A 100,870-nucleotide genomic window follows, 5' to 3' on the forward strand; every position below is an offset into this window, starting at 1 on the left:
ACCCAGCCAATTCTAAATCCGGGAACGAATATTTTAGAGAAGGTTCCAAGTGCAATTACATGTCCCGAATTATCAAGCTCGAACATCATTTTCTGATCTTTTCCTTCGAATCGTAGTTCTCTGTAGGGACTATCTTCGATTATAAGAACATTGTATTTTTTAGCTATTGCAATGATTTCAAGTCTTCTGAATTCAGGCATTGTGATTCCTGCAGGGTTTTGAAAATCAGGAATTACATATATAAATTTTGGTAGTTCACCTTCTTTGAGCATTTTTGCCAGAGTTTTCTCTAATAAATCGGAACGCATTCCAAATTCATCGAATTTGATTCCGACGGGAGTGGCTCCGTAGCTCGAAAAGGCACCCAGTCCACCCAGATAGCTGGGTAATCCGCAAATAAAATGATCTCCTCGGTTCAGAAAAATTTTACCTGCCAAGTCGAGTCCTTGCTGCGAAGAGGTAAGAATCACCAGATTATCTGAAGAGATAGTTAATCCTTGCTTCTGATATCTTTCAGTTAAAATTTCACGAAGTTTTGTATCTCCTTCGGTAGCTCCATACTGCAGGGCCGCATCTCCATCTTCTTCTAAAACTTCATTGCTTATTTGTTTTAATTCTTCGATAGGAAAGGTGTTGGGAGCAGGAAGTCCTCCGGCAAAAGAGATAATTTCCGGTTTCTGTGTCAACTTTAACAACTCTCTGATAACAGATCGTTTCATGCTTTTCGCACTATCAGAAAGAATGTCTTCAAGATTTGTAATCATTATTTCCCCCTTTTTAAAATGGTTTTATTTGATGAAATACTCAAGTAGTATCGCACTATTAAATTTACGTTTTTTAAGGGGAAAGGCAATTAAATCGAAAACAAAAAAGGCTACTTTGATTGTAATTTATAATCAATATGTCTGAAAAGAAGAAAATTAATTAAATCAATTCCCGAAGTTTATCGAGTTGTCGTATTTTATTTACATCTCTCATGTTGCGGGCTGTTTCGGTAAAATATTGATGATTTTCAATAAATTTTATCTGAAGACGGTTCCAGTCATCAATGCTTTTAATTTTACCATGCTCTTTTAGCTCCCGATACAGGTTACCCGAAACAGGAATAAAGTCAGTACGACCCAGATAATCCAAATCAGCGTCGCAAATAATCATTTCCAGATTTGTTTTTGGCTGTGGCGGAAATTTGGTGTGCATGATCAGATTGGAAATTTCATTGATTTGCTGCTCAGAATAGAAATATTTTGGAAGTATGTGCCGTGCCATTTTTACACTGCACTCTTCATGTTCATTATAGGAAAGAATAAAACCGGTGTCATGAAACAATGCGGCAGTCTTTATAATTAGCATTTCAGCATCGGAAAGGCCCTCTTTCCGGCCAATTATTTCAACTTCGGTAATAACATCAATGGTATGTTTTAAATTGTGATAGTAAAGGTTTTTGGGCAGCTCATTTTCCAGTTTGGTAAGAATAGCTTCTTCCAAATCATCATAGCGAAGCATTTGAAACTGAGTCTGGAAATGCTGGTTAGGAACCAATCCTTTTAAATCGCTTGACATGTTGGGCTTAAATCCTTTAACAAAGTACATATCAATATTTCCTTTATACTTCACAGGCATCCTACCTCTGTATTCACAGATAAAGAAATCTTTAATGAGCATATAGGTCATGCCCGAAATATTTATTTCGCTAACCGATCCTGACGACTCCATTCTGCTGGCCGTATTTACAGTGTCGCCCCAAATATCGTAACTTACTTTTTTAGTGCCAACAACCCCTGCAATTACAGGACCTGTATGAACTCCAATCCGCAATCCCCAGATGGCTTTTTTACCTGCTTTAGAGTTTATTTTCATACTTTTCATGTATTGCTGAATCTCCATAGCAGCCAAAATTACCTCAATAGGGTTTGTTCTGTTTTTATTGGGAATACCGCCGGCACACATGTAGGCATCACCAACTGTTTTTATTTTTTCGATATTAAATTTCTCTACGATTGTATCGAAGTGCATAAAAAACTTGTCTAACTCATCAATCAGATCTTCCGGATTCATTTGTTCAACAATTTTTGTGAATCCATGAATATCCGAGAACAAAACAGTAACCATCCGGAATCTTCTGGAGCTTACTTTTCCGGTTGATTGTAATTCTTCTGCTGTTTGTTGAGGCAATAGGTTGGAAAGAAGTTTTTCCGCTTTGTCTTTTTGCAGAATTATCTCTTGATTTTTATCGTAAAATTCATTTTCAATCTCTTCTTTCTGTTTTTTAAGTTTCCTTCTGTACCATAAATACATCAAAGCAAGAAGAAACAGCTGTAAAACAGCTAATACAATCATGTTCTCAGAAATAAAATTCAACGCATTTTCTCTTAAAGTTATCAGTAATCCTGATGTGTAATCAGCTGAATGTGAAAATATTATATTAAGAGGGGCCTGAATCATTAGCTGCAAATTAAAATACATGGTAAACAATGGTAATAAAAATAGCCAAGAATTTTTAAATAATCGTCTTAAGCTTAAATTTATACGAATAATATCAGACTCCGTTAAAATTTGCTAGTTTAGTAGAAAATAGCTAAATTGTAACACGGTTATGTTAAAACTATTTACGACTGTCCTCTTTTACTTTAAACTATGGAAAACACTAAGAGATCAATACTTGTGGCCTGGGATTTTTCGACTGTCGCAGAGTACGCATTGGAACACGCTTTGATATTTGCTGAAAATGTTGATGCAACGGTTACTTTACTTCACATTGTCAAAAAAGGTTCTCAGATTGATGAAGCCAATGCAAAAATGGCCGAAGCAGCTATGCAAATCGAAAAAGAGAGGGGAGTTCGCCCTGAGGTGATTGTTCGCGAGGGTAGTATTTTTACATCGATTAATGATATTGCTAAAGAAATGAATTCCATGTTGGTGCTTATGGGTACTCATGGTATTAAAGGAATGCAAAAGCTTACCGGTAGTTGGGCGCTGAAGGTTATTGTCGGGTCACGCGTACCTTTTGTTGTGGTGCAGGCTCCTCCTGTTCAAAAGAAATATTCATCGGTAGTATTGCCTGTCGACTTTAAAAAGGAAAATAAGGAGAAATTAAGCTGGGCTGAATTTTTAGGCAAATTCTTTAAAGCGAAAATGCGAATTATTACGCCTAAGATTCCTGAAGGTCAAATGCTTCAGAGAACAAAGGCAAATCTTGTTTTTGCGAAAAAGTATTTAGAAAACAGAGGTATCGATTATGAAATTGATACAGCTGATGGTGGCAATGATTTTGCAATGGAGACAGTCGATTTTGCGAAAAAAATTGATGCAGATATCATTTTAATCATGACTACCAAGAACATATCGTTTCAGGACTATATGTTGGGAGCACATGAGCAGTTTGTGATCGCCAATTCGGCTCATATTCCTGTAATGTGTGTGAATCCGAGAACTGATCTGGCTAAATACGGCAGTTTTTATTAAAGCATGAATTTGAAATTTATATATTTGAACAACGGTTGTATGACCGTTGTTTTTTTATATGCTTAAATTGATAAAAAAGTAAATATGAAGCTTGTTTTTGCAACCAATAACCTAAACAAACTAAAAGAACTGCAAAATCTTTTAGGAGAAGAAATAGAACTGTTAAGTTTGGCAGATATTAATTGTAACGATGAGATTCCGGAAGATCATGAAACTCTCGAAGAAAATGCAAGTCAAAAAGCCCGTTATATCTTCAATAAATTTAATGTGAATTGCTTTGCCGATGATACGGGATTGGAAATAGAATCATTAGATAATGAACCTGGTGTTTATTCTGCCCGGTATGCAGGTGAAGAACGGGATGCCAAATCCAACATGAAGAAGGTTCTTGAGAACCTAAAAGGGGTCGAAAATAGAAAATCAAGATTTAGAACGGTAATTTCTTTATTAATTGATGGTAATGAGATTCAGTTTGAAGGTATAGTTGAAGGAAATATCCTTGAAAAAGAGCGCGGAATTGATGGTTTTGGTTACGATCCAATTTTTGAACCAATAGGATATGATATTTCATTTGCCGAGATGGATATGACAGAGAAAAACAAAATCAGCCACAGAGGTTTGGCTGTACGTAAACTGGTAGATTATCTGTTGAGCCATAAGAGATAAAGTCTGCTCTTTTAATTAAAAATTTAAAGTATACTTTCTTGCTAATAAAAGTATTGTATGAAGCTGCGAATCCGATATGTTTTCTCTTTTTTACTCGTCATATTTGCTTTGAGTGCTCAAAGCCAGATAAAGATTGGTGAATGGAGGGAACATTTGCCGTATCAAAAAGCGAAAAGCCTGCTTACTGGTGGTGAAAATTTGTATTGCCTGACTGAGTCCGGTTTGTTTTCTTATTCCTTAAGCGATAATGAAATAGCAGCTTACAGTAAAACAAAAGGCTTGTCGGAATCGGAAATTTCAGCAATCGCGTGGGTAGAAAGTTCACAAAGTCTTTTGATTGGATATGAAAGCGGAAATTTGGATGTAATTTCAGATGGAAACATTCATAATATTTCGGCTATCAAAAATTTCAATCTGGTGGAGAACAAGTCCATCAACTCAATGACTGCAAACGGTAATTTTGTCTATTTGGGAACTGATTTTGGAATAGTGGTCATTAATTTGGATAAAATGGAAGTCGCTGATACCTATTTTATTGGTGCAGGAGGTGAAAAGTTAGTTGTTAATGACATCAAAATAAATTCATCTGCAATATGGGCGGCAACCGATCAAGGCATTTTTAAAGCAGATTTATCTTCGGGTAATTTGGCCGATTTTAATAATTGGCAGCAAGAGCAAGGGATTTCTGAATATCAAAGAAAATGTGAACATCTGCAATTTATTGATGGAGATGTTATTGTAAGTCGTTTTGTGTTCGAAACAGCAAGTGAGTTGTATCGGTACCGCAATGGCAGTTGGTCTAACTTTTCCGGAAGTTTTGATCGTATTTATTCCATTCGAAATATTAACAATAGCCTATGGGTAATTCAAGCCGGCAAAATCCGGATTTTTAATTCGAACGGGATTGAAAACGAAGTTTTGGAGTACTCGGGCATTACTGAAATGCACGATGCTTTGGTTGTTGATGGACGAACGTTTGCTGCTGATTATCAGAAATCATTACAGGAGATAATTGGGAGTAGTGCGAATCAAATTAAACCGGATGGTCCGCTGAGCCACAATATATCCAATATTTTTTCGGTAGCAGAACAAACGTGGGCAGTGGCCGGAGGTGTAACAGCTTCTTATGATGGTTCAGGAGAGAAAGCCGAACTGTTTTTGTTTGAAAATCAGGAATGGACTAATTATTCAAAAGAAAATACCCCTTCGTTCAGCAATAAGTCTGATTTATTGAGACTCACAAACAATAAAAGAGATCGATCGCTAATTTATGCAGCCAGCTGGGGCGACGGAATATTTGTATTTAAAGACAATGAATATCAAGTCAATTGGAATTTTGAAAATTCGCCTCTTGGTACGAAAGGAATTAGTGGAATGGATTCAGATTCGGATGGCAATCTTTGGATTTTAGATGCCAATTCATCTGCGCCGGTAAAAATTCTTTCACCTGCCGGAGAATGGACTTCATTAAGTTATTCAACCTTAGCCAATCGGGTAGATATGCAAAAGATTGTGTGTCTTAAGAATGGCGATAAATGGGTTTTAAATTCGCCTGGACAAGCTCTTTTCGCATTTAATGAGAATGGGACACTTTCCAATACGGATGATGATGCGCTGGCTTCTTTCTTTGTTAGGGATGAAAATAACTCAAGCATAGGTTCGAAGGTTTATGATTTAATTGAAGATGAGAAAGGGGATGTTTGGTTGGGAACTTCAAGTGGAGTGGCTGTTTATTCGAATCCGGGGAATATTTTCAGGACGGGGAACTTTTTTGCTTATCAGCCTATAATTACCATTGATGGTTCCACTCAGTTTTTGTTGGGAACGGAAAGTGTGAATGCAATTGCTTTGAACGGAGCCGATCAAAAATGGTTGGGAACAGCGAATTCCGGCGTTTTCCTGATTTCAGAGAACGGAGATGAACAATTGGTACATTTTACAAATGAAAACAGCCCTTTGCCTTCGAATACAATTCAGAGAATATCGGTAAACCCAGGAACAGGAGAAGTCTTTTTTGTGACTGATAAGGGAATGGTTTCTTATAAAGGTGCAGTGACTGCAGGAACAGAATCGTATAACAATCTCTATGTTTATCCGAATCCTGTTCGGGAAACCTATCACGGAGATGTTGTGGTAAGCGGTTTAATTGCAGAATCGACTGTAAAAATTACCGATATTAGCGGTAATTTGGTGATGGAAGGAAAATCGGGCGGAGGACAGTTCATTTGGGATGGGAAAAACTTCAATGGATCGCGCGTTCATACAGGCGTATATCTTATTTTCTGTTCTAATTCCGATGGATCTAAATCGAAGGTGATTAAATTACTATTCATTCATTAAATTAAATTCTGATGATTCATAAGACCAAAGGAATTGTTCTGAATCAGATTAAGTATGGCGAAACCAGCTTGATTGTTCAGGTGTATACCGAAAAGTTTGGTCGTCAGTCATACATGGTGAAAGGTGGAAGATCCAAAAAATCAAGTATGAAAAGTAATTTGTTTCGTCCGTTTTTTCTTTTGGAAATGGAAGTTTATCATCGTGAAGGAAAGAATATTCAGTCGTTAAAAGAGGTTCGGCTTTGTGAGAATCTAAACAATTTGGTTTTTGATGTTTACAAAAGCACAATGGTTCTGTTTCTTACCGAAGTGTGTTCCAAAGTGCTTCGGGAGGAAGAACAGAATCAGGAACTGTTTGCTTTCCTGTACAATAGTATACGTTACCTTGATCTTACTGAAGAATCTATTGGACGATTTCATTTGTATTTTTTAAGTAAGCTGACACGTTTCCTTGGTTTTTACCCTCAGCTCAATTGGTCCGATCGAAAAGCTTTTTTTGATATGGATAACGGCTTTTTTGTGGAGGAAGACAGGATACATGCACATTGTCTTGAAAAATGCTTAAGTCGAAAGCTTTATTCTTTATTTTCTACTTCAATTGATCTTGTTAAATATTTAAAAATGAGTAAAGAAGATGTGAATGTTCTTTTGCGAGCGATTTTGAACTTTTACGCCCTTCAAATCGATGGTTTTAGCAATCTAAAATCCTTATCGGTGCTTCATGAGCTGTTTCAGGAAGAGGAATAATCTGTACCTATTTTTTATTTATTTAAAAGCTTTCTGCAATTGTTTTGTTGATTAGCAAGATTTGAATATTTTTGCATGTCTTTTGGCCCCATAGTTCAAGGGATAGAACAAGTGTTTCCTAAACACTAGATACAGGTTCGAGTCCTGTTGGGGCTACTAAAACACTTATAATCATACGGTTATAAGTGTTTTTGTTTTAATGCTGTTTCAGTTCCATTCTTAACAAGTAAATTCCTCGAAAAAATATGACTTCCTTAGAAAGCAATTTAGGCATGTTACACCTAGTTGACGGCTTAAATATGCCAAATCCCTACAATTTATAGATTCATCCTGAAAGTTCTTTAGAATTGCATAAATCCCGCTTAATTTTCATTCCGTTACCTAGTCATAAATTTATTTTCCATTCCGTTTTCTTTTGTTGGAATAGTAAGCATCATACCAACTTGCTAGGTGCAATCCGAAGATGTGTAATTGCCTGGTTATTTATATTTGTAATTGAGCCAACTGATATTTTAAACTTCTGGAAATTGAGACCTGAATCACTAAAATATTAATTGGCTTTTTTTATATCCTGCGAAACGGATAAGCGATCTGGATAAAAACTAGATAAGACCTAGATAAACACCCCTTAAAACCGCTTTATCATAGCTCTATTTGTAGGCTTTATTCTCTGTAAGTGCTTATTTTACTGGAAAAATAGAAATTTCCACCAAATTGATTTGTTTTGCTATCAGAAAGATCGTTTAAGTAGGATAAACGATCGAGATAGGAACTAGATAAGATCTGGATAAATAACCCTTAAGAACCCTTTAGAATAGCTCTATTTGTAGGTTTCATTCTCTGTAAGGGCTTATTGTACTAGAGAAATAGAATTTTACACCAAATTAATTTGTTTTGCTATCAGAAAGATCGTTTAAGTAGGATAAACGAGCGGGATAGAAGCTGGATAACGACATATTTAAGGTATGATTTGTTTGTATTGAAAAGATGACAGGTTTGACAGTATGAATCTTAGTTAAGATTTAATACTTTAGTAAAAGTAATTAATATCGTTTTATAGATGACATTTAAAGAGTATCATCACAATAGGTGCACAATACATGCCATATTGGTATGTATTGTGCACCTTTTTACTTGATATATTAAAAATAAGTGCACCAGTGCACATATAAACAAGTTGGCAATAATTTAAAACGAGACAAATGACACGATATAGTTTACTTTTATTATTTTTCTTTATCGGAGAATTATGTTATTCACAACAATATAACACTCTTGAGATAGAAAAAGTAAATACAGATTTAAATAATAATATTTACAAAATTGGGAATGCTTTCACTTTCGACTATGAAATTATTATTGACGGAAATAAATACAGATTGAATCAGAATGGCAGATTTCCAGGAGATAAATTTACATTAGTTAAAGAGGAAAATGATACGCTTGGATTAAAAATACAACTCATAGTTCCAAAGGTTGACAAATCACAAAGGACGAATAAAAAACAGACAGAAATTTACTATTTATTTGAGCCTGATTTTTCATCTTTGAGTGGGACGGGAGTTGTTGAAAATGAAAATAATATTTGGTTACATCCACCTCGTTCTGGATTCTTTTCTGCATTAGAAACGTGTCCTTTCCCTTATGTAAAGTATCCAATTGAAATAGGCAAAAATTGGCAAGATAAAATGAAAATAGGAGACCATTGGTGTGATGAGAAATGGGGAGTTTGGAAAAAAAAGCTTTTATTATTGTATGACTACAAAATCAAAGAAAAGACAAATATCAATACAAAAGTTGGAGCATTAGAATGCTATGTAATTGAGAGTAATGCAAAATCGGAAATTGGGGAATCAAAATTAAAAAGTTACTTCTCTGAAAAATATGGATTTATTAGATTAGAATATGAAATGGCGACTGGACTAAGAGTAAATTTATGGATAGACCATTTTAGTGAAAATAACAATTTTAATGATTTTGAAAATATAGGAAAATATATTACCGAACAGAAAAAAACTATTGCCAACATTTTGTATAAGTAATGGCAGGCGATTTGTTAAATATCAAAGTTTGCAGCCCGCTCAAATTGCGTAGCGGTTTGACAGATAAGAATCCCGCAATCTGCCACTACTCATACAATTTACCGTTGTAGCCAATTTTAAGAAAAACTAACTAATCGTATAATGATTATGAAAAGACTATTTTATCTAAGTTTTATGGCTTTTGTACTTATTAGTTCATGTAACAAAGAAGACAAAAATGATAACGAGAATCAAACAAAGGATGAATTAACAATTTATGACAAGAATGGGGACGCAGTTGCATATTGTAATTATTCCCATGAAAATGAAACGATAATATATCTTTGGAATGGGAAACCTACGTCCTATTTTTCTTCTGAAAATGATGATTTGATATATGGATTCAATGGCAAGTTTCTTGGATGGAGGGAATCTGGCATCTATTACGATTTAGATGGAAAAAGAATTGGATTTGAAAAAGATGCTTACAATATGGTCACCTCAGTAGAACCAATTAAAAACATAAAGGAAATTCTTCCAATAAAATCGATTAAAGAAATTCAACCTATTAGACCTATTAATAGTTTGGATTGGTCAACCACAAAACTGGATACATTTTTATTAAAGGGAAGCGAATAAAAACTGGCTACAACACGCGGTAATAAGTAATTTGGCGGCAAGTGATTTGCGAAGGCTGGAGCTTTTAATTAGGTTTGGAGGTATTAATATAGGCTGGTGTGGTAAAGTGCCAAACTACTCATACCGCCAACGTCAGACTGTCTAAAAAGGTAAAACTTGATAGCAATTTATTTAGATTAATTAGAGAGATTGCCGTAAAACCCAATATTCAATGAATATTTATAAGGGGGACAAATTGTTATTTCAAAGATTAAAATGTCTGTTTAGTTGATTATTATAGGTTTGTTAAATTGGAATTTGAGGATCGATGATAAAGATACTCCCGCTTGTGCGCGATTGTATCGGTTTCATAAAATTTGCTGGCAAACTGTCATCATGCAAATTGGAAACTGGAATTTCTGTTGGCAAAACTACTCTCAGTGATTAAAACTGGCTGAAACCATGCGGCAAAATGCTCCCGACGAGCAGACTTGGGTAAAACCAAGTGGCAAAATGCTCCCGACGATCAAATTTGAACAAAACCATGCGGCAATGTCCTCTCGATCACCAATAGGTAATGTTTTCCGTTGGCAAACTGCTCTCGACGACCAAACTTGAGTAAAACCACGTGGTAAACACTTCAAACTGAAGGTCAATTGCTCCAAACTCCTAAAGGGGCTTACCTGCAGGAATTTTAGGAAGAGGTTAGAGGCAGCTGTTTTTTTTGAAGTTCCCTTTAAGGGATTTAGGGGTAGAAGAGAATCAAAGCGCTGAATGCTAATTGTTAATTGCTTCAAGTCCCTTCAGGGATTTAGGTTTTATCCTCTTGCTTATGAAATTTCATACAGGAGAGCAGGTCATTTAAATCGATAGTTGCAATGCCCGATGATATATCAGACATGGCATAAGGAATAATTAATTTATGATTTCGTAATAAACCTCCGCACGAGTAGATAACATTCGGTACATAGCCTTCACGTTCCTCTTCGTTGGGTGTGAGTAATGGTTCTTCAAGTTGTGCAATTACTTTTGTAGGATCATCCAGATCAAGCAGGATAGCGCCTATGGAATATTGACGCATAGGTCCCACGCCATGAGTAAGTACCAGCCAGCCTTCTTTAGTTTCAATGGGCGATCCACAATTTCCTATTTGTATAAATTCCCATGGTTTTGTAGGTTCTTGTATAATTTTAGACTCCTGCCAAAAATGCAGATGATCCGAGAACATGATGTGATTGTTTTCTCCGTCCTGGCGGGATAGCATAACATACCGACCTTTTATTTTACGGGGAAATAATGCCATGCCTTTGTTCTGAACAGCTTTACCATTTAAAGTGATAACATTAAAATTGAGAAAATCTTTTGTCTCTATTAGCTGCGGAAGAATACTAACCCCATTGTAAGCCGTGTAGGTTGCATAGTATATGCTTTCGTCGGTGTCATTAAGAAATTGAACAAATCTGGCATCCTCAATACCCCGGTTTTCATTTTCCGAATAGGGAAATATCACACGTTCCGAAACCCCGCAGCTTTTATCGAACTGTATGTTGTAGTTCGAGTTAGCCAACCAAAATAAAGTGTTAATTACGTCATCGTTACAGCTAAAGTCCGGATCCATGTGAACTACACCAATACTTACTTTTAGCTCCTGAAAAGTAAACCGGTCAGGTATTTGTTCCATTACGCGGATACTTGTTTCGTCCCAGGCATTTAAATCTTCTAATTTCAGCCGAAACAAGTGACTGTCATAAAACGGGTTGTGACGCATTTTTGATGTCTCAACAAACTCGCTTATTGGATCGAAAAGAATTGAATCGTCTTTGTTGATGATACCACTGCGAAAAACGATGGATGAAATATGTCCTTCGCCAGTTGCACGCAGGCTCATTATAAAACGCAGACAGCCTTCGGGTAAATTACTTTGATCAGGATGAGGAATCATCGAAGGATTGAAAAGCGCAGCCGACTCAATAGAGTATTCCATTGTAAAATAAGCTCCAATGAGCTCTTTTTTCATTTTACTGATTGTGATGTCGTGCGGTAAAAATTCCGAAACATTATCAAAGTGTTCAGTTATTTGCCGCTCAATATCTTTATGTCTGTCATTAAATTTATCGCAAATAGTATGCATTAATTTCTCAGTTTCCTCTTCGCTAAGCTTCAAAACCCGATCAATTATATGATCGATACGCGATAAGCCGCCTGGTATATGTGCACGGGTAATTACCCGCGATGAATCGCGCATTAATTTTATTGTTTTTCGACTAATAAGTTTGCTGATTTCCATTGCCTTTTCCATCTGTGTATTCCTTATTGGTTAGTGTTCTTACTAAAATGCGACTACTTTTTTAAAATTTTTCGATAAACATTTAAATAAGCTTCTATCATTTTTTCCTGAGTGAATTTCGATTCTGCCCATTCCTTGCAATACGCTCTGCTTACCAAATTAATCGAATCAACAGCAAGTACTGCTTCTTCAATTGAATTCACTAAAAAGCCTGATTTTTTGTCCTGTATTAATTCCGGCATCGATCCTCTGTTAAATGCGATTACCGGTGTTCCGCACAACATCGATTCGGCAACACTTAATCCGAATGGCTCGTTAAAACTAATTGGATGCAGCAGTGCAAAAGCTTCACCCAAGAGTTTATTTCTTTCATTTGGATTTGAATTGCCAACATACACAACAGCATCATTATCAATGAAAGGTTTTACCTTCTTGTTAAAATATTCCTGATCTTGTATTAATCCCGAAATAATCAGTTTTCTTCCTGCTTTCTTAGCTATCTGAATGGATTCAGATGTGCCTTTTTCAGGATGTATTCGGCCAAAAAACAGTAAATATTCCTTCGGATTTGGATTAAAAGTAAAGTCAGAAGATTTTATTCCGTTGTAAACAGTTGCGATGTAATCGAGCTCAGAACTGCGGTCGGAATTGCTGATAGAGACGTAAAAATTATTCTTGTTGTATTTTTTATAGACAGGAATAATTTTCGGTGACGAAAACCCATGAATTGTTGTAAGCATGGGTGTTTTAATTAGTTTGGAATAACTAAGGGGTAAAAAATCATAGTTGTTGTGTATCAGATCAAACTTGTCCGCCTGCTCCATCAAATTACTAATGTGCAGACATTCCCACACTTTTGGTTCAATACTGCTGTTTTCGGCATAAGCAGTCTCCGATATGTATTCCAATTTCCCTTTTGTACTCGAGTTTCCTGTTGCAAACAGTGTCACATCAATTCCTTTTTCAACAAGCCCTTCGGCGATATTTGAAGCTACTTGTTCCCACGGACCATATTTTATGGGTGGCGTTCTCCATGCAATAGGCGATAAAACAGCTATTTTCATGAGTTTGTAAAGGTTTGGGTGGAACGTATAAACAATGATTCACAAGTTTGTTTAAAACAGGTACCTGCACATATAAGTTTATCAGCACCGCTTTAATTAATTACATTTTGTGAAATTTTTTTGGCTAATCTTTTTTTTGCAAATATTTCTCTGTTAAAATCTTTATGTGCTTTTAGAACTGTGAGGTGCGAAATCACATATGCCAGTGTGCTTTCGGCACCTTGATTGCGGTTAACACCATAACTTTCCAATCCATCGCAGCAACCATTTGTTTCAGAATCATACAAGCTTATTCTCAAGTCATTTTCACCCAAAAACCACATGTACGATTTGAATAATTTATTCAGATATTCTTCGTTTTTAGTCAATTTAAAAGCTTGCTGAAAAAGTAAGATCATTGCCATAACATCAAGGGGTTGTTGAGCAAAAGTGGCGCGTTTCTCATCTTTTTCGTACCAGCCATCATTTCCAATTATCGATAAATACCCATTGGTAAAGGTTTTACTGATTAGAAATTCCATTGACCTGAAGGCTGTCGCACGAATTTTATCGTCGTTATGTATTTCTGTAGAATGCAACAGCGCAAGAGGCAACATGGCATTGTCATAGGTTAAGAATGGTTCAAACCATCTCCAGGTATCCGAGCTGTTTTCTTCATAACTTGTAACCAGCTTTTTTGATAAACGGCTTAGTAGTTCTGTCATCGAATCGTCGGTCGGATTTCTTTGCAGATAGTAGCTGATTCCTACTATTGTATTGGCAATGCTTCTTATTGATTTTAGTTTTTCGAAAACAGGAACTGCTTTTAAAAAGATAGATTGACCCGACTGATAATATGAATAATTTGGGGGATTGCCAAGTAAGTAACCAAGAGCCCAAATGGTTCTTCCAAAAGAGTCTTCCGATCCAACTTCATCAAGAAAACTACGATCAAAGCCAAGGAAATTCCTAAATGTTCCATCATCGTTTTGCATATATTGGATATAACTCAAATAGATCGGGCACAATTCGAGAGCCTTATAATTATTTTTTTCGGTATAGGCTAGTAAAGCCATTAACAATGCTCTGGCGTTATCATCTAAACAGTAACCGTCTTGTAAACTTGGGATGCTAAATTTAGCGTGTTGCCTAATTCCGGTATCATCAGTTAATCGGTGTATGTGTTTAAGCGAAAATTGGGGCATAATCAAAATATCAAAAGACTGCCCTTTTGTTTCTATCTCGTCTTGTAGTATATTGAATACATGGTTGTTGTATTTGGCTCCTATTTTTGGCCATGTTAGATTTCTTCCATACTCGTATGCATTTTTTCTTAGTGCATTTAAAGTATTCGGATTATCCAGTAACTCAATCAGAATATCCGCTAGTTGGTTCGAGTTGTGAAAATCAAATAAGCGACCTCTTCCGTTGGCTAATAATTCAGTAGCATGCCAATAGGGGGTTGAAATAACGGCTGCCCCAGCACCAATTGCATAGGATAGTGTGCCACTTGTAATTTGAGCTTCGTTATTGTACGGCGTTATGTAAATATCCGAAGCATATAAATATTTAAATAAATCATCTTGCGGAATATACGAGTTGGGTATTACTACATGATCTTCAAGCTTAAGTTTTTTAACAAGTTGCTTTAGATATATCAAATACTCATCGCCCGAGCAGCGCATAACACTTGGATGAATTTTTCCTAATACCAGATAGATAACATTTGGATGCTTTTTAACGAGCTTTGGCAATGCTTTTATGGCTACCTCAATGCCCTTGTTTCGGCTCAAAAAACCAAATGTTAACAGGATTTTCTTCTCTTCGAGTTTGAACTCTTTCTTTACTTTTTTCTGATCAAAATGAAAGTCCGGCACTCCATGTTCAATGAATGCAACTTTTTCTTTGGGAACATCATATATATCAATCAGAAAATCAATTGCTTTTAGATTCATTACAACAACCAGATTAGCCATTTTGCATATTTCTTTTAGAATGGCTTTTTCGGTATTCGAAGGCGTATTACTAATGGTGTGAAGCGTAACCACCAAATGTATTTTGAGGTGGTGCAGCAATGAAAGGATGTATATACCACTTTGTCCGCCAAAAATTCCATATTCATGCTGAAGAATACAAACATCAGCTCCGCTGTTGTTAATGTGTTTTGCAGCGGCGATATACTCATTTCTGTTTTCCTGCTGAATAGTTAATTTTACTTCTTTCGGATACGAGTATTCTTCATCCGAATTTTTCATGGCAATAATAAATCCTTCGTTCTCATTCTGATTAATATCGCCCAGCATGGAATGATACAGGTCGCTTGTGAAGCTACCAATTCCACATTCCCGTGGGGGATATGTTCCTATGCAGGCAAATTTCATAATTCGTAATTTTTAAGAATATTAAAACAGCTTTACTATTTCAAGAGGTTGTCCTGTTTTTACAGGAGTTTTAAGAGTAAGAGAGGATACTACTAAAGATAGTGAAATATCATGAATTTTAAGGTGTTTAGAGGGCGTAAAAGGATTTGTAATAAGGGGTTTTATGCTATGTTAAACATGCTTTTTTTGCATTGCAGCAGCTTGCTAATGATATAAATTAGTCTCACTGTTCTATATCTTATAAAAATGGTTTCTATAATTTTTGCTTAGCATTCTGTTTGCTATATTGCTTGTGTAAAATGATAAAATAGTTCGGACTGGGTTTTGAACCACATCAGTAATAGGAAGATATACATGACCAAAATAACAGAAACACTTTCCATTCAAGAAGCCAGAAAACTGGTATTATTATCACAAAAGCTGCCTCCGGTAAAGCAGAAGGGTACAACACTTGAAGCTACCCTGTCGGCCATTGAGCATCTTGGTTATATTCAAATTGACACCATTTCGGTGATTCAGCGGGCTCATCATCATACATTATGGAATCGGAATCCCGGTTATGAAACTTCCCACCTGGAGAAACTGATTGCTGACAAAAAAGTTTTTGAATATTGGTCTCATGCAGCCGCTTATTTACCTATGTGTGATTACCGTTTCAGTTTGGTTCGTAAACAGGAAATTGCAAGCGGCAAGCAGAAGCATTGGTACGATCGCGATGAGAAGATGATGAAATTGGTGTTGCATCGCATTACCAACGAAGGTCCCTTAATGGCGAAGGATTTTGAGCATACCGGTAAAAAGAAAATGGATTGGGCAAGTAAACCTGCCAAACGTGCTTTGGAATATCTGTTTATGCAGGGCGATCTGATGATTCCTTACCGGCAAAATTTCCACAAAGTTTATGATCTTATTGAAAGAGTACTGCCTGAGGATATTGATACCTCAGCGCCTTTGCAGGATGAGTATGCACGTTTTCTAATCACACGCTACCTGCAGGCCAACGGATTGGGACAAGCCTCTGAAATGGTCTATTTACTGAAAAACACCAAGGCACTTATTTCTTCCGCTTTGCAGGAAATGCATTCGAATGGTGAATTGGTGCAAGTTGCTGTTGGTGAAAATAACTACTACGCTTTGCAGGATTCGCTTGAATTGTTGAAAAAGCCTTTGTCCCGCAGCAAACTAAAAATACTGTCACCATTTGATAATTTGTTGATTCAACGTAAGCGCATGCAAACAATTTTTGATTTTAATTATCAGATTGAGTGTTATGTGCCCGAGCCAAAACGCCGGTATGGTTATTTTTCACTTCCCATTTTGTGGGATGGAAGTTTAATTGCTCGAATGGATTGTAAAGCGGATCGAAAAGAATCACTCTTTCATATTCAGCATCTTGCATTGGAGTCTGGATTGGTGAAAACCGAAGCTTTCACACTTGCGCTTTGTAAAGAACTTGAATCTTTTATGCAATTTAATAATTGCAGTAATCTTAAGTTACACAAAACCACGCCAAGCAACTTTAAACCTGTATTTCAAGCTGTAATTAACAGTTTAATCAGGTGACAAATACGGAAAACAAATTTCTGCAGTACAAAGTAATAGAATGCAATTACTCCCGTTCACTTCCTATTTTAGAAACGACACTCATTTTGCTCATCATATATTCATGTGAGTTTTTGGTATGTGGTATGGTACAATCAGAGCAATTTTTAAACCCGTTTGTATATTTAAAATTACCTCCACACTTATCTTTTAGCATGTATAATGGGCAATAGCAAAACAAACAATTAAATTCTTCTTCGTTTTCTACTTTGTGACAAGGGAAATACTCACACTTTTTATTCTGGAAAAACTTGTAATTTTCTGACATATCTCTACTGCTTTTTTCTCTGAATTCTTGATCCATTGGATCAATTTCATACAAAGCTAACCACTGGAATTATTTATTCCAATCAAATATATTTTTTATTGGAATTATTGGTCTTCATAAAGATTGTTTTTGATCAATTTGATATTTGTTTGTGGAAGTATTTAATTGGCTTTAAAGGTGAATTCTCATAGAATTGCATATTGGTAAAACTGTTTAAAGTGCCTAAATAGGTTCTACACAACAAATATGTATGACATTCAACTAATTTACAAAATTGGAGAAAAACACCTTTTTTTATAGTCTTATAAAAATCAATCAATGAGTGTGTTGTTGCTGTGTGAATAGTGATAGTGGGTGCTTTTATTGGCTTTTTGTATTTATTAAACTACTTTTGTGGTGTAGAAACAATTTAAGACTTAAGAATGTTTTAAGCTTTATGCTTTGAAGACAGCATACTTAAATTGTTGTAAAACGGGATTCAATCCTAACAATTAATATAAACACAGTTTTTATGGTAAATTATAAAACGTACACTTCAATTTCAAAACCTGATAGTATAGAAAGAGAAGCTATTGTGAGCTTTTTGTATACTCATTTAGATGAATACGGAGATGCTAAGGAAGATATCGAAAAGGCAATTATTTATGCAGTTAAGGATGAACCGGCAGGTGGCGGTTTTGTTTTAGTTGCTAAGGAAAATGATGAAATAGTTGGTGCTGTTGTGATTAACCGAACTGGAATGGAAGGTTATATTCCTGAGAATATTTTAGTGTACATAGCTGTACATGAATCTCAAAGAGGAAAAGGTTTAGGTAAAGGCTTAATGAAAGAGGTGATTAAAATTAGTAATGGTGATATTGCTTTGCATGTTGAGCCCGAAAACCCAGCCAGATTTTTATACGAAAAAGTAGGTTTTAGCAGTAAGTATGTAGAAATGCGCTTGAAAAAATAAAGGCATGCCTATTTGTGCAATTGATATTTTTAATTGAACAGCATTCTATAATATCTGGTACATGAACAAGAAAATTATTGCACTTCGACGAGAATTACATAAATATCCCGAAGTTTCAAATGGAGAATATCAGACCACTGACCGGATTGTAAACTTCATAAATGAGTACAAGCCCGATGAGGTGATCAGACTCGGAGATAAAGGCGTATTATTTGTTTTTCAGGGAGCAGAACAGGGGAAAACCGTGATGTTTAGATGTGAGTTGGATGCTCTTCCAATTCAGGAAATTTCAGGACTTGAATATGCTTCTGTAAACAAGGGAATCTCTCATGTATGTGGACACGATGGACATATGGCCATAGTAGCTGGTTTGGCTCAGAAAATATCGAATGACAGGCCGGTCAAAGGGAAAGTTATTTTACTTTTTCAACCAGCCGAAGAGGTGGAGCAGGGTGCATGTGATGTATTGGAAAATGTGAATTTCAAAAACAATGAGCCCGATTACCTGTTTGCACTGCACAATATACCTGGACTTAAGAAGCATAAAATAGTTCTTAAAAAGGGAAGTTTTGCTTCCGGATCAAAAGGTATGATTGTTAAACTTACCGGTAAAACATCTCATGCGGCAGAACCCCAGGATGGAGTTAGTCCTGCTGGTGCAATTTCTCAAATAATAAGCAAACTGCATAGGTTGAGAGCAGATAAAAGCCTTTTTAGCGATTTTATTTTACTAACTATCATCCACATTCAATTGGGTGAAATATCTTTTGGTACTTCTCCGGGTTATGCCGAAATGAGAATTACATTGCGTGCTTTTGAAAACGAAGACTTAAGATTGCTTACTTCCTTGTGTGAGAAGATAGTAAAGGAAATAGCGGAACTGGAAGGATTGGCTTGTGAAATAAACTATACCGAAGTATTTCCTGCAACCATGAATAGTAATGGTTGTGTTGATATTGTAGAACAAGCGGCAAAACAGAATGGTTTGGATGTAGAGCATATCAAGACTCCTTATAAGTGGTCTGAAGACTTTGGCTACTATACCGAAAAGTTCAATGCCTGTTATTTTGGATTGGGTTCTGGAAATGAACAGCCTCAACTTCATAATCCCGATTTCGATTTTCCTGATGATATTATGGAAACAGGAATAAATCTATTTTATACTATCTATAAAAGTACTTTTAGTCATGATTGATAATTCCATAATATCACTAAGTGAAAAATCAATCGAAAATAACATTTCATTTCTGCGATCGAAACTTGGTGATACAGTAAAAATTTCAGCAGTAGTAAAAGCCAATGCTTATGGACATGGGATCGAACAAATTGTTCCCGTATTCGAGAAGTATGGCATTGATCATTATTCAGTGTTCTATTACAGCGAAGCTATCCGTGTTTACAATTGCCTTCACAAATCATCTTCAATAATGGTTATGGGATGGTTGAGCGAAAAGGATATTAAAGATGCAATCGAAAAAGAAATAGAATTCTTTGTATTTAATATAGAGCGCTTGCAGTTGGCTGTAAAATATGCCAAAGAACTTGGTGTAAAAGCCAAAATTCATCTCGAAACAGAAACAGGCATGAATCGTTCAGGATTAAATATGAATGAATTAAATACTGCCATTGCTGTTATCAAAGAGAATACTGACCATATCGAGCTAACGGGATTCTGTACGCATCTGGCTGGAGCAGAAAGTGTTTCAAACCATTTCAGAATACAGAATCAGTTGCAAAAGTATCAGGAAATGGCGACAGAATTGGATGCAAACAATTTGAAACCAAAGTATAAACATGTTGCTAATTCTGCTGCAAGTTTTGTTTATCCCGATACAAGAATGGATTTGGTAAGAGTTGGGATCATGCTTTATGGGTTTTGGTCGAGTACCGAAGTCTTCATTCAGTATATTAATCATCAGGAGGATAGGATTGATCCGTTAAAAAGAATACTTGGATGGAAAAGTCAGATAATGGCTGTTAAAGAAATTAAAAGCGGCGAATTTGTAGGATATGGAATTTCATATCTCGCTCAATCCAACATTAAAACAGCATTGGTTCCAGTTGGGTATTCTTTTGGTTATAGTCGTTCATTGAGTAACAAAGGTCGTGTTCTCATTCATGGTCACCAATGCAGTGTGATTGGTGTTGTAAACATGAATATGATGATAATTGATGTGACTCATGTGGAAAATGTGAAAGTAGGAGATGAAGTTGTTTTGATTGGAAAGCAGGACAAATTAGAAATAAAGGTGAGTGCTTTTAGTGAAATCAGTGATGAGCTCAATTATGAAATATTAGCGCATCTATCAGAAAGTATAACTCGTAGAGTAATCAATTAAAACATAGAAGTAATGGCTTTTGTAACTTTAGATATTAAGAAATTAAAATCAAACTTTGATTATCTTGATTCTCTTTTTAAAAAAAATGGAATTGAATGGTCAATTGTGTCGAAAATGTTGTGTGGTAATAAAGAATTTTTAACCGAATTGTTAAAGTTCGATTTTACTCAGATATGTGATTCCCGGGTTTCCAACTTAAAAGTGATCAAATCGATCAATCCCAACATTGAAACCATTTACATTAAGCCTCCGGCAAAACGCTCAATTTCGAGTGTGGTGAAGTATGCCGATATTAGTGTAAATACAGAGTTTGAGACCATTAAGCTTTTGTCAGAAGAAGCCAAAAAGCAGAAAAAAACTCACAAAATCATCATAATGATTGAGTTGGGAGAACTTCGAGAAGGAGTTTTGGGCGAAGATTTCATTGCTTTTTACGAAAGTGTTTTTAGGCTGGATAATATTCAGGTGATTGGAATTGGTGCAAATCTGTCTTGTTTGTACGGTGTTTTACCAAATCACGACAAATTAATTCAGTTGAGCCTGTACGAACAGTTGATTGAAGCAAAATTCAATAAGCAAATTCCTTATGTATCAGGAGGTTCCTCGGTAACTATTCCACTTATCTTTCAAAATTTACTGCCGAAAGGAATTAATCATTTTAGGGTTGGAGAAACTTTATTTTTAGGAACAGATGTTTACAACAATACAAAATTCGAAAAAATGCATTCTGATGTATTTCGTCTGTACTCAGAAATAATAGAATTGATTGAAAAGCCGACTGTCCCAATGGGTGAATTTGGGACAAATTTAGAAGGGGACAGTTATGAAATTGATAAAACGAATATTGGAGAAACCTCGTACAGGGCAATAGTTGATTTAGGATTGCTTGATGTTGAGGTGAGTCATCTCGAATTGGTTGATAAGAGCTTAAAAATTTCAGGAGCAAGTTCCGATATGATTGTAATTGATCTGGACGATAACAAAAATAAATACAAAGAGGGTGATTTGATTGAGTTTGACATGGATTACATGGGAATACTTAGGATTCTAAACTCAAGATATATCGAAAAAAGAGTGAAGACTGTCGCGAACAAAAAAGCCTGTGTACTATAAGGTTTTCTCAAGTCTTGGGCCATTTCGTGAGTTTACAGTTCGTTGATTATTAATTGGAGATACTCGCTTCAATAAGCTTGCATTAAATGCAAATTAGTTATTTTTGTCCTGAAAATGAGTTTTGTCGATTAGATTTACAATGAATGGATTATAAAAATATTATTGTTAAGATTAGAAGGATTATTCGATCTATTAATTTAGAATCAAAGAAAACCCAAAAGGATCACGGAGTAAGTATTCCGCAGATACTATGTTTGGAATGTCTTAAGAATTCTCCTAACTATCAGGCAACTCAAAAATCGATAAGAGATCAGCTGAATCTTAATTCCAGCACCATTACAGGTATAATAAGTCGATTGGAAAAGAAGGGAATGCTGGCCCGCCTTCCGAAAGCTGGAGATCGAAGAACTACTTTGATTGCACTAACCTCTACGGGTGATAATCTTTTAAAGGCAACTCCGGATTTACTGCAGCAACGTCTGGCTTTAAAACTAAAAAAAATATCCGATGAGGAGCTGGAACTAATCGGTAAATCGTTGGATATATTGGTTAATATGCTCGAAATAGAAGACTTGGAAGCTTCTCCCTTGCTAACTGCAGAGGATGTCATTCAGGAAGAGGTTAAATTGGAGAATTTAGATGATGAAATATTATAAAATTAGTATCTGCTAAAGAATAAAAAGGACTTTTCGAAATGGAAAGTCTTTTTTGATTAAGCGTTGCACCTGCTTAGTCGATATTCATCAATTTTTTGGAGCATTAAATCCCGGAAAGTTTCCAAATCTGTTTTTCGTTTGTGAAGAAAGGAAAAACGGAAAGGAGCATGTTTTTCTATTTTCAGAATAAAATCGTCGCTGAAATCTTCCTGATTTTCGAAAATTGAGACTAAAAACAACAAAGCAAAACTCTTTTTAATCAAACTTTGAAAAGATATTTCATCAGGATATAAATTGCTTACGCTTTGCTGAAATGTTTTGCCTAGAAAATAAGTTTTACAAATTAACTTGTCCAAATTTCCGTAAGGTAGCTTTCTTGAAAAACAAGTCATAACTCCATCCAGATAATCTTGTCGGGCATCCTGTAAATCGTCTAAAATCTGAAGAAAAGCGCCGTATTCATATAAAAAATGCAATTGCTTTTCGTCTAAATTGCCTAGCACCAAATAACCATCAGCAATTACCGAGCTGGCACCTTTGCTGATACAGATCTTAAAGGTTTCTTCTTCAGAAAGCATAGGTTTATCGCTTACCAATGCAAGACTTTGAGTTTGGGCATCGTGAATGGCAAGCAGACTATGATAGACTTCAGGGTAATTTTCCCGATCGAACTCAGATTCAATCATTTCTACTAAATCGTAAATTTGCTGTTCTGTGCCGGATTCCGATTTTACAGATTCTCCTTCCAACCGCAAAGCAAATCGTTGGCAAAAATTGATTTTTTCTTCCTTATTAATGCTTGCATCATCAATTAGATTGTCGGTGTATGGATACAAAAGGCTGTAGGCCAAAAGCGAAGGTGTAATTTTGATTTCTTTTCCAAAAAATGATTGCAGGCCAAGCATGATCCACACATTTCGTAATGCCTGAAAAATTTCAGTATTGCCCAAATTCGGATCGAAAAGCCATGCTTTTTGAATAAAATCTTTCGTGGCATCGAGCATTTCATCGGAAAATATAAGTTCAAGTTGATCAGAGGAGTACGATAAAGCTTCTTTGAAAAATATTTGTGTTTTTCGCAGTATTTCCAATTTGTTGGGCTGTTCAAAACTTGCTTCATTTTGCACAAACTTTATAAAGCGATCGAATTTTGATTCCCATATTCGTTTTTCTAAATAGGAAAATCGTTTTCCTGTTGCAGGAAAATGCTCCGGACAATTCTTCCAGATGCTAATGAATTGGTCTTGGATCTTGTTATAAAGTTCTGATTGATTGATCATGATGAAAGAGAATAATCAGTTGTTGTGAATAGTAGTTCGTTATTTTTTTAATGGCTGATAACCAGAGTAATTTAGCTGGTAGATATCTCAATGTAAAAGTTTAAAAATTAAGCATATTGTAAATCAATCTAATACTTTACACCTAAAATCTAACGATCTATTGTGAATACAAGTTGAAAAAAATACCTGAGATTGTAAATTAAAATCGTTTAATCGGACTTATTACCCGTCAAAACAGACTTTTGTATTGATGTTGTAGAATAGATGTTATTGCATTGATAGTGATGTATGTTTTTTTTACTTTGCTTAACTCAAATCATATTCGGTTTGAAGCAACTTAAAAACAAATTATAAACGGATGAAATTTTCTATACTGGAACCAATTGGAATAACGGCTTGTAAATACGAACAGTTAAAGCAGGAGTTTGCAGTGCTTGGGCACGAATTGATCTTTTTTACCGATCGGAATGAAAATGAGCAGGAGTTAATAAAGCGTGCCGAAGGTGCCGATGCTGTTGTTGTCAGCAATATTCCAATTACAAAAGCTTTTTTAGATGCCTGTCCTAATCTTTCAATGATTTCGGTTGCTTTTACCGGTGTCGATCATATCGATATGGAAATATGCCGGGAGAGAAATATTCTGGTGAGCAACGCCGCCGGCTTTTCAACCGAATCGGTTGCAGAATTAGTCATTGGTATGATTTTATCGGTGTACAGAAAGATTGTTTCCGGCGATTCGATTACCCGCTTTGGTGGAGACCGGGCCGGCTTTTTAGGAACGGAACTGAATGGCAAGACTATTGGTATTGTAGGAGCCGGCGCAATTGGCCTTAGGGTGGCCGAGATTGCAAAAGTTTTTAACTGCAGACTAATTGCATACAATCGAAGTAAAAAGACCGTAGAAGGCGTTGAATTTGTTGATATGCCTACTTTATTAAAAGAATCGGATGTTGTTTCACTTCATGTTCCGCTAACAAATGCAACCAAAGGACTTATTGGCAAAGAAGAATTCAAGCAAATGAAGCCTACAGCCATTTTAATTAATACAGCCCGCGGGCCGGTTGTCGACAGTGATGCTCTTTGTGAAGCATTGGAAAATGGTGAAATTGCAGGAGCTGCTGTGGATGTTTACGAAAAAGAGCCGCCTTTGGATAAAGAACATATTCTGTTTACAGCTCCCAACTTAATCATGTTGCCTCATTTGGCATTCGCCACCAATGAATCGTTTAGTAAGCGGGTTGATATTGTGATGGAAAACATCCGTTTGTGGTTACAAGGAAAACCAAGAAACATTATGAATTAGATAAGCTAAATACATAAAGGTGAAAAGAGAAAGTGTCCGGTTTTTTGGGGCTTTCTCCTTTTTAATTTCTACCTATTTTATCGAATAATTTTTATCAATTCCGTAGTACTGTTCAGTTTTCCTTTTTTGTTGTAGGATTCACTGCGGATGGTTCCAATGTCTTTTACGATCCAGGCAATGTTGTGCAATTGTACATTTACAAAGCCAACTTTACTTTTCACATCTTCCGATACTTTGTAGCATGTAAATGTACCGGCAGGAGTTGTTACGTCTTCAAGAGCCTCAACTTTTCGATTCACAATATTGGTGGTCATGTTCATATTCATCATCCCTGCTCCAATTTCAAGCGATATTGAGCCATCGTTTAGTTCCAAACCAGGATAAAGCTTAGGAGGATAAATCAAATCGTCCGTAGTAATTTTAACCTCCATATCTTTAAAGCCTTCCATTTGTTTCTGATTCAGGTATTTTTCCATATCGATGTAAAAAACATTGTCTTTACATCGGAAACTAATTGTGTCTTGTGTAATTATTTTGTTTGAATCTTTAGGATCCATATAGGTTTGCAGCAATTCGAATGTTGTTTCTCCACCGCGTTCCTTTACTGATAGCATTTTTTGCGTGTAAATGCCATCTACTTTGCCTTTTGCATTGGTGATCTGGTAATGAAGTTCGGTACCTACTTGGTTGGGAATGTACAGGGTGCATTCTTGCGAGAAAGCAAGCATACTTGTAAGACCGATAAGGAATATCAAGCTAATTAATTTTTTCATGGAATAATTGTCTCGACTATTCATGTGGTTTGAATAGTCATGGTTTTAAAGTGCTTAGGCAAGAATTGTCTGTCAGACAATTAAAAAAGAGAGTAAGGTTTCGAATACATATCATACGCTTGTAAAAATAATGAATAAAGTAGATTCAATTTAGTAATTCTACTAGGAACGAAAAAATATAATTTATTGTTGAAGTGTTGGGGGATGGAATCGAATTAGAAATCAGATGAATTTAATTTTTTGATGCTGTGATGATTCAACTTTCTATCCTTAACAAGTAGGGGAGTAACCAGAGCTTTCGATTTGGCATTAAAAATCATATCATGCCCAAGGCATAAGCCCATCATAATATTTAGTTCAGTGTTTTTTTCTTCTAAATAGTGCGCTTGTCCTGCCGGATTGCAAGTTATTCCTTTGTAATTAGGCACTAAATCTGAGAAAGGTATTTTTCCTAGTTTGCAATTCACTTGTTCAACGGTAAAGCCTTCTATCTCAAGAAGAGTTCGTAGTTGCTTGGCTTCTTTGTTAAATGTGGTACAATGTGCAATTCCAATTGTTTTAATATTGGATATTTTGGCATATTCTATAATTTCCTGAATCCGATCGTTATTCCGATTTAAGGTATCTGCCGCACTTTTCATGATCGAAATATCTTTGCGGGAATATAAATCTTTATCATCCATTTTTAGCTGTTATTTAAGGAATTGCACATTGCTTTTAAGAAGTCTTGGTTTATTTATGCTGGGAGCTTTACCATTAAAATAAGCTATATTTTAAATGGATAAAACGCATCATGTCTTCCACTTCTAATGATACTTCTTCAATGATATTTTCAATTTCTCCTCCAAATATTTTTCCCATTATTGCACCATTCATGGTCGATATAAATACTTGGCCGTCGGCTTTTTCGTAAACAGCAAATGATTTTGGCATCATATTTCCAATTTTTTTCCGATTGTCTTCCTTTAGCATTCTCTCCGAAAATTTTGCATGGCAATATTTTATAATAGCATACTTGCCAATTCCTTTTCCGCCATTGTCGATTATTTCTTTGTTCTGATCAATAGTATTGGTTACATGCCAGCCTTCCTTTGCGTTTATTCTGTTTGTTATTACTTCTACAGATTTTTCAAAGTTGTATGGACTTTTAAATTCTTTGATCATCATTTCTCCAGAAGAGATACTTAGAGTGATTCCTGTAAATAGGATTCCAAGCGTGAAGCCTAGTAGAATGGATGCGATTATCGTTATATTTTTCATTCGTGTAATTATTAAAATAAAATATTATTCTTCGTTGATGCATATTTCACCTTGTCTGATTTTTTCACCTGTTTTATAGGCAACAAAACTAATTGTGAGAATCGCTATTGTGATAAAAAAGAAGGACAAGTATTTAAAAACAGCTTGATGTGAAATTTGAAAAGCAACCACCGAAGCTATGGTAATGGCCATTAGTGGAAAAGTGAAAGCCCACCACGATATAAAAAATTCAAGTTTCTTAAAGCTTTTGTGTAACACGAGGAGCAATACGGCAAAGAAATAAGAAATCAGCAACAAAAAAATTGCAAATGCGTCCCAACTTTGTGCTATTCGGATGTATGCAATAAAACCAATTGCTGGTGGTGCAATAAGAATGAACAAGGTAGGAACAAATTTTTGTGGAAGCTGATGGTGAAAAATGGCACGGTTTAAGAAAATCGTAAATAAGATGATCCAAAAGAAAAATCCAACTCCAAAGTAGAAGAAGGAGAATAGTTTTGGCAGGTACTCAACACCAGCAATTGGAATCAGCATATTACCAACTATTGGGATAAACCAAGCTGGATTCATAAATTGTATTTCAAAATTATTTTGTATCCAATAGGCTACAGTGTGAAGCATTAATATCGTATGCACAATGGTTCCAATCCACCAAAAACTCATGGATAAAAAGGGCCAAAAACTCATAAATGCAATGGATAACAAAAGAATAGAAATAGAGAAGGCTGAAAAAAAATTAATCCGAATACGATGATTAAAATCTATTCGTACTTCTTCGAAATGCCTAACCGCTTTTAATGCATACAGTATGGATATTCCTAAAAAAATAAACAGCGTACAAAACAGTAGAATTTCATAGAATATTTTGGGCAACCATTGCATGTGGTGAAATTTGCCAAATACAATACTTAGTCCAGCAAGTCCCATAACAATAGCATAGGCTGTTATTGGGAAATATTTTAATTTCTCTTTCATGCGGTATCAGTAAATATTTGTTGCTAACAGCACTAGCGTGCAGGACTCTTCTGTTTTTATTCCTCGAGAATTTAGCTGTGTTGCGAAGGCAGTATTTTCAGTACCTGGATTAAAAATTACTCTACGTGGATGTAACGAGATGATATATTCGTAATAGGAAACTTGATTTTTTGCCGCTACATACATAGTAACTGTATCAACATCAGTATAAGGAGTTTGCTCCTTTACAATTTTACGATGGAATAGCATTCCTGCTTTATTTCCAATCATATAAATATCGTGTCCGTTCTCTAATAATTTATCTGCGGCTTTATAGGAGTAACGCTCTGGATTTAAGCTGGCTCCAATTATTAAGGTTTTGTTTTTCATTGGTAATTATTAATTATTATTGCGTTATTTTATAGTAGTTTTTAAGGCTCCCGGATTGATGGAAAAAAGTCTGTATTCTGGAGGATTAATCTCTAGCTCGTCGGCTATCCATTTAATATGTTTCGATAGAATTTCAAAAACATTTTCCGAATTACAATTATGAATAGCTACAGGAATAAAATGTTTATTAATTAGGGTAATATTTCGTCCAAATTGTAGGGATACCAATATTTGAACATGATTCTTTTCTAGGAGTTTAATAATTGCATCTCCTTTTTTTATGGAGCCATGAATTTGTTTCTCATCCATGTCTTTATACTTATTTATTTGATGAGAAACCAAACTAAAGGATTCGTTAGAATATTCATAGATTAGATATTTATCTACATCACCAAAATGTTTTGCTTCAAATTTATTGGTTTGGCTAACCGCAAAGGCAAATATTATTTTGTAATTATTCATAGTGTATAGAGATTGTTATCCTTATTTATTCTTGATAAATTTACCAAGGCAAAAATAGTAGGAGTCTCAAGCGAAAACAAGTAACAGGAAATGGAGTATTCTGGATTTAGAATTGAAATTTGATAACTTTTTTGCAACGAGATAATAATTCTCTTTTCATTCGTGATATTCTTTTTTTAACGATTAGGTACATTTATAGCGAATAAACACTAAAACATAATGACTTTTAATTCGATTGATAATAACAAAGAAAATAACGAGATAAATATCGATTGTTTTCAAAATCTGGGACTTACAGATTTAAAAATCATTAATGAAAAGAAAAAACAAGTTAAGTTTTTTAAGGATGAAACTGTATTTAAGCAAGGAGCATTTGCCCCACATGTGTTGTTTGTAAATCAAGGATTAGTGCGAGTTTACCTTCAGACAAATAAGAACAAGCAAATAAATATTCGTTTGGCTAAAAAGGGTGATTTAATTGCTTTTTCTTCCATTTTTGGGAAAGACACATATCTTTATTCTGCAATTGCTTTAAAAGATTCGAATATTTGTATCATAGATAAGCAGGCTTTAAAAGAGTTATTATTGAGAAATCCTGAATTTGCAATGGAAATAAATTCTAAGAATTGCCATAATGAAAATAGGTATATTGATATTATTCAAAACATCTCCTACAAACAGATGAGAGGGAAATTAGCTTCTGCTTTGTTATATTTATCTTCGGAGATATTTATTAATGAAAATGTTTATGAATATTTAACTCGCCAAAATATTGCTGATTTTGCATCCATAAGTGTGGAAAGTGCAGTTAAATTTATTAAAGAGTTTGAGAAAGAAGGCATAATTTCCTTAGATGGGAAAAAAATTGTAATCACCAATAAAAAAGTACTGGAAGAAATTAATAGGAGAGGTTAATTTTATGGTTAAATAGGGGGTAAAGTATTCTTATTTAATCGTTTAGCTTATTTAAATTTATAAAAACGAATCATTTTATCTGATAAAGAGTAAAGAGATGGAATTAAAAATTAATGATTATCCTTTTGGGGCAAGACCAGAAGTAACTAAGCCTAATAAGGATCTTTTAAAGTATTTGGGGGAAAGTGGAATTCGAAACTTAGTCGACGATCATTATGAAATGTTGAGAGAAAGTAAGTTTAGTCCTTTGTTTCCTCAGGATAAAGATGAGTTTGAAGCGGCAAAACTTCGTTCATCCGATTTTTTTATTCAGGTTTTAGGCGGACCAGAGTATTTTAATCAGAACAGGGGAGCTCCCATGTTGGTTAAAAGGCATGCAAATTTTAAAATAACAAGAGAAGCACGTCAGGTTTGGATGCAGTGCTACCAAAAGCTTTTGCCCGAGCTGGATGTACCTGAAGAATTAATCCTTTCTTACTGGAATTATCTGGATGTATTTTCGAGCTGGATGGTGAATTCGGAGGAATAAGGATCAGGAACCAAGGAAAAAAGTTTTAATGTGTCGTTTAGAGATAAAAAAAGCTGTTGAAATTGAATTCAACAGCTTTTTTTTTGGATATATATTTTGATCTTAGATAATCAACATTGCGTCACCATAAGTTCCAAAACGATATTTTTCTTTGATTGCTTCCTGATAAGCAGCCATTACTTTATCGTATCCTCCAAATGCACAAACCATCATCAGTAAGGTTGAAAGCGGCAAATGGAAATTGGTAACCATGCTGTCAGGAACACTGAAATCGTAAGGAGGAAAAATAAATTTATTGGTCCACCCTTCGAATGGCTTTAATGTTCCCTGAGTTGATACTGAGGTTTCTAAAGTACGAACAACAGTTGTACCAACAGCACAAATATTTTTCTTCTTTTTCTTTCCACTGTTTACCTTTTTCACGGCCAAATCGTTAATTTCGATTTGTTCCGAATCCATTTTGTGTTTGGTTAAATCTTCAACATCCACAGTTCTGAAGTTACCCAAACCAACATGTAAAGTAACCTCTGCAAAATCAACTCCTTTAATTTCTAAACGCTTCATTAGCTCACGGCTAAAGTGCATACCTGCAGTAGGTGCGGCAACAGCTCCTTCATGTTTTGCAAAAATTGTTTGGTAACGTTCTGCATCTTCAGGTTCTACTGCACGGTCTATAAATTTAGGAAGAGGAGTTTCTCCTAATCCGTAAAGTGCCTTTTTAAAATCTTCGTAAGGGCCATCGTATAAGAAACGAAGAGTTCTTCCCCTTGAAGTTGTATTGTCGATTACCTCAGCAACCAATAAATCATCATCGCCAAAATACAATTTGTTACCGATTCTGATTTTACGGGCAGGATCAACTAAAACATCCCATAATCTTTGCTCGCGATTTAATTCTCTTAGCAAAAATACTTCGATTTCAGCGCCTGTTTTTTCTTTGTTGCCATACAAACGAGCAGGAAAAACTTTTGTATTGTTGAAAACCATAACATCTTCATTATCAAAATAATCAATAAGATCTTTGAAGATTTTATGCTCGATTTTACCTGTATCTTTGTGAAGCACCAATAAGCGAGATTCATCTCTATTGTAGGCTGGATGTAAAGCAATAAGTTCGGTTGGTAATTTGTACTTAAACTTCGATAACTTCATAATGCTGAATGACTTTTATATTGGATTTTTGTTGATAGGCGATAGCAAAGCTTTCCCTTTTACGAAAAGACCGCAAGATAGTTATAAATTTTCTAAGAATTTTATAAAATCTTCAATTTCAAGGGCATCGTTGATATGAAAATCGCCGATTCTAGTTCTTTCAAGAGCAGTTAAATGTGCGCCGCTATTTAGTTTTTGGCCAATATCTCGGGCAAGAGCTCTAATGTAGGTTCCTTTACTGCAAATAACTCTTATTTTTAAGATGTCCTTTTCAAACTCAAGAACTTCTATTTCATCAATTGCCAGCGTTTTCTTTTTTATCTCAATTTCCTGTCCTTTTCGGGCATATTCGTAAGCTCTTTTCCCGTTTACTTTTACTGCAGAATAGTCAGGTGGTCTTTGTTGTATTTCGCCAATAAAACTTTTTAAGATGTCATCAATCAGATCTTTAGTGATGTGTTCGGTAGGGTAAATCTGATCAATTTCTGTCTCCAAATCAAAAGAAGGAGTGGTTTCTCCTAATTTTAGTGTGGCAATGTACTCTTTAACCTGCGATTGATAGCTGTCTATTTTTTTTGTGTATTTCCCAACGCAAACAATCAACAATCCTGTGGCTAAAGGATCAAGTGTTCCTGCATGTCCGACTTTTACTTTTTTGTAATGAAACTTGTGCTTGATTTTATGCTTTATCTTGTTTACTAAATCAAACGAAGTCCATTCGTAAGGCTTATTAAAAAGAAGTAAAGCGCCTTCTTGAAAATCATTATCGGTTTCAAATTGAATCATTTAGAATCGGATTTAACGGGAATGCCTTATTTTGTAATTAGGCTGCAAAAATAGCAATTAGTCCGATAATCAGGCAATAAATTGCAAAATAGATTAATTTCCCTCTTTTCACCAATTTAATCATCCAGCTGCAAGCCAGTAATCCCGAAAGGAAAGCGGCAATAAAACCGACTAGTAACGGCATTAATTCAACCGATCCTTGTGAAGTATATGTTCCTTTAAAAACACTTAGAATGTTTTCCCCAATTATGGGAACTAAAACCATTAAAAACGAGAATTTGGCTACTTCAGCTTTTTTGTTTTTTAAAAGCAGTCCGGTTGCAATGGTTGCTCCCGATCTCGAAATTCCGGGAAGTACAGCAACTGTTTGAGCAATACCTATAATAAAGGCATCTTTGAATGAAATTTCTTTTTCTTTTTGTTTTGCATAGTATGTAAATGCAAGAAACGCAGCCGTTACTAAAAGCATAAACCCTACCATCAGCAAGATTTTATCAGTATTGAAAATTTCTTCCACCTGATCTTTAAAAAACACGCCTACAATTCCGATTGGAATCATAGAGACTGCAATTTTAGCAATATACTGTGTCGATTCATTCCACTGAAAACTAAAAAGACCTTTTAAAAGTTCAAGAATATCTTTTCGAAATACAATTATGGTACTTAAAACTGTTGCACCGTGCACAACCACTGTAAATACTAAATTATTTTCGGCATGAATACCTAATAAGGCCTTGCCGATTTCTAAATGACCACTGCTGCTTACCGGCAAAAATTCAGTTAATCCTTGCAGTAAGCCTAAAAGTAAGGCTTCAATCCAGTTCATATTATTAAAAAGAAATATTTTCGGTTAGTTAACCGAAAAAATACATAAAAGGAGATATTTATTGTTCTTTCGGCTTTTTCATGATGGCGTAGATTTCGAAAGCAAAACCAAATAACACCACCATTGGAGCTAAAGTAATTCTTCGAAAACTAAAGATACTTTCATCGAATACGTTTGGATCATCCGATCCACCGCCCATCATTAGTAAGAATCCTACTATAATAATAACAAACCCAATAACGATAAGTTTGTAGTTTTCTTTTGAAAGAGCAAAATCCAGTTTTTTATCTTGTTTGTTCATGTTCTCAAATTTTGTCGGTTTTGACAATTAGATGCCAAATTTACAATAAACTAATTAAAGTGCCTAGAGGTAAACGTGCCTAAAGTTCCTGAAGTGTCTCGTGTCATGATTTTTTAACACGTTAACGGTTTTCTTAATACAACGAACGCGACTCAAGCCTTAAGTATTTGTTTACAGCAAATAAGGTTGATATCCAGGTAATGAAAAGTCCGATTAATAGAATCAGTAAGAACAAGACACCAATCATTTCAACATGACTAAAATTGATTACCTGACTTAATTCTTTTTGCGACAAGTAAATGACACCCGAAAGCATTGCGTTGGCGATTAGTGCTCCTATTACGCCATGCAGTAAGGTTTTAGCCATAAATGGCCGGCGTATAAACCCTCTTGTAGCACCAACCAATTGCATTGTGTTAATTATAAAGCGTTGAGAGTAAATGGATAAGCGTATAGTGTTGTTGATTAGAGTAAATGATATTGTGAAAAGCAGAGCACTAAACGCTAATATAATTAAGCTGATTCTTTTCACATTTTCGTTTACCAAATGCACCAATGACTTTTGATAATCAACCTCCTGAACCTGCGATTGCTTTAATAAATGCTTTTCAATTACCGCAATACTATCTGTATTTGCATATCCAGCATATAATTTTACATCTATCGAGGCACGAAGTGGGTTGTAGCCTAAAAATGAGATAAAATCTTCGCCTAACTCTTTCTCGAATTCTTTGGCAGCAGTTTCTTTATCTACATATTTTGTAGCTTTCACATAATCACTGGCATCCAATATTTTTTGCAAACGACGAATTTCAACTTCTTTGATATTGTCTTTTAAAACCACTGTGACTCCAATATTTTCTTTTACGTAATTGGAAATCTGATTGGCATTTAAAATTAGTAAGCCCATTAATCCTAACATGAATAGAACCAATGAAATGCTAATTACTGAAGTAATGTAAGAGGAGCGAAGTCTTCGTTTTGTACCTTTTTCTTTGTATGCCATTTGAAATGAAATTAAAGAATTCTACCCGATATATTTAATCAGATGTTAATCCGGATTTGACCGGATGACATGCGAAAATACAATTTTTCAATCAAAATGTATCATACTTATATGAATTTGAAATGCTTTCACAAGAAATCAATTTTGTTAAATTTGTGATTAAATCAGAACCTAACACAAAAAAGCAAGGTGGGAATCATTCGTCAACAAACCATTAAAGGAACTGTGGTTTCCTATTTTGGAGCCATTTTAGGATTTATAAATACTGGGATTTTGTTTCCGAGGATTTTGGGAGCAGACCAAATAGGTTTGTTGAATTGGTTGGTAGCAATTGCAACAATTGCAACGCAGTTTTCTTCTTTCGGGTTCAATAATGTTACAGCAAGATTGTTCCCTTATTTTCGAAATGAAAATCGAAATCATAATGGATATTTGTTCATTCTGTTTTGGGTTGGGATGATTGGCTTCATTCTTTCTTTGATTGCTTATTTTCTTTTGCATCCTGTTGCTGTCAGTTTATATTCAAACGAATCACCACTTTATTTAAATTACCTGATTTATTTGATTCCTTTGGTATTTTTCACACTCTTTTTTAATTTATTCGAAGGATACAATAGAGTGATGTATGATGCAGTTTCGGGAACAATTTATCGGGATATTGTATTTAAGCTTATCAACTTTTGTATCATTCTCCTTTTCTGGAAAGATATATTGGAGTTTTCGCAGTTCGTATTTTTATATGTAGTGGCTTTTTGTTTACCAACTGTTTTACTATTTCTGCTTCTTCTAAAGCGAGGTCAGATTTCTTTTGCATCTAATCTGAAGTTCGTAACACCCAAACTTCGAAAATCTATGGTTAATGTTTCCTTATTTGGAATTCTGAATGGTTTAAGCGATAAGTTAACGGCTAATATCGACAGAATAATGATTGTAAGTTTTATTGGTTTAGGTGCAAATGGTATTTATGCAACAATGGCAAATTTTGGGATGCTAATTTCAATGCCTTCACGCACATTAAAGAAGATAGCAAGTACCGTAATTGCTGAGGCTTGGAAACGCGATGATCTTGCAACCATTGGGAAAGTTTATTCGCAAAGCGGTTTGCATCAATTTATGACAGGTTGTTTGCTGTTTATTGGAGTCTGGGTGAACGTTGAAAATGTATTTGAGATAGTTCCGGATAAATACATTGCAGGAAAATATGTAATGTTTTTCATTGGGATTTCGCATGTTATACAGATGCTGTCGGGTATTAGTGGTGTGGTAATTCAAGCTTCGCCTAAATATCGGATACAAACACTGTTTATGCTTATTTTTGGTGCTTTGGTAGTTGTTACTAATTTGATTATGATACCAGTTTGGGGAATTGTTGGTGCAGCCGCAGCCTCACTTACTGCCAGCTTTATCTTTAATCTGATGAAATACATATTTCTTTGGAAAACCTATGGATTTCAACCAATTAACAGGAAATATCTATTTGTTTTAGGGATTGCTCTTACGTCTTTTTATTTAGGTTATTTACTGCCAAAAATGGATTGGTTTGTATTTGATATTATTGTAAGAAGTACTCTGGTAGGAGGTATTTATTTACTGCTCACTTTTTTTCTTAAAATTTCGAATGATTTTAACGAATTTGTTCGTGAAAAATTGGGCTGGAGGTAAGTTTTCTATTTTTGATATCAGCAGCTAAGAATAAAACTACTCTTTAATAATCTCAATTATTTCGGTAGTTGAGATAGATGGAGTTCGTTCCAGATAAACCACTTCGCAAAGTGATTTGAATTCATCAAAACGGCCTTCCCAGTCGTTTCCCATCACTAAAACATCAGCATTGAATTGTTTGATGTAATCTCCTTTTAGTTCCAATGATTCTTCGTAAAATACTTCATCAACCACTTTAAGCGATTCAATAATTCGCTTTCGGTCTTTTTCTGAGTAGATTGGATTTTTCTGCTTTTTGGAATAGTTTAAAGCATCGGTTGAAATACCAACAATAAGATAATCACCTTTTGCTTTGGCACGTTCTAAAATCCGTAAATGTCCGATGTGAAAAAGGTCAAATGTTCCAAAGGTGATTACTCTTTTCATAGTTTTGCTTTATTGATTCCTGCGAAGATAATGTTCCTGAATGAAATTAAAAATTCTTTGAGAACTGTTATCATCTGTATCTAGATATGATTTTTCGATAATTTGGGTTCTACCTCCAACAAAATCGTCATTTTCAGTAAATGTACTGAGTAAATCCTGTTCCAGTTTTTCTTGAGTAGTAGAAATAGGTCCAATAATAAAATCGTTGAAGAAGGAATGTAATTCACGATCTTTGGTTTCGTATTTTTCGCGGTCATACAGCAGGAAAAACACCGGTCTGTTCAGTAAAATATAATCCATGTAAATGGAAGAGTAATCGCTCACCATACCATCAATTTCAGGAAGAAGAGGATATACGTCTTTCACATTATCGTACCAAAGAATGCGTTCGAATTCGTTACTGATAGTCTTGTATTGTGGCAATGGATGCAGCTTGAAAACAAATACAAAATCATTTTTAATGGCGAATTCATTCAATTTCTGAAGGTCAAGAATTCCATCGGAAATACCATCACCTCCGGTATCCCGAAAGGTTGGTGCATACAAGATTGATTTGATTCCTTTTTTACGCAATTCAATCACCTTTTGAATGGTTTTCTCATCCGAGTTGATTAATGCATTCTTATATTTTATTGGGTTTACAATGATGTCGTTACGCGGATATCCTGTATCAATAAAGTGGTCTGAAATAAATGCAGGTTTGAAAAAATGCTCGGTAAAGAATTCTCCAGTTGAGATGAGTGCATCGTAAACAGGTAGTTTTCCAACAAAATTCAAAATAAATCTGCGGTATAGCGAGCTGGTTTCCTGAATAAAGAATTTGTTGTCGCGCTGAATCTTTTTGAAGCCTATTCCGTGCCAGATTTGAACAATTTTTGCCCGCCAGAACAATTGAAACCGGCAATTATCCATCCACGAAAAATTATCAACTACAAAAACCTTACATCTCAACGAAATCCAATAGGCCTTGGCTGACGGGTAGTACAATATGTTGATGTATTGATGTTTGAGTGATTCATAGGTCTCTTTATTTGCGGTCAGGAAATAGAATTCCTGATCTTCTTCCTTTTCCGATAAGTAGAGGAAAAAGAACTTCACATTATCAATAAAAAAACCATCTTTTGCTCCCATAAGCACCATCAGATTCTTTTTTTTTGGAATAAGGTAGGTGATTGGAACAATAAATATCCAGCCCAATAAGGTGGTAATGAAGATGATTGGTTTGGAGTATTTGTTGAGATTCATTAATTCAATTTTTTAATTTCCTGAAACACTCTCTCGCAACTCTCTGTATCCTGATAAGTGTGATACATATCCCTTATTTTTTTGCGCCATTTGGCATGAGTCTGAGGCTGTTCGAAATAGCGTTGTAAATGCGTTATAAATTCTTTTTGAGTGCTTGACTTTGCTCCCGGAGTATTCTCATCGAAATCGATAAAAAAGCCTTTGTATTGCTTGTATTCGTCTAAATCGTATGGCAAATAAATAATTGGCCGATCCAAAAGCAGGTAGTCAATCCAAAGTGATGAGTAGTCGGTTACCAAAACATCTACGTAAGGCAATAATTCATACACATCGGGGAATCGATCCTGATCAGCTTTTAGTACTCTGTCAATAGAAAAGAAATCATGAGTTTTTTCAACAGACTTTCGTTTTATATCCTCTTTATGACCACGAACCAAGATGTAGGCATCTTCTTTCTCCAGAAAATTAGAAAGCCGTTTTGCATCAAAATCCCCGAAAGGGAAAAAGTGAGTTTTGTAACCTTCTTCGCGCCAGGTTGGAGCGTATAAAATAATTTTACGGTCGAGAAATGGATTTGCAACCAATAAAGACGGACTTAGATTAATATCCTGAAGCAAATAATCGTTACGGGGCAAGCCACTCACCCAAACATTGTTCATGTCAATATTAAATCCTGCAGCATGAATAATTTGTTCCAAAGGAGAACAGCCTGCCATATAGCTGTATTTTTGCAATTGCTTGTGTTTGGCATATTTGCGCCAGGGAGGCGTTTGCAAGGCCATTTTTTTCATTGGCGTACCATGTCCTAAATAGATGATGTTTTTGCATTTTTCGTGCAGGTAGTATGGCTTGAAAGCAGCGGCACTAATTCCATAGGAAAGAATGACATGTCTGGTCCTTAAAAAGAGAAAAAACCCTTTCAACGACCACGAATAAACTACTTCTCCGGGGAATTTATCATTTAGTTTATGATACAAGGATTTGTAAGGAGTGAACAAAATGCTGTTGAAATCATTTTTTTCGCGCATGTACTCAAACAAATACTTCGAATTGTCGAAATATACCTTTTCGGTGAGAAAGAAGAGCGCAATTCGTTTGTCTTTTGGCACCAGTTTTTCCAATAGAAAATAAAAACGGCGCATTAAAAACAGGACAATATGCAGAAAAACAATTTTCTGCATGAAGTTGACAAACTGTTGTGTTCGGGAGTACTGACTATTCATTTTCAATCGTTTCTTTTCGGATATTTTTAATTCCAAAAACAATTCCTCCGGCTAGCAGCAAAAAGAATAAAACCATGCTGGCAACAGATATATTTTCGGTAACTGTCATTGCTTTTGGCTCAAATTTAAAGATGATTTTATGCTTTCCTCCGGGAACTTTCATCGCCCGTAATATGTAGTTGGCTCTAAAGTGCGGAGTAAGTTTCCCATCAATATAGGCATTCCAGCCCGGCTGGTAATAAATATCGGAGAAAACCACCAATTGATCGCTTTTAGCATTGAATTGATAAGTTATTTTGTTGGGAGCATATGTTTTCATTGCAATAGTTGCCAAAGAATCTGCCTGACTTGTAAATCCTTGCAGTTGAGAAGCAAAACGCTTGTCAACTAAAGCTTCTTTTGCAGGATCGAAGGTATTTAAAGCCATGATTTCTTCATCGGCATTGGCAACAATTTTGTAGTTGGGAACAATCCATGCTTCACCTAAAGCATCAGGATTCAATTGTGCCTGATTTCCTTTCTCTTTATCGGGTGTGATGATGTATTTGGTATTTAGCATGTTGATCACCTTCATATTGTTTTTTGTGATGTGATGATCAATTAATTCCTGATAACGTCGCAACTTGGCTCCGTGATAACCACCAATTGATTTATGGTAGAAGGAAGTGCTCGCATTCTGCCAGGTTTGAACAGAAGTGTTTAAAACCCGGTAATTGCTGTGTTGGTTTAGTACTGTGAAAGGAACAATAGCCAATTCTAATTTACTAGCTCTGCGGTTCTCTTTCTTATATTCATCCTGTGCTTTTTTAGCCAATGGTTGTAATTCCGGTCGAGATGAAAACTCAGATTGCAAAATTTCAAAATCGGCTTGAGTTGGGTTGAATGCAATTTTCAATTCTTTTTTAGGAACAAAGCTGTCTGCATTTAAAAAGCGTTTGTTAACCGGCCATAAATCAACCAAAATAAGAACAACAACACCAGCAATTAGAATGTTAGCTTGGAACCACTTTTTACTGTATCCGAAAAGAAGTACCGCAATTAGGCCAACAAAAAGAATGGTACGCAATGCATCGGCTCTAAAAATAGAAACACGTGCATTAAAAATATCAGATTCAATTTGATTGATGTAAGTAACAGCATTCGGATTTCCTGATTTTATTTGCGCAAAATAGCTTGTTTCAGGCTTCGTAATAAAATCCATGAATTGAGATGGAAGCAAATATAGAAGCAATGAAATTCCTGCTGTTAGTAGTAATGGCAAGATTAAGACATTCGACTTTACAGAAAATAATTTTACTTTTTTCTGTAGGATTTCAGGCTCATCCAATACCTTTTTAACGGCTAAAATTGCCAAAATTGGAACACACAACTCAACGACAACCAGAATGGACGAAACCACCCTGAATTTGTTGTATAAGGGCACGTAATCTAAAAACAGATCGGTAAGGAATTGGAAATTATGTCCCCACGACAGCATAATGGCCAAAATTGTTGCGGTAAGCAATCCCCATTTGAAACGTCCGGGAACAATAATCAATCCTAAAAAGAATAAAAAGAGGATGACGGCTCCAACATATACAGGCCCAGCAGTAAATGGCTGATTTCCCCAGTAGTGGTGATCTTTTATTGGTTCAATATCGTAGTATTTGGCTACATTTTCAATCTGTCCTCCGCTTAGGTAACTCACCAGCTGAGTTGCCTCCTGAGGAGATCCGGCACCACCTTTTGCATTTGGAATTAACAGGGTTAAAGTTTCCTGAACACCATAACTCCATTGGGTAGCGTAATCTTTATCCAAACCATTGGTTTTGTTGTCTTTATTACCAAGAGTTAGTTCCGATTTACCACGAATGGTTTGTTTTCCGTATTCGTATGAATTGAAAAGATTGGAACTGTTTACACCAACAGCCAGAATTGATGCAATGGCTAAAACTCCAATGGCAGTAAAAAACTGCTTTAATTCTTTCTGCTTCAGGCGATAATAAAATTCAAACCCGACAATACAAAGAACCGTAATCAGAAAATAGTAGGTCATTTGTATGTGATTGGAATACAATTCGAGTATCAGAAAGAAGGAGGCGAGTAACCCGCCTAATATGTATTTGCCTTGTAATGTGAGTAATATCCCCGCAAGGGCAGGTGGAATAAAAGCCAAAGCATTAACTTTCCAGAGATGGCCGGCACCAATAATTATTATGAAATAGGTCGAAAAGGCATAGGCAATGGCACCTCCGATGGAGAGCCAGGGATTTACCCGTAATGATATTAGTAAGATATAAAATCCAATCAGATAGATCATTAAATAGCGTACCGGACTCGGAGTATGCAGTTCCATGGCTTCTTTAAAGAATTGCATGAACTGTGATTTGTACTCAACGGTGATCTGATAGGCCGGCATTCCTCCAAACATAGAATTGGTCCACAAAGGATCTTCCCCGGTGGATTTCCTGAAATCCATGATTTCCTTTTTGTAGCCTAGAGCATTTAAGGTATCTCCTTTTCTTAGCTGTTTTCCATCTAATATAGGCTGAAAAAATGCAAATCCAATAATTAGGAAAATGATGATGGCTGATAAATGGGGAATAAGGGACTTGATGATCGACTTGAAGCTCATGGTAATTATGAATTAGGAATTATGAATTAGTAGTGAATCAATTCATAATTCATATTTTTTAATTTTAATTATTTAATTCCGCCCCTAAAATACAAAAAGCACGGAATATTTTGCTCCGTGCTTCACTTAATATTTTACAATTGTTTCTTCACTAAAGAGAAAAGCAATTTGGACTTGAATAGGTATTTTTTTTTATCAGGATGATTCATTTAGGTATTGTATTTTACTTATAACAAAATTGATTTTAAAAGGTTGTTTAGAACAATAGTGCAGTCTTATCTGAAATTAACGATCTATTGTTAAGACATATCTAAAGCAATTGTAAGTATTGTGATTTGTTTCGTATAATAATTTAGCAATTGTTTAATTGACCATGTTGTATTTAATATGTATTTTTTAGTATATTTCAATAATATTTTATGTTATATTTGTTGGCATAGTATTAATCTAAACCAAATTATTAAAACATGAAAATTAGAAATTTACTTGTAAATATCACTTTGCTTTACGGATTAAGTGTCTCGTGCAGTGATGGTGATAATGAACCTTATGGTCCGGAATATGAGGTGGATGGAGTTGAGCTGTCTTTAAGGAATGATTATTACTATAGGGATAAAGGCGATACTATTTCAGCTGACAAATTTGTTATAATGATGAAACTGAAATCTGACAATGAGTATGCTCAGGATTATGGACTTAATCCGCAAATGGTAAGTGAAATTACTGATATAAAGGTTAGTGTGCTTAGTGACGGATTGTATGCCGGGATTGCAAAAAATGATGATGTAAGCAGGTTTTTTTTGATGGATGATGGAGAACATTATTATACTGAAGATTTGTATCAAACAATAGCACAATATGTTGAAGCAGGTGTTACAAAATCTTCCGAACCATATTTGTATTTTACCAATCAGACTGAATTGGCTCCTAAAGCAGTGGCTTTGATAAGCGATACCATCACGCTTGCTTTTAAGGTTGATTTGACCCTAAAAAACAATAAAACCTTCAATAATCAACTTCGTGTAACCCTTATCCCATAAATTGATTATCATGCTAAATAAATATAAAAGGATTAGTGCCATGATATTGTTGTTGTTGGTACACACTCTTGTTTCAAGTGCACAGGAAACGGATCTGAAATGGGGTTTAAGCTCTCAGGTAAAAATTCAGGAGATTTTACAAAACAATAAAGTAGAAGACATTTATTCATATAACCAGGAATCAGTAACTTTGGGGGTATTTGTTCAATATAAAAATCTAGATGTCAAGTTTGAATTTTTAACTAGGTCAGCATCTGTTGACCTGCGGTATTTTGTGTGGAATAAAGTATTTGTAAACTTAAAAGGGAGTTGGGATGGACATAACTACGAATTTGATAATGTTGAGAATTATTCTGATTGTTCATATGTTGATGATATTAACGTTTACAGCTACTTGGGTGGATTTGGTTATGAAAAAACGATTTTTGGTCGTTTAAAGTGTCAGGGAACAATGCTTGGAGGTGTTATCACTAGTTCTAAGAATACTGAATCAAGTATAATTTTGAGAAACAATGATTCCAATGTTCGGGCAAGAAAAACAGATACCTATCAGTTAGAACCATCCTTTGTTTATGGTGGCTCAATTGAATTGGAATGGCTGCCTAATCCATCGAAGAACAGACGGCGCCCTATCGCTCCGTTCGCTTCCCTTCAAATTACCGGAACTAACAAAAGCAGGACGTACAGGAAAGTAAGTATTGAGGAATGGGTGGAAGGTAATGTTGTTTATCAGGAGGAGATTAATCCGAATGATCGACTTTATGATTTTGTATATGTGAATGTTAGAATGGGTGTAAAGTTATATTTCAAGAAATAGAATTTCTTTGACGATGTGGTCATATGATGATTTGTTTTAAATAATAAAAATGGCCATCCTGCAAAAGAATGGCCATTTTATTATCTATTTAGTTGATTCGTTCCGTTAATCCTGAGTTTGTAATTTACACCTTGCAAATCATCTAAAGGCTAACATCTCATCTGTCTATTTCAATTGTTTGAATAATTTTTTCATGCTTACATGATCTTCAATAATATCATACAATTTTGAGATTTCAACACGTTCTTGTGCCATCGAATCACGATGACGAATGGTAACAGTGTTGTCTTCTAAAGATTGATGATCAACAGTTACACAGAAAGGAGTACCAATGGCATCCTGACGACGGTAACGCTTACCAATTGAATCTTTTTCGTCGTACTGACAGTTGAAATCGAATTTCAGGTCGTTGATAATTGCACGGGCTTTATCCGGAAGGCCGTCTTTTTTCACCAAAGGCATTACACAAAGCTTAACCGGAGCCAAAGCAAGAGGTAATTTAAGTACTACACGCTCATCAAGCTTACCATCTTCTTTTTCAATTTTTTCTTCGTTGTATGCTTCCGACATAATCTGAAGGAACATACGGTCAACTCCAATCGAAGTCTCAACTACATAAGGAACATAGCTTTTGTTCAATTCAGGATCGAAATATTGAATTTTCTTACCTGAGAATTCTTGGTGTTGACTTAAATCAAAATCGGTACGGGAGTGAATTCCCTCTACCTCTTTAAATCCGAATGGAAATTTAAATTCAATATCGGTAGCTGCATTGGCGTAATGAGCCAATTTATCGTGGTCGTGAAAACGGTATTTTTCTTCGCCAAAACCAAGCGCCTTGTGCCAGCTCATACGGGTTGCTTTCCAGGCATCGAACCATTTCATTTCATCTCCCGGACGAACAAAGAACTGAAGCTCCATTTGTTCGAATTCACGCATACGGAAAATAAACTGACGTGCCACAATCTCGTTACGAAATGCTTTACCAATCTGAGCAATTCCGAAAGGAATCTTCATACGACCCGTTTTCTGAACATTTAGGTAGTTAACGAAAATACCCTGTGCAGTTTCCGGACGAAGATAAATTTTACTGCTTCCATCGGCAGTAGAACCCATATCGGTAGAGAACATTAGGTTGAACTGACGAACATCTGTCCAGTTTTTAGAACCTGAAATAGGACAAACAATCTCATTGTCAATAATGATTTGCTTCAATTCATCCAGATCATTTTTATCTAAAGCATCAACAAAACGAGTATGTACAGCATCCATCTTTTCTTTGTTTGCTAATACACGAGGATTGGTTTCACGAAATTGAGCTTCGTCGAAACTTTCGCCAAATTTTTTCTTTGCTTTGGCAACTTCCTTGTCCATTTTGCCTTCATACTTGGCCAGCAAATCCTCAATTAAAACATCAGCTCTGTAACGTTTCTTCGAATCTTTATTGTCAATCAACGGATCGTTAAAAGCATCAACGTGGCCCGAAGCTTTCCAAATAGTAGGATGCATAAAAATAGCCGAATCAATACCCACTACATTTTCGTGCAGTTTCACCATTGAATCCCACCAGTATTTTTTAATATTGTTTTTCAATTCAACTCCCAGCTGCGCATAGTCATATACGGCACTCAATCCATCATAAATTTCCGATGATTGAAACACGAATCCGTATTCTTTACAATGAGCTACCAGTTTTTTGAAAACATCTTCCTGAGCCATAAATCTTATATTTTGAGGTTAATTTTTTAAGCTATTAGCTTTTAGCCATTGGCTATTAGCATTGTATAATTTCCAAAAAGGAAAGGCAAAAATACGATTCAATGGATTTACATCCAATTAATTTATAGCGTTTTTATAGATATTTTGAATAATAAATTTAGGTGAGTGGAATGTTAAAAAGCTAAAGGCCAACTACCAATAGCTATTCGCTTACCATTTAATCATCCACTTCTTCGAAATCAACATAGTCGCCCACATCTTTTTTGTGCGGATCGCCTGTTTTGCCCGATGGTTTATCAATGGTTACTTCACCTTCTTTTCTTGTTTGCTGCTGTTGCTGCTTGGCTTGTTCCTGCATTTTATCGAAGGTTTTCTTCACCAAAAACGGGAATACTGCCTTCAAAATCCACTTTAATATGTAGTAGATCCCAACAGCTATGATTATAAATTTAATAAATGCCATATTCTTTTCTTTTGAAAGGCAAATATAAGCATTTCATTTTTTTTTTTTGATATTCTTCGGCATTTGCTTTTGGGCGTTCCCTTCGGGCGGGCTTTTCGCTGCAACTCCTCGCTCATTCTTCGCTGCGGGGTTTCCACTGCAATCCCTAACGCATGGTACCATTTATCAGGTGAAATTCCTCTTGCCGCTTGGTTCTAATGTTTTATAACCAAATAAATAACGGGAAGTTATGAACTTTTTCTTTGTGGTAAATTGTTTTTTTTTTGACAGGAATTGTCCGTCCTATGTTCTGTTGTTGTTTCTCTGAGTCAAAAAATTCTGTTCTGCGGTACAATCAGTGAAATCTGTGGCTTTATATACCCTTCTGCGGGCAAATCAATACGTTCTGTGGCAGAATGAGTCAAATCTGCGGGTTTACAATACGCCCTGCGGGCAAAATAAGTAATTCTGCGGGTAAACCCATCCTTCCTGCAGCATTTTACCCCTTCCTGCGCTATAATCACCTAGCCTGCGCGCGGGTTTCAGACTTATTAAGTTGGTGTAACATCCTTATTAATATCAAAAAAAAGACTGCCCCGCAAGGCAGTCTCGAATTCAAATTGATGTAAACTCTCCGTTATTGGAGTAAAAAAATCGTTTTATTTATTTGTACAATGGCTTCTTCTTGTTTTTAATTTCATCCTCGAAAGAGCAGGAATCTTTTTTCTTTGTTTTGTCCTTACAGCCAAACAAAAAGTTGATTCCGAAACGAATGTTTGCCAAGTGAGCAGTATTTGGTTTAATGGCCGCCATTACATTGTCGCTGACCACATAAAACTGTGTAGGACCCAATTTCGCAGCTAGTCCAAATCCAACGTTGTTGTACGAATGGTTTACCACCGAGTAACTCAATGTAGTACTAAGATTTCTGAAAAAACGTGCGTTGGCTGAGAGTGTTAATGACGATTGAATTTTACCGTTAAAAATTTCGGTTCTGCTTAATGCACCTACATTCACTCTTTTGTTAAGGTCGTGTGTTCCGCCTAAATATATTTTGGCAGGCAGTCCAACTTTGTATGAATCTATTCCGTTTATCACGCGAAATTCGTCAGCAATTGAGTCTGTTAAATCATCAAATACATCTTCAATTTCTTTGTAGTTTGGATCTTTTGAATTTCCCGATTGCGACCAGTCGGCTCCTGTCCAGGTAAATGAACCTTTTTGAGAGAATTCATGACCATCCGTTTTCCAGTTAATCGATCCAATATCCAATATACTTGCATATAAGCGGGTTTTTTCATCCATTTGGTAAGTCATACCCAAATCAACGGCAAAACCTTTATTATCGGTGTTTGCGAAGAAATCTGCATCGTAACTATCACCATCTATGTCAATGTCGTTCACATATCCGTCAGCATCCAAACCGATTTGATTAATTGGCATGGAAACACGAAGACGGTGTTCCGAATTTAAAACAATCTCGTTACCGGAAGCAGAGGTGAATACGGACATGTCGGAATCTTCCATGTGCATGTTGGCTATACCAAACAGCATTTTTCCTTTGATACCAACCGTCCATTTGTCGTTTATTTTTTTCGATACACCCAGAGCAACTTCGTGATAGTAACTTGCATCCAATCCCAGTCCGCCCCAATTTGCAGTTTTTCCTCTGTATGAGGCGTTGCCGTCTTTCAAAAATGTCATCATTTCCTGATCGAAACTGAAACGGGAATCTTCCTTTTCAATCACATCCAGTGTGAAAAAGTAATCTTTTGCGCGTATTCCGAGGGCAAAAAGAGTCAGTTCAAATTGCTGCGACACAAAATTGGTTGTTTGCAATGCATCGTGAAAGCTATTGATATCAACAACTAAAGAATCTTTTCGGATTCCTGTACCATCTTTAATTATATCGCTGTAAGCAAAGCTGCTGTTGCTGTAATTCAGATAAATTGAACTCAGCGCCGGAAATCCAACGAATACTTTGCATTCGGGTTGAATTGCCGGATTCAACTGATTTGACTGAGGAACATTTTGCATTAAATACAAAGTGTTGTTCATTTTTTGGGCTGAAGCCGAAACAGATAAAAACAGAAATATCAATCCTGCTATAGATGTTTTGTATATAAATTTAATCATATTGGAGTGTCTGGGTGCTTAGTTATTAAGATCGATTTGAGCCTGAACAGATAAAGTGAATTTGAGTTCGTAGTCCCCCTTAAGTTTTACAGGAACGCCATCATTTTCTGTACTTACGCCAGCGTTTATAATTAGGTTTTTGGTTTGGTTCAGGTTTTTTATCTGACTTTGGTTTAATTGTATTTTATGCTCCACCTCTTTTACCGAGGCAGGATCAACTTCTCCGATTTTATCGCCAGAGACAAACACTTTTGCCGCCTCAATTACTTGATTGTCTGAAATGGAATCAATTACATTGTAGGCTGCATCGGTAAAGTAAATTTTATCGATGCTTACGTCGAGCGGATAACCGTTTTCAGTAACGATAACCACGGCAGCATTCATAATTTTATCTGCATCGCTAATGTCAATGTCGTTTACAGTATCTCTAAGCATCAGATTTGTTGCCGTAAAATCCAAAGGAACATCTATTTCAATATCCACATTAATAGCTGAGCTGTTGCTGATGATGTTTGGAGTTGTTGGTGTTGGAGCAATGGCTCCGGTTGGGTTTAAAGCAATATTTCCAAAATATTCCAATCGGTCCGATGGAGGCAAGGCCATTAAAGCTTTTATGTTGGAATTGATCGTGTCGTAAGTAATGATTTCAGTTATTGCATCAATGATTAACGGATTTGTTACAGAAACTTCATCAGGATATGCGGGTTGTAACGCATCAGGATTTAATGAGGCTGCAGTTCCATCTGTTGCGTAGCCGGTAATGTCGGCATTAATTTGGAACGGAACTCCAACCGAGTTTTCCATGATAAGATTAATGCGGGGATCAGCAAATTGGTAATCACCTTCAATATCATCCCAAAAATCAACATTCATGTCAAAGTTTCCGGCATCGAGAGTAATGATCTGATTTCCAAAATCACCTTTGGCCAATTGAAAATTGATGTTCTGAACAGTTAGGTTAATTCCCAAATCACCAGTACTGCTAATTATATGGCTGGCATTGTCTTTAATATCAATGTCAAAAGTAATGTCAATATCATTATTGGTAGTGTATGGTGTGTTGAAAGCTAAATTTAGGTTTGCCAGATTTAAGGTTTCAATTTGATTTATTGCGTTTGGAGCTAATGTAAAAGTCTGATTAACTGGAATTCCGCTTTGTGTTCCGTTCGGAATTTCAATGGTGATATCAACTTCAGTATTTAAAGGATTTGTTAAAGCAAATCGAATGTTTGCATCCAAATCCAATTCATAAAGTTTAACGTCCGTGTTGCCCGTGATGATCTGAATTTGATCTGTTTGTGCGCTTAAGCCTAATCCGGCAATAGCTGAATAAGGAAGGCCAACACCAAAATTTGGCAATGTATAACTTAGATCCAAGGCAGATTGATTGGGAAAGTTCAGCACTTCATCAATATTGTAAGAAAAAATATCTTCCTCCATGTATTTGATGTGCAGCATGCCTTCCGCATCAAGAGTAATGGTTTGATCGGCAGGGTTTGCCTCATGTTGATTCAGTAAATACCACAATGAATAGGTTCCATAACCAACCGGAACAATCATATTGGGTGTCCAGTCTATTTTATCGGAAAGCTTGTCGAAGTCGTAGTCGTCTCCGTTAAAACAGGATTGCATTGAAATGGCTAAAATGCCGGCAAGCAAGAATGGAATTAGGGATCTAAGTTTTAATATCATAGTTGTTTTATTTATATGCGTTTATATAGAATGCACCGAACAAAGCATTTGAAACCCTAATAATGCTATGATAAATTATTAGGGTCTAATTGTAAATCCTAAAAAATCAATAGTTTGTGCAGAGCATTGATTTTGGTGCATGAATATTTCGTTATTGATGACAAAAAATTATTGTACGGAATAGTTGAGAAGGAAGTTTCGGTTATCTCCTACATAAAGATTAAAGGATTTATCACCGGTTTTTGAAAAGCCGATTGAGAATTCCGTATTTCCTTTAAGAGGAAATCCTTCATGGTTATTTCCCTCTTTATCAATCAGAAAGATCTTGTTCTCATCTTCCAGACAAATTCCAATTTCAATGTTTCTCCGCGAAAAGCTGTAAACATTAGGTCGGAAGCTAATATTGGAATCAAACTTTTTCTCGAGAATTTGTTTTCCCGAATCGTCAAATATTCTAAGGATGTTATAATCAGCAAACAGATATTCATTTCTGCCATCCGTATCAATATCTGCAGCTGTAAAAAAATGTGAATCGGATAGTTGTGTGAATGTTTTTTTCTCAATGCTTCCATCAAAATAGCAGTAGTAGATGTTTCCATTTATGTCCGTTGTCACCAGTCTGTCGCTGATATTTCCAACAGATTTCTCCAAAAAGAATGGGTTGTTCTTCGATTTTGAAAACTGTTCTTTACATCTGATTCTTTCTTCGCCACGGCGGTTTAGAATGTAAATGCGGTATTGATCGGCATAAACAATGTAGTCCTTGTTTTTTACCCGAAAGTGCTGAATTTCGCAATTAATTTCATTTTCAGCTTTAGCCGGATTCCAACCTGTAAGAGTCCTGCCATCTTTCGTGTAAGCATAAATATTTTTATCCTTGCAGGGAATGAAAAACCGGTAATTTTTGTTGTTGTCGTAATCGAAGATAGAAACACCCCGAACAGCCTCAGATTTTAGTTTTATCGGGTAATTTCCCACGTTGTCGCCATTTCTATCTACCAAATGAAGCTTGTTTTTAGTGGCAAACAGATACTGTAGTTTGCCATTTTTAAATAGATCAATTTGCTGAACTGGCCCAACAATTTTAGATTCCAAAGCTTTTTTCCATAACACACGTCCCGAAGGATTTAAAAGATAAAGCTGATTATTAATATCCTGAACCAAAATTTCATTCTCTTTTGTGTAATGATTCTGAACCAAATATGGTTTGTGAGCAAAGCAGGTATCCAACCTCGATTCCCATTCGGTTTGAGGAGCCAACTCCAGTATCGGATCGTATTCGATGAATAAGTTGTTGTAAATCAGATTTCTGTTTGAGCTTAATTGCAGGCCGACAGCCTGAAATTTATTTACGCTCTGCTTGTGGTTTTGAATTTCCTTTTGCAAACCGGCATTTAGGAATCCCGAAATAAATGAGTTTGCTCTGGGTGTTGAAGCATAAAAATAAAAGTTCGCCTTATTGGACAGAAACTCTTTGTTTTCCATATAGGTTTGATTGGTATTGAGGGTTTTACCCAGAACCGATTCTTTAATAAATTCGGAAAGAGAGCTGATATCAGGTCCCATCACCAAGTAATTATCGATAAAAGTGAAGTAGGCCGATGAGGCGCCGGCAAAGAAGGTTCCAAAAAGCTTTTCCGGAAGTTGGTCTTCAGGCAATCTGAAAATATCGAAGCTGGTTTCCTTGTCGAGATGATAAGTGCGCATGTAGTAGGCAAGAGTACGTTGTTCTTTTTTTGCCTTGCCATTAATCATTTCCAGCATTTTTTTCTTGGCAATACTGGCGCTTTTAGTTCGTATTATGGTGAAGCGTTTGTTGGTTTGGCCTTCGGTAAAAGCAATGCCAATTTCTTTATAGATAATAGAATAGATTGCTTCTTCGTAATCCACTCCGGTTTTCTTTTTTACGTCGTTAATATTTTTCAGATATTCGGATAATTGCCCCATCTGATCAAGGTATTTCCGGTATTTCCCTTTGTGTAAAGGAGCATCATCAATACCCAGTATGGCTAAAATACTGGTACTCGATGGAATCATCGATTCCATTTCCATTTTAACTGGTTCTTGCTGAAGAAACAAATTCATCAGGTTGCCTTGCTGAGGATCGCTGTATGTAAATCCGTTTAGCAAAATTATTTTATTTCTGAAACTAAGATCAAGCTCCGTCCAGTTCGCCAAATTGGTATAGTTTCGTATAAATTTGCTGTAATCTTTATCGAGAGATAAGGAAACTTGTTTTGGAAAGGTTTTGAGGTTCAGGAAGATGTTGGCATCCACATTTTTGCCGATTGTACGGCGAATTTGTTCAAAGCCTTTTGAATTGCAGATGGAGTTTTCAGTACTTAGCTGCAACACCGAATTTTCAAGCAGTAACATCGATCTGCTGGCAATAAATAATCCTTTCGAAAAAGTAAAGTGAATTCCTTTATCCTTTGAGTTTTGAGGCGGAATACTATATAATGTTGTGTTGTGGTATTTTCGTTCCGAAACCGATCTGTCCAAACCAACCCAATTAATGATGGCATTTTTAATTTTCTTTTCTTCCAGATAATCAGTAATCGGAAGAATGTACAGGTATTCAATTTCATTTTTACCCTGCAAATGGCTCGCCATGGTAAACGACCGATCCAAAGATAAAGTGCCTTCCGAATCAAAATGACTGATCAGGCTGTCTATAAATTGAAGATTTTTATTGATGTCAGCAATTTTATCGAATTTGCTCAGTTCTTTCCATGCACCGGTATTGTTCTCCAATTTGGTGATTAAATCTTCCAGACTCTCAAATTGAATAATCATCTCGGAATTAACCGGAATGGCCGAGAAAGGATCTATTCCTTTGTATTCGCGTTGTTTTTGAAGGTATAGATAGCCTAAAACGGTAATTGTCAGAAGCAAAAGAATTAGTAGGTAGGTTAAAATTTTTCTCAACATATTTGGTCGGTTGCGTGGAAAAGTGATTGATCAAAAATAGCAATTTATCGAATGTTTAAAAAATTATGTGTACGATATCTTTGCAGCAAAGAAAAGGCTTGAATGAACCCCTGAAAAAATACCCCGACGGTTGCCGGGGTACTTGCTTTTAAATAATCGTAAGTGTTTGGTGTGTTGTGTCTAAAAATCGAACTTAATTCCTTGCGCCAATGGCAGGTCTACGCCATAGTTTATGGTATTCGTTTGTCTTCTCATATATGTTTTCCAGGAATCGGAACCTGATTCACGTCCGCCGCCGGTTTCCTTTTCGCCACCAAAAGCACCGCCAATTTCAGCTCCTGATGTTCCGATGTTTACATTGGCAATTCCACAATCGCTTCCAATAGCAGAAATAAAGGTTTGAGCTTCGCGCATGTTCATGGTGAAAATCGATGAGGATAAACCTTGTGGCACATCATTGTGCAAATGAATGGCTTCGTCGAGGGTTTTGTATTTCATGATGTACAGGACCGGAACAAATGATTCATCCTGAACAATTTGCCAGTGATTTTCAACCTCGCAGAAGGTAGGAACCACAAAATTACCATCCAGTACTTTATCGCCGTAAACAATTTTACCGCCTGCCTTTTTTACTTCAGCAATGGCATGTTTGTATACTTCTACGGCACCGCTGTCAATTACGGGGCCAACCAATGTTTTTTCATCCAACGGATTGCCAATTTTACCTTCCACCTGTTTGTATGCATGCAGCAAACGGGTTTTCACATCCTCGTAAATACTTTCGTGGATAATCAGACGTCGGGTAGAAGTGCATCTTTGTCCGGCAGTACCAACCGATCCGAATACAATTCCCGGAATGGCCATGTCTAAATCGGCCGAAGGAGCCATTATTATTGCGTTGTTGCCACCCAATTCGGCAATTGTTCTTCCCAAACGGGCCCCCACTTTTTCGGCAACCCGTTTGCCTATGGCTGTTGATCCGGTAACGGAAATTAACGGAACACGTTTGTCTTCTATAAAATTATCACCCATTACTGATGATTTTGCAACTACCAAGTTGAAAACACCTTCGGGTACATTGTTGTCTTTTAGTACTTTTTGAATGATGTTGTGACAAGCCAGAGCACACAGAGGTACTTTCGAGCTGGGTTTCCAGATAATCACATCGCCGCAAACCGCTGCCAGCATCGCGTTCCATGCCCAAACAGCAACCGGAAAGTTGAAAGCAGAAATTACACCCACAATTCCCAGCGGATGGTACTGATCCATCATTTTATGATCCGGACGCTCGGAATGCATGGTAAATCCGTAAAGCATTCTTGACTGGCCCACTGCAAAATCGCAGATATCAATCATTTCCTGAACTTCGCCTAATCCTTCCTGATAAATTTTCCCCATTTCGAGGCTAACCAATTTCCCCAGATCATCTTTTGCCTCGCGGAGCGAATTGCCAATCTGACGAACTATTTCGCCTCGTTTTGGAGCCGGTATTTTTCGCCACACTTTAAATGCTTCCTGAGCAGTTTCCAGCACTTTTTCGTAATCAGCGGCATTGGCATTTTTCACTTTTGCGATTACAGATCCATCAATGGGTGAAACCGATTCGGTTACGGCCCCGTTGCAATCGAACCAATTCGTACCTGTTGAAACTCCTTCGTTAATTGGATCAATGCCAAGGTGTTTTAGTGTTTCCTGAACTCCAAAATCTTTCATATTTTCGTATGATTTGTCTTTTGGCGGAAGTGCGGATATCCACCAAAAAGGGGTTAGCATTCAATTTTTTAAATTCGCAATTCACAAGATAATGATTGTAAGGCATTTTCCCTATGATTTATATCATATGAAACGTCCATGCCAAAGTCATTTTGACACACAGGGAGATGATTATTCTCAGCAGGGTAAGTTCCATATGGCAAAAACATACAATTATAATCATATGAATGACTGTTTGTAAAGCAAAAATAAACCCGAATCGTCTGTGATTCGGGTTCTGATGATTTTGATAATTATAATTTGAGAAATTACATTTTACATCACGAAGTTTCTGAATTGTTTCATGAATTGTACTCTTTCGAAAGCCGCCGGATCATTGGATTTAGACTGACTCATTTTGCCTTTAAAATCACGAATGCTCTTAAATCCATGTTCTTCCATCCATGCATAAATTTCTTTCGATAGAACATCGATGTATTCGGGGCCGTTTTTGTATAGTACAGAGGCCAATTGAACGGTATCGGCACCGGCAAGCAGGTGTTTTATAATGCTTTCGGATGTGTGAATTCCTGTTGTGCCGGCAATGGAGCATTTTACCCGTTCCGACATGATTCCTGTCCATCGTAAAGAGTTCTTGTAATCATCAGGTCCAGATAAAATTTGGCCATTGGTTACACTTAAATCTGTAATGTCGAAATCAGGACTGTAAAAGCGATTGAACATTACAATTCCATCCACATTCATATCATCAAGCCGTTTGATTAAATTGGACAGATTGGAATGATACGGGCTTATTTTTAAGGCAATAGGCAAGGCAACCTGATCTTTTACAGTTTTAAGAACATCGTAGTAAATCTGCTCGTTTTCATCACCGGTTCTGTTCATATCCGTAGGAAGAACAAATAAGTTGATTTCCAAAGCATCGGCACCGGCTTTTTCAATTTCCCGGGCAAAATAAGTCCATTTTTGAGCACTTACACAGTTTATGCTCGCAATAATTGGAACAGAAACGGCTGCTTTGGCTTCTTTTATAAGTCTTAGGTATTTACGAACGGTATCTTCCTGAGGATCTTCATCCATATAGTCGAAAGTTTCAGGATATACATACGGACGACTGGTCATGGCAAGTATTTTCTCATCCATTTCCATGATTATTTCTTCCTCGAAAAGGGATTTTAGAACGATAGCTCCGGCGCCATGAACTTCCAATTCAATTAATTTCTCAATAGAGTCGGTGAGACCCGAACTTGCAGCTATGATAGGACTGTTTAAATCCAATCCAAGATAATTGGTGGCTAAGTTTGGCATGTCAGAAAATTTTAGTTTATGTTTTGTGTTGATTTTGTTTACTCAAATGTAGTTTTGCAAACAGATTATAACAAATCAATAATCTTTATGCTAATATAGAGAATCCTGATGTGAATTACCAAGTTGATTTTGCGTGCAAAGTGAGAATTGCATTTTTTTTTCAATATTAACCCACTTTTGTTCTTCGATGTTGTTGCCGGAGGAAATAAAACAGCAGGAGTTTATTTGAGATAATTAAATGAAGCTCAGCACATCTGATGTTTGCCCGTTTTGCAGAGATCTCAGGGGTGAGTTTTTTTTGAAAAAAAAGACCGCTTTTGTTTTGCTGGATTGAAACAAACATCTATATTTGCATCGCATTCAAAAGCAATGCCCAGGTGGCGGAATTGGTAGACGCGCTGGTCTCAAACACCAGTGGGGCAACCCGTGCCGGTTCGATCCCGGCCCTGGGTACAAAATGATCCTTTCGATATTTTCGGAAGGATTTTTTTATGGCAAAAAATGGATCAATTTTATTTCTACATCCAATTAAGTTGTGGATTAATATATTAGCTATTTATGCTTAAAATGTGTATTTTTAGCTAAAATATTAACTATATGTATTCACTCTCAACAACACCATCAGACATTAGCAGAGCCTTGGCAGAACGCCATAAGATTTTGCGCAAACATTTAAAACTTTCTCAGATTGAGATGGCTGAACGTTCAGGAGTGTCATTAGGAAGCCTGAAGCGTTTTGAAAACACTGGGAAAATTTCATTGGAATCACTTTTAAAATTGGCTCATCTAATGAATCGTCTTCAAGATTTTGAAAATGTGTTTCAAGCTCAGGAAGATCAATCAGGTATTGAGAATTTATTTACTTCAAAAGTTTAGACAATGGAAGAGACAAGAAACATATTGGTCTCTCTTAAGTTGGAAGGGAAAACTTATGAGGTGGGAGAGCTGGTTGTGAATAACAGACAGATTTATTTTCGATATCATCAGGAGTTTTTAAAGACAGGATTAAATATTTCACCTCTAAAACTTCCATTTACCGGAGAAATAAGCAATGCTGAAAAAGAACCATTTGAAGGGCTTTACGGAGTTTTTAACGATTCATTACCCGATGGTTGGGGCAGATTGCTCTTAGATCGAAGTTTAAGTTCCAAGGAAATTGATATTTATGGATTAACACCTTTGGATCGATTGGCTTATGTGGGCAAGACCGGATTGGGAGCTTTGTGTTATCAGCCACAACAGGAAGGTAAACATGATTTTGATAAGCAATTGGAATTGGATACAATTGCTCAGGAGATGAAGCATGTTCTAAAAGGGGAGAGTACAGAGATGATAGAAGAGCTTTTCACTTTGGGAGGATCTTCAGGTGGAGCCCGTCCTAAAATTTTAGTAGGCTTCAATAAACAAAACAACGAACTGGTTCATGGATATGATCAAATGCAGGATGGTTTTGAAGAATGGTTGATTAAATTCCCATCATCTCAGGATAATCAGGAAATTGCCAAAATTGAATATGCTTACTATCAAATGGCTCTGAAAGCAGGAATAGAAATGAGTGAATGTCAATTGTTTCATGGCAAAACAGATCAAACCTACTTTGGTACCAAGCGTTTCGACAGAACAGAAACGGGCAGACTTCATGTGCATACTGCCAGTGGTTTAATGCACGATAATTTTAGAATGAGCACAATGGATTACGGTCATTTGATGGATTGTGCATTTCGACTCGAAAAGCATGTAAATGCCTATGAAAAAGTTCTTCGGCTTGCTGCATTTAATGTGTTTGCCCACAACCGGGATGATCACAGTAAAAACTTCTCCTTTTTAATGGATGGCAAAGGAAACTGGAAAATGGCACCTGCCTACGATCTTACATTCTCTACTTCGGCTTATGGCATACACAGTACCCTAGTGGCAGGAGAGAGCAGGAATCCCGGCGAAAAACACTTGCTGAAATTGGCAGATCATTTTGGAATTAAGAAACCGGAATTAATAATTGAGCAGGTAAAAGAAGCCCTTTCGAAGTGGAAGTATATAGCTCAGGATTGTGGCATCTCAAAACCGGTAATTTCAGAAATTGAAAAGACTTTTAACAAGCTGAATACACTTGGGAATTAATTTATTTTGAAAGAAAACTATTGCAATTGAAAATTATGAAGGTTTAGCTTTGAACAGTAGTTTAAATGTGTTTTTTCACCTTTTCAAAAGAATTATGTAGGTCTCTATTTCCAAAATTAAAGTGATAAGACTTCTCAGAAATATTTCACCTATAAAACAAATCCTCGCAAGAAAAGCCAACGAGGATTTAGGGTATAGTCCCAAAAGAATCCAATTTTAAATATTCTAATAATTGACAGCTAGTTGTCTTACTGGCTTTTGTTATTTGGATATACCCTTATTTGCCCCCCTTATAAATATTCATAGAATATTGGGTTTTACGGCAATCTCTCTGATTAATCTAAATAACTTGCTATCAAGTTTTACTTTTTAGACAGTCTGACGGCCTATAATCTGAAAAAACTGCTGAAATTTGTTAATAAAAAGACTGAGATAATGGTAAATGAAGCCATTACCTGTTTTTCTGTTTTTAGAATGTTATTTGGCGTATTTAACTCCATTTTAAGCTCTCAATAATTTAAAATCTCTGGATTTTTAACCTAAAAAAGGAAGCTCTAAAATCATATGAATTCACATGATTTTAGAGCTTTAATTATATCTGTTTTGAAATATTAGTTGGTCGTGCAACGGTTACTTTTGTTAGCTACAGTTTCTTTCTTTTTTCTATATATTATTACTAGAAAAATAGTCGCAACTATAACAATAAATAAACCAGGTCTAAATATATCTATTTTTTCACCAACTAAAGCAATGAGGTATAAGAATACGCAAACCAACTGGAGTGAGATATATTTTATCTTGTTTTCAATTAAACCAAGAGAATGGCTCAAGACAATTAATCCAATAGTAAGTGAACTTATACTTAGAAACCAATTTTGGAAATCGAAGCCGATGAAATTTATGTTTCCATCCCAGCCCGTTGATGTTGCTATTGAGAACATTTTTTCTCCAGTCCATTCCATTGGAACTTCATATTTAACTTTAAACCAAGCAAGAAAAGTGCTGATAAGTATTAATAATGTGAAGAATGCTGACCAGATCAGCTGTTTGTTAATTAGTCTCTTTTCTTTTTCTATTTCAATTACCTCAATGTTTAATACTTCAAAAATTAATTTAAGCGTTTTTCCTCTTGGCGTAGTGTCATTTTTTTCAATTCGTTGAATTGTCCTTAAATTTATTTTAGCTGATTCCGCCAAATCTTCTTGGGTTAAACCTCTTTTTATTCTTATTTCTTTTATTCTTTTTCCAATTTCTGTCATACTAATTCAGTTAAAATTTTGATGTAATTATAATCACTATTCCATTAGTTTAATAGCGGTATTGTAACGGCATTTATACGACATTTCTTTATTGGTAAGATCTTTTGAATCTTAATTCTAACTAATGTCAAGAATTACAATCTGTATTACCTACTATATCAAAGCATTAGAAGGAGAGATATTGATTAACTTGATTTAAAAACAATTCCATAGGTTTATAGGGGGAAATTGTAGCTAATGGTTGGCGGTATAGTTAGTAAGGGATTGCTAACTTTTTACCTATCAAGTTAAAGTAAAATTTGGCACGGGTTACTACGCCTCGAAAACCACTGAAACCCTTTATTAACTATACCGCGTGTTAGCTTGCGTTATTTTTTTCCAATCTGTTAATATTATTAATAATCCAATTATAAATCCGCTTAAAAGTCCTCCAATATGAGCAGCATTATCAATTCCGCCTAGTAATCCAAAAAGTAAGCTCACACCGCCATACAAACCCAAAATTATATAATAAAGTCCACTAAAACCTCTATCTGTTTTAGTAACTAATAGTGCAATCATTACACCCATCATTCCGAAAATTGCTCCACTTGCTCCAACACTAATCGTATGCTCGTGCCAATAAATGCTTATCAAACTAGCTCCTATACCTGATAATAAATATGCTATTAATGTTTTCCATTTTCCAAGAATTGGTTCAATCAATGCACAAGTAGCACCGATTCCAAAAAGATTCATCATAATGTGCATTAATCCACCGTGTAAAAACATTGAAGTGAAAAGTCTCCAATATTCTCCATTTAAAACTTCAAGTCGTCTATTTGCGCCAAGTTCAAGAAGTTCTTTAGGTGTTGGTGAAATAATATTTAACCCAGAAAAAACCATTAAAACAAATACAATGAGATTTAAATCAATAAGAATTGCAGTTGTAAAATGCTCTCCACGAGGAATTAAAAACCTTAGAATATCTTTTAACTCATCATCTTTTAATGGCTTTTTGTTTAAAAATCTTTTAAATTCCGCTTTGTTTAAGGTTGGAATTATTGACATTAAAAGAAAAATGAATGCACCTATTCCAAAAGAACCAAAAATCCAAGCGAGTTTTTTACCAAATCTCTCCTCAAAAGCTTTTTTCTCAGGTTCAAGTATTACAACATTGGATTTATCTAAATTTGTTTGTCGATTAAGAATTGCAGAAATGTAACCATCTTTGTCATCCGAATTTCCCAAGACTTTTAAATATTTAAAATCCGAGTAATTATATCGTTCAAAATCATTTACACTTTCGTTATAGAATTCTTTCCATCGTCTATCTTTCTCTGAATCACTTGCATGATTACTCATTCTGTTGGTAAACTTGAATCCAAACCAAAATTTCTGATTGGTTTGGTTTAAATCAAATGTTTTATCGACTATAGGTACAACAAAATAATTTGTGAAATTTAAGTTTTCATTGTGTCTCCCACTAGTTCTAGATGTGCGATATAGTCCCGCATATTGTTTTATCACATTGAAGTCTTCGATTTTATAACAATCAGTTTTTTTTGCTTCAGATATTTCATTTACACTTACAATTTCATGGAGTTCACATGCAGATGCTTTCAGATATTCTTGAGCAATTATTGTCGGAATAACGATGGTTATTGTTGCAATAAGCTGATATAAAAAGTATCCATTTTCTCTCTTTCCATTAATATTAATAATCCTAACATTTTTACGAAACCAGATTATCATCGGAATTATTGCAAAACCTATAGGAATCCAATAATCAAGCATCATCTGTTTTAAGTTCAAAATCCCTAACTTAAAATCGAGTAGCCATCTAAGTGTCGAATAAATTGAAATGGTACCAATTGCAATCAGCAAATATGGAATGTAAATATGTCTTAGTTTAATCTTTATATCGTTCATTTATTGCAGGGGATGTTTTTTTAATGCAAGCTAACTTCTAAATAAAGTAATGGGCTTTATTTCGTTTATATTTGTTGTAAAAGTGTATTTACCGACCTATATTGGGCAGTAATATACACATATTATGTTTTCAAACTTGAAAGCCATCAATAAAATGGTACTAATACTTTTACTAAATTATCAATTTTTAATTAAGATTCATACTGTCAAATCTGTCAACTTTCCGATATGGAAATCTCAATTTAAAGAAATCTTTATCCCGATCACTTATCCCGCTTCTATTCCGTTCGTTTATCCTGCTTAAACGATATTTCTGACAGCAAAACAAATCAATTTGATTGAAATTTCTGGTTCGCTTGGAAAATAAACCAACGCAGTAAATTAAACGGAATGATGAAGCTAATGCTGATATTTCGACTACTCGGGTTGATCTTTTTAATCAATGTCATTGGTCACATTTTGTAAAAGTTAGTATTTCGTGATGATTCAGAATTTAGTTTTTTGTTTTACCCATTTAGTTTTTTCGAAATATCATTTTTTGCTTTACCTATTTAGGCATTGAGCAAAAAATCAATTTTTCAGGCTATTGCAGTTTCTATTTTAGAATTGAACCGTTGTTGTGTTTACATTGGGATTAGTTTGGCTCCAATTTTTTTAATGTGATACTGAAAATGAGGAATTAAAGCGATTCCCATGATGATAAGCAGGATGAAGGCACTCATGTATAAATAATAATCTCTGACAAATAAGAGATTGTTTTGATTTGCGACTGCTTTTCCCAAAAGTTTAATGGCACCGGCATTGCTCTGAGGGATAGTTGCTCCGCCATTGAGTAATGCTTGTTTGTACTGACCGATGCGTTGTACAGCATACGGATTGAGCGAAGTAATTTCGTGGGCTGCACTTTGGTAATGAATTTTTTGAAAGTGCAGACCCATGTAGGAAGTTAAGGCCATGCTGGCGGTAAAGGTAACGGCGCGAAAAGCTACTCCCGTAACCGAAGCCGAAAAAGCTATTTCGGCAGGAACTGAAGTCACATAGAAAATCACAATAGAGATGATCAGAGTTCCATTCCCAAATCCTTGTAAAAACAGGGGAATGAGTAAATCTGCGATCTCAGCCTGATTGCTTAAAATGCAAAGAATATAAACATGATAAGCCAACAGCGCGCCAAAACCAGTCATCCAGATCAGCCGTATTTTTCGTCCGGCTAAAATAAACCGGGCAGATATAAGCGATCCTGAGGCAATACCTGCAGCATTAATCAGCATGATATAGCCCTTGTGATACATATCTAAATGAACACTGTTGGAAAAGAATCCATTGAGCAAATTCATGTCGCCTTTGCTAAAGTAAAACAGCACCAACAGCAACATGCCTATTCGAAAATTTCGCGACTTGTAAATCTTTAAATCGATATAGGGTTCTTCGAGTTTAAATTGCCGGAGGAAAAACAAGCACATAAAAAATACCAGAACAATTGTGCAAACCGTAATCCGTATGCTGCTAAACCAATGGTAATATTGCCCATACAGTAAAATATAGGCTGCCAATAACAGGGATGATGCATAAAGAACAAAGCTCTCCCAGCGAATTAATTTTAAGGGGATTTTTCCATCGCGCCTTAAATCTGTGCCTTTTTTAAGAATGCAGCAAAGCAATATAATTCCGGGTAAGGCACTATAAATTTTAAATAGAAAAATGCTGTTAAAGTCGTATTTGGTAAATATGAATGCGTCTAATAATTGGGCAATAGGAGCACTGGAAAATAAGGCCGCATACATGGTTGCATAGCCTAAAATCCGGCTGCGTTGTGCCTGAAATTGCTTAAAAACCAGCGAGAATATCATGCCAATAAAGCCCAGCGAAAGCATGCCGCCGGCAAATCGGAGCACCAATAGCAAAGCAAAGCTATGACTGTTGTATAGAATAAGGTTGATTGCTGCGTAGATAATGCTGCAGCCTATTAAATAGGGTTTGGACGAAAAGTAGTTGAAAAATTTGGCCTCGAGAGGAAATGAAGCGGCAATGGCAAGGTAGTAAACTACCGTGGAATATTTAACATCGATAATGTCAACGCCGTAGTAACTTGCTGCGCTGGATGCTCCGCTCAGATAGATTCCCAATACCAAGGCAATGGGCATTAGGCTTATAAAAATGGTAAACAATACCAACCAGTAAGGTACCCGGTTTTTAAAAATGAGTTTGTTATTTGCGTTTGGCATAGCCTATTTCTTGGGTATTGATACTTCAGCATTCATACCGGCACGTAGTTTTTCCAGCAAAGCATCATTATCGGTGAACTGAATGCGCACAGGGAACCGCTGCGTAATTTTTACGAAATTTCCGGTTGCGTTATCGGTCGGAAGCAATGAAAACTGGGATCCGGTGGCAGGAGAGAACGATTCTATTTTTCCATGAAACGATTTGTTCGGAAAAGCATCTATCGTAATTTTGGCTTCCTGTCCCTCTTTCATTTTCGCGATTTGTGTTTCTTCAAAATTGGCCACAATCCATTTGCCTTGTTTTTTATCCACCATAAAACCAATGGTTTGTCCTTTCTGAATGTATTGTCCTTGCTGAAGGCTTTTGTTTCCCATGGTTCCATCAGAAGGTGCGGTAATTACGGCATATTTAATCTCTAGATTAATGCGTTCCAGAGCTGCTTTTTTCTGTTCGATATTGGCTTTAGCTACCGCAACTTCAGCGGTAACATCCTGAGTTTTGTCTTGCGATACGCTAAAGGAGTTTTGAATGGCCTGGTAATTCGATTCGGCCACTTCCAATTTTGTTTTTACATTCTCAAATTGCTGTTGGGTAACAGCTTCGCCTTCCTGTAGTTTCTGATAACGTGCAAACTCTTGCTGTTGCTGCCATAGTTGGGCTTTGGCAGCACTAATTTTTGCATGACTGATACTGGAACTGCCTGATGAGGTCTTCACATTGCTTTGCAGTACTTTTAAACGAGCCTTGGCAGTTGTTAGGGCAGCCTTGGCTTCGAGCAGCTTTACATTGGCTTCTTCAATATCCAGAACAAGTAAGGTATCTCCTTTCTGGATTTTTTGATGATCATTAAATCTGATTTCCTGCACGTAACCGGCGGCACGGCTTAAAATAGGATTGATATACTCTTTTACCTGTGCATCGTTGGTTTCTTCGTATTTCCAAAAATTCACCATTAAAAACAGTCCCCAAACGAGTAAGGCGGCTAAAATGCTTACTGCTGCTCCGTAGGTTATTTTTACAGCTGCACGGTCTATTTTTTCGTACTTCTTTAATTTATTGCTCATTATAGTTGCCCCGTTATTTTAAGTAATTGATAGTAATGTAATTTGGCCGAAACCTGACTGTTCACCAATTCAAATTTGGCTTGCAGCAACTGGGTATCCGCAGTCAGTAAATCGGTGAGCAGAGCCAATTGGTTGAAATAGGTTTGATTGACAATTCTGTAATTTTCTTCGGCCTGTTGAATGTTCATTTTTGCGGTTTCTATTTCCTTTAAATTTTCGTGAAACCTTTTGTAGGCTGTTCTTACATCTATGCGAAGCTGATCTTCGGTCTGTTTCTGCGCCAGCTCTTGTTTTCTTATCGATATAGAAGCTGCCCTTTCTTTGTGTTTGTCATGATACAAAGCCGAGATGTTGTACGAAACTTTGATTCCTGCAACGCCCATTAAATAGGGCGAATTTGAGTAAGGATACAATTTAATCTGCGGGTACGAATAGGTGTATTCTCCAAAAAAACCGATTTTAGGAAGCTTTTCAGCTTTTACATCTTTTTCGTAAAGCTGCATCATTGTAATTTGAGCCCGGGCAATTTTTTCAAGTGGAGATAACTGTATTGCCTGCCCTAAGTAATCCTGATACAGCAGTTCGGTCTTAATATATTCAGAACCAATTGCAATACTGTCAGTGGGTTCAATGGCTTGATCATCGTCAAAGCCAATTAGAATATTCAATTGCTGCGTAGATAGTTCCAGATTGTTTTCTATTTTAAGAAGGTTCGTTTTTTGCCGGGAAAGCTGCAATTGAGACCTTAATAAATCGCTTTTTAAAACTACTCCGTTCTGGTATAGTTTTGTAATCTGATTTAGCCGTTTTTTATTTTTGTAGATATTTCGTTCAATCAGATTTTTAAAGGCCAGCGAAGCTTGTATCCCCAAATAGTCTTGGGCTACTTTGTAGTGGATATCCGAAAAGCCTGCTTCTTCCAGGTAATGCAGTAAAGCCTGTTTGGTTTCTGCCTGCTTCACCCGAATTTTAGTTTTATGCCCATTGTACAAATTAAAATAAGCTTCAATCCCTGCATCATAAACACTATGGTCTTCCAGTGGAATATATTCAGGGCTTTTTAAAATTCCATTTTCAAAAATGGGAATGTTGGCGAGTTTGCCGTAGCTCGCATCTGCACCGAATTCAGGCAGCCATTTGTTCTTTGCATCCAGAATTTTTTCTTCGCTTATTTTTGTGTCAATTTTTCTTAACTGCAATTCTTTACTAAAGGTATTTGCTCTTTGCCAGGCTTCCTGCAAACTTATCGATACACTCTCCTGAGCATTAGTTATGCAGTGGCAGCTTAGTAGTATGAGGATGAATGCAATTGCATTTTTTGATTTACGATTCATTTTCAAAAATTTCATTTTGCAAATATCCCGTTTAATATTTAGGCATGTTTTCGAAAATTGGACAATTGTTTTATAATTTAGGCCACTTAAAATTGTGTTTATGTCGGTAATTGATTCTTTTATTAAAGATGTTAACAGGAATGAGGATGTGTTTTACGTGCTGCATTCAAAAATCGAGGAAAAACTCCCCATGCACAGTCACAACAAACATCAGATGTGCTATGTGGAAGGTGGTGTTGCGTTTTTGAATACGCCCGATAAGTCGTATTTTCTTCCTGCGCGTCATTTCCTGTGGATCCCTGCGGGAATAGAGCATAACGTTGTTTCACGCACCTCGGTGAAAATGGTGCATAACATTTATTTTCCAAGAAATTTATTTCCCGAAGATCATCAGGTAAGGGAGCGGGAGGGTATTTATCCTGTAACAAATTTGTTGATGGAAATGATTTATTATACTGTAAATTGGCAGGAAGAAATTGGCAAGGACAGTGTTTTTAAATATGAATTTCTGATCGCTTTAAAAAATATTGTTTTAGATGTATCCACCACTCCTTTGCCTGTAGTGCTTCCAACTACTAAAAACGAAAATTTAAGGAGAGTGTTTAAATACATTCACCAGAATATCGATCAGCCTTTGAATCTGGATCATGTTGCCGAAAAATTTGGCTGCAGTTCCAGAACACTATCCCGTTTGTTTCAGAAAAATATGGATATCTCATTTCTGCAATATGTGAAGCTTGTCAGAATCATTAAAAGTATGGAGCAATTGCTTCAAACAGATCTTTCAATAAGTGAGATCGCTTACAAGAGTGGTTACAATAGTCTTTCTGCCTTTAGCTATACCTTTCAGCAGGTTGTTCACAAATCACCTGCTGAATTTAGAAAGCAAAGTTTATTGTAAATCGTTTTGATTTCTGTTTAAGGGACTCAGGTCTCAATTGTCCGAAGTCTAAGATATCAGTTGGCTTAATTACAAATTTGCTATACAATTACTCATCTACGTTTTCCCCGGATGGCATTAATAATCTGTTTTTCAGAAATTAAATTGTTGGCAAAAGCTTCTAACCGGCAATAGTGTGTACACAATAGCTTCAATTCTGTGTGGTATGCTTCCAATGTGCTTACTTTAAGGTTATAACACACAGAAGTGGCAGTATAGTTAACTACATGTATTGAGAAATGGTCGTTCTTTGCAGTAGAAAAAGAATAGAACTATGGATATCGCAAAGAGATTTGAGCAAAACCCTTTACTCTCACCAAAAAACATCCTGCCAAGTATGGTAGGAATGGAAATTGAATGCTTGTTAAACCCGGGTGTGTTTCGCTGCAACAATAAAACCTGGTTATTGCTTCGGGTTGCAGAACGACCTCAGCAGGTAGAGGGTAAAATTAGTTTTCCTGTTTATAATAAAGAGGGAGTCGTTGAAATTTTATGCTTCGACGAAAACGATGCCGATCTGGATTTGTCCGATCCCAGGATCGTGATTTATAAAGGGGAGTATTACCTAACTACTCTTTCACATCTTCGGTTGGTTTGCAGTGACGACCAGATTAATTTCGCGGAGCCTGAAGGTTACGCTCCAATTATGGGAGTTGGTTCTCAGGAAACTTTCGGAATAGAAGATTGCAGGGTTGCAACCATGGATGATGGATATCATTTGACTTATACAAAGGTTTCTGCCCATGGGGTTGGAGTTGGATATATTCAGACTAAGGATTGGAAACAGTTTGATCGTTGCGGAATGATCTTCCCGCCACACAATAAGGATTGTGCCATTTTCGAAGAACAGATTAACGGTAAATATTATGCACTTCACCGTCCGAGTAGTCCCGAATTGGGCGGGAATTACATTTGGATTGCTGAATCGCCCGATCGTATTCATTGGGGGAATCACAAATTGCTGGCAAAAACACGCGCCGGAAAATGGGACAGTGCCCGGCTTGGAGCAGGAGCATCGCCCATTAGAACTGAAAAGGGCTGGCTGGAAATATACCACGGAGCAACAAAGGAACACAGGTATTGTTTGGGTGCATTACTATTGGATTTAAATGATCCCTCGATAGTACTTGCCCGAAGCGAGGAGCCCATTATGGAACCCATTATGGAATATGAGAAAACCGGATTTTTTGGCAATGTGGTTTTTACCAATGGGCATATCGTTAGCGGCGATACGATTACAATTTATTACGGAGCTTCGGATGAAGTGATTTGTGGGGCCGAATTCTCTATCAGTGAAATTTTACAATCGTTAAACTATTAATTTATGGCTGCTATTACCAAAATATTGAAAAAAGCACTCTCAGAGTATTATTTTTTCCTCAGTAACCCAAGAGATATGAGGGTTTTGTTGATTACCAACATGATTTATGCCTTCGTGCTTCCGGTGGTCGATATTTTTGTAAGCGCCTATATCATGCGTTTCACCAATAACGATTTTACATTGGTAGCCTACTATCAGCTGGCTATTTATACCGGAATACCGCTTACCTTTTTTATTAATGGTTTTCTCTTGAAAAAGATCAAAATAGCCAATCTATATAGTTTTGGAATGCTTTTAAGTGGTATCTCCATGTTGTTTATGATGACGCTTGATCATCTTAATTTTGCAGGAGTTGTTTTTTCCGGATTAATAATGGGTGCATCTTTTGGGTTTTTCTGGGCCAACCGTGATTTTTTGGCTTTGGATACTACAAATGATAAAAACCGGAATTACTATTACGGTTTGGAAACCTTCTTTTTTACAATAACATCAATTATAATTCCTTTAATTGTTGGATGGTTTATTATATCGTCAAAAACATTGGGTTGGTTTGGCGAACACAGAGCTTATCAGGTTATTACGCTTTGCGTATTCATTCTAACGATTATTTCATCCATTGTAATCCACAGGGAAAAATTTAAAAATCCGAAGCAAAAGAAATTTCTGCATTTCCACTTCGACCGATTATGGCACAAAATGTTATTTTTAGCCGGACTAAAAGGACTTGCACAAGGATATTTGGTGACAGCACCGGCTATTCTGATCATGTATTTAATTGGTGACGAAGGATCTTTGGGAACAATTCAGGCTATAAGTGGAATTGTTACGGCAATAGTATTGTATCTGCTGGGACGATTTTCCAAACCGGAACACCGCATTTACATATTTGCAGTGGGTTTGCTCATTTTTGTTGCAGGCACAATGGCCAATGCAATTATGTTTTCGGCAACAGGTGCAATGGTGTTTATGCTGGCGATGGTATTATTCAGACCCCTGCACGATATTGCCTATTTTCCGATTCAGATGAGAGTGATTGATGTGCTTTCCCGAAAGGAGAAACGAAACGAATTTGCTTACATTTTTAATCATGAATTTGGACTTTTTGTTGGACGGGTTTTCGGATTAGTAATGTTTTTGTTGCTTACACACTACGTTTCGGAGGTGTTCGCTCTTAAGTATTCTTTACTGATCATTGCACTGCTGCAATTAATCTCTATTCCTGTTGCCAAAATGGTGATTAAACATACCAGTAAAGAGGAATTCAAATCAAATGGCCAAGACGTAAGATTAAGAGATGTAGATGATAAATTAGTAGTAGAACCTTTGGTTCAATAGCTTTGCAGGCTTTGAGAAAAAAATAATTTAAGGTCAATTCTGAAAATATAAAAGATACAAATCCATTAACAGGTGAAACGACTATGTAACACTATTACAAACAGGTGGATAAGTGTAATTTGGGAGTTCCATATGACAACTAAAAAAATAAATTATAACACATGAATCGTAACTATTTATTTTGGATACTATGTTGTTTCGTTTTTGCTTCGTGCACGACACAACCGCAAACAGCTGTAAAAGAGCTGCAGATTTGTCGTGTAGAAAGTATGCCTAATCAGCCGCAGCCATATAAGATGCTTGACTGGCATGAAAAGGCAGTGAATTTCGACGAAGCAATATTCGATTTTGATGCCACAGGCGAATTCCGGCCTTTTATTTGGTTGGATAGTGCAAAGAGAAATCTTCCACAGACAACATTTGGTTTGTACACTGTTATAGGTGATGTGAGACAAGGACCAAATAAAAATAAGGGTGAATTTCACGAAGCAATCAATTCTTTGGGCGCTTTGATGAGTGCCGGATTAGTGGGAATTGACAAGCGGGATCAGAAGGGATACAATTTTGTGAAAATGGTTCAGAACTATTTCAACACCGATAATGGTTGGAATATCATGATGAACAATACTTGTCCGGAAGTTGCACTTTTAGGTGGAGGATATGGCCGCGACTGGTGGTACGATGTTTTTCCAAATGTGCTGTATTATGCCGTTTCGGAATTACAGCCTAATGTAGAAGGTGCAGATGCGATTCAGAAAACCATTGCCGAGCAGTTCTTTAAGGCCGATTCTACCTTGAATGGAAATTACGATTATTCCTATTTCGACTATGCTGAGATGAAAGGGAAACGAAATCAGATTCCTTATCAGCAGGATGCAGCAGCAGGACATGCTTATGTGCTGTACTCGGCTTATCAAAAATTTGGAGATCCACGTTATCTGGAAGGTGCAAAATCAGCAATTGAGGCTTTGTTGAGCCAAAAAGAAAGTCGGTTTTACGAAGTACTGATGCCTTTTGGAGCTTATGTGGCAGCCCGCTTAAATGCGGAACAGGGAACCAATTACGATGTTTCGAAAATACTTGATTGGACTTTCGACGGATGTACTGCGGAAAAGGGCCGCACCGGCTGGGGAATTATTGCAGATCGTTGGGGAGATTATGATGTTTCGGGCATACAGGGAAGCCTGACTCAGGATGGTGGCTACGGTTTTTTAATGAACACCTTCGACATGGCCTGGCCGCTGGTACCAATGGTTCGATACGATCAAGAATATGCCCGGTCCATTGGGAAATGGATGTTGAATGCAGCAAATTCCTCTCGTTTGTTCTATCCTTACGAAATTCCGGACAGAAATCAGTATTTGCCTGAAAATAAAAGCATAACCCGTAATGTAATCGCCTACGAGGGATTAAAGAAGGTTGATGCTTATAACACCGAGGAGTTTAAAGGAGTTTCGCCGGTAGCACTGGGCGATGGACCAAATTGGGTGGTTAGCCAGCCAAAACTATCCATGTTTAGTATTTACGGATCGGCACATGCCGGAATCTTTGGTTCTATCATCAGGAAAACAAATGTGGAGAAGATTCTGCAATTGGATTGTCTTGCGACAGATTTCTATAAAAATGAATCCTATCCAACTTATTTATACTTCAATCCTTACGATGAGGTAAAGAAAATCGACTATTCTTCAGAACAAGGAATTGATCTGTATGATATTATTTCCGGGAAGCTTGTTGCTGAAAAGATTTTTGGCAAAGGAAGCTTTTCAATTGAAGGAAATAAAGCGATGGTAGTGGTTGAAATTCCTGCGGGATCAAAAATAGAACGATCAAAAGAGAAAGTGACGGCAAATGGAATTGTTATCTCTTTTTATTAAGGAACTACTATTTTTTGAAATGGGCGGTTCTATTGGTAAAATGACAACATAAATATCTGGTTGAATTGGATCATTTAAACGATTCAATTCAACTGGAAATAATAAGATCTCAAGTGCTTTAGATATAGTATCATTTAATTAGACGATTACGGAAACGATAGCAATTTCTTCAAATAGGATCCTTGATGAATTGTTATTTATAGAAAAATTACGCTTTTAATTCACTGTTGTTAATTAAAATAAAATCTATGAAAACTATGTTTTTAAATTTAAAAAGAGGAATACTGGGCTTTGTATTTATCTTTTTGACAAGTGCTGTCTTTGGGCAGGTTCTTGTATCAGGAAAAGTTACCGACGTAAGTGGAGAATCATTACCAGGTGTTAGTGTTTTTGTAAAAGGCACAAGTGTTGGTTCCATTACAGATATTGATGGAGATTACAGTTTAGAAGTGCCTGAAAATGCACAAATCCTGGTTTTCTCTTTCATTGGAATGAAAAATCAGGAAGTTGAATTCACTGGGCAAACCAGTATCAATGTTATTTTGCAAGAAGATGTAACTGGTTTAGATGAGGTTGTTATTGTTGGTTATACAGCAAGAAAAAAATCTACATTAACAGGAGCCGTATCGGTTGTTAATCTTTCAGATATGGAGAAAACACGAGTACCAAATGTTTCTCAGGCCTTGCAAGGTCAAATTGCAGGGGTATTGGTAACATCAAGTACAGGTGCGCCGGGAGATCCTATTCAAATACGTATTCGTGGAGAAGGAACTATTGGAGATAACAATCCGTTGTATGTAGTAGATGGAATTCCTTCTCGCGATATTACCTTTTTAAATCAGGCCGATGTTAAAACTATGACTGTTTTAAAAGATGCCGCTGCAGCAGCAATTTATGGTTCCAGAGCTTCCGGTGGTGTAGTATTAATTACCACTAAAAGCGGATCGATAGGGGAAACAAGTTTCGATGTAAACTATTACACAGGAATTCATAAGGTTGCCAACCTTCCTAATATGCTGAATGCTGAGCAGTACATGAATACCCTCGAGAAAGCTTGGGACAATTCAGACAGAACAGGAGCAAATCCTTATACCGCTGATAAAGGCAGATCTGATTTTGCTGACACAGACTGGCTTGATGAATTGTTTGAAACAGGAAGATCACAAAATTTGCAGGTGACAGCTGGTGGAGGAACTGAAAAAATGCAATATTTAATGTCTTTGGGTTATTATGGACAGGATGGAATTGTTGTATTTGATAATGATAAATACCAAAGATTAAATTACAGAACCAATCTCAATATCGATGTAACGGATCGAATTAAAATTGGGACAAATCTGCAATTGTCTTATTCAACACAAGATAAAACAGCATCAAAAGGTGAAAGTCTAATTCGATATGCTTTATTAAGAGCTCCCGTATTAGCAGTTCGTAAAGATGTGAATGATCCTACTTACTCTGAAAGAGATCCTTTTACGGATATGCCGTTTTTCACGCCAACGGGCTATGATCAGGGATTACAAAGATCGATGTATGAAATGGTAGGTAACCCTGTTGCCAAAGCCTATTTTACAGATGATCAGCGAAAGATTTATAAAACATTTGGAAATGTTTATGGTGAATTTGCTTTTTTGGGTAATAAAGAACTAAAATTCAGAACAAATATCGGGGTTGATTTATCAATGTTTCACAACAAAGCTTTTAATGAGAATTATGGTGATGATGATGGTGGTGGATCTGCAGTTGATCAAGGATTGGGCAGACAGAACAGACCTAATAGCTTGAGTGAAGAAAGAGGAGAAGCACGTACAATTACCTTTAATAATACATTAAATTACGCGAAAACCTTCAAAGAAAAGCATGATTTTAGTGCAATGGTAGGTACCGAATATATTGACAATTATGAATCATCAATAGGAGCCAGCAGAGCTCGCTTCCCTTTTACAACTGATGAATATCGGTATTTGGATTATGGTGGATCGGATCTTGATCTTTGGAATAGCGGATCTGCTTCAGAGTGGGCATTATTCTCTTTGTTTGGATCAACATCTTATGCGTATGATGACAAATATATGGTAACTGCTAATTTGAGAGCTGATGCTTCATCAAGGTTTTCTGAAAGCAATCGTTGGGGCTATTTTCCTTCTGTTTCTGCCGGATGGACAATTTCCAAGGAAGATTTTATGAAGGATGTTGATTGGTTGTCTAACTTAAAATTAAGGGCAAGTTGGGGTAAATTAGGAAATCAGGAGATTGACAATTATGCGTATTTAACTTTGGTTAGTCAGGTAGATGGTATTGTTAAGACTAACCGCTTTGGAAATTCTGATTTGAAATGGGAGAGTTCTACTCAATCAAATATTGGTGTTGATGTTGGTTTGCTTAATAGTAAACTGGTACTAACGGGAGAATATTTTGAAAAGAATACGACAGATATTTTATTGCCGATTGGATTACCATCTGTTGTTGGTGATGTATCTCCTACAATTGTAAATGCAGGCGAGGTGAGTAATAAAGGATTCGAATTCTCTATAGATTACCGCAATTCAGGCAAAGAATTCAAATACAATGTAAACGCGAACATTGCGACATTAACTAATAAGGTTGAAAAGCTACATCCAAACGTTCCCAATATCGTAACGGATGTAACAAAAACTGAAGTTGGACATGCATTAAATTCCTACTATGGATACAAAATGGTTGGAATTTATCAAAATCAGGCAGAAATAGACAATCATCTGTTTACTGAAGGAAATGCAAAACCAGGAGACATCAAATTTAAGGATGTAAACGGTGACGGGAAAATTAGTGCAGATTATGACAGAGAATTTATTGGAAGTCCTATTCCCGAATTCACTTATGGTTTTTCATTCTCATCTACCTATAAAGGATTTGATTTTTCAATGCTTTTTCAGGGAGTAGCAGGTGTTGACAGATACAATCAAGGGAAACAAATTGTAGATTATGATACACGTCCGTTTAATTATACCACAGCGATATTAGGTGCATGGGATGGGGAAGGCAGCAGCAATAGCATACCAAGAGTTGCTTTTGAAGACAATGGAAGCAGTAAGGTGTCAAGCATTTTCGTTGAAGACGCTTCCTATTTCCGACTAAAGAATATTGAAATTGGATACACAGTAACGGCACTAAAAGGAATTGATAATATTCGTTTCTATGTATCCGGGCAAAATTTATTTACAATAACTGACTATACCGGTTTAGATCCGGAATCTACCGATCTAATGGATTTAGGAACTTATCCTCAATCAAAATCAGTTTTGTTTGGCGTAAATGTGAAGTTTTAATAGTAAAAAGTATAAATTATGAAATACATATATAGTATAATCATTATTTTCTTCTTTGCAGGTCTTACGAGTTGTACAGATGAATTAAGCAATGACCCAATTGGCCTTTTAACCAAAGATCAGGTTGATTCAGATCCTACAATTACTACAATTGAGTCTTCGGTAAGCTCATCATACTTACCTCTTTCAAATACCTTGAATGGGATTATATCTGATTGGAGATGGGATTTAGGAACAGTATTTAGAAATGATATTGTTTTGCAGGATATTGCAGCCAATGATATGAATAAGAAATGGAATCCAGATGGTGACCAAGCTTGGATGGATGAACTGGCAAGTTTTACTTTCACACCCGAAAATCAAGCGTTTAATGGAATCTGGGTGTACGATTATGAAGGTATTAGTAGAGTTAACATAGCCATTAACTTTTTAACTGATACTGAGATAGTTCAGAAAACAGGAATTGATGATGCCCGTAAGAAACAATTATTAGCAGAAGCTTATTTTTTAAGAGCTTTCTACTATTTCGATTTGGTAAATAATTTTGGCGATGTGCCATTGGTACTTAAGTCTCCGGATTCATTCGAGGAAGCCTTTGCTGTTTCAGTCAGAGCATCTGCAGATGAGGTCAGAACACAGATAAATTCAGATTTAACAGCAGCGAAAGCGATCGCTCCTGATGTCAAATATCCTGATGTTGCTGAACCATGGAGAGCTTCAAAAGGAGCTATTATTGCATTGCAGGCTAAAGTAGCTTTGTACAGCAACGATTGGAGCGCAGTACTTAGCTTAATTACAGAACTGGACGCGCTTGGATTTTACAGTTTGAATGGAAATTATTTTGATAGTTTTGATGCAAGTAAGGAATTTGCAGAAGATGAAGTGATTTTTGCATACGATCATCGTTCAGGCGAAACTCCTAATAATACGAATGGACTTGGCGATGTAATTGGGTGGGGATTCTTTGCTCCTACTGATGATTTTATCAATGCTTTTGAAGCCAATGATCCCAGATTGTTATATACCATTGATGTTCCCAACAAGCGTGCATCAAAAATAGTGGGATCAACAACTGATCTAATTGATTATGGTAATAAAGTATACATACGCTATGCTGATGTATTACTTTGGAAAGCAGAAGCTTTGAATGAAACTGGAGATTACCCAGGTGCAGTTGCTATAATTAACCAGATAAGAACCAGAGCCAGAACCAGTCCAACAGCTGATGGCTCGGTAGTACCTGCAGGAACACTTGCAAACAGAGGAAGCTCAACAAATCCGGCAGAAATAAAAACTTGGTTGATGTCTGAAAGAAGAGTCGAATTGGGTTTTGAATCACAAAGATTTAATGACTTGAAAAGATGGGGGACAGCCAAAGCGGTATTAACAGCACTTGGAAGAAATTACCAGGATCACAATGCTCTTTATCCAATTCCTCAAAAAGATATTGATAAGTCTGGTGGATCAATTACACAAAATCAAGGTTATTAAAAGATCTTTTGTAATGGGAATATTGTTGAGTTAATTGATGTTTAAAGAGAAGTAGTTAGTTCTAAGACGCTGCTTCTCTTTTATTTTAATGCGTGATCCTTTATCAAGCATAAAATGGCTGTATTATTTAAGAAATGGGCATATTAACCTATGATAAATACCTAATATACAATTCGTTAAATAAACAATAAATGTTGGATAAAAATATAAAATTTGCAATTCTCCTTTTGTTTTTTTTCATTGAAACAATTGGGTTTAGTCAAAATATCAATCTAAAAGTTGTTGGAAATACTGAACAAGGTTTTAGTGTAGATATCTACAATAACAATCAGTTGCTGATTCATAATTCAGAAGAATTTTCATTAAAAGCAGCAAATCTGGATTTGAGTGAGACAAGCGAAATTGCTGCATGGAAAGGAGCTGAATGGACAGGAAATGAAAATCTAATAAAATTATCAAAAGAGACCTATTTGTTAGATTTTGATTTGAACTTATTAATCACAGTTACCTATGAAGTTATCAATCAACATGTGGTTAAAAAAACGGTTGATTTATTTCAATCGGGGATTCCAACCTTATATTTTACAATTGAAGAAACTTCAAAACCAGCAGAAGAACCTTCAAAATATGTAACTTTTGAACACGATGATTTCCCGGGAGGTTTTTCCCATGAAATGAATCCCTCAGCAGGTTTTGTGACTCCCAATAATTTATTGGTAGGGTTTTTAATGGATGCCGGGTATAAAAATCATTATACAAGAACAACCAGACGTCGTTTTAACGGTCATGGTGGAGGATTTGTAGGAATGAGAAGACTTCCGGATCCAGCGTTGGTGGAAGTAGCAACATTGTCAGAAAGAGAAAATAAGCAGCATTTTATCAAACAAACATTTGGTGAAATGTACAATTTAGATACCGGGAAAGAGACAATTTTAAAACTTGAGGATACTTATAAAAAAGTTGGTGTTGTCACTATTAATAAAACCACTGATTTATTTACTCTTAGTGGGGAATCTTCTAATCGTTCCGGAATTGAATTAATTACGCCCTTAACAGACCAAAAAATATACACAATTTCTTTTTTGGCTAAAGGAAGTTCTCCAATAGCCGTAAAACTTTTTAGGAATAAGAATGGCCTAAAAACGGTGGAATTGGAACATGGTATTAAATACATTGACCAATTTCCAATACAAGAAAATGACTGGACACTTTTTAAAGGAAGTATAATGGTTCCGTATATTGAGCATGATAGTGTTTCTATGTTTATTGGATCTCAATCCGGGGAAAAATATTCCATTCAAATTAAAGATTTGCAGATTGTTGAACATCAACCTTTAGTACAACCATACAATAAAATGAATATGGGAGAAAAGGCAACTAAAACTACCTATGTTTTTGTTGAGCCTTGGGTAAATCATCATGATTTTGTAATTTCTTCACAATCCCGTTTAGCAGAAGGGAAAGGATTTAAAGGAACTCTGATAGAGAAGATGTTGTACTCAAATTTCAACATGCTAACATGGATTACTTCTATAAATGATTTTACACCCTTGAATGTGCCTAATATGAATTATGCACCCGACATGTACAACAGAGATTCATTTTTCTCAATAGTTTCAAGTTATAATAAAGAATTGAATCTTGAAATATGGGAGCAATGGGCAAAAACTCAAAACGAAAAAGGAGCCATAGCCACCATTATAACGCCTTATATGGGTACTGTTGAGTTTAAAGATAATGAAGCAACTATTCAATTCTTAATTTGGGCAATGATGAACAAAAGACGTTTTGGAGTAAGCCTTCCTAAAGATAAAATTGATAAAGCAGTTTCTTATGTCTTAAATGAGTTTGATGAGAATAGAGATGGAATATGTGCTTCTCATTTTACATTAAGCCAAATTGACATTAATGAATACAATCCAAAAACAAGTGATTTAGCGGTAAATCAAGGAATGCTTGCTATTGCGCTTCGCACTATTAAAGAGTTGGGATATGATATTTCAGATTCATATTTGGAAAAAGCTGAAAAGGCATATTTGAACTTTTATGATACAACAAGAAAGCATATGGTGTTTGATAAAGAATATCCAGACATCATTACTTTTACCGACTTAGAACCAGAATTTTTTTCTTTGTGGTTGTTTAATAGACCCATGTTAACTGATGAGATGGTAATTAATCATCTTGAACAAACACCAATTCTTAATAAAGTTTCAAATTCACCTTATCCAGAATATGGAACAACAGCTCCGGTTTGTATAAGATTAACAGATGATGAAAAGGGATATGCTTATTTAACTTCGGATTATCAGCCATTTAGAGAGTTTGGAGTATCTAATTATAAAAATGGAGCTAGAGATGGGATGTATTACAACGGTGGGAGTTGGATGCGTGCGGAATATTGTGGATATGTTGTAGGTTTAAGACATGGATGGAAAAAAGCAGAAGCGCTTATGGAAAATAGAGCTTGGGCAGAAATTAATCTCAATCCGGAATGGCCTTATTCCAAAGAATTTATTCCGACAAAATGGGAGACAACAGATACTTGGTGGCCATCAACCCGTGGATTATGCTGGAACGTTTTTATTCTGATGGCTAATGAGGTTGCCGGACTTAGAACTCCCGAAATGGATCCTGATTGTAAAAAATAGAGAATCGTTATTAATAATTATTTAAACGAAATGTCCTCAATATCAAATGTGATATTGAGGACATCTTTTTGATACCATTACCAATGGTCTTCAGGTGTTTTCCTGATTGGTATCGTTGAGGATATTTTTCTTGTAATCAGTAGGCGATTCACCATAAAGCTCTTTAAAACAACGGTAAAAATAGGTTCGGTTATTGAATCCTGTTTCATAGATGATCTCAGAGACCGTGTAAGAAGATTCCAGTAGAAGAGATGCAGCTTTCTTCAATCGAAAATTACGAATGAATCCATGAGGTGTAAATCCGGTAACTGCTTTTATCTTACGGTACAATTGGGTTTTACTCATCGCCAGTTGATCTGCCAATAGGTCGGCGTTTAATTCGGTTTTATCCAGATTGTCATCTACAAATTTCTGCAGATTGTCCACAAATTTCACATCTCGTTTGTAAAGTCCCGACACATCTTTTACCGAAACAGTTTGAACCGATTGAAAAGCATCACGAACCTGATTTCGCATTTCGATTAATTTTCGAATTCGAACTTTAAGATGACGGGGATCAAATGGTTTTGGAATGTAACTGTCTGCACCCGATTCAATTCCTTGAATCCGATGTTCCAGTTCTCCTTTTGCAGTCAATAAAATAACCGGAATATGACAGGTGTTAATGTTTTCTTTTATGGCGTTGCACAATTCCAGACCATCCATTTCAGGCATAATAATGTCACTTACAATAACCGAAACATCATTTGAATTTATTTTATCGAGTGCTTCAAGACCGTTTTTTGCCAGTAAAACATTATAGTCCTGATGTAAAATATCGTCGATTAAATTTCGAAGCTGTTCATTATCATCTACAACCAGAATATTGGGTTTAGGGTTCTCTCCATCAGAAGTTTCTGTTTCTTTGTTTGCAAAAGAGACAAGTTCTAAACCCATTATTTCTTCAATTGCTCTGTCTTTTATTCTGCTTTCATCAATTACAATTTCATTTTGTTTTTCACGATTTGAATATTGACTTTTCGAGATTGGAATTGAAATTGTAAAGCAACTGCCTATGTTGGGCTTACTTTCCAATTGAATGCTTCCTTTGTGAAGTTCAATCAGACTCTTGGTTAAGGACAAACCAACTCCGGCACTTTCCGAAAATCTTTTTTCTTTAGGCAAAGAGTTTGCATTTTGAAAGAAACGGTCAAATATTTTATCCTGATATTTTGTTGGGATTCCAATTCCGTTATCAGTTATTCTTATGACTGCATTTTTTTGTTGGCGTAGTAATTCAATACTAACACTTCCTTTTTGCGGCGTATATTTTAGTGCGTTAGATATCAGATTCAGCAATATCTTTTCCATGATATTATTATCGAACCAGCCAATGATATCTTGCGAGTTGTCGATCAATTTTAATTCAATGTCCTTTTCCTGAGCATATTGAGTAAATGCCTCTGTTATTGTTCTTGTGAAATCAGTAAGGTTGTAGTTTTGAACCTGCAATTTAAAATGGCCGGTTTCCACTTTCCTAAAATCGATTAATTCACGAATAAGATGCAATAACCGGGTGGAATTGTTGTAGATAGATTTTACATATGGAGAAATTTCTTTGTCGTTGGGGTGCAGATCCATGAGTTGAGCTGCCGGAGCCATAATTAAGGTAAGTGGAGTTCTAAATTCATGAGCGATATTCGTAAAAAATTGAAATTTATAATGGTTTATTTCTTTGGTTTTTTGAATTTCCAACTTCTCAATTTCTAACTTATTTCTCATTTTTGTTCTGCGAAGAAGTAAAAAGATGAATAGAAAAATGGCCATAAATGTAATGAAGACATATGAAATATATGCCCAGGTTGTTTTCCAGAAAGGGGGATAGATTGTGAGTTTGATTTCACGTGTGTCCGGATTCCAAATGCCGTCTTCATTCGTACATTTTACTTTGAAAATATAATCTCCGGGCGGAACATTGGTGTAAGTGGCTTCACCTTCTTTTTTAATTAATGTATAATCTGTGTTAAAATTCTCCAGCTTAAAAGCATACATGCACTTTTGCTTGTTATGGAAGTTTAGGGTGGTGAATTCGAATCGGAAAAAATTTTGGTCGTAGTTTAGTTTTAACGAATCAGACATATCAATGTAGAAAGGAACAGGGTTCTTTTCTTTCTCAGGTTCGTTAAATACCGAAAAATTAGTAATGGCAAGCCTCGGGAAATATTCTATGTCCGAAACCTTATTCGGATCAAAATAAGTAAGACCATTAACACCACCAAAATATAATTTGCCGGTCTGTTTTCCAAAACACGATGCACCATCAGTAAATTCGTTACTCTGCAGTCCGTCTGAATAAAAATAGCTCCGTATTTGCCTGTTCCTGTAATTCAGTTTTGCCAATCCATTATTTGTACTTACCCAAATGTTGTCGTTTTGATCAGTCTGAATAGCGTGAATCGTATTGTTTGGCAATCCATTTTGTTCTGTGTAGTGAGTAAACTGATACGGAAAAGTGGTTAGGTTCAATCTGTCAAGTCCTCCGCTGGTACCTATCCACAGGTTCTCATTATTCGATTTGCACAGGCTTAAAACATCATCATTCAGTAAGGAATTAAGATCGTTTGAGTTGCTTCTGAAAGCCTCAAATTTTTCTGAAATTGTATTCAAACGGTAAAGACCGCCACCACGGGTACCTATCCACATTATATTGGGTTCACCCTCAACTATTGAATAGATTATATTGCTGTTTAGTCCGTTTTTATTGAGAGGATCACTTTTGTAGTGACTGTGATCTCTCAGACGGTATTTCCCATCTTTTTTGCGCACAATACTCAAACGAAATAAACCATAACCACTGGTACCTATCCATAAATCGTTAAATGCATCCAAACAAATTGAATAAACAGATCCCAATTTAATGTCTGATGTATTCTCAAAATCATCTGGGAAGTGTAAAATCTTTCCGGTTTTAGTTTCAAACATGTCAATTCCTTTACCATCAACACCAATCCAAATGTTTTTAAAAGAATCATTGCCTAAGGATAATACTGCATTGTTCGAAAGTCCGTTTTGGGTATCGAAAACCTTGGTGGGTGTATTAGTCTTAGTGATTAAATTTAATCCGTTTCCTCTGGTACCTATCCATAAATTTCCATTTTCATCTTCATGCGCGGCTCTAACAATGTTGTGGTTTAAATTGCCTTCCGAAAGATCTCCTTTTTTTATCAATTCGAAGAAATTGCCCTCCATGATGTATTTGTGTACTCCATCTCCATCGGTGCCAATCCATAAAAGATCGGGTTTTGTTTGGGTGATCGACCAGATCTTAACCTTTTTGTTTTCAGAGTTCTCTAAAAGTTTGATTTGGCATGCTTCAGACAAATTTAATTTGAATATTTCTCCTTCATCGGTACCTCCCCACAAAAATTCACCATCTAAGCTTACCGATAAAGAAGTAACAGAAAAGGGAGTGGACTGAGGTTTGGTTTCTTGAATTGTTCCGTCTTCAAGATTAATGGATAGAAGTCCTCCCTTGTTTAAGCTTACAAAAAGAAAGAGCTGTTTATGGTAGGTATAAAACCAGTTTTTATCAGAATCAAACTTGTATTTACTGCTTAGATAAATTGTTTTTGTAATTTTCCATGTGTCTCTGTGCTCCAATTTATATGCATTTCCTTCTTCCGACAAACACCACAACTGTTCATTGGATGTAAATGCAAAACCAACTGTTTTTTTGGTAATGTCTTCCTGATTGGAAATTTGAATTGGTTCAGAAAATTGTTTGTTTTCATAGTCAAATTTGCAAATGCCGTAATTGTATTTACTGCACCAAATTATCGAGTCAGAATCTAAACTGGTACGGTAACTTTCTTCACGATATTCTATAAAATCAGTGTTGTTTAAGTAGGAGGTAAAAATATTTTGTTCGTAATCATATGTATTGAGGCCATTTTCGGTCACGATCCATAAATTATTGAACCGGTCTTCAAGAATATTCCTAATGATGTTGTTGTTGATTGTGTTTTTACGAAAGGCATTGGGCTTGAATACTTTTATATTGCTTCCATCGAATCGATTTAGTCCATCCCATGTTCCAAACCACATGTATCCTTTCGAATCTAAATAAGATGAAGTTACGGCACTATTGGATAGTCCTTCTATACTTCCTATTTGATTGTGTCTCCAGTTGCTTGCTTTAAAACCAGTAAGAAATAAAAACAGTATTAAACCCCAAGTAAGAACTCTTAACATTTTTTTTAGGAAAAGTAACAAAATACGAATACGTTGACAAGGTGAAGTCATTCTAATTTTATCTGTTAGACTCGTTTTTAGTAAATTAGGGAATAAAGTATACAGATAAGGAAGCAGAGTATACTAGCCAGTGAGCTATAAGGATTTTATTTGTAGAGTGGTGAAAATGGAATGAACCATTTAAATGATAGAATTATGGAAAATTGTAAGAGAAAATTACAGATTACTGATTGGGAGACAGAAGTTGATTTAAATAAACCTGTTTCCAGATATCCTGGGAATCCAATTATCACATGTGCCGATGTTAACTGTGTTTGGAAAGATCCAAGATACCAGGTAATCACTGTTCACAATGCGGGCATTACATTCTATAACGATGAGGTGATTATGTTGTTTAGATCACATCTTCGAAATGGAATTTCTGTGATTGGTACTGCTCGCAGCCGCAATGGAATAAACAATTGGGCGATTGATTCTGAACCAAGTATAAAACCCTGTAATGATAAGGATGTGTTTGCTGAGGGAACTAATAAGAATAACTTGATTGAAAATGAAGCCGGAGGAGTTGAAGATCCAAGGATTTCTCGTATAAGAGACACTTATTTTATTACTTACAGTGCTTATCATGCACTGGAAAAAGATAAGGTTCGGGTTTCGTTGATTACAACTCAGGATTTTAAGTCGTTTGTAAGGCATGGTCCGTTAATGGATGTGGATATGCGGAATGTCGTAATTTTTCCTGAGAAAATTAATGACAGGTATTATGCTCTTTTCCGCCCTAATGATCATACTGAAGATCACACCGGAGGCGTTTTTAAAGAGATTCAAATTGGTTGCAATAAAGATATTTTCAATAATAATTGGATTTTAACAAAAGAACCAATTATGAGACAGGCTGGAGGACCAAGCACATTTGGCAGTAAAATAGGACCGGGTGCAACTCCGATTAAAACAAAATACGGGTGGATTAATATTTTTCATGGGGTGAGAGGCACTATGGATGGTAATCCTTATACTTTGGGTGTCGCTCTTCATGATTTGAAAAACCCGGAGAAAGTTCAGGTATCTAATATTCCGATTCTATTTCCTGCTAAAGCAGACTGCAGAACGAAAGACGAAGAGTATGTTCATGTTCCCAATGTCGTATTTTGTTGTGGTGCTCATCGCAAGGATGATGGTACAATATTTATCTATTACGGGGGAAATGATACCGTAATGAATGTTGGAGTTACACATGAAGATGTACTGGTTGAACTTTGCCTTAAATATCCTCAAAATTCTATGAATGGAATTCCGGCATACCCATTTTAGATTTAAAAAAGCGGATAGGGGATTCTCTTTAAGGATTACATTTTTAATATTCTTTAACACTTGTTCCAATCTGTTAACTACATTTTGAAGTAGATTTGTTTCATAGAGATTAAAGATTAGGTTTTTCATAGATTTAGGATTTTAGATAAATTGATACCCGGCCGAACACCGGGTTTCTTTTTTTTAAACTGCAGTTCACCTTACCAGACCAATTACTCCAATTAATTTAAGCTTCTTTAACTTCTTTTTCAGGCAATTAACATTTTAATGATTTACCTTTAGAAAAGAATAAAACTAGTAAGTGGTTTTTTTCATAGATTAAAGATTTAGGTTAGTAATTAGTGGTTAGTGAAAAAGTCTGGTGTGATGCCCGGGCTTTTTTCATTTTATGATATTCGTTTTTCAGTCGGCTATTTTTGATGTACTTGTTTAATTTATTTGCATTTGGAGAGCATAGTGAATAACTATTTAACTTTTATTAATCAAACATGGTTGAATTAGTGAACATATTTCGTAGATTTGATATCATAACTTAATTGAATACTATCAATTTTAATCTGAAAAATTAGACCATGAAAAAATCTATTTTAATACTTTTTGTATTTGTCGGGTTCGCTCTTAGCGCACAAAATACCAAAGTTGAAGTGCTGAAAGAGTTTCTAAAAGGAACCATTCAATTGGATGCAGGCAATATTGACTTAGGACAACCAATCTTTACAATTAACGAGTTGGCCACCAGTAAAGCTGATAAAGTAGCGGATTTAACAAAGGAAAATGTTGCTGAAGTTTTAGCCGAAGCAAAAAACTATTCTACATGCATTATCACTGTAGGAGTGCACACAATTGTTAAGGTTACAGATTTTGAAGATTGCAGTCCTAGCGGCGCATGGGGTGCATGCATGCCAATGGGGAAAGGCTATATTCAAAAGGCGGGTGTTTTATCTGAAGTAAATGATTACCTTAAAAATATCATTGGACGACCAGGTTCTCAGGAGAGAAAAGTGTTTCTGTTTAAATAAAAATTTGCAATAGAATAAATGAAGAAAGTTCTGCTGATAAAAATTGGCAGGACTTTTTTTACTTTAGTTGACCCGTTAATTAGCCTTGGTTTTTTAATTTTTGTATCGAAGGCAAATTTCTATTCTTACTGGTAATTGTATATTTCAAAGGAAACTCTTCGGTTGTTAGCGCGGCTTTTATTGTCAGTATTTGCTACAACGGGTAAACTTTCGCCATGAGGGACAACGATTATTTGGTTATCGGGAATACCGTTTAGAACCAAATAATTTTTTACAGTTAACAAGCGTTTGTAAGCCAATTCTATGTTAGAGCTGTCGGAACCTATGTCATCTGTATGTCCGTGCATTTTAAGCGTGTAGTTCTGGTTCTTTTTCAGGATTTTTATTAAGATTGCCAGTTTATTTCTGGAATATTCGGTAAGGGTATAGTTTCCAAACGAGAAATAGATGTTTTCAAGATGATCTTCCATATCTATTTTTTCTTCTTTCTGCTCCGGGCATCCTTTGTTTTCGAAACTTCCTGCTATTTCCGGACAAAGATCTTCACTGTCAACGATTCCATCTCCATCAGAATCTACCGGACAACCGGTTTCGTCAACAATGTAATAGGAAGGCGTATTAGGACATTGATCAATATCGTCGGCCACACCATCTCTGTCCTGGTCAGACTGTTTATCTCTTTTTTCCATTTCCTCCAAAGCCTTTCTTAAATAATCTATTTTTTTGTATTTCTCGGCCAGCAGGGTTTTAAGGATACTGCTGTCGTTGTCCAAAATTCTGTCTGGTTTTTTATCAGAAGATAGTGGGAGACTAAAGCCAAGAAGGAATTCATGATTGTTGGATGCGTATCGTCCGGCTTTTTTGACACCAAGATCATAAGAATATCCAATCGTAAAGTTTTTAAGAATCTTTACACCTAAATTAAGTCCCAGTGAGAATTCATCACGATAATTAACCGCAAACCACCCTTTGTCTTTTAAATCAGCAATAACATTCACATCGTACTGAAAAGGTGAATTATCGGCATATCTAAGAAGCAGGAACGGAGAAATGCTAAGGTTTTTAACCATATTGATTGGAAACCTGCAGCCACCGGTTACCAAAAATTGTCTGTCTAATTGGTAAGTACTTTTCTTATCACCACTCGATTCGGATATTGAGTTGTTGAGTAGTTGAGGCACTGTGATGCCCAGTAACAGGTTATTATAAGTGTAATAAACACCTAAGTTAGCCATAAACTCAGTGTTTTTGATGTTGTTGTTAAGTAAGTATGGATCGCTGGAGTCTGCTATAATTCCTGACATATCCATTCTAAAATCTGAAACTCCGGCAGAAATACCGAATCGAAGGTTGTGTTTGTCGCTGAATTTTAAACGGTACGAATAGCTAAGTAATGCTTGTGTGTTACTAAAAATACCTACATCATCGTTTGTCAGGTTTAAGCCAGCACCATATTTCCCATCATTTAATGCAGCATCTGCTGTGAAAACATGCGTAACCTGACCGCCATCAAAACCCATGAATTTTTGATTGCGGATAAGGTATGAATTGAATAATCCATTTGCTCCTGTAGCTGCCGGGTTGTATACAACAGGATTAATGTAATACTGATCAAGTAATGGCACTTGTTGTGCTTTTGCAGAAAAATCAGCAAAAGCTATTAGTATTAAAATGATTGTTGTAAGCCTTACTTGGATTCTCATAATATGCGTATATTCAGCTTAATTCTTGCCAAGAATGGATATCGTTCCCCTGATTGGGTTAATTTTTTCTGAGTTAAAATCGATCAGGTAGTAGTAAGCACCATTGGGCAGAATCGATCCGTTATAACTTCCTTTCCAATTATTTTGATAAGATTTGGCATGATAAATTTCCTGTCCGTAGATATTGAAAATGGATACCTCAGGAGCATTTAAATCCGATTCGTATTGAATCAGCCATTCGTCATTTTTCCCGTCACCATTCGGAGTGAGTGCATTGCCGACAACAACCTTTTTACCATCCTCTAAATGTATTTCGGTTAGCTGACCAGCATCTGAAGATCGGCAATAATTTGCATCAACAACAAGTATTTGATAGGTTCCTATGGCTAAATTATCTAACTCCAATACATTCTCTTCGATCGAGTAGGTATCGCCCGGATCGATAATAAATTGGTAAGGAGGTGTTCCGTCAGTTGTACTAATTGTGAGCTGTCCATCATTCTCAAATTGAACATCCCTGCTAAGAATTTGCAGTTTTGGATTTTTATGAACCACAATTTCGGGTTTTGAGCCAATGAACTCATCTGCACAATTGCCAATTGTTATTTTGTAACTGGATTGTTCCTTAGGCAGAATTTCTTCGAAAACAACTGCTTCTCCCGAACCGGTTATGCTGCCAATCTCCTCGTTTCCATCGTGCAAAATATATTCTATTCCATCAATTGACGTGGGCAGCTCAACATCTACAAGTTCACCCAGGCAAATTTCCGAGGGAGTTACAAAACTTTCCAGTGAGAGAGGGGTAATATCAAAAAGGTCAATTTGTTTACTGCTGCTTAAAATCTTTTTATCTGTACAAACAGATTCATAGGCGTAAACCTGATATTTGGTCGGTTTTAATGGCTTTAATGAAGGAAAGGTGATTGTATTTCCATTGCCTATAATGTTTGCTTCCAGAAAATTACTTCCATCGTGAATTTGGTAATAAATGCCTTCTTCACTATTTTCAATCGATAAAACGACTTCTTCGCCGACACATATTTTTTCACGACTGGCTATAAGCTCCCGATCGATTTGTGGTGGATTGTGAACGTCAACGTCAACAGTATATCTAATATTTATTGGGTTTATGCATTTGTTTCCCAGTGCTTCAATTCGATAAGTGGTTGAAGAAGAGGGGATAGTTGGTTCAAAGTTTATGTCCTCACTATTTCCAGCTAAAGGCGATCCAATTGGAGTATCTCCGGCAAAAAGCTGATAACTAACAGCCGGGTCGGTTGGTGTCAAAGAAATTATTACTTCCTCGTCTTTGCAAATGGTATGTTTGTCAATAGTTGGGTGTAAATGATCCTCCGGAGGAAGGCCAACTAAAACTTTAGCTGTTTGTTGGAGTGTTGATGTAGAAGCACAGGTGTTGTTCGTTGCAACGATATGATAAATTACAGATCGAAAAGGAGAGAATTCAGGAAAAGAAATGCTTGAATTGTTTCCCTGAATTGGGCTTTGCTGCATGTATGTGCCATCGTATAATTGGTAGCTAACTCCTAATTGACTGCTGTTTAGTGAAATAATTGTTTTTTCCCCAATGCAGATTTGATCTTCGGATATGCTTACGGCGATATTGTCATCCGGCTTGTTGATAACTTCGATGCTTACAGTTTGAGACAGGTCAATACTTTCTAATGTTATTGCATTAATTGCCGTAATATGGTATGCGGTCGAGTAATTAGGGGTTATGGTAAAATGGATTGTAGAACCATTTCCTGCCTGCGGACTGCCAATATTTGTATCTTCAGATTTGAGTTGGTAGTTTACACCAATTTCACTTTGTGTGATATGGATTTGAGTAAGTTCTCCTTCACAGATTATTTCTTTATCAATAGTAATCGAAAGTGAATTATCCGGAATTGAAGTTAAAAGATTAATCTTGCTGTGATGTAATGAATATCCTTCTTTTGCAAAGCTTGTTGATAGTAAATAAATAATAAGTAAGATATATCGCAGTTGTTTGTAGATCTGGCTCATTAGTTATTTTTGATTACAGTATTCTTAAAAGGGATTTGCTGTTTTATATCTCTGTAAAAGGAACATGTAAAATATGTTCTTTTAAGAAAAATTAACAATTTAAGATTGGTGTTTTTGATGTTTTAAGAAATTTGACACAAATCATTGGTTTCCAGTTCGTATATTTATGTGGCTGTAAATCTTAGGAAATCCCCTCGTTTAATTTATGTTTATAAATTTCTATTGAATTAAGATTTGGTTGTATTTATTTGATGGCTAGCATGTTGATGTGGATTGTGGTTTTTGCGTTGTTTATTTTGATAATCGACACAAAAACAATGACGAAAAAGCGTTTATTTAATGGCAAGGATTTGGGTTCAAAATTATTTGAATCTATATGCAGTGGAAGAAGTTCTCCCAATATATTTTTATACATTTGTTTGAACCATTTTAAAAAAGAGAGTATATATGCAAAATGCTAAACAGTTGGATTTGGACCAAAAACAAGATAAATTAGACAGAAGATATGTGAGAATGGCTTTGATTTGGGCTGAAAATTCATATTGTGTAAGAAGACAGGTTGGAGCATTAATTGTAAAGGATAAAATGATTATATCGGATGGATACAATGGAACGCCTTCCGGTTTTGAGAATGTTTGTGAGGATGAAAACTTTCAGACTAAGCCTTACGTTCTACACGCAGAGGCAAATGCAATAACCAAAGTTGCAAAATCAAGTAACAGCAGTGAAAATGCAACACTTTATGTAACTGCTACACCATGTATTGAGTGTGCAAAATTAATAATTCAAGCTGGGATTGTTCGGGTTGTTTATTCTGAAGAATATCATAGCACAGATGGAAAAGACTTGTTGGAAAGAGCAGGGATTGAAGTGAAATATGTAAATGTAAAAGAACAGATTTAAAATATTTTTCATGGGAATTAATAACAAGAGAAGCACAATATTATTTCCAATACTTTTGGCTTTTGCTGTGGTATTGGGTATGGTGTTGAATTCCGTTTTTCAAAAAGGAGCAGGTGTTGAGCCGGGCATTTTTAATTTACAGGGTTCAGGTAGTAAATTGGATGTTGTATTGAATATGATCGAGAAAGATTATGTGGATACTGTGTCATCCGGGGAATTGGTTGAAAAGGCTATTCCAGCTATACTGAAAGATCTGGATCCTCATACTGTATATATTCCGGCTAAAGACCTGCAGCGTGTAAACGAAGATTTGAAAGGTAATTTTGGCGGAATAGGAGTTCAGTTCATTCGCTATCAGGATACTGTTGCCATTGTGCGCGTTATTCCTGGTGGCCCGTCAGAAATTGCAGGAATAAAAGCTGGTGACAGAATTGTTATGGTTGATGATTCGCTTGTTGCCGGAGTTAAAATGTCGGATAATGATATTATTGATCGTTTGAAAGGACCGAAAGGAACTCCTGTTAAAATTGGAATTTATCGAAGAGGAGAGAAAAAAATCATTGATAAAGAATTATTAAGAGGATCTATACCTGTAGCCAGTGTTGATGTTGCTTATATGCTTTCGGACTCAATTGGATATATTAAGGTCAGTCGATTTGCAGCCACAACTTATTTTGAGTTTTCCGAAGGATTACAAAAATTGGCAGCTCAAGGAATGAAAAAGCTGATTGTTGATTTGCGGGGGAATACAGGCGGGTATCTTTCCGAAGCAACAAACATGATCAATGAGTTTTTGACTGAAGGTAAAATGATAGTATACACGCAGGGTAAATCTCAGCCTAAAGCGGATTACATGTCAAATGGAAATGGGCAGTTTCAGGATCTTCCTCTAATGGTTTTAATTGATGAGGCTTCTGCTTCTGCGAGTGAAATTTTTGCGGGAGCCATTCAGGATAACGACAGAGGCAGAATTGTTGGACGCAGATCATTTGGTAAAGGATTGGTGCAGGAACAGAGAAGTCTTCCCGACGGATCAGCACTAAGATTAACGGTTGCCAGATATTATACTCCAACAGGCAGATGCATTCAGAAATCATACGAGAATGGCAAAGAGGATTATTACAATGATTTGAATCACCGCTTTTTGCATGGTGAATTTGAGAAACAAGATTCAATTCATTTTGATGATTCATTAAAGTTTGAAACTCCCGGGGGAAACATTGTTTACGGTGGCGGAGGTATTATGCCTGATGTATTTATTCCTGTTGATACTTCCGGTTATTCAAATTACTTTAGAGAACTGAGAAGTAAAGGGGTAATCTATCAGTATGCATTTTCGTTTGTTGACGATCATCGGGCGGAAATGCTTGAATTGAAAGATTATAAGTCTGTGCTTGCATTTATTAAACATCAGCCTGTGGTTAAGGAATTGGTTGCTTACGCTAAAAATAAAGGAGTAAAACCGGACCCTCACGGATTGGCTCAATCATTAAATGTAATTGAGATTCAATTGAAGGCCTATATTGCAAGAGATGTAATTGACGACGAAGGTTTTTACCCGATTATTAAAGATCTTGATAAAACCTTACTTGAAGCTGAAGTTTTGTTTAAGTAGTTTTTCAAAAAATATATTTCATGGGAAGGCTCGCATTTTGCGGGTCTTTTTTATTTCTGATAGTGTGATTTAAACCTTTTTAAAAAGATCAGGTCTAAAATCTGAAATCGATTTTACAATGGTGCAGTAGTGAGAATGTTAAGTTTTTACATAAATCAATTTGATAATACCATAAAACGAAACAGCATGAAAAATATAAAGAAAAACATCGCAGTAATTGGAGTTGCAGGTTTATTGATGTGTGCAGGATTAAATCTGAATGCTCAAAGAAATATGAGTTTGAATAAGGATTGTCGCAAAGGGATTGAGTATAGCGATCAGCAAAAGGAGCAAATAAAAAAGGCCAAAATAGAGTTTGCCAAGGCAACAAAAGATTTGAAAAATGAATTGAATGAACTTCGCGCTCAGCAAAAGACACTGATGTCGGCGGATAAACCAAATTTAAAAGCCATTTACGCCAATATTGATAAAGCATCTGATTTAAAAAACCGCTTGAAAAAGGAACAGTTTGCTGTGAAGATGGATATAAAATCTGTACTTACTGCGGAGCAAAAACAGATGAGGTTGAGCTGTGTGAAAGGAAAACAGAGAATGAAGCGGGGCGAAACAAACAAGATGCAAAACGAGCATGGTAAAATGCATAACGATGGTGTTCGTAATAAAAGAGCCGTGGCATATGGACGAAGCTTTGAGCATCAAGGAATGCAAAAGGACAGACAAAATAAAAACCGGCTGAATCTTTCGGACGAGCAGAAGGAGCAGATGAAAGATCTTCGTATTGCTCATTTTAATGCATCAAAAGAGCTAAGAGATCAGGTGGAAATGTTGCAGTTAAGGCAAAAACAAATCATGACTTCAGAAAATATTGATGAGAAAATGATCATTGAAAATATGGATCGCCTGTCGGGAATTCAGAATAAATTGGCAAAGATGAAAGTGGATCACAATATGGAGGTTCGTAAGCTTTTAAATGAAGATCAACTGATTCTGTTTTTAAGTCATTTGGGAAAGGGACAAGATTTTGGGAATGGAAACAGACATAGACGCTTTAATAATTAGATTTTATAGATTTGTGATTGAGGGATCCACGTAATTTGGACCCCTTTTTTTATGAAATAGATTTTTATGTAATTCCGTATTCATTTTTGTAGTATCTTAACAGCCCAAAAAAAATAAAAATGAAAAGATTCTATATTTATTTCCTGTTTTTTACAGCATTTGTTCTTTCTTCTTGTAATGGCCATAAGGCAGAACATGTTAAGGTGAAAGTGTTTGGAACAAGTGATGTTCACGGAGCACTTTTTCCATACGATTTAGTTGGCGATAAAGAGACAACTTCTTCTCTTGCGCAGGTATACTCCTATGTTGATCAGGAGCGAAAGAAAGAAGGGGCTGAGGTTATTTTACTTGATAACGGCGATATTCTTCAAGGTGACCCTTTGGTTTATTATTCTAATTTTGAAAAGACTAAAACCAAACATATTTGCGCTGAAGTAATGAATTTTATGCAGTATGATGCGGGAACGGTTGGAAATCATGATATTGAACCAGGTCATGAGGTTTACGATAAATTGGTGAAAGAATTCCAATTTCCATGGCTGGCAGCCAATGCAGTTCGTAACTCAGACGGCAAGCCTTACTTTCAGCCTTATTCTGTAATTGAGAAGAATGGTGTTAAGATTGTTGTTCTGGGGTTGATAACTCCGGCAATTCCGAAATGGTTACCGGAAAAAATTTGGTCGGGAATGCATTTTGAACCAATGATTGAGTCGGCGCAGAAATGGATGAAAATTATTCAGGAGAAAGAGAATCCTGATTTTGTAATTGGTTTGTTTCATTCAGGAGCAGGAGAGGAGCATGATAGAACAGAGGCAAACCCTGAAAATGCATCTGTTCTTGTGGCAGAGAAAGTTTCGGGTATTGATATGGTTATTTGCGGACACGATCATCAGGAGAATATTATTTGGGTGGAAAATCCTGACAAGGAGAAGGTTTTGGTGATAAATCCGCAAAGCAGAGCTCATTTTTTGGCTGAAGTTGATGTAGATTTCAGCTGGAATCAGGAAACAAAAAAGTATCATAAAACTCTGAATCCAAAATTAATTGAGGTTCGGGATTTGCAGGCATCGAAAGAATATATTGATCGTTTTCAACCTTTATTTGATGAGGTGAGTAAATATGTTTCGCGGCCGGTTGGCACTTTTAAACATAGTATTTCTACAAAAGATGCTATGTTTGGTGATTCCCCTTTTATTGATTTGGTGCAGAACATTCAATTGGATTTGGCTGATGCCGATATCTCTTTCGCATCACCACTTTCTTTTAATGCGATTATTGATTCAGGCGAACTTCAGGTGCGCGATTTATTTAATTTATATCGGTTTGAAAATTTGCTGTACACCATAAATCTTACAGGAAAAGAGATTCATGGATTTTTGGAATTCAGTTATAAAGATTGGTTTCATCAGATGGAAAAAGCAAGTGATCCCATGTTATTTATTGAAACTACTGAGAAGGGCAGTAAGCTTAGTACGATGTTTTTTAATTACAGCTCGGCTGAAGGAATCGATTATGTAGTAGATCTTAGAAAACCATATGGAGAAAGAGTAAAAATTTTGAAGATGAGTAATGGAGAGGCTTTTGATGAGGCAAAAATGTATCGCGTAGCACTTAATTCTTATCGTGGAAACGGCGGTGGTAATCACTTAACCGAAGGCGCCGGGCTCACAAAAGAGGAATTGACGACTCGTTTGATCAACTCTACCACCAAAGATCTACGTTACTATCTTATGAAATGGATTGAGGAAAAAGGAACTATTGATATTCAATGCAATCAGAATTGGAAAGTAATTCCTGAAGAGTGGCATGCCAAAGCGACCAAAAGAGAATATGAGTTGCTTTATGGTTTAAAAGACTAACCAAATAATATTTTAATTAAGAGACTGTCCCAAAAGGGCTGCTTAAAAAATGAGGCCACCCTTTTGGGACAGCCTCTTTTTTATTTGTAAAATATTTTGCAGGAAATTCTATGCGCTGGTTTACAGGGTTTTTATATCTAAGATATTTTTTATTTCGTGTATCCTTTGTGGTTAAATTTACTTGTCATTTAACATTCGTAAATAATCCGAAACACTTCCCGCAAACACTCCTGTCGTTGTTCAATAAAGCCCATATGTCCTGAAGTTTGAAGCACAAAAGGAGTCAGTCCGTTTTCTCTGGCAATTTCACCAGCCACTTTCATAGGAATAAAATTATCTTCCTTGCCCATCATACTCACCTTTGGCATATCGAGAGCCTTTAGAATATGATTACGGTCTGGTCGGTTCATCATGGCTTCTAAGGCAGCAATAATTCCATGATCGGGAGTTTTGCAGGCAATTTGTGTAACACGCTCTATTTCATGAGCAAATTTATCCAAATTCTTATTTGAGAACGTGTTTGGAATGCTGGTTTTACAAATTTGCTCCTTTTTGCCTTGAATTACCAATTCTATTTCCCGTTTTCTATTTTTCTTTTTCTCTTCGGTATCAGCATTTGGCGAGGAATGGAATAAGCAGAAACTCTCAAGTTTCTCTTTGTATTTATCAGCGAAAGCCAGAGCCACATAACCACCCATTGAATGGCCAATGATATTGATTTTTTTGAGTTGAAGATGCAGTGCCAAGTCATTTACAGCTTCTGCCATATCTTCCACACTGCACGATTTTATCTTTAAATCAGATAATCCATGTCCAGGTAAATCAATTGTAATTACGCGTGCTAATCTGGACAGATCATTGGCAAAACTTTCGAATGTTTCCAGTGATTCCAAATATCCATGCAGTAACAGTACTGTGTTTCCTTTTCCTTTGTCCCGGTATCGTAGGTTGTAGTTTTTAAGTTGTAAAAATTGATCCATGTTGTTACTCTATACCTATTAAATAGATTAGTTTTTTTTATTCAAGTGTGTTTTTGCAGATGAGACAATTTTAGCCTTAATTTTTTTCAATGATACTGTAAATTAGGTGTTTTTTACAATCTAAAATTTAAGCATCTGAACAAATTCTGGATTCTAAATTAAAACAATATCTCAAAACCTTGTTCTATAACATACAAATATTTGATAACTTGCGAACTTTAGTGGAAAATAATTAACGAATTAATTCTGTAATTGGTTTTAAATTAGAATTATATATAGATTCAAATCTCAAAATTTATAATGAACCCAAGAAATCAATTTGTTGTAGAATCAGTCTAAATAATTTACACATGTTCCTAAATATCGTTTCATCAATCTGGAGCATTTACATTTGCAAATTAATATAGTAAAGCTTACAAAAAAACAGTCTAATTAAATCTTTAAACTTATGAGCAGTTTTTTAAGTTCATCTATTGGGAAGAAGTTGGTAATGAGTTTATCAGGTCTTTTTCTTGTGCTATTTATTTTAGTACACCTGATATTGAACTCCTTTTTAATGTTTGACAGCACAGGAGAGTTGTTTAATGCCGGAGCACATTTTATGGCTATGCCGGTTATTCGTTTTGGTTTACAGCCGGTATTGTTCGGTGGTTTTATTATCCATATTATTTATGCGATGATATTAACCATTCAAAACATGAAGGCTCGTCCACAGAAGTATGCTTCTCAAAATTTGGGAGAGAGCAGTACCTGGTCTTCTCGAAACATGTTTGTTTTGGGTGGTCTTGTTTTGGTTTTCATCGCAATGCACTTAATGCATTTCTTTATTCCTATTCAGATCGAAGGGAATGTTCATGATGATTATCAGTTGGTGAAAAATCTATTTACAAATGGCTCTTTGGGAATGGTTTATACCGGACTTTATGTTGTAGGTGCTATTTTGTTGGGAATGCATCTGGCTCACGGATTTTGGTCAGCTTTCCAGTCGGTTGGTTTAAGCAATAAGCTATGGAGATCAAGATTGGAAAAAGTTGGTTATATCTACGCAATTTTTGTTGCTGTTGGATTCACAATTATTCCTTTGTATTTACACTTTTTTGCTTAATTGCTAATAATAAAAAACGGTTATGACAGTATTAAACTCAAAAATTCCAGCCGGACCATTAGCTGAAAAGTGGTCAAGCCACAAAGCTGCCATCAAGGTGGTTAGTCCTGCGAATAAGAGAAAATTAGATATTATCGTTGTAGGAACTGGTTTAGCCGGTGGATCTGCTGCCGCTTCTATGGCAGAGATGGGATACAATGTAAAAGCATTTTGCTATCAGGATTCAGGTCGTAGAGCTCACTCTATTGCTGCTCAGGGTGGTATTAACGCTGCAAAGAATTATCAGAACGATAACGATTCAGTTCATCGTTTATTTTACGATACAATTAAAGGTGGTGACTACCGTGCACGTGAGGCAAACGTTCATCGTTTGGCTGAGGTAAGTGGTGATATCATCGATCAGTGTGTTGCTCAGGGGGTACCTTTTGCACGCGAATATGGCGGAACATTATCTAACCGTTCATTCGGTGGTGTATTGGTAAGCCGTACTTTCTATGCCCGTGGTCAAACCGGACAGCAGCTGTTGTTGGGTTGTTACGCTTCTATGAATCGTATGATCGGACAAGGAAAAATTGAAATGCACGAACGCAACGAGTTATTGGATATTGTAATTATCGATGGAAAAGCTCGTGGTATCATTACCCGTAACTTGGTTACCGGTGAAATCGAACGTCACGGTGCGCATGCTGTAGTAATTGCAACAGGTGGATACGGTAACGTATTTTTCTTGTCAACAAATGCTATGGGATGTAACGGTGGTGCTGCATGGCAAGCTTACAAAAATGGTGCTTGTTTCGCGAATCCTTGTTATGTACAGATTCACCCAACTTGTATTCCAATTCACGGCGAACAGCAATCAAAACTGACATTGATGTCGGAATCTTTGCGTAATGATGGTCGTGTTTGGACTCCAAAGAAAAAGGAAGATGCAGTTAAATTGCAAAAAGGTCAGATTACAGCTAACGATATTGCTGAGGAAGATCGTGACTTCTATCTGGAAAGAAGATATCCATCATATGGTAACTTGGTTCCCCGTGATGTTGCATCGCGTGCAGCAAAAGAAAGATGTGATGAAGGTTTCGGTGTAAACGAAACAGGTAAAGCAGTTTATCTTGATTTTAAATATTCTATCGAAAGATTAGGTAAGGATGTTATCGAAGCTCGTTATGGTAACTTGTTTCAGATGTATGAGAAGATTACTGATCAGAATCCTTACGAATTACCAATGCAGATTTACCCTGCTATTCACTACACTATGGGTGGTGTTTGGGTTGATTACAACTTGATGACTAACATCCCGGGTCTTTATGCAATTGGTGAGGCTAATTTCTCTGATCACGGAGCCAACCGTTTAGGAGCTTCTGCTTTAATGCAAGGTTTGGCTGACGGATATTTCGTATTGCCATACACCATTGGAGATTACTTAGCTGATGAAATTCAGGTTCCACGTATCGATGTAAATCACCAGGAGTTTGTTAAGAAAGAAAAGGCGGTTACCGATCGTATGACTCGTTTGTACAATATCAAAGGAAGCAAGTCAGTAGATTCTTTCCACAAGCGTTTGGGGAACATCATGTGGGAATATGTTGGAATGGCTCGTAATGAGGACGGTCTGAAATTAGCGATTAAGGAAATTCAGAAACTTCGTGAAGATTTCTACAAAGATTTACGTATTACAGGCGATTACAATGCAATGAACATTGAATTGGAAAAAGCCGGTCGTGTAGAAGATTTCATCGATTTGGGTGAATTGATGGCTCGCGATGCTTTGGATCGTAAAGAATCTTGTGGAGGTCACTATCGTGAGGAATCAACTACTGAAGATGGTGAAGCTAAACGTAATGATGAGAACTTTGCATATGTTTCGGCTTGGGAATACCAAGGCGAAGGTAAAGATCCAATCTTGCATAAGGAAGAATTAGTATTCGAGAATGTGAAATTAACTCAACGCTCATATAAATAGATATGAGATGTGAGATATGAGAAATGAGAAAATCTGAAATGGTTCAATAATGCATAAGTTTAAAGATTTCATAGTTTGGCAAAAAGCAAGAGAATTGGTAAAAGTGGTTTATCAATTAACTTCGATGGTGCCGGATGAAGAAAAATTTGGCTTGATTTCACAAATAAATCGCGCAGCTGTTTCCATTCCTGCTAATATAGCTGAGGGAAGTGGAAGAAAAACCGATATTGATTTTTGTAGATTTCTTGATATTGCAAATGGAAGTTCTTTTGAATTGGAAACTTTACTCATTTTATGTGTAGATCTATCTTATTTATCAGAAAAGGATTTGATTCCTGTTCAGGAGCTTAATCAGGAAATTCAGAAGATGATATATTCTCTGAAACAAAAGTTGAATAAAAATTAATCAGATAACTCATAAATCTAATATCTCAAATCTAATATCTCAAATCTAAATCAAATGGCAGACAAGATATTAAAAGAATTAACGATAAAGGTTTGGCGTCAGAAGAATGCTAAAGCCCAAGGTAAGTTTGAGACTTACAAAATTAATGATATTTCAACCGGAACTTCTTTTTTAGAGATGCTTGACATCCTGAATGAAGAGTTGGTTAATGGTGGTACAGAGCCAATTGCTTTCGATCACGATTGTAGAGAAGGAATTTGTGGAATGTGCAGCTTGTTCATTGATGGACGTGCTCACGGACCAGATGATGACATTACTACTTGTCAGTTGCACATGCGTAAATTCGAAGATGGCGCAACCATTACAATTGAGCCTTGGAGAGCCGGAGCATTTCCGGTAATTAAAGATTTAATTGTAGACCGTACTGCATTCGAGAAAATTCTTCAGTCGGGTGGATACATTTCGGTTAATACTGGAGGTGTACCTGATGGGAATGCAATTCTAATTTCTCAGGATGATGCTGAGGAAGCAATGGATGCTGCTGCTTGTATTGGTTGTGGTGCTTGTGTTGCAACTTGTAAAAACTCATCGGCAATGTTGTTCGTTTCTGCTAAGGTATCTCACCTTGCAAAACTTCCTCAAGGTCGCGTTGAAGCAGCTCGTCGTGCAAAAAGCATGGTTGCAAAAATGGATGAGATGGGATTTGGTAACTGTACCAATACCGGAGCTTGTGAAGTAGAATGTCCTAAGGGAATTTCAATCGCAAACATCGCTCGTTTGAACCGTGAGTTCTTAACAGCAAAAATTAAGGATTAATTTAGACTGTAATCCAAATATCGAGAGCGTTACCTATGGGTGACGCTCTTTTTTTGTATTTAGAATTAGCGGGAGGATATTAAATCTAAGACTTCGGTATGCTGTGCCTAAATATCAACACGTATTCATTGTGTTACAAATTCTACAAATACTATGGTGCTCTGCACTTTAATAACAAAATTGTGTAATTGGGTTTTTTAAGCGACAGAGTCGCGCAGTTTGTGTCGTAAATTTGGGAATTAGGTTTAAATGTGCAACGCAGTTTGGCTTCGGTGCTCTGCACCTAAAATAGTTACACGCGAATAATTCTACAAATACTACGGTACGCTGTACCTAAATCATTACATATACATTGTGCTGTAAATTCTACAAATACTATGGTGCTCTGCACCTGTTTCATTTCATCAACCGCTTTATACTACAAACACCAAAGTGCTTTGCACTTTAACAACAAAATTGTGTAATTGGTTTTTTAAGCGACAGAGTCGCGCAGTCTTTGCAGCATATCGTAGTTTGATTTTTTAAGGTGCAGAGCACCGAGGTTTTTGATTTGATTGTTTTTTTTGCGATGATAATAGGTAAACTAAGCTTGCTTCGGTGCTTTGCACCAAAATGCTTACGGTAGATTTATAGGCTGATTGAAGTTTTTAAGCGACAGAGTCGCGTAGTCATTGTAGTTATATCGCGAGTTTGATTTTTTAAGGTGCAGAGCACCGCAGCATTTATTTTGATTATTAAGATTGATAAATGTAAATTTAAGAACATCATAATTAAAAATTATAATTTATGGCTAATACCTACACTCAATGCTATCTGCATATGGTTTTTGCAGTAAAGAACCGCGATTCACTCATAAGTAAAAACTGGAAAGAAAGTTTGGAAAAGTACATTACAGGTATTATTCAAGGGGAGGGTCACAAATTGTTGTCGATTGGTACAATGCCCGATCATATTCATATTTTTATTGGCTACAATATGAATCAATTAATTCCAGAACTTGTGGAGAAAATTAAAACTTCCTCTAATAAATGGATTAAGGTAAACCGATTAACTCCATTTGATTTTAGTTGGCAGAAAGGTTATGGATGTTTTTCACATTCCCAATCGCAGATTGATTCTGTTGTAAACTATATTCTTAATCAGGAGGCTCATCATGAGAAGAAGTCGTTTAAAGAGGAATATTTAGATATTCTTGCAAAAAATAGTGTCACTTTTGATGTGAAATATTTGTTTGATTTTTTAGATGCAAAGATGGATTAATATCAAGTTTGCTTGTGCTCTGCACCAAAATATATGCTTTACTTGATTTTTTGGATTGATTGAATTTTTTAAGCGAAAGGGGCGCGCAGTTTGTGTCGTAAATTTGAGAATTAGGTTTAAATGTGCAACGCAGTTTGGCTTCGGTGCTCTGCACCTAAAATAGTTACACGCGAATAATTCTACAAATACTACGGTACGCTGTACCTAAATCATTACATATACATTGTGCTGTAAATTCTACAAATACTATGGTGCTCTGCACCTGTTTCATTTCATCAACCGCTTTATACTACAAACACCAAAGTGCTTTGCACTTTAACAACAAAATTGTGTAATTGGTTTTTTAAGCGACAGAGTCGCGCAGTCTTTGCAGCATATCGTA

The 100,870-nt window shown here is 36.1% G+C and carries 76 protein-coding genes and 2 tRNA genes (1 of these 78 running past the window's edge); 40 read left to right on the forward strand and 38 right to left on the reverse strand.

From position 1 onward, the window contains the following. Together GQR60_RS13160 and GQR60_RS13165 are read right to left on the reverse strand one after the other, a co-directional pair. Positions 1 to 764, reverse strand: partial view of an aminotransferase-like domain-containing protein gene (locus tag GQR60_RS13160; RefSeq protein WP_124993375.1) — the 5' portion only. 460 nt of this gene lie to the left of the window's left edge; the window shows 764 of its 1,224 coding nt (coding positions 1-764); the start codon lies at positions 762 to 764; its stop codon lies off the left edge, out of view. A 160-nt stretch (positions 765 to 924) separates the two neighbouring features. Further along, positions 925 to 2,442 carry an adenylate/guanylate cyclase domain-containing protein gene (locus GQR60_RS13165; protein WP_160463480.1) on the reverse strand — a complete coding sequence of 506 codons (1,518 nt, stop codon included), beginning with the start codon at positions 2,440 to 2,442 and terminating at the stop codon, positions 925 to 927. A 192-nt stretch (positions 2,443 to 2,634) separates the two neighbouring features. Here GQR60_RS13165 and GQR60_RS13170 point away from each other — a divergent pair, with 192 nt between their 5' ends. The 7 genes from GQR60_RS13170 (at position 2,635) to GQR60_RS13200 (ending at position 9,874) form a co-directional block, all read left to right on the forward strand. Then, positions 2,635 to 3,462: a universal stress protein gene (locus GQR60_RS13170; RefSeq protein WP_101309782.1), complete on the forward strand. Its 828-nt coding sequence runs from the start codon at positions 2,635 to 2,637 to the stop codon at positions 3,460 to 3,462. A gap of 84 nt (positions 3,463 to 3,546) precedes the next feature. After that, a complete protein-coding gene (locus tag GQR60_RS13175) occupies positions 3,547 to 4,128 on the forward strand; it encodes a non-canonical purine NTP diphosphatase (RefSeq protein ID WP_124993377.1) in 582 nt (193 codons plus the stop codon). 57 nt (positions 4,129 to 4,185) lie between these two features. Continuing rightward, a complete protein-coding gene (gene porZ, locus GQR60_RS13180) occupies positions 4,186 to 6,468 on the forward strand; it encodes a type IX secretion system anionic LPS delivery protein PorZ (RefSeq protein ID WP_124993378.1) in 2,283 nt (760 codons plus the stop codon). An 11-nt stretch (positions 6,469 to 6,479) separates the two neighbouring features. Then, the gene (recO, locus tag GQR60_RS13185; protein WP_124993379.1) at positions 6,480 to 7,214 is read left to right on the forward strand and encodes a DNA repair protein RecO; all 735 of its coding nucleotides are present in this window, start codon (positions 6,480 to 6,482) and stop codon (positions 7,212 to 7,214) included. 84 nt (positions 7,215 to 7,298) lie between these two features. After that, positions 7,299 to 7,370, forward strand: a tRNA-Arg gene (locus GQR60_RS13190). Between the two features lie 1,046 nt (positions 7,371 to 8,416). After that, the gene (locus GQR60_RS13195; protein ID WP_124993380.1) at positions 8,417 to 9,256 is read left to right on the forward strand and encodes a hypothetical protein; all 840 of its coding nucleotides are present in this window, start codon (positions 8,417 to 8,419) and stop codon (positions 9,254 to 9,256) included. A gap of 147 nt (positions 9,257 to 9,403) precedes the next feature. Further along, entirely contained in the window at positions 9,404 to 9,874 is a 471-nt protein-coding gene (locus GQR60_RS13200) for a 4-fold beta flower protein (protein ID WP_124993381.1), read from the forward strand. A 790-nt stretch (positions 9,875 to 10,664) separates the two neighbouring features. Here the strand turns inward: GQR60_RS13200 and GQR60_RS13205 are convergent. From GQR60_RS13205 to GQR60_RS13215, 3 genes are all read right to left on the reverse strand, one after another. Beyond that, entirely contained in the window at positions 10,665 to 12,152 is a 1,488-nt protein-coding gene (locus GQR60_RS13205) for a glycoside hydrolase family 130 protein (RefSeq protein ID WP_225441415.1), read from the reverse strand. 41 nt (positions 12,153 to 12,193) lie between these two features. After that, positions 12,194 to 13,204 (reverse strand): glycosyltransferase family 4 protein, encoded by a 1,011-nt coding sequence (locus GQR60_RS13210; protein ID WP_124993382.1) that lies wholly within the window; start codon positions 13,202 to 13,204, stop codon positions 12,194 to 12,196. A gap of 92 nt (positions 13,205 to 13,296) precedes the next feature. Then, on the reverse strand, positions 13,297 to 15,564 hold the full coding sequence (locus GQR60_RS13215) for a glycosyltransferase family 4 protein (RefSeq protein ID WP_124993383.1): 2,268 nt from the start codon (positions 15,562 to 15,564) through the stop codon (positions 13,297 to 13,299). 354 nt (positions 15,565 to 15,918) lie between these two features. Between GQR60_RS13215 and GQR60_RS13220 the strand changes: the two genes are divergently transcribed. After that, positions 15,919 to 17,127: a winged helix-turn-helix domain-containing protein gene (locus GQR60_RS13220; RefSeq protein ID WP_124993384.1), complete on the forward strand. Its 1,209-nt coding sequence runs from the start codon at positions 15,919 to 15,921 to the stop codon at positions 17,125 to 17,127. Positions 17,128 to 17,173: 46 nt separating this feature from the next. Here the strand turns inward: GQR60_RS13220 and GQR60_RS20415 are convergent, their stop codons facing one another. Further along, entirely contained in the window at positions 17,174 to 17,470 is a 297-nt protein-coding gene (locus GQR60_RS20415) for a cysteine-rich small domain-containing protein (RefSeq protein ID WP_197092643.1), read from the reverse strand. A gap of 475 nt (positions 17,471 to 17,945) precedes the next feature. On the opposite strand from GQR60_RS20415, the gene GQR60_RS13230 reads away from it, so the two are divergent. From GQR60_RS13230 to GQR60_RS13250, 5 genes are all read left to right on the forward strand, one after another. After that, entirely contained in the window at positions 17,946 to 18,386 is a 441-nt protein-coding gene (locus GQR60_RS13230) for a GNAT family N-acetyltransferase (RefSeq protein ID WP_101309762.1), read from the forward strand. A 61-nt stretch (positions 18,387 to 18,447) separates the two neighbouring features. Continuing rightward, positions 18,448 to 19,581 (forward strand): amidohydrolase, encoded by a 1,134-nt coding sequence (locus GQR60_RS13235; protein ID WP_124993385.1) that lies wholly within the window; start codon positions 18,448 to 18,450, stop codon positions 19,579 to 19,581. Further along, complete coding sequence (gene alr, locus GQR60_RS13240; RefSeq protein WP_124993386.1) at positions 19,574 to 20,725, forward strand: alanine racemase; 1,152 nt, start codon at positions 19,574 to 19,576, stop codon at positions 20,723 to 20,725. Before GQR60_RS13235 ends, alr begins: the two co-directional genes overlap by 8 nt. 12 nt (positions 20,726 to 20,737) lie before the next feature. Continuing rightward, positions 20,738 to 21,838 carry an alanine racemase gene (locus GQR60_RS13245; protein ID WP_124993387.1) on the forward strand — a complete coding sequence of 367 codons (1,101 nt, stop codon included), beginning with the start codon at positions 20,738 to 20,740 and terminating at the stop codon, positions 21,836 to 21,838. 143 nt (positions 21,839 to 21,981) lie between these two features. After that, complete coding sequence (locus tag GQR60_RS13250; protein WP_124993388.1) at positions 21,982 to 22,494, forward strand: MarR family winged helix-turn-helix transcriptional regulator; 513 nt, start codon at positions 21,982 to 21,984, stop codon at positions 22,492 to 22,494. A gap of 56 nt (positions 22,495 to 22,550) precedes the next feature. Here GQR60_RS13250 and GQR60_RS13255 read toward each other — a convergent pair whose 3' ends face one another. Beyond that, entirely contained in the window at positions 22,551 to 23,774 is a 1,224-nt protein-coding gene (locus GQR60_RS13255) for a class 1 isoprenoid biosynthesis enzyme (protein WP_124993389.1), read from the reverse strand. Positions 23,775 to 24,132: 358 nt separating this feature from the next. Here GQR60_RS13255 and GQR60_RS13260 point away from each other — a divergent pair, with 358 nt between their 5' ends. Continuing rightward, positions 24,133 to 25,077: an NAD(P)-dependent oxidoreductase gene (locus GQR60_RS13260; protein ID WP_124993390.1), complete on the forward strand. Its 945-nt coding sequence runs from the start codon at positions 24,133 to 24,135 to the stop codon at positions 25,075 to 25,077. A 77-nt stretch (positions 25,078 to 25,154) separates the two neighbouring features. Here the strand turns inward: GQR60_RS13260 and GQR60_RS13265 are convergent, their stop codons facing one another. The 6 genes from GQR60_RS13265 to GQR60_RS13290 form a co-directional block, all read right to left on the reverse strand. Next, positions 25,155 to 25,850, reverse strand: a complete 696-nt coding sequence (locus tag GQR60_RS13265) for a TapB family protein (protein WP_124993391.1) — start codon at positions 25,848 to 25,850, stop codon at positions 25,155 to 25,157. Between the two features lie 215 nt (positions 25,851 to 26,065). Continuing rightward, positions 26,066 to 26,533: a DUF1847 domain-containing protein gene (locus GQR60_RS13270; RefSeq protein WP_124993392.1), complete on the reverse strand. Its 468-nt coding sequence runs from the start codon at positions 26,531 to 26,533 to the stop codon at positions 26,066 to 26,068. 73 nt (positions 26,534 to 26,606) lie between these two features. Next, positions 26,607 to 27,110, reverse strand: coding sequence for a DUF302 domain-containing protein (locus GQR60_RS13275; protein WP_124993393.1), 504 nt, complete (start codon positions 27,108 to 27,110; stop codon positions 26,607 to 26,609). Positions 27,111 to 27,134: 24 nt separating this feature from the next. Then, positions 27,135 to 28,085, reverse strand: a complete 951-nt coding sequence (locus GQR60_RS13280; RefSeq protein WP_124993394.1) for an SLAC1 anion channel family protein — start codon at positions 28,083 to 28,085, stop codon at positions 27,135 to 27,137. A 6-nt stretch (positions 28,086 to 28,091) separates the two neighbouring features. After that, positions 28,092 to 28,454, reverse strand: a complete 363-nt coding sequence (locus GQR60_RS13285; RefSeq protein ID WP_124993395.1) for a CoA-binding protein — start codon at positions 28,452 to 28,454, stop codon at positions 28,092 to 28,094. A 24-nt stretch (positions 28,455 to 28,478) separates the two neighbouring features. After that, on the reverse strand, positions 28,479 to 28,916 hold the full coding sequence (locus GQR60_RS13290) for a NifB/NifX family molybdenum-iron cluster-binding protein (protein ID WP_124993396.1): 438 nt from the start codon (positions 28,914 to 28,916) through the stop codon (positions 28,479 to 28,481). A gap of 219 nt (positions 28,917 to 29,135) precedes the next feature. Between GQR60_RS13290 and GQR60_RS13295 the strand changes: the two genes are divergently transcribed. Together GQR60_RS13295 and GQR60_RS13300 are read left to right on the forward strand one after the other, a co-directional pair. Then, positions 29,136 to 29,831, forward strand: coding sequence for a Crp/Fnr family transcriptional regulator (locus GQR60_RS13295; protein ID WP_124993397.1), 696 nt, complete (start codon positions 29,136 to 29,138; stop codon positions 29,829 to 29,831). A 97-nt stretch (positions 29,832 to 29,928) separates the two neighbouring features. Continuing rightward, complete coding sequence (locus GQR60_RS13300; protein WP_124993398.1) at positions 29,929 to 30,360, forward strand: globin domain-containing protein; 432 nt, start codon at positions 29,929 to 29,931, stop codon at positions 30,358 to 30,360. Between the two features lie 102 nt (positions 30,361 to 30,462). On the opposite strand, the gene queA is transcribed toward GQR60_RS13300, so the two are convergent. The 5 genes from queA to GQR60_RS13325 form a co-directional block, all read right to left on the reverse strand. Beyond that, positions 30,463 to 31,512: a tRNA preQ1(34) S-adenosylmethionine ribosyltransferase-isomerase QueA gene (queA, locus tag GQR60_RS13305; protein ID WP_124993399.1), complete on the reverse strand. Its 1,050-nt coding sequence runs from the start codon at positions 31,510 to 31,512 to the stop codon at positions 30,463 to 30,465. A gap of 81 nt (positions 31,513 to 31,593) precedes the next feature. Then, the gene (gene truB, locus GQR60_RS13310) at positions 31,594 to 32,298 is read right to left on the reverse strand and encodes a tRNA pseudouridine(55) synthase TruB (RefSeq protein WP_124993400.1); all 705 of its coding nucleotides are present in this window, start codon (positions 32,296 to 32,298) and stop codon (positions 31,594 to 31,596) included. 37 nt (positions 32,299 to 32,335) lie between these two features. Then, complete coding sequence (locus GQR60_RS13315) at positions 32,336 to 33,124, reverse strand: undecaprenyl-diphosphate phosphatase (RefSeq protein ID WP_124993401.1); 789 nt, start codon at positions 33,122 to 33,124, stop codon at positions 32,336 to 32,338. Between the two features lie 58 nt (positions 33,125 to 33,182). Next, positions 33,183 to 33,425: a DUF3098 domain-containing protein gene (locus tag GQR60_RS13320; protein ID WP_101309750.1), complete on the reverse strand. Its 243-nt coding sequence runs from the start codon at positions 33,423 to 33,425 to the stop codon at positions 33,183 to 33,185. 133 nt (positions 33,426 to 33,558) lie between these two features. Next, a complete protein-coding gene (locus GQR60_RS13325; protein WP_101309749.1) occupies positions 33,559 to 34,431 on the reverse strand; it encodes a cell division protein FtsX in 873 nt (290 codons plus the stop codon). A gap of 189 nt (positions 34,432 to 34,620) precedes the next feature. On the opposite strand from GQR60_RS13325, the gene GQR60_RS20280 reads away from it, so the two are divergent. After that, positions 34,621 to 36,093, forward strand: a complete 1,473-nt coding sequence (locus GQR60_RS20280; RefSeq protein WP_124993402.1) for a lipopolysaccharide biosynthesis protein — start codon at positions 34,621 to 34,623, stop codon at positions 36,091 to 36,093. Positions 36,094 to 36,129: 36 nt separating this feature from the next. Here GQR60_RS20280 and GQR60_RS13335 read toward each other — a convergent pair whose 3' ends face one another. From GQR60_RS13335 to GQR60_RS13350, 4 genes are read right to left on the reverse strand one after another with little or no spacing between them, the layout of a single operon-like run. Further along, positions 36,130 to 36,519, reverse strand: coding sequence for an adenylyltransferase/cytidyltransferase family protein (locus tag GQR60_RS13335; RefSeq protein ID WP_124993403.1), 390 nt, complete (start codon positions 36,517 to 36,519; stop codon positions 36,130 to 36,132). Positions 36,520 to 36,528: 9 nt separating this feature from the next. Further along, positions 36,529 to 37,764 carry a CDP-glycerol glycerophosphotransferase family protein gene (locus GQR60_RS13340; protein WP_124993404.1) on the reverse strand — a complete coding sequence of 412 codons (1,236 nt, stop codon included), beginning with the start codon at positions 37,762 to 37,764 and terminating at the stop codon, positions 36,529 to 36,531. Next, positions 37,764 to 38,987 (reverse strand): CDP-glycerol glycerophosphotransferase family protein, encoded by a 1,224-nt coding sequence (locus GQR60_RS13345; RefSeq protein ID WP_124993405.1) that lies wholly within the window; start codon positions 38,985 to 38,987, stop codon positions 37,764 to 37,766. Before GQR60_RS13345 ends, GQR60_RS13340 begins: the two co-directional genes overlap by 1 nt. Further along, positions 38,980 to 41,601 (reverse strand): YfhO family protein, encoded by a 2,622-nt coding sequence (locus tag GQR60_RS13350; RefSeq protein WP_124993406.1) that lies wholly within the window; start codon positions 41,599 to 41,601, stop codon positions 38,980 to 38,982. Before GQR60_RS13350 ends, GQR60_RS13345 begins: the two co-directional genes overlap by 8 nt. A 467-nt stretch (positions 41,602 to 42,068) precedes the next feature. On the opposite strand from GQR60_RS13350, the gene GQR60_RS13355 reads away from it, so the two are divergent. Both GQR60_RS13355 and GQR60_RS13360 read left to right on the forward strand, forming a co-directional pair. Continuing rightward, positions 42,069 to 42,641, forward strand: a complete 573-nt coding sequence (locus GQR60_RS13355) for a hypothetical protein (protein ID WP_124993407.1) — start codon at positions 42,069 to 42,071, stop codon at positions 42,639 to 42,641. Positions 42,642 to 42,651: 10 nt separating this feature from the next. Next, positions 42,652 to 43,458 carry a hypothetical protein gene (locus tag GQR60_RS13360; protein ID WP_124993408.1) on the forward strand — a complete coding sequence of 269 codons (807 nt, stop codon included), beginning with the start codon at positions 42,652 to 42,654 and terminating at the stop codon, positions 43,456 to 43,458. A 165-nt stretch (positions 43,459 to 43,623) separates the two neighbouring features. Here the strand turns inward: GQR60_RS13360 and GQR60_RS13365 are convergent, their stop codons facing one another. From GQR60_RS13365 to GQR60_RS13395, 7 genes are all read right to left on the reverse strand, one after another. Continuing rightward, positions 43,624 to 45,177 (reverse strand): glycine--tRNA ligase, encoded by a 1,554-nt coding sequence (locus GQR60_RS13365; RefSeq protein ID WP_124993409.1) that lies wholly within the window; start codon positions 45,175 to 45,177, stop codon positions 43,624 to 43,626. A gap of 217 nt (positions 45,178 to 45,394) precedes the next feature. Next, complete coding sequence (locus GQR60_RS13370; RefSeq protein WP_124993410.1) at positions 45,395 to 45,640, reverse strand: DUF4834 family protein; 246 nt, start codon at positions 45,638 to 45,640, stop codon at positions 45,395 to 45,397. Positions 45,641 to 46,282: 642 nt separating this feature from the next. Beyond that, positions 46,283 to 47,755 (reverse strand): DUF5723 family protein, encoded by a 1,473-nt coding sequence (locus tag GQR60_RS13375; RefSeq protein WP_124993411.1) that lies wholly within the window; start codon positions 47,753 to 47,755, stop codon positions 46,283 to 46,285. Positions 47,756 to 47,773: 18 nt separating this feature from the next. Continuing rightward, positions 47,774 to 49,447 (reverse strand): hypothetical protein, encoded by a 1,674-nt coding sequence (locus tag GQR60_RS13380; protein ID WP_124993412.1) that lies wholly within the window; start codon positions 49,445 to 49,447, stop codon positions 47,774 to 47,776. 168 nt (positions 49,448 to 49,615) lie between these two features. Further along, positions 49,616 to 52,378 (reverse strand): hypothetical protein, encoded by a 2,763-nt coding sequence (locus GQR60_RS13385; protein ID WP_124993413.1) that lies wholly within the window; start codon positions 52,376 to 52,378, stop codon positions 49,616 to 49,618. 180 nt (positions 52,379 to 52,558) lie between these two features. Then, complete coding sequence (amaB, locus tag GQR60_RS13390) at positions 52,559 to 54,091, reverse strand: L-piperidine-6-carboxylate dehydrogenase (RefSeq protein WP_124993414.1); 1,533 nt, start codon at positions 54,089 to 54,091, stop codon at positions 52,559 to 52,561. Positions 54,092 to 54,406: 315 nt separating this feature from the next. Further along, a complete protein-coding gene (locus GQR60_RS13395) occupies positions 54,407 to 55,399 on the reverse strand; it encodes a dihydroorotate dehydrogenase-like protein (protein ID WP_124993415.1) in 993 nt (330 codons plus the stop codon). A 371-nt stretch (positions 55,400 to 55,770) separates the two neighbouring features. Here GQR60_RS13395 and GQR60_RS13400 point away from each other — a divergent pair. From GQR60_RS13400 to GQR60_RS13410, 3 genes are all read left to right on the forward strand, one after another. Then, positions 55,771 to 55,852, forward strand: a tRNA-Leu gene (locus tag GQR60_RS13400). 144 nt (positions 55,853 to 55,996) lie between these two features. Beyond that, entirely contained in the window at positions 55,997 to 56,275 is a 279-nt protein-coding gene (locus GQR60_RS13405) for a helix-turn-helix domain-containing protein (protein WP_124993416.1), read from the forward strand. A gap of 3 nt (positions 56,276 to 56,278) precedes the next feature. Further along, on the forward strand, positions 56,279 to 57,517 hold the full coding sequence (locus tag GQR60_RS13410) for a type II toxin-antitoxin system HipA family toxin (protein WP_124993417.1): 1,239 nt from the start codon (positions 56,279 to 56,281) through the stop codon (positions 57,515 to 57,517). A gap of 611 nt (positions 57,518 to 58,128) precedes the next feature. Here GQR60_RS13410 and GQR60_RS13415 read toward each other — a convergent pair. The 5 genes from GQR60_RS13415 to GQR60_RS13435 all read right to left on the reverse strand — a co-directional run bounded on the left by GQR60_RS13415 (position 58,129) and on the right by GQR60_RS13435 (position 65,311). Further along, positions 58,129 to 58,776: a helix-turn-helix domain-containing protein gene (locus GQR60_RS13415; RefSeq protein ID WP_124993418.1), complete on the reverse strand. Its 648-nt coding sequence runs from the start codon at positions 58,774 to 58,776 to the stop codon at positions 58,129 to 58,131. 342 nt (positions 58,777 to 59,118) lie between these two features. Next, positions 59,119 to 60,687 (reverse strand): rhomboid family intramembrane serine protease, encoded by a 1,569-nt coding sequence (locus GQR60_RS13420; protein ID WP_124993419.1) that lies wholly within the window; start codon positions 60,685 to 60,687, stop codon positions 59,119 to 59,121. Positions 60,688 to 61,310: 623 nt separating this feature from the next. Beyond that, the gene (locus GQR60_RS13425; protein ID WP_124993420.1) at positions 61,311 to 62,912 is read right to left on the reverse strand and encodes an MFS transporter; all 1,602 of its coding nucleotides are present in this window, start codon (positions 62,910 to 62,912) and stop codon (positions 61,311 to 61,313) included. A gap of 3 nt (positions 62,913 to 62,915) precedes the next feature. After that, positions 62,916 to 63,977 carry an HlyD family secretion protein gene (locus GQR60_RS13430; RefSeq protein ID WP_124993421.1) on the reverse strand — a complete coding sequence of 354 codons (1,062 nt, stop codon included), beginning with the start codon at positions 63,975 to 63,977 and terminating at the stop codon, positions 62,916 to 62,918. Then, on the reverse strand, positions 63,977 to 65,311 hold the full coding sequence (locus GQR60_RS13435) for a TolC family protein (protein WP_124993422.1): 1,335 nt from the start codon (positions 65,309 to 65,311) through the stop codon (positions 63,977 to 63,979). The genes GQR60_RS13430 and GQR60_RS13435 overlap by 1 nt, the downstream gene beginning before the upstream one ends. A gap of 100 nt (positions 65,312 to 65,411) precedes the next feature. On the opposite strand from GQR60_RS13435, the gene GQR60_RS13440 reads away from it, so the two are divergent. From GQR60_RS13440 to GQR60_RS13470, 7 genes are all read left to right on the forward strand, one after another. Further along, complete coding sequence (locus GQR60_RS13440) at positions 65,412 to 66,212, forward strand: helix-turn-helix domain-containing protein (RefSeq protein WP_124993423.1); 801 nt, start codon at positions 65,412 to 65,414, stop codon at positions 66,210 to 66,212. A gap of 313 nt (positions 66,213 to 66,525) precedes the next feature. Next, positions 66,526 to 67,572 carry a glycoside hydrolase family 130 protein gene (locus GQR60_RS13445; RefSeq protein ID WP_124993424.1) on the forward strand — a complete coding sequence of 349 codons (1,047 nt, stop codon included), beginning with the start codon at positions 66,526 to 66,528 and terminating at the stop codon, positions 67,570 to 67,572. 3 nt (positions 67,573 to 67,575) lie between these two features. Next, complete coding sequence (locus tag GQR60_RS13450; protein ID WP_124993425.1) at positions 67,576 to 68,907, forward strand: MFS transporter; 1,332 nt, start codon at positions 67,576 to 67,578, stop codon at positions 68,905 to 68,907. Positions 68,908 to 69,068: 161 nt separating this feature from the next. After that, positions 69,069 to 70,784, forward strand: a complete 1,716-nt coding sequence (locus GQR60_RS13455) for a hypothetical protein (protein ID WP_225441416.1) — start codon at positions 69,069 to 69,071, stop codon at positions 70,782 to 70,784. A 248-nt stretch (positions 70,785 to 71,032) separates the two neighbouring features. Further along, positions 71,033 to 74,092: a SusC/RagA family TonB-linked outer membrane protein gene (locus GQR60_RS13460; protein WP_225441417.1), complete on the forward strand. Its 3,060-nt coding sequence runs from the start codon at positions 71,033 to 71,035 to the stop codon at positions 74,090 to 74,092. A gap of 18 nt (positions 74,093 to 74,110) precedes the next feature. Then, a complete protein-coding gene (locus GQR60_RS13465; RefSeq protein ID WP_124993426.1) occupies positions 74,111 to 75,583 on the forward strand; it encodes a RagB/SusD family nutrient uptake outer membrane protein in 1,473 nt (490 codons plus the stop codon). 191 nt (positions 75,584 to 75,774) lie between these two features. Next, positions 75,775 to 78,234, forward strand: a complete 2,460-nt coding sequence (locus tag GQR60_RS13470) for a hypothetical protein (protein ID WP_225441418.1) — start codon at positions 75,775 to 75,777, stop codon at positions 78,232 to 78,234. 90 nt (positions 78,235 to 78,324) lie between these two features. Here the strand turns inward: GQR60_RS13470 and GQR60_RS13475 are convergent, their stop codons facing one another. Next, a complete protein-coding gene (locus tag GQR60_RS13475) occupies positions 78,325 to 82,464 on the reverse strand; it encodes a hybrid sensor histidine kinase/response regulator transcription factor (protein WP_160463481.1) in 4,140 nt (1,379 codons plus the stop codon). A gap of 195 nt (positions 82,465 to 82,659) precedes the next feature. Between GQR60_RS13475 and GQR60_RS13480 the strand changes: the two genes are divergently transcribed. Further along, positions 82,660 to 83,775, forward strand: coding sequence for a glycoside hydrolase family 130 protein (locus GQR60_RS13480; RefSeq protein ID WP_124993428.1), 1,116 nt, complete (start codon positions 82,660 to 82,662; stop codon positions 83,773 to 83,775). A 572-nt stretch (positions 83,776 to 84,347) separates the two neighbouring features. Beyond that, a complete protein-coding gene (locus tag GQR60_RS13485) occupies positions 84,348 to 84,794 on the forward strand; it encodes a hypothetical protein (protein WP_124993429.1) in 447 nt (148 codons plus the stop codon). Positions 84,795 to 84,919: 125 nt separating this feature from the next. On the opposite strand, the gene GQR60_RS13490 is transcribed toward GQR60_RS13485, so the two are convergent. Continuing rightward, positions 84,920 to 86,497 carry a PorP/SprF family type IX secretion system membrane protein gene (locus GQR60_RS13490; RefSeq protein ID WP_124993430.1) on the reverse strand — a complete coding sequence of 526 codons (1,578 nt, stop codon included), beginning with the start codon at positions 86,495 to 86,497 and terminating at the stop codon, positions 84,920 to 84,922. 18 nt (positions 86,498 to 86,515) lie between these two features. Next, positions 86,516 to 88,522, reverse strand: a complete 2,007-nt coding sequence (locus tag GQR60_RS13495; protein WP_124993431.1) for a gliding motility-associated C-terminal domain-containing protein — start codon at positions 88,520 to 88,522, stop codon at positions 86,516 to 86,518. A 447-nt stretch (positions 88,523 to 88,969) separates the two neighbouring features. Between GQR60_RS13495 and GQR60_RS13500 the strand changes: the two genes are divergently transcribed. The 4 genes from GQR60_RS13500 (at position 88,970) to GQR60_RS13515 (ending at position 93,958) form a co-directional block, all read left to right on the forward strand. After that, a complete protein-coding gene (locus tag GQR60_RS13500) occupies positions 88,970 to 89,425 on the forward strand; it encodes a deoxycytidylate deaminase (RefSeq protein ID WP_160463482.1) in 456 nt (151 codons plus the stop codon). 10 nt (positions 89,426 to 89,435) lie between these two features. Then, positions 89,436 to 91,040: a S41 family peptidase gene (locus GQR60_RS13505; protein ID WP_124993432.1), complete on the forward strand. Its 1,605-nt coding sequence runs from the start codon at positions 89,436 to 89,438 to the stop codon at positions 91,038 to 91,040. A gap of 186 nt (positions 91,041 to 91,226) precedes the next feature. After that, positions 91,227 to 92,099, forward strand: coding sequence for a Spy/CpxP family protein refolding chaperone (locus GQR60_RS13510; RefSeq protein WP_124993433.1), 873 nt, complete (start codon positions 91,227 to 91,229; stop codon positions 92,097 to 92,099). A 119-nt stretch (positions 92,100 to 92,218) separates the two neighbouring features. After that, the gene (locus tag GQR60_RS13515) at positions 92,219 to 93,958 is read left to right on the forward strand and encodes a bifunctional metallophosphatase/5'-nucleotidase (RefSeq protein WP_124993434.1); all 1,740 of its coding nucleotides are present in this window, start codon (positions 92,219 to 92,221) and stop codon (positions 93,956 to 93,958) included. Positions 93,959 to 94,146: 188 nt separating this feature from the next. Here the strand turns inward: GQR60_RS13515 and GQR60_RS13520 are convergent, their stop codons facing one another. After that, on the reverse strand, positions 94,147 to 94,938 hold the full coding sequence (locus tag GQR60_RS13520) for an alpha/beta fold hydrolase (protein ID WP_124993435.1): 792 nt from the start codon (positions 94,936 to 94,938) through the stop codon (positions 94,147 to 94,149). Positions 94,939 to 95,386: 448 nt separating this feature from the next. Between GQR60_RS13520 and GQR60_RS13525 the strand changes: the two genes are divergently transcribed. The 5 genes from GQR60_RS13525 to tnpA all read left to right on the forward strand — a co-directional run bounded on the left by GQR60_RS13525 (position 95,387) and on the right by tnpA (position 100,488). After that, entirely contained in the window at positions 95,387 to 96,043 is a 657-nt protein-coding gene (locus tag GQR60_RS13525) for a succinate dehydrogenase cytochrome b subunit (RefSeq protein ID WP_124993436.1), read from the forward strand. Between the two features lie 22 nt (positions 96,044 to 96,065). Continuing rightward, positions 96,066 to 98,006 (forward strand): fumarate reductase/succinate dehydrogenase flavoprotein subunit, encoded by a 1,941-nt coding sequence (locus GQR60_RS13530; RefSeq protein ID WP_124993437.1) that lies wholly within the window; start codon positions 96,066 to 96,068, stop codon positions 98,004 to 98,006. 49 nt (positions 98,007 to 98,055) lie between these two features. After that, on the forward strand, positions 98,056 to 98,412 hold the full coding sequence (locus GQR60_RS13535) for a four helix bundle protein (protein ID WP_124993438.1): 357 nt from the start codon (positions 98,056 to 98,058) through the stop codon (positions 98,410 to 98,412). Positions 98,413 to 98,466: 54 nt separating this feature from the next. Beyond that, on the forward strand, positions 98,467 to 99,228 hold the full coding sequence (locus tag GQR60_RS13540) for a succinate dehydrogenase/fumarate reductase iron-sulfur subunit (protein WP_101309702.1): 762 nt from the start codon (positions 98,467 to 98,469) through the stop codon (positions 99,226 to 99,228). 786 nt (positions 99,229 to 100,014) lie between these two features. Continuing rightward, complete coding sequence (gene tnpA, locus GQR60_RS13545; RefSeq protein ID WP_124993439.1) at positions 100,015 to 100,488, forward strand: IS200/IS605 family transposase; 474 nt, start codon at positions 100,015 to 100,017, stop codon at positions 100,486 to 100,488. Positions 100,489 to 100,870: the final 382 nt, after the last annotated feature.

The sequence above is a fragment of the Labilibaculum euxinicum genome, from assembly GCF_009795715.1.
Lineage (GTDB): Bacteria > Bacteroidota > Bacteroidia > Bacteroidales > Marinifilaceae > Labilibaculum > Labilibaculum euxinus.

What these genes read in the sequence shown, in the direction of transcription:
- GQR60_RS13525 (WP_124993436.1), top strand. Translation starts at nt 95,387, where the DNA reads ATGAGCAGTTTTTTAAGTTCATCTATTGGGAAGAAGTTGGTAATGAGT.
- GQR60_RS13245 (WP_124993387.1), top strand. Translation starts at nt 20,738, where the DNA reads ATGGCTTTTGTAACTTTAGATATTAAGAAATTAAAATCAAACTTTGAT.
- GQR60_RS13345 (WP_124993405.1), bottom strand. Translation starts at nt 38,987, where the DNA reads ATGAATAGTCAGTACTCCCGAACACAACAGTTTGTCAACTTCATGCAG.
- GQR60_RS13355 (WP_124993407.1), top strand. Translation starts at nt 42,069, where the DNA reads ATGAAAATTAGAAATTTACTTGTAAATATCACTTTGCTTTACGGATTA.
- GQR60_RS13495 (WP_124993431.1), bottom strand. Translation starts at nt 88,522, where the DNA reads ATGAGCCAGATCTACAAACAACTGCGATATATCTTACTTATTATTTAT.
- GQR60_RS13300 (WP_124993398.1), top strand. Translation starts at nt 29,929, where the DNA reads ATGGAATTAAAAATTAATGATTATCCTTTTGGGGCAAGACCAGAAGTA.
- GQR60_RS13230 (WP_101309762.1), top strand. Translation starts at nt 17,946, where the DNA reads ATGGTAAATTATAAAACGTACACTTCAATTTCAAAACCTGATAGTATA.
- GQR60_RS13195 (WP_124993380.1), top strand. Translation starts at nt 8,417, where the DNA reads ATGACACGATATAGTTTACTTTTATTATTTTTCTTTATCGGAGAATTA.
- GQR60_RS13455 (WP_225441416.1), top strand. Translation starts at nt 69,069, where the DNA reads ATGAATCGTAACTATTTATTTTGGATACTATGTTGTTTCGTTTTTGCT.
- GQR60_RS13415 (WP_124993418.1), bottom strand. Translation starts at nt 58,776, where the DNA reads ATGACAGAAATTGGAAAAAGAATAAAAGAAATAAGAATAAAAAGAGGT.
- GQR60_RS13275 (WP_124993393.1), bottom strand. Translation starts at nt 27,110, where the DNA reads ATGAAAAATATAACGATAATCGCATCCATTCTACTAGGCTTCACGCTT.
- recO (WP_124993379.1), top strand. Translation starts at nt 6,480, where the DNA reads ATGATTCATAAGACCAAAGGAATTGTTCTGAATCAGATTAAGTATGGC.
- GQR60_RS13340 (WP_124993404.1), bottom strand. Translation starts at nt 37,764, where the DNA reads ATGAATCTCAACAAATACTCCAAACCAATCATCTTCATTACCACCTTA.
- GQR60_RS13205 (WP_225441415.1), bottom strand. Translation starts at nt 12,152, where the DNA reads ATGGAAAAGGCAATGGAAATCAGCAAACTTATTAGTCGAAAAACAATA.
- GQR60_RS13445 (WP_124993424.1), top strand. Translation starts at nt 66,526, where the DNA reads ATGGATATCGCAAAGAGATTTGAGCAAAACCCTTTACTCTCACCAAAA.
- GQR60_RS13380 (WP_124993412.1), bottom strand. Translation starts at nt 49,447, where the DNA reads ATGATATTAAAACTTAGATCCCTAATTCCATTCTTGCTTGCCGGCATT.
- GQR60_RS13315 (WP_124993401.1), bottom strand. Translation starts at nt 33,124, where the DNA reads ATGAACTGGATTGAAGCCTTACTTTTAGGCTTACTGCAAGGATTAACT.
- GQR60_RS13500 (WP_160463482.1), top strand. Translation starts at nt 88,970, where the DNA reads ATGCAAAATGCTAAACAGTTGGATTTGGACCAAAAACAAGATAAATTA.
- GQR60_RS13335 (WP_124993403.1), bottom strand. Translation starts at nt 36,519, where the DNA reads ATGAAAAGAGTAATCACCTTTGGAACATTTGACCTTTTTCACATCGGA.
- queA (WP_124993399.1), bottom strand. Translation starts at nt 31,512, where the DNA reads ATGAAGTTATCGAAGTTTAAGTACAAATTACCAACCGAACTTATTGCT.
- GQR60_RS13235 (WP_124993385.1), top strand. Translation starts at nt 18,448, where the DNA reads ATGAACAAGAAAATTATTGCACTTCGACGAGAATTACATAAATATCCC.
- GQR60_RS13370 (WP_124993410.1), bottom strand. Translation starts at nt 45,640, where the DNA reads ATGGCATTTATTAAATTTATAATCATAGCTGTTGGGATCTACTACATA.
- GQR60_RS13385 (WP_124993413.1), bottom strand. Translation starts at nt 52,378, where the DNA reads ATGTTGAGAAAAATTTTAACCTACCTACTAATTCTTTTGCTTCTGACA.
- GQR60_RS13280 (WP_124993394.1), bottom strand. Translation starts at nt 28,085, where the DNA reads ATGAAAGAGAAATTAAAATATTTCCCAATAACAGCCTATGCTATTGTT.
- GQR60_RS13460 (WP_225441417.1), top strand. Translation starts at nt 71,033, where the DNA reads ATGAAAACTATGTTTTTAAATTTAAAAAGAGGAATACTGGGCTTTGTA.
- GQR60_RS13505 (WP_124993432.1), top strand. Translation starts at nt 89,436, where the DNA reads ATGGGAATTAATAACAAGAGAAGCACAATATTATTTCCAATACTTTTG.
- GQR60_RS13395 (WP_124993415.1), bottom strand. Translation starts at nt 55,399, where the DNA reads ATGCCAAACTTAGCCACCAATTATCTTGGATTGGATTTAAACAGTCCT.
- GQR60_RS13365 (WP_124993409.1), bottom strand. Translation starts at nt 45,177, where the DNA reads ATGGCTCAGGAAGATGTTTTCAAAAAACTGGTAGCTCATTGTAAAGAA.
- GQR60_RS13510 (WP_124993433.1), top strand. Translation starts at nt 91,227, where the DNA reads ATGAAAAATATAAAGAAAAACATCGCAGTAATTGGAGTTGCAGGTTTA.
- GQR60_RS13325 (WP_101309749.1), bottom strand. Translation starts at nt 34,431, where the DNA reads ATGGCATACAAAGAAAAAGGTACAAAACGAAGACTTCGCTCCTCTTAC.
- GQR60_RS13430 (WP_124993421.1), bottom strand. Translation starts at nt 63,977, where the DNA reads ATGAGCAATAAATTAAAGAAGTACGAAAAAATAGACCGTGCAGCTGTA.
- GQR60_RS13470 (WP_225441418.1), top strand. Translation starts at nt 75,775, where the DNA reads ATGTTGGATAAAAATATAAAATTTGCAATTCTCCTTTTGTTTTTTTTC.
- GQR60_RS13420 (WP_124993419.1), bottom strand. Translation starts at nt 60,687, where the DNA reads ATGAACGATATAAAGATTAAACTAAGACATATTTACATTCCATATTTG.
- GQR60_RS13425 (WP_124993420.1), bottom strand. Translation starts at nt 62,912, where the DNA reads ATGCCAAACGCAAATAACAAACTCATTTTTAAAAACCGGGTACCTTAC.
- GQR60_RS13320 (WP_101309750.1), bottom strand. Translation starts at nt 33,425, where the DNA reads ATGAACAAACAAGATAAAAAACTGGATTTTGCTCTTTCAAAAGAAAAC.
- GQR60_RS13535 (WP_124993438.1), top strand. Translation starts at nt 98,056, where the DNA reads ATGCATAAGTTTAAAGATTTCATAGTTTGGCAAAAAGCAAGAGAATTG.
- GQR60_RS13515 (WP_124993434.1), top strand. Translation starts at nt 92,219, where the DNA reads ATGAAAAGATTCTATATTTATTTCCTGTTTTTTACAGCATTTGTTCTT.
- GQR60_RS13200 (WP_124993381.1), top strand. Translation starts at nt 9,404, where the DNA reads ATGAAAAGACTATTTTATCTAAGTTTTATGGCTTTTGTACTTATTAGT.
- GQR60_RS13170 (WP_101309782.1), top strand. Translation starts at nt 2,635, where the DNA reads ATGGAAAACACTAAGAGATCAATACTTGTGGCCTGGGATTTTTCGACT.
- amaB (WP_124993414.1), bottom strand. Translation starts at nt 54,091, where the DNA reads ATGAAAGATTTTGGAGTTCAGGAAACACTAAAACACCTTGGCATTGAT.
- GQR60_RS13375 (WP_124993411.1), bottom strand. Translation starts at nt 47,755, where the DNA reads ATGATTAAATTTATATACAAAACATCTATAGCAGGATTGATATTTCTG.
- GQR60_RS13270 (WP_124993392.1), bottom strand. Translation starts at nt 26,533, where the DNA reads ATGGATGATAAAGATTTATATTCCCGCAAAGATATTTCGATCATGAAA.
- tnpA (WP_124993439.1), top strand. Translation starts at nt 100,015, where the DNA reads ATGGCTAATACCTACACTCAATGCTATCTGCATATGGTTTTTGCAGTA.
- GQR60_RS20415 (WP_197092643.1), bottom strand. Translation starts at nt 17,470, where the DNA reads ATGGATCAAGAATTCAGAGAAAAAAGCAGTAGAGATATGTCAGAAAAT.
- GQR60_RS13260 (WP_124993390.1), top strand. Translation starts at nt 24,133, where the DNA reads ATGAAATTTTCTATACTGGAACCAATTGGAATAACGGCTTGTAAATAC.
- GQR60_RS13290 (WP_124993396.1), bottom strand. Translation starts at nt 28,916, where the DNA reads ATGAATAATTACAAAATAATATTTGCCTTTGCGGTTAGCCAAACCAAT.
- GQR60_RS13210 (WP_124993382.1), bottom strand. Translation starts at nt 13,204, where the DNA reads ATGAAAATAGCTGTTTTATCGCCTATTGCATGGAGAACGCCACCCATA.
- GQR60_RS13165 (WP_160463480.1), bottom strand. Translation starts at nt 2,442, where the DNA reads ATGATTCAGGCCCCTCTTAATATAATATTTTCACATTCAGCTGATTAC.
- GQR60_RS13405 (WP_124993416.1), top strand. Translation starts at nt 55,997, where the DNA reads ATGTATTCACTCTCAACAACACCATCAGACATTAGCAGAGCCTTGGCA.
- truB (WP_124993400.1), bottom strand. Translation starts at nt 32,298, where the DNA reads ATGATTCAATTTGAAACCGATAATGATTTTCAAGAAGGCGCTTTACTT.
- GQR60_RS13435 (WP_124993422.1), bottom strand. Translation starts at nt 65,311, where the DNA reads ATGAATCGTAAATCAAAAAATGCAATTGCATTCATCCTCATACTACTA.
- GQR60_RS13475 (WP_160463481.1), bottom strand. Translation starts at nt 82,464, where the DNA reads ATGTTAAGAGTTCTTACTTGGGGTTTAATACTGTTTTTATTTCTTACT.
- GQR60_RS13255 (WP_124993389.1), bottom strand. Translation starts at nt 23,774, where the DNA reads ATGATCAATCAATCAGAACTTTATAACAAGATCCAAGACCAATTCATT.
- GQR60_RS13450 (WP_124993425.1), top strand. Translation starts at nt 67,576, where the DNA reads ATGGCTGCTATTACCAAAATATTGAAAAAAGCACTCTCAGAGTATTAT.
- GQR60_RS13465 (WP_124993426.1), top strand. Translation starts at nt 74,111, where the DNA reads ATGAAATACATATATAGTATAATCATTATTTTCTTCTTTGCAGGTCTT.
- GQR60_RS13175 (WP_124993377.1), top strand. Translation starts at nt 3,547, where the DNA reads ATGAAGCTTGTTTTTGCAACCAATAACCTAAACAAACTAAAAGAACTG.
- GQR60_RS13540 (WP_101309702.1), top strand. Translation starts at nt 98,467, where the DNA reads ATGGCAGACAAGATATTAAAAGAATTAACGATAAAGGTTTGGCGTCAG.
- GQR60_RS13215 (WP_124993383.1), bottom strand. Translation starts at nt 15,564, where the DNA reads ATGAAATTTGCCTGCATAGGAACATATCCCCCACGGGAATGTGGAATT.
- GQR60_RS13360 (WP_124993408.1), top strand. Translation starts at nt 42,652, where the DNA reads ATGCTAAATAAATATAAAAGGATTAGTGCCATGATATTGTTGTTGTTG.
- GQR60_RS13350 (WP_124993406.1), bottom strand. Translation starts at nt 41,601, where the DNA reads ATGAGCTTCAAGTCGATCATCAAGTCCCTTATTCCCCATTTATCAGCC.
- GQR60_RS13410 (WP_124993417.1), top strand. Translation starts at nt 56,279, where the DNA reads ATGGAAGAGACAAGAAACATATTGGTCTCTCTTAAGTTGGAAGGGAAA.
- GQR60_RS13295 (WP_124993397.1), top strand. Translation starts at nt 29,136, where the DNA reads ATGACTTTTAATTCGATTGATAATAACAAAGAAAATAACGAGATAAAT.
- GQR60_RS13265 (WP_124993391.1), bottom strand. Translation starts at nt 25,850, where the DNA reads ATGAAAAAATTAATTAGCTTGATATTCCTTATCGGTCTTACAAGTATG.
- alr (WP_124993386.1), top strand. Translation starts at nt 19,574, where the DNA reads ATGATTGATAATTCCATAATATCACTAAGTGAAAAATCAATCGAAAAT.
- GQR60_RS13285 (WP_124993395.1), bottom strand. Translation starts at nt 28,454, where the DNA reads ATGAAAAACAAAACCTTAATAATTGGAGCCAGCTTAAATCCAGAGCGT.
- GQR60_RS13485 (WP_124993429.1), top strand. Translation starts at nt 84,348, where the DNA reads ATGAAAAAATCTATTTTAATACTTTTTGTATTTGTCGGGTTCGCTCTT.
- GQR60_RS13250 (WP_124993388.1), top strand. Translation starts at nt 21,982, where the DNA reads ATGGATTATAAAAATATTATTGTTAAGATTAGAAGGATTATTCGATCT.
- GQR60_RS13480 (WP_124993428.1), top strand. Translation starts at nt 82,660, where the DNA reads ATGGAAAATTGTAAGAGAAAATTACAGATTACTGATTGGGAGACAGAA.
- GQR60_RS13520 (WP_124993435.1), bottom strand. Translation starts at nt 94,938, where the DNA reads ATGGATCAATTTTTACAACTTAAAAACTACAACCTACGATACCGGGAC.
- GQR60_RS13530 (WP_124993437.1), top strand. Translation starts at nt 96,066, where the DNA reads ATGACAGTATTAAACTCAAAAATTCCAGCCGGACCATTAGCTGAAAAG.
- GQR60_RS13490 (WP_124993430.1), bottom strand. Translation starts at nt 86,497, where the DNA reads ATGAGAATCCAAGTAAGGCTTACAACAATCATTTTAATACTAATAGCT.
- porZ (WP_124993378.1), top strand. Translation starts at nt 4,186, where the DNA reads ATGAAGCTGCGAATCCGATATGTTTTCTCTTTTTTACTCGTCATATTT.
- GQR60_RS13220 (WP_124993384.1), top strand. Translation starts at nt 15,919, where the DNA reads ATGACCAAAATAACAGAAACACTTTCCATTCAAGAAGCCAGAAAACTG.
- GQR60_RS13440 (WP_124993423.1), top strand. Translation starts at nt 65,412, where the DNA reads ATGTCGGTAATTGATTCTTTTATTAAAGATGTTAACAGGAATGAGGAT.